115 protein-coding genes and 6 pseudogenes (1 of these 121 running past the window's edge) are annotated in these 113786 nt (G+C 54.0%); 35 read left to right on the top strand and 86 right to left on the bottom strand.

What is annotated here, in order from left to right; all coding sequences use genetic code 11:
* A protein-coding gene (locus N7V53_RS20540) for a DNA utilization protein HofM (protein WP_279794733.1) crosses the window boundary here: on the bottom strand, positions 1–416 show its 5' portion. Its footprint begins 370 nt before the window's first position; 416 of the gene's 786 nt are visible here — the first part of the coding sequence; its start codon is at positions 414–416; its stop codon lies off the left edge, out of view.
* Positions 417–535: 119 nt separating this feature from the next.
* Between N7V53_RS20540 and mrcA the strand changes: the two genes are divergently transcribed.
* Positions 536–3088, top strand: coding sequence for a peptidoglycan glycosyltransferase/peptidoglycan DD-transpeptidase MrcA (gene mrcA, locus N7V53_RS20535; protein ID WP_023482037.1), 2553 nt, complete (start codon positions 536–538; stop codon positions 3086–3088).
* A gap of 67 nt (positions 3089–3155) precedes the next feature.
* On the opposite strand, the gene nudE is transcribed toward mrcA, so the two are convergent.
* Entirely contained in the window at positions 3156–3716 is a 561-nt protein-coding gene (nudE, locus tag N7V53_RS20530; protein ID WP_279794732.1) for an ADP compounds hydrolase NudE, read from the bottom strand.
* A 317-nt stretch (positions 3717–4033) separates the two neighbouring features.
* On the opposite strand from nudE, the gene N7V53_RS20525 reads away from it, so the two are divergent.
* From N7V53_RS20525 to pckA, 5 genes are all read left to right on the top strand, one after another.
* Positions 4034–6169 carry an intracellular growth attenuator family protein gene (locus N7V53_RS20525; protein WP_279794731.1) on the top strand — a complete coding sequence of 712 codons (2136 nt, stop codon included), beginning with the start codon at positions 4034–4036 and terminating at the stop codon, positions 6167–6169.
* A gap of 66 nt (positions 6170–6235) precedes the next feature.
* On the top strand, positions 6236–6913 hold the full coding sequence (gene yrfG, locus N7V53_RS20520; protein ID WP_279794730.1) for a GMP/IMP nucleotidase: 678 nt from the start codon (positions 6236–6238) through the stop codon (positions 6911–6913).
* A complete protein-coding gene (gene hslR, locus N7V53_RS20515; protein WP_042717416.1) occupies positions 6913–7314 on the top strand; it encodes a ribosome-associated heat shock protein Hsp15 in 402 nt (133 codons plus the stop codon). Before yrfG ends, hslR begins: the two co-directional genes overlap by 1 nt.
* Before the next feature lie 24 nt (positions 7315–7338).
* Entirely contained in the window at positions 7339–8217 is an 879-nt protein-coding gene (gene hslO, locus N7V53_RS20510; protein ID WP_054802627.1) for an Hsp33 family molecular chaperone HslO, read from the top strand.
* A 335-nt stretch (positions 8218–8552) separates the two neighbouring features.
* The gene (gene pckA / locus N7V53_RS20505) at positions 8553–10172 is read left to right on the top strand and encodes a phosphoenolpyruvate carboxykinase (ATP) (protein ID WP_124967116.1); all 1620 of its coding nucleotides are present in this window, start codon (positions 8553–8555) and stop codon (positions 10170–10172) included.
* Positions 10173–10234: 62 nt separating this feature from the next.
* Here pckA and feoC read toward each other — a convergent pair whose 3' ends face one another.
* The 5 genes from feoC to greB all read right to left on the bottom strand — a co-directional run bounded on the left by feoC (position 10235) and on the right by greB (position 16423).
* Positions 10235–10474 carry a [Fe-S]-dependent transcriptional repressor FeoC gene (gene feoC, locus N7V53_RS20500; protein WP_124967115.1) on the bottom strand — a complete coding sequence of 80 codons (240 nt, stop codon included), beginning with the start codon at positions 10472–10474 and terminating at the stop codon, positions 10235–10237.
* An 11-nt stretch (positions 10475–10485) separates the two neighbouring features.
* On the bottom strand, positions 10486–12804 hold the full coding sequence (feoB, locus tag N7V53_RS20495; protein ID WP_279794728.1) for a Fe(2+) transporter permease subunit FeoB: 2319 nt from the start codon (positions 12802–12804) through the stop codon (positions 10486–10488).
* A 30-nt stretch (positions 12805–12834) separates the two neighbouring features.
* Positions 12835–13062, bottom strand: coding sequence for a ferrous iron transporter A (gene feoA, locus N7V53_RS20490; protein ID WP_023482091.1), 228 nt, complete (start codon positions 13060–13062; stop codon positions 12835–12837).
* A gap of 449 nt (positions 13063–13511) precedes the next feature.
* Positions 13512–15848, bottom strand: coding sequence for a Tex family protein (locus N7V53_RS20485; protein WP_279794762.1), 2337 nt, complete (start codon positions 15846–15848; stop codon positions 13512–13514).
* 101 nt (positions 15849–15949) lie between these two features.
* Positions 15950–16423, bottom strand: coding sequence for a transcription elongation factor GreB (gene greB / locus N7V53_RS20480; RefSeq protein WP_279794727.1), 474 nt, complete (start codon positions 16421–16423; stop codon positions 15950–15952).
* A gap of 217 nt (positions 16424–16640) precedes the next feature.
* Between greB and ompR the strand changes: the two genes are divergently transcribed.
* Together ompR and envZ are read left to right on the top strand one after the other, a co-directional pair.
* Complete coding sequence (gene ompR / locus N7V53_RS20475; protein WP_006177890.1) at positions 16641–17360, top strand: two-component system response regulator OmpR; 720 nt, start codon at positions 16641–16643, stop codon at positions 17358–17360.
* On the top strand, positions 17357–18709 hold the full coding sequence (envZ, locus tag N7V53_RS20470) for a two-component system sensor histidine kinase EnvZ (RefSeq protein ID WP_094422385.1): 1353 nt from the start codon (positions 17357–17359) through the stop codon (positions 18707–18709). Before ompR ends, envZ begins: the two co-directional genes overlap by 4 nt.
* Before the next feature lie 41 nt (positions 18710–18750).
* On the opposite strand, the gene bioH is transcribed toward envZ, so the two are convergent.
* Positions 18751–19521, bottom strand: coding sequence for a pimeloyl-ACP methyl ester esterase BioH (bioH, locus tag N7V53_RS20465; protein ID WP_279794724.1), 771 nt, complete (start codon positions 19519–19521; stop codon positions 18751–18753).
* Positions 19522–19559: 38 nt separating this feature from the next.
* On the opposite strand from bioH, the gene gntX reads away from it, so the two are divergent.
* From gntX to gntT, 3 genes are all read left to right on the top strand, one after another.
* A complete protein-coding gene (gntX, locus tag N7V53_RS20460) occupies positions 19560–20243 on the top strand; it encodes a DNA utilization protein GntX (protein WP_279794723.1) in 684 nt (227 codons plus the stop codon).
* A gap of 58 nt (positions 20244–20301) precedes the next feature.
* Complete coding sequence (gene nfuA, locus N7V53_RS20455) at positions 20302–20877, top strand: Fe-S biogenesis protein NfuA (protein WP_023481993.1); 576 nt, start codon at positions 20302–20304, stop codon at positions 20875–20877.
* Between the two features lie 575 nt (positions 20878–21452).
* Positions 21453–22769, top strand: a complete 1317-nt coding sequence (gene gntT, locus N7V53_RS20450) for a gluconate transporter (protein WP_023481969.1) — start codon at positions 21453–21455, stop codon at positions 22767–22769.
* A gap of 489 nt (positions 22770–23258) precedes the next feature.
* Here gntT and malQ read toward each other — a convergent pair whose 3' ends face one another.
* Positions 23259–25340 carry a 4-alpha-glucanotransferase gene (malQ, locus tag N7V53_RS20445; RefSeq protein ID WP_279794722.1) on the bottom strand — a complete coding sequence of 694 codons (2082 nt, stop codon included), beginning with the start codon at positions 25338–25340 and terminating at the stop codon, positions 23259–23261.
* A gap of 9 nt (positions 25341–25349) precedes the next feature.
* Entirely contained in the window at positions 25350–27743 is a 2394-nt protein-coding gene (malP, locus tag N7V53_RS20440; RefSeq protein ID WP_279794721.1) for a maltodextrin phosphorylase, read from the bottom strand.
* A 515-nt stretch (positions 27744–28258) separates the two neighbouring features.
* Between malP and malT the strand changes: the two genes are divergently transcribed.
* Positions 28259–30964, top strand: coding sequence for an HTH-type transcriptional regulator MalT (gene malT / locus N7V53_RS20435; protein ID WP_124967109.1), 2706 nt, complete (start codon positions 28259–28261; stop codon positions 30962–30964).
* A 3-nt stretch (positions 30965–30967) separates the two neighbouring features.
* On the opposite strand, the gene N7V53_RS20430 is transcribed toward malT, so the two are convergent.
* From N7V53_RS20430 to glpE, 3 genes are read right to left on the bottom strand one after another with little or no spacing between them, the layout of a single operon-like run.
* Positions 30968–31726: a DeoR/GlpR family transcriptional regulator gene (locus N7V53_RS20430; RefSeq protein WP_023482097.1), complete on the bottom strand. Its 759-nt coding sequence runs from the start codon at positions 31724–31726 to the stop codon at positions 30968–30970.
* Positions 31727–31743: 17 nt separating this feature from the next.
* The gene (glpG, locus tag N7V53_RS20425) at positions 31744–32574 is read right to left on the bottom strand and encodes a rhomboid family intramembrane serine protease GlpG (protein WP_279794720.1); all 831 of its coding nucleotides are present in this window, start codon (positions 32572–32574) and stop codon (positions 31744–31746) included.
* 58 nt (positions 32575–32632) lie between these two features.
* Positions 32633–32962, bottom strand: coding sequence for a thiosulfate sulfurtransferase GlpE (glpE, locus tag N7V53_RS20420; protein ID WP_023482002.1), 330 nt, complete (start codon positions 32960–32962; stop codon positions 32633–32635).
* Between the two features lie 188 nt (positions 32963–33150).
* Here glpE and glpD point away from each other — a divergent pair, with 188 nt between their 5' ends.
* Complete coding sequence (gene glpD / locus N7V53_RS20415; protein WP_279794719.1) at positions 33151–34656, top strand: glycerol-3-phosphate dehydrogenase; 1506 nt, start codon at positions 33151–33153, stop codon at positions 34654–34656.
* Between the two features lie 51 nt (positions 34657–34707).
* Here glpD and gntU read toward each other — a convergent pair whose 3' ends face one another.
* The 5 genes from gntU to N7V53_RS20390 all read right to left on the bottom strand — a co-directional run bounded on the left by gntU (position 34708) and on the right by N7V53_RS20390 (position 39670).
* Entirely contained in the window at positions 34708–36048 is a 1341-nt protein-coding gene (gntU, locus tag N7V53_RS20410; protein WP_023481953.1) for a gluconate transporter, read from the bottom strand.
* Positions 36045–36578 (bottom strand): gluconokinase, encoded by a 534-nt coding sequence (gntK, locus tag N7V53_RS20405; RefSeq protein ID WP_034814182.1) that lies wholly within the window; start codon positions 36576–36578, stop codon positions 36045–36047. The genes gntU and gntK overlap by 4 nt, the downstream gene beginning before the upstream one ends.
* Before the next feature lie 136 nt (positions 36579–36714).
* Complete coding sequence (gene gntR, locus N7V53_RS20400) at positions 36715–37710, bottom strand: gluconate operon transcriptional repressor GntR (RefSeq protein WP_023482014.1); 996 nt, start codon at positions 37708–37710, stop codon at positions 36715–36717.
* A 104-nt stretch (positions 37711–37814) separates the two neighbouring features.
* On the bottom strand, positions 37815–38510 hold the full coding sequence (locus tag N7V53_RS20395) for a pirin family protein (protein WP_023482050.1): 696 nt from the start codon (positions 38508–38510) through the stop codon (positions 37815–37817).
* Between the two features lie 122 nt (positions 38511–38632).
* On the bottom strand, positions 38633–39670 hold the full coding sequence (locus tag N7V53_RS20390) for an oxidoreductase (RefSeq protein ID WP_279794717.1): 1038 nt from the start codon (positions 39668–39670) through the stop codon (positions 38633–38635).
* 236 nt (positions 39671–39906) lie between these two features.
* Here N7V53_RS20390 and N7V53_RS20385 point away from each other — a divergent pair, with 236 nt between their 5' ends.
* Positions 39907–40515 (top strand): polymer-forming cytoskeletal protein, encoded by a 609-nt coding sequence (locus tag N7V53_RS20385; protein WP_023482013.1) that lies wholly within the window; start codon positions 39907–39909, stop codon positions 40513–40515.
* 217 nt (positions 40516–40732) lie between these two features.
* Entirely contained in the window at positions 40733–41224 is a 492-nt protein-coding gene (gene yhhY / locus N7V53_RS20380) for an N-acetyltransferase (protein WP_279794716.1), read from the top strand.
* Positions 41225–41259: 35 nt separating this feature from the next.
* Here yhhY and ggt read toward each other — a convergent pair whose 3' ends face one another.
* Positions 41260–43020: a gamma-glutamyltransferase gene (gene ggt, locus N7V53_RS20375; RefSeq protein ID WP_279794715.1), complete on the bottom strand. Its 1761-nt coding sequence runs from the start codon at positions 43018–43020 to the stop codon at positions 41260–41262.
* Between the two features lie 123 nt (positions 43021–43143).
* Between ggt and N7V53_RS20370 the strand changes: the two genes are divergently transcribed.
* The gene (locus tag N7V53_RS20370) at positions 43144–43701 is read left to right on the top strand and encodes a DUF2756 family protein (protein WP_279794714.1); all 558 of its coding nucleotides are present in this window, start codon (positions 43144–43146) and stop codon (positions 43699–43701) included.
* Here the strand turns inward: N7V53_RS20370 and ugpQ are convergent.
* The 12 genes and pseudogenes from ugpQ to N7V53_RS20310 all read right to left on the bottom strand — a co-directional run.
* Positions 43698–44438 (bottom strand): glycerophosphodiester phosphodiesterase, encoded by a 741-nt coding sequence (gene ugpQ, locus N7V53_RS20365; RefSeq protein ID WP_279794713.1) that lies wholly within the window; start codon positions 44436–44438, stop codon positions 43698–43700. The genes N7V53_RS20370 and ugpQ overlap by 4 nt on opposite strands.
* The gene (locus N7V53_RS20360) at positions 44435–45508 is read right to left on the bottom strand and encodes a sn-glycerol-3-phosphate import ATP-binding protein UgpC (RefSeq protein WP_200580547.1); all 1074 of its coding nucleotides are present in this window, start codon (positions 45506–45508) and stop codon (positions 44435–44437) included. Before N7V53_RS20360 ends, ugpQ begins: the two co-directional genes overlap by 4 nt.
* Position 45509: 1 nt before the next feature.
* Positions 45510–46355 (bottom strand): sn-glycerol-3-phosphate ABC transporter permease UgpE, encoded by an 846-nt coding sequence (gene ugpE / locus N7V53_RS20355; RefSeq protein WP_279794712.1) that lies wholly within the window; start codon positions 46353–46355, stop codon positions 45510–45512.
* Positions 46352–47239, bottom strand: coding sequence for a sn-glycerol-3-phosphate ABC transporter permease UgpA (gene ugpA, locus N7V53_RS20350; RefSeq protein WP_279794711.1), 888 nt, complete (start codon positions 47237–47239; stop codon positions 46352–46354). Before ugpA ends, ugpE begins: the two co-directional genes overlap by 4 nt.
* Positions 47240–47336: 97 nt before the next feature.
* Positions 47337–48653 carry a sn-glycerol-3-phosphate ABC transporter substrate-binding protein UgpB gene (gene ugpB, locus N7V53_RS20345; RefSeq protein ID WP_279794710.1) on the bottom strand — a complete coding sequence of 439 codons (1317 nt, stop codon included), beginning with the start codon at positions 48651–48653 and terminating at the stop codon, positions 47337–47339.
* Between the two features lie 282 nt (positions 48654–48935).
* Positions 48936–49091, bottom strand: coding sequence for a type I toxin-antitoxin system Hok family toxin (locus N7V53_RS20340; RefSeq protein WP_023482078.1), 156 nt, complete (start codon positions 49089–49091; stop codon positions 48936–48938).
* Between the two features lie 376 nt (positions 49092–49467).
* A complete protein-coding gene (locus tag N7V53_RS20335; protein ID WP_023482078.1) occupies positions 49468–49623 on the bottom strand; it encodes a type I toxin-antitoxin system Hok family toxin in 156 nt (51 codons plus the stop codon).
* A 585-nt stretch (positions 49624–50208) separates the two neighbouring features.
* Positions 50209–50922, bottom strand: a complete 714-nt coding sequence (gene livF, locus N7V53_RS20330; RefSeq protein WP_277169921.1) for a high-affinity branched-chain amino acid ABC transporter ATP-binding protein LivF — start codon at positions 50920–50922, stop codon at positions 50209–50211.
* A gap of 1 nt (position 50923) precedes the next feature.
* Positions 50924–51691: a high-affinity branched-chain amino acid ABC transporter ATP-binding protein LivG gene (gene livG / locus N7V53_RS20325; protein ID WP_023482112.1), complete on the bottom strand. Its 768-nt coding sequence runs from the start codon at positions 51689–51691 to the stop codon at positions 50924–50926.
* Entirely contained in the window at positions 51688–52965 is a 1278-nt protein-coding gene (locus tag N7V53_RS20320) for a high-affinity branched-chain amino acid ABC transporter permease LivM (RefSeq protein WP_279794709.1), read from the bottom strand. The genes livG and N7V53_RS20320 overlap by 4 nt, the downstream gene beginning before the upstream one ends.
* Positions 52962–53888 (bottom strand): high-affinity branched-chain amino acid ABC transporter permease LivH, encoded by a 927-nt coding sequence (gene livH / locus N7V53_RS20315; protein WP_023482039.1) that lies wholly within the window; start codon positions 53886–53888, stop codon positions 52962–52964. The genes N7V53_RS20320 and livH overlap by 4 nt, the downstream gene beginning before the upstream one ends.
* Positions 53889–53977: 89 nt before the next feature.
* Positions 53978–54255, bottom strand: a pseudogene (locus N7V53_RS20310) (hypothetical protein); the annotation flags it as partial.
* Positions 54256–54718: 463 nt separating this feature from the next.
* Between N7V53_RS20310 and panM the strand changes: the two are divergent.
* Positions 54719–55102: an aspartate 1-decarboxylase autocleavage activator PanM gene (panM, locus tag N7V53_RS20305; RefSeq protein WP_279794708.1), complete on the top strand. Its 384-nt coding sequence runs from the start codon at positions 54719–54721 to the stop codon at positions 55100–55102.
* A 142-nt stretch (positions 55103–55244) separates the two neighbouring features.
* Here panM and N7V53_RS20300 read toward each other — a convergent pair whose 3' ends face one another.
* The 6 genes from N7V53_RS20300 to ftsY all read right to left on the bottom strand — a co-directional run bounded on the left by N7V53_RS20300 (position 55245) and on the right by ftsY (position 62340).
* Complete coding sequence (locus N7V53_RS20300; RefSeq protein ID WP_139569052.1) at positions 55245–56348, bottom strand: branched-chain amino acid ABC transporter substrate-binding protein; 1104 nt, start codon at positions 56346–56348, stop codon at positions 55245–55247.
* Between the two features lie 241 nt (positions 56349–56589).
* A complete protein-coding gene (locus N7V53_RS20295) occupies positions 56590–57855 on the bottom strand; it encodes a 4-aminobutyrate--2-oxoglutarate transaminase (RefSeq protein ID WP_279794707.1) in 1266 nt (421 codons plus the stop codon).
* 148 nt (positions 57856–58003) lie between these two features.
* Positions 58004–58861: an RNA polymerase sigma factor RpoH gene (rpoH, locus tag N7V53_RS20290; protein WP_279794706.1), complete on the bottom strand. Its 858-nt coding sequence runs from the start codon at positions 58859–58861 to the stop codon at positions 58004–58006.
* A gap of 266 nt (positions 58862–59127) precedes the next feature.
* Entirely contained in the window at positions 59128–60186 is a 1059-nt protein-coding gene (ftsX, locus tag N7V53_RS20285) for a permease-like cell division protein FtsX (protein WP_279794705.1), read from the bottom strand.
* Positions 60179–60847 carry a cell division ATP-binding protein FtsE gene (ftsE, locus tag N7V53_RS20280; RefSeq protein ID WP_023482101.1) on the bottom strand — a complete coding sequence of 223 codons (669 nt, stop codon included), beginning with the start codon at positions 60845–60847 and terminating at the stop codon, positions 60179–60181. The genes ftsX and ftsE overlap by 8 nt, the downstream gene beginning before the upstream one ends.
* Positions 60848–60849: 2 nt before the next feature.
* Positions 60850–62340, bottom strand: a complete 1491-nt coding sequence (ftsY, locus tag N7V53_RS20275) for a signal recognition particle-docking protein FtsY (RefSeq protein ID WP_279794704.1) — start codon at positions 62338–62340, stop codon at positions 60850–60852.
* Between the two features lie 190 nt (positions 62341–62530).
* Between ftsY and rsmD the strand changes: the two genes are divergently transcribed.
* The 4 genes from rsmD to zntA all read left to right on the top strand — a co-directional run bounded on the left by rsmD (position 62531) and on the right by zntA (position 66424).
* Positions 62531–63133 carry a 16S rRNA (guanine(966)-N(2))-methyltransferase gene (gene rsmD, locus N7V53_RS20270; protein ID WP_094423010.1) on the top strand — a complete coding sequence of 201 codons (603 nt, stop codon included), beginning with the start codon at positions 62531–62533 and terminating at the stop codon, positions 63131–63133.
* On the top strand, positions 63123–63392 hold the full coding sequence (locus N7V53_RS20265; RefSeq protein WP_223284346.1) for a DUF1145 family protein: 270 nt from the start codon (positions 63123–63125) through the stop codon (positions 63390–63392). Before rsmD ends, N7V53_RS20265 begins: the two co-directional genes overlap by 11 nt.
* Positions 63393–63514: 122 nt before the next feature.
* Positions 63515–64141, top strand: a complete 627-nt coding sequence (locus N7V53_RS20260) for a lysoplasmalogenase (RefSeq protein WP_279794703.1) — start codon at positions 63515–63517, stop codon at positions 64139–64141.
* A 75-nt stretch (positions 64142–64216) separates the two neighbouring features.
* Positions 64217–66424 (top strand): Zn(II)/Cd(II)/Pb(II) translocating P-type ATPase ZntA, encoded by a 2208-nt coding sequence (gene zntA / locus N7V53_RS20255; protein WP_279794702.1) that lies wholly within the window; start codon positions 64217–64219, stop codon positions 66422–66424.
* On the opposite strand, the gene tusA is transcribed toward zntA, so the two are convergent.
* Positions 66421–66666 (bottom strand): sulfurtransferase TusA, encoded by a 246-nt coding sequence (gene tusA / locus N7V53_RS20250; RefSeq protein ID WP_023481988.1) that lies wholly within the window; start codon positions 66664–66666, stop codon positions 66421–66423. The genes zntA and tusA overlap by 4 nt on opposite strands.
* A gap of 188 nt (positions 66667–66854) precedes the next feature.
* Here tusA and N7V53_RS20245 point away from each other — a divergent pair, with 188 nt between their 5' ends.
* Entirely contained in the window at positions 66855–67520 is a 666-nt protein-coding gene (locus tag N7V53_RS20245) for a 7-cyano-7-deazaguanine/7-aminomethyl-7-deazaguanine transporter (protein WP_279794701.1), read from the top strand.
* 72 nt (positions 67521–67592) lie between these two features.
* A complete protein-coding gene (locus N7V53_RS20240) occupies positions 67593–68150 on the top strand; it encodes a DcrB family lipoprotein (protein ID WP_023482047.1) in 558 nt (185 codons plus the stop codon).
* 68 nt (positions 68151–68218) lie between these two features.
* Here N7V53_RS20240 and N7V53_RS20235 read toward each other — a convergent pair whose 3' ends face one another.
* The gene (locus N7V53_RS20235) at positions 68219–69409 is read right to left on the bottom strand and encodes an MFS transporter (protein WP_279794699.1); all 1191 of its coding nucleotides are present in this window, start codon (positions 69407–69409) and stop codon (positions 68219–68221) included.
* A 147-nt stretch (positions 69410–69556) separates the two neighbouring features.
* On the opposite strand from N7V53_RS20235, the gene N7V53_RS20230 reads away from it, so the two are divergent.
* On the top strand, positions 69557–70606 hold the full coding sequence (locus N7V53_RS20230; protein ID WP_023482089.1) for an AI-2E family transporter: 1050 nt from the start codon (positions 69557–69559) through the stop codon (positions 70604–70606).
* On the opposite strand, the gene arnF is transcribed toward N7V53_RS20230, so the two are convergent.
* The 8 genes from arnF to N7V53_RS20190 all read right to left on the bottom strand — a co-directional run bounded on the left by arnF (position 70603) and on the right by N7V53_RS20190 (position 78880).
* A complete protein-coding gene (arnF, locus tag N7V53_RS20225; protein WP_279794698.1) occupies positions 70603–70989 on the bottom strand; it encodes a 4-amino-4-deoxy-L-arabinose-phosphoundecaprenol flippase subunit ArnF in 387 nt (128 codons plus the stop codon). The two genes, N7V53_RS20230 and arnF, sit on opposite strands and share 4 nt — an antisense overlap.
* Positions 70986–71324, bottom strand: coding sequence for a 4-amino-4-deoxy-L-arabinose-phosphoundecaprenol flippase subunit ArnE (gene arnE, locus N7V53_RS20220; protein WP_042713190.1), 339 nt, complete (start codon positions 71322–71324; stop codon positions 70986–70988). The genes arnF and arnE overlap by 4 nt, the downstream gene beginning before the upstream one ends.
* Positions 71321–72961 (bottom strand): lipid IV(A) 4-amino-4-deoxy-L-arabinosyltransferase, encoded by a 1641-nt coding sequence (gene arnT, locus N7V53_RS20215; RefSeq protein WP_279794761.1) that lies wholly within the window; start codon positions 72959–72961, stop codon positions 71321–71323. The genes arnE and arnT overlap by 4 nt, the downstream gene beginning before the upstream one ends.
* Entirely contained in the window at positions 72958–73860 is a 903-nt protein-coding gene (gene arnD, locus N7V53_RS20210; protein WP_094422438.1) for a 4-deoxy-4-formamido-L-arabinose-phosphoundecaprenol deformylase, read from the bottom strand. The genes arnT and arnD overlap by 4 nt, the downstream gene beginning before the upstream one ends.
* A gap of 2 nt (positions 73861–73862) precedes the next feature.
* Positions 73863–75842: a bifunctional UDP-4-amino-4-deoxy-L-arabinose formyltransferase/UDP-glucuronic acid oxidase ArnA gene (arnA, locus tag N7V53_RS20205; protein ID WP_279794696.1), complete on the bottom strand. Its 1980-nt coding sequence runs from the start codon at positions 75840–75842 to the stop codon at positions 73863–73865.
* Positions 75839–76822, bottom strand: coding sequence for an undecaprenyl-phosphate 4-deoxy-4-formamido-L-arabinose transferase (gene arnC / locus N7V53_RS20200; RefSeq protein WP_042713194.1), 984 nt, complete (start codon positions 76820–76822; stop codon positions 75839–75841). The genes arnA and arnC overlap by 4 nt, the downstream gene beginning before the upstream one ends.
* 1 nt (position 76823) lies before the next feature.
* Positions 76824–77960 carry a UDP-4-amino-4-deoxy-L-arabinose aminotransferase gene (arnB, locus tag N7V53_RS20195; RefSeq protein ID WP_279794760.1) on the bottom strand — a complete coding sequence of 379 codons (1137 nt, stop codon included), beginning with the start codon at positions 77958–77960 and terminating at the stop codon, positions 76824–76826.
* 410 nt (positions 77961–78370) lie between these two features.
* Positions 78371–78880: a phenolic acid decarboxylase gene (locus N7V53_RS20190; protein ID WP_023482074.1), complete on the bottom strand. Its 510-nt coding sequence runs from the start codon at positions 78878–78880 to the stop codon at positions 78371–78373.
* Between the two features lie 98 nt (positions 78881–78978).
* Here N7V53_RS20190 and N7V53_RS20185 point away from each other — a divergent pair, with 98 nt between their 5' ends.
* The 9 genes from N7V53_RS20185 (at position 78979) to N7V53_RS20145 (ending at position 87201) form a co-directional block, all read left to right on the top strand.
* The gene (locus tag N7V53_RS20185) at positions 78979–79839 is read left to right on the top strand and encodes a LysR family transcriptional regulator (RefSeq protein ID WP_128481959.1); all 861 of its coding nucleotides are present in this window, start codon (positions 78979–78981) and stop codon (positions 79837–79839) included.
* A gap of 193 nt (positions 79840–80032) precedes the next feature.
* Positions 80033–81604 (top strand): nickel ABC transporter substrate-binding protein, encoded by a 1572-nt coding sequence (gene nikA, locus N7V53_RS20180; RefSeq protein ID WP_279794695.1) that lies wholly within the window; start codon positions 80033–80035, stop codon positions 81602–81604.
* Positions 81601–82542: a nickel ABC transporter permease subunit NikB gene (gene nikB, locus N7V53_RS20175; protein WP_279794694.1), complete on the top strand. Its 942-nt coding sequence runs from the start codon at positions 81601–81603 to the stop codon at positions 82540–82542. The genes nikA and nikB overlap by 4 nt, the downstream gene beginning before the upstream one ends.
* Complete coding sequence (gene nikC, locus N7V53_RS20170) at positions 82542–83375, top strand: nickel ABC transporter permease subunit NikC (RefSeq protein ID WP_279794693.1); 834 nt, start codon at positions 82542–82544, stop codon at positions 83373–83375. Before nikB ends, nikC begins: the two co-directional genes overlap by 1 nt.
* Positions 83375–84136: a nickel import ATP-binding protein NikD gene (gene nikD / locus N7V53_RS20165; RefSeq protein ID WP_279794692.1), complete on the top strand. Its 762-nt coding sequence runs from the start codon at positions 83375–83377 to the stop codon at positions 84134–84136. The genes nikC and nikD overlap by 1 nt, the downstream gene beginning before the upstream one ends.
* Positions 84136–84927 carry a nickel import ATP-binding protein NikE gene (gene nikE, locus N7V53_RS20160; RefSeq protein ID WP_279794691.1) on the top strand — a complete coding sequence of 264 codons (792 nt, stop codon included), beginning with the start codon at positions 84136–84138 and terminating at the stop codon, positions 84925–84927. The genes nikD and nikE overlap by 1 nt, the downstream gene beginning before the upstream one ends.
* Positions 84909–85322 carry a nickel-responsive transcriptional regulator NikR gene (gene nikR, locus N7V53_RS20155; protein ID WP_279794690.1) on the top strand — a complete coding sequence of 138 codons (414 nt, stop codon included), beginning with the start codon at positions 84909–84911 and terminating at the stop codon, positions 85320–85322. Before nikE ends, nikR begins: the two co-directional genes overlap by 19 nt.
* Before the next feature lie 74 nt (positions 85323–85396).
* Positions 85397–86191, top strand: a complete 795-nt coding sequence (locus N7V53_RS20150) for an SDR family NAD(P)-dependent oxidoreductase (RefSeq protein WP_279794689.1) — start codon at positions 85397–85399, stop codon at positions 86189–86191.
* A gap of 17 nt (positions 86192–86208) precedes the next feature.
* On the top strand, positions 86209–87201 hold the full coding sequence (locus N7V53_RS20145; RefSeq protein ID WP_279794688.1) for an alpha/beta hydrolase: 993 nt from the start codon (positions 86209–86211) through the stop codon (positions 87199–87201).
* Positions 87202–87241: 40 nt separating this feature from the next.
* Here the strand turns inward: N7V53_RS20145 and N7V53_RS20140 are convergent, their stop codons facing one another.
* The 30 genes and pseudogenes from N7V53_RS20140 to N7V53_RS19995 all read right to left on the bottom strand — a co-directional run.
* Complete coding sequence (locus N7V53_RS20140; RefSeq protein WP_279794687.1) at positions 87242–89182, bottom strand: methyl-accepting chemotaxis protein; 1941 nt, start codon at positions 89180–89182, stop codon at positions 87242–87244.
* Positions 89183–89334: 152 nt separating this feature from the next.
* Entirely contained in the window at positions 89335–89688 is a 354-nt protein-coding gene (locus N7V53_RS20135) for an SMI1/KNR4 family protein (RefSeq protein WP_279794685.1), read from the bottom strand.
* Positions 89685–90185: a hypothetical protein gene (locus N7V53_RS20130; RefSeq protein WP_279794683.1), complete on the bottom strand. Its 501-nt coding sequence runs from the start codon at positions 90183–90185 to the stop codon at positions 89685–89687. The genes N7V53_RS20135 and N7V53_RS20130 overlap by 4 nt, the downstream gene beginning before the upstream one ends.
* A gap of 104 nt (positions 90186–90289) precedes the next feature.
* Entirely contained in the window at positions 90290–90592 is a 303-nt protein-coding gene (locus tag N7V53_RS20125; protein WP_279794681.1) for a hypothetical protein, read from the bottom strand.
* 251 nt (positions 90593–90843) lie between these two features.
* Positions 90844–91134: a hypothetical protein gene (locus tag N7V53_RS20120; protein WP_279794679.1), complete on the bottom strand. Its 291-nt coding sequence runs from the start codon at positions 91132–91134 to the stop codon at positions 90844–90846.
* Between the two features lie 512 nt (positions 91135–91646).
* Complete coding sequence (locus N7V53_RS20115) at positions 91647–91958, bottom strand: Imm50 family immunity protein (protein WP_279794677.1); 312 nt, start codon at positions 91956–91958, stop codon at positions 91647–91649.
* 196 nt (positions 91959–92154) lie between these two features.
* Positions 92155–92607: a hypothetical protein gene (locus N7V53_RS20110; protein ID WP_279794675.1), complete on the bottom strand. Its 453-nt coding sequence runs from the start codon at positions 92605–92607 to the stop codon at positions 92155–92157.
* An 88-nt stretch (positions 92608–92695) separates the two neighbouring features.
* Positions 92696–93307: a hypothetical protein gene (locus tag N7V53_RS20105; RefSeq protein ID WP_279794674.1), complete on the bottom strand. Its 612-nt coding sequence runs from the start codon at positions 93305–93307 to the stop codon at positions 92696–92698.
* Positions 93308–93520: 213 nt separating this feature from the next.
* Positions 93521–94213 carry a hypothetical protein gene (locus N7V53_RS20100; RefSeq protein ID WP_279794672.1) on the bottom strand — a complete coding sequence of 231 codons (693 nt, stop codon included), beginning with the start codon at positions 94211–94213 and terminating at the stop codon, positions 93521–93523.
* Positions 94214–94740: 527 nt separating this feature from the next.
* The gene (locus N7V53_RS20095; RefSeq protein WP_279794670.1) at positions 94741–95157 is read right to left on the bottom strand and encodes a hypothetical protein; all 417 of its coding nucleotides are present in this window, start codon (positions 95155–95157) and stop codon (positions 94741–94743) included.
* Between the two features lie 61 nt (positions 95158–95218).
* Positions 95219–95611: a hypothetical protein gene (locus N7V53_RS20090; RefSeq protein ID WP_279794668.1), complete on the bottom strand. Its 393-nt coding sequence runs from the start codon at positions 95609–95611 to the stop codon at positions 95219–95221.
* 140 nt (positions 95612–95751) lie between these two features.
* On the bottom strand, positions 95752–96270 hold the full coding sequence (locus N7V53_RS20085) for a hypothetical protein (protein WP_279794667.1): 519 nt from the start codon (positions 96268–96270) through the stop codon (positions 95752–95754).
* A gap of 33 nt (positions 96271–96303) precedes the next feature.
* On the bottom strand, positions 96304–96633 hold the full coding sequence (locus N7V53_RS20080) for a hypothetical protein (RefSeq protein ID WP_279794666.1): 330 nt from the start codon (positions 96631–96633) through the stop codon (positions 96304–96306).
* A 790-nt stretch (positions 96634–97423) separates the two neighbouring features.
* The gene (locus tag N7V53_RS20075) at positions 97424–97780 is read right to left on the bottom strand and encodes a hypothetical protein (protein WP_279794664.1); all 357 of its coding nucleotides are present in this window, start codon (positions 97778–97780) and stop codon (positions 97424–97426) included.
* Positions 97781–97876: 96 nt separating this feature from the next.
* The gene (locus N7V53_RS20070) at positions 97877–98374 is read right to left on the bottom strand and encodes a hypothetical protein (protein WP_279794662.1); all 498 of its coding nucleotides are present in this window, start codon (positions 98372–98374) and stop codon (positions 97877–97879) included.
* A 113-nt stretch (positions 98375–98487) separates the two neighbouring features.
* A complete protein-coding gene (locus tag N7V53_RS20065) occupies positions 98488–98781 on the bottom strand; it encodes a hypothetical protein (RefSeq protein WP_279794661.1) in 294 nt (97 codons plus the stop codon).
* A gap of 626 nt (positions 98782–99407) precedes the next feature.
* Complete coding sequence (locus N7V53_RS20060) at positions 99408–99731, bottom strand: hypothetical protein (protein WP_279794660.1); 324 nt, start codon at positions 99729–99731, stop codon at positions 99408–99410.
* A 63-nt stretch (positions 99732–99794) separates the two neighbouring features.
* A complete protein-coding gene (locus N7V53_RS20055; RefSeq protein ID WP_279794658.1) occupies positions 99795–100127 on the bottom strand; it encodes a hypothetical protein in 333 nt (110 codons plus the stop codon).
* A gap of 154 nt (positions 100128–100281) precedes the next feature.
* The gene (locus N7V53_RS20050) at positions 100282–100725 is read right to left on the bottom strand and encodes a type IV secretion protein Rhs (protein WP_279794656.1); all 444 of its coding nucleotides are present in this window, start codon (positions 100723–100725) and stop codon (positions 100282–100284) included.
* A 104-nt stretch (positions 100726–100829) separates the two neighbouring features.
* Complete coding sequence (locus N7V53_RS20045) at positions 100830–101207, bottom strand: Imm50 family immunity protein (protein ID WP_279794655.1); 378 nt, start codon at positions 101205–101207, stop codon at positions 100830–100832.
* Between the two features lie 116 nt (positions 101208–101323).
* Entirely contained in the window at positions 101324–101626 is a 303-nt protein-coding gene (locus tag N7V53_RS20040; RefSeq protein WP_279794652.1) for a hypothetical protein, read from the bottom strand.
* A 143-nt stretch (positions 101627–101769) separates the two neighbouring features.
* Positions 101770–102303 (bottom strand): hypothetical protein, encoded by a 534-nt coding sequence (locus N7V53_RS20035; protein ID WP_279794650.1) that lies wholly within the window; start codon positions 102301–102303, stop codon positions 101770–101772.
* Positions 102304–102379: 76 nt separating this feature from the next.
* Positions 102380–102823 (bottom strand): annotated as a pseudogene (locus tag N7V53_RS20030) (SMI1/KNR4 family protein).
* Between the two features lie 1368 nt (positions 102824–104191).
* Positions 104192–104338, bottom strand: coding sequence for an RHS repeat-associated core domain-containing protein (locus N7V53_RS20025; protein ID WP_279794648.1), 147 nt, complete (start codon positions 104336–104338; stop codon positions 104192–104194).
* A 63-nt stretch (positions 104339–104401) separates the two neighbouring features.
* On the bottom strand, positions 104402–104584 hold the full coding sequence (locus N7V53_RS20020) for a hypothetical protein (RefSeq protein WP_279794647.1): 183 nt from the start codon (positions 104582–104584) through the stop codon (positions 104402–104404).
* Between the two features lie 113 nt (positions 104585–104697).
* Complete coding sequence (locus N7V53_RS20015) at positions 104698–105168, bottom strand: hypothetical protein (RefSeq protein WP_279794645.1); 471 nt, start codon at positions 105166–105168, stop codon at positions 104698–104700.
* A 379-nt stretch (positions 105169–105547) separates the two neighbouring features.
* Positions 105548–106292: pseudogene (locus N7V53_RS20010) on the bottom strand (RHS repeat-associated core domain-containing protein); the annotation flags it as partial.
* Between the two features lie 202 nt (positions 106293–106494).
* Positions 106495–106797, bottom strand: a complete 303-nt coding sequence (locus N7V53_RS20005; protein ID WP_279794643.1) for a hypothetical protein — start codon at positions 106795–106797, stop codon at positions 106495–106497.
* 183 nt (positions 106798–106980) lie between these two features.
* A complete protein-coding gene (locus tag N7V53_RS20000; RefSeq protein WP_279794642.1) occupies positions 106981–107247 on the bottom strand; it encodes a DUF4329 domain-containing protein in 267 nt (88 codons plus the stop codon).
* Between the two features lie 46 nt (positions 107248–107293).
* Positions 107294–107921, bottom strand: a pseudogene (locus N7V53_RS19995) (RHS repeat-associated core domain-containing protein); the annotation flags it as partial.
* 164 nt (positions 107922–108085) lie between these two features.
* On the opposite strand from N7V53_RS19995, the pseudogene N7V53_RS19990 reads away from it, so the two are divergent.
* A pseudogene (locus tag N7V53_RS19990) lies at positions 108086–108406 on the top strand (SymE family type I addiction module toxin).
* A gap of 45 nt (positions 108407–108451) precedes the next feature.
* On the opposite strand, the gene N7V53_RS19985 reads toward N7V53_RS19990, so the two are convergent.
* Both N7V53_RS19985 and N7V53_RS22405 read right to left on the bottom strand, forming a co-directional pair.
* The gene (locus tag N7V53_RS19985; RefSeq protein WP_279794641.1) at positions 108452–108886 is read right to left on the bottom strand and encodes a hypothetical protein; all 435 of its coding nucleotides are present in this window, start codon (positions 108884–108886) and stop codon (positions 108452–108454) included.
* Between the two features lie 379 nt (positions 108887–109265).
* Entirely contained in the window at positions 109266–109418 is a 153-nt protein-coding gene (locus tag N7V53_RS22405; protein ID WP_347882235.1) for an RHS repeat-associated core domain-containing protein, read from the bottom strand.
* A 137-nt stretch (positions 109419–109555) separates the two neighbouring features.
* On the opposite strand from N7V53_RS22405, the gene N7V53_RS19975 reads away from it, so the two are divergent.
* Complete coding sequence (locus N7V53_RS19975) at positions 109556–109801, top strand: hypothetical protein (RefSeq protein WP_279794767.1); 246 nt, start codon at positions 109556–109558, stop codon at positions 109799–109801.
* A 13-nt stretch (positions 109802–109814) separates the two neighbouring features.
* Here N7V53_RS19975 and N7V53_RS19970 read toward each other — a convergent pair whose 3' ends face one another.
* From N7V53_RS19970 to N7V53_RS19940, 7 genes and pseudogenes are all read right to left on the bottom strand, one after another.
* On the bottom strand, positions 109815–110108 hold the full coding sequence (locus N7V53_RS19970; protein WP_279794640.1) for a hypothetical protein: 294 nt from the start codon (positions 110106–110108) through the stop codon (positions 109815–109817).
* 15 nt (positions 110109–110123) lie between these two features.
* Positions 110124–110873: an RHS repeat-associated core domain-containing protein gene (locus N7V53_RS22400; RefSeq protein ID WP_347882234.1), complete on the bottom strand. Its 750-nt coding sequence runs from the start codon at positions 110871–110873 to the stop codon at positions 110124–110126.
* A gap of 15 nt (positions 110874–110888) precedes the next feature.
* On the bottom strand, positions 110889–111161 hold the full coding sequence (locus N7V53_RS22395) for a hypothetical protein (protein WP_347882233.1): 273 nt from the start codon (positions 111159–111161) through the stop codon (positions 110889–110891).
* 145 nt (positions 111162–111306) lie between these two features.
* Positions 111307–111867 carry a hypothetical protein gene (locus N7V53_RS19955; RefSeq protein WP_279794639.1) on the bottom strand — a complete coding sequence of 187 codons (561 nt, stop codon included), beginning with the start codon at positions 111865–111867 and terminating at the stop codon, positions 111307–111309.
* A 248-nt stretch (positions 111868–112115) separates the two neighbouring features.
* Positions 112116–112403 (bottom strand): annotated as a pseudogene (locus N7V53_RS22390) (RHS repeat-associated core domain-containing protein).
* 143 nt (positions 112404–112546) lie between these two features.
* Positions 112547–112993 carry a hypothetical protein gene (locus N7V53_RS19945; protein ID WP_279794638.1) on the bottom strand — a complete coding sequence of 149 codons (447 nt, stop codon included), beginning with the start codon at positions 112991–112993 and terminating at the stop codon, positions 112547–112549.
* Positions 112980–113786: RHS repeat-associated core domain-containing protein (locus N7V53_RS19940; protein WP_279794636.1), on the bottom strand; the 807-nt coding region annotated here is incomplete at its 5' end. The genes N7V53_RS19940 and N7V53_RS19945, both read right to left, overlap by 14 nt.

The following is a 113786-nucleotide window of genomic DNA, read 5'->3' as shown; positions in this document are numbered from 1 at the left end:
TCCCGGTTCTGCGCGGCGGTCACGCCGTAGCTTCTGGCGGGCTCATCCTCGGTGAAGTCGAAGCAGAGATCGCTTTGCGCCATCTCCAGCTCGCGCGCCATCGCCTGTGAAACCCAGCTGGTTAGCGCAGGTTCACGCAGCGTCACCGCCGGGCGCGGCAACCTTCGCTGTAGGGTTTGTCCGGCAGGAAAAGCGATACGCGCGCAGTGGCGCTGCGGCAAAGCATGACGCCAGGGGCGCAGAGCATCAAGCAACTGCTCCGGTGCTTTAATGCGCCCCTGAACCACCGCGCCACTGGGTAGCGGAAGGTGCCACCAGCGGCGCAGCGCCCGCCCGTAACGCCCGGCGGAAAGCGCCACGATAAAGACGCCATCCTGTTGAATATGCACACCAATTTGCCAATGCCTGAATGTCATAAATTACGATCTCCTTATCGTCTCGCTGGTGGACGCTATATCAATGCTCAAGGCTTGCCTTTATACTACCGCGCGGTTGTTTATAAACTGCCCAAGTGACTCTAAATGGGAAATCTCCAGTGAAGTTCGTAAAGTATTTATTCATCCTTGCAGTCTTTTGCATTCTGTTGGGAGCAGGCTCGATTTACGGTCTGTACAAATATATTGAGCCGCAGCTACCTGACGTCGCCACGCTGAAGGATGTCCGGCTGCAGATTCCAATGCAGGTCTATAGCGCCGACGGCGAGCTGATCGCACAGTACGGTGAAAAGCGCCGTATCCCGTTGACGCTGGATCACATTCCGCCGGTAATGGTGAAAGCCTTTATCGCCACGGAAGACAGCCGCTTTTATGAGCATCACGGCGTCGACCCGGTCGGGATCTTCCGTGCGGCCAGCGTCGCGCTCTTCTCCGGCCACGCCTCGCAGGGCGCAAGTACCATTACGCAGCAGCTGGCGCGTAACTTCTTCTTAAGCCCGGAACGCACGATGATGCGTAAAATCAAAGAGGTGTTCCTGGCGATCCGCATAGAGCAGTTGCTGAGCAAAGACGAAATTCTCGAGCTCTACCTCAATAAAATTTATCTCGGCTACCGCGCTTACGGCGTAGGTGCAGCGGCGCAGGTCTACTTTGGTAAAAGCGTCGACCAGCTCACCTTAAGCGAAATCGCGGTGATTGCCGGGCTGCCGAAAGCACCCTCTACCTTTAACCCGCTCTACTCTCTCGAACGTGCTACCGCGCGACGTAACGTAGTGCTGGCGCGTATGCAGAGCGAAGGGTATATCAGCGAGCAGCAGGCTGATGAAGCCCGTAGCGAAGCTATCGATGCCAATTACCATGCGCCGGAAATCGCCTTCTCTGCCCCCTATCTCTCTGAGATGGTGCGCCAGGAGATGGTGAGCCGCTACGGTGATAAAGCCTACGAAGATGGTTACCGCGTTTACACCACCGTCACGCGTAAAGTGCAGCAGGCCGCGCAGGATGCGGTGCGCAATAACGTGATGGATTACGACATGCGTCACGGCTATCGCGGGCCGTCGAATGTGCTGTGGAAAGTGGGCGAAGCGGCGTGGGAGAGTAAAAAGATCACGGACTCTCTGAAAGCGCTGCCAACTTACGGACCGCTCTCGCCTGCCGTTGTCACCAGTGCAAACCCGCAGGAAGCGACCGCAATGCTGGCGGACGGTTCAACGGTCTCGCTGAAGATGGAAGGTGTCCGCTGGGCGCGCCCTTACCGCTCGGATACGCAGCAGGGCCCGACGCCGCGCAAAGTAACCGATGCCGTTCAGGTGGGTCAGCAGATTTGGGTTCGCCAGGTTGGCGATAACTGGTGGCTGGGACAGGTGCCGGACGTCAACTCGGCACTGGTGTCGATCAACCCGCATAACGGCGCAGTAATGGCGCTGGTGGGCGGTTTCGATTTCAACCAGAGCAAGTTCAACCGCGCCACACAAGCGCTGCGCCAGGTGGGTTCGAACATCAAACCGTTCCTTTATACCGCTGCGATGGATAAAGGCCTGACGCTGGCGAGCATCCTTAACGATGCGCCGATTTCGCGCTGGGATGCGGGCGCGGGCTCCGACTGGCGGCCGAAGAACTCGCCGGATGAGTATGCCGGGCCGATCCGTCTGCGCCAGGGTCTGGGGCAATCGAAAAACGTGGTGATGGTACGCGCGATGCGTGCGATGGGCGTTGATTACGCGGCGGAGTATCTGCAGCGTTTCGGTTTCCCGGCGCAGAACATTGTGCATACCGAATCCTTAGCACTCGGCTCTGCCTCCTTTACTCCGCTGCAGGTGGCTCGCGGTTATGCGGTGATGGCCAACGGCGGCTTCCTGGTTGATCCCTACTTCATCAGCAAAATCGAGAATGTTCAGGGTGATAAGCTGTTTGAAGCGCGTCCGAAAGTCGCCTGCGCCAGTTGCGATATTCCGGTGATTTACGGCGAAACGCCGAAGTCGAACGTGCTGGAAAACAAGGATATGGAAAACGTCGCGACCTCGCAGGAGCAGCAAAACCCTGCCGTCCCGATGCCGCAGCTGGAGCAGGCAAACCAGGCGCTGGTTGAACGCACCGGTGCGGAAGAGTATGCGCCGCACGTCATCAGTACGCCGCTCTCCTTCCTGATCAAGAGCGCGCTGAACAGTAACGTCTTTGGTGAACCGGGCTGGCAAGGTACCGGCTGGCGCGCGGGTCGCGATCTCAAGCGCAATGATATCGGCGGCAAAACCGGCACCACCAACAGCTCGAAAGATGCCTGGTTCTCAGGTTACGGTCCGGGCGTGGTGACATCGGTATGGATTGGTTTTGACGATCACCGCCGCAACCTCGGCCGCACCAGTGCTTCCGGCGCGATTAAGGATCAGATCTCCGGCTATGAAGGTGGCGCGAAGAGTGCCCAGCCGGCGTGGGATGCTTATATGAAAGCGGTGCTGGAAGGCGTTCCGGAAGATCCGCTTACGCCGCCGCCGGGCGTGGTGACGGTCAATATTGACCGCAGCACCGGGCAGTTAGCCAACGGCGGTAGCAGTCGTCAGGAGTACTTTATCGAAGGAACGCAGCCGACTCAGCAGGCGGTTCATGAAGCGGGCACCACGCTTATCGATAATGGCGAGACGCACGAGCTGTTTTAACGCAGCCGCTGGACAGAGATATAAAAAAGGGCGCTTTCGCGCCCTTTTCTTTTATTGATTGCTGCGGTTAAAGCCGCCCCTGCCCTTTGAGCCACTCACGCACTAAGAAGAGCGCGCTGACATTGCGGGCTTCGTGAAAATCGGGATCTTCAAGCAGGTCCATTAAATGCTTTAACGGCCAGCGCACCTGCGGCAGCGGCTCAGGCTCATCCCCCGGCAGAGATTCCGGATAGAGACTTTCCGCCACCAGGATATTCATTTTGCTGGAGAAGTAGGAGGGCGCCATGCTCAGTTTCTTCAGAAAAGTGAGCTCGTTCGCGCCAAATCCAACCTCTTCCTTTAGCTCGCGGTTGGCCGCTTCATATATATTTTCACCCTCGTCGATCAGACCTTTGGAGAAGCCCAGTTCGTAGGATTCGGTGCCGACCGCATATTCACGGATCAGAATCAGGTGATCGTCGATGATCGGCACAATCATTACCGCTTCACGATTAGAGGGACGCATGCGTTCATAGACCCGACGCACACCGTTGCTAAATTCCAGATCCACGCTTTCGACGTTAAAAAGTCGTGATGAAGCCACGGTTTTGACGTTGAGAATGGTGGGTTTTTGCAATGATTTGCTCATTATTATCGGTCTTTGCAGAGAAACTTTCGTTATTGTGCGACACTACGCACGCCCTGGGCAATCTCCTTTGCCGCTTATTTACATTCTTGCAACCTATCTGAAATCAATTCGCATTTTCACTAAAAAGTCAATAGCTTGAAATAAAACTAAGAATTTGCTGATATTCCCGCCAGGGTGCTTTTGCTATTCTTCCCAACGATGGTATGCGCTTAAAAATACTCAAGTTAATTTCTTGCTTATCGCGGCCAACCACATTAGATATTTACGGGAAGGGTGCAACTGACTACACCTGTTTGAAAAAGTAAGATGGGGAAAGCATGAGCACCATTTTGATTTTTTTAGCTGCTATGCTGGCCTGCGCATTCCTCGCCGGATGGATTTACAGGTACAGGTCGCAACGTCGATACCGACTGCCTTATTTACCGGCATTCTCCGGCGCGACGGCTCGCAAATTGACTCCAGAAGAGCGCGACGCCGTCGAACGCTACCTGGAATCGCTTTCCCGTACCCAAAATACCCCTGGCCCGACCGGCGCGACTGCCGCTCCTGTCCCGATTAAACTTACAGCACACAGTAATACGGTGCTGTTTGTCGCTCATCCCATCACGCGCTACGGCATCACTACCGACGCGCCGAATAAATGGCGCTACTACCTGGACTCCGTTGAGGTCCATCTCCCGCCATCGTGGGAGCAATACATTAATGATGAGAATAATGTTGAGCTGATTCGCACCGACTCCATGCCGCTGGTGATTGCTCTCAATGGGCACACGCTTAGCGAATATATGTATGAAGAGCGCGGCAGCGAACTACAGCATATTGGTTCAACCCATTCGGCGATCCGCGGTGAAGAGAGTGAACAGATTGAACTGCTCAATATTCGCCGCGAAAGCCCCTATGAACATACGCTGAACCGCCCGGACGGCATGCGCGAAGCGCTGCTGATTTGTGCTTCATTCCTGATGTTCTTCTTCTGCCTCGCGTCGCCGGAAGTCTTTGTGCCGTGGATGGCGGGCGGCGGCGTGCTGCTGCTGGCGGCCGGGCTGTGGGGGCTTTATGCGCCGCCAGCAAAGAACACGCTACGCGAAATCCACTGCCTGCGCGGGACGCCAAAGCGCTGGGGGCTGTTCGGTGAAAATAATCAGGAGCAGATGAACAACATCTCGCTCGGTATTATCGATCTGATTTATCCAAAACACTGGCAGCCCTTTATCACCCGCGATTTGGGCCAGCAAACCGATATCGATATCTATCTTGATCGTCACGTCGTGCGCCAGGGACGCTTTTTGTCACTGCATGACGAGGTGAAAAATTTCCCGCTTCAGCACTGGGTGCGCAGCGCGGTGATCGCGCTCGGCTCGCTGGTGGTGCTGGCGATGCTGCTCATCTGGGTGCCGCTGGATATGCCGATCAAATTCACCGTTTCGTGGATTAAAGGCGCGCAAACTGTTGAAGCCAGCAGCGTCAATCAGCTTGAAGCCGCCGGTTTGCGCATTGGCGATACGCTGCGCATCAGCGGCACCGGGATGTGTAATATTCACACGCAGGGCAACTGGGCCTCGCGCCAGACGTCGCCGTTCACGCCGTTCGACTGCTCGCAGATTATCTGGAATAACGCCCCTCCCCTGCCGCTGCCGGAATCGGATATTGTGACCAAAGCCACCGCGCTGGCGCAGGCAGTCAGCCAGCAGCTGCATCCGACCACGGAAGAGGATTCCCGCGTCAGCCCGGTTTTACGCTCCGCCATTCAAAAATCCGGCATGGTTCTGCTGGATGATTTCGCTGATATCGTGCTGAAAACTCAGGAGCTTTGCTCGGCTGAAGATGAGTGTCTGCGTCTGAAAAATGCGCTGGTCAACCTCGGGAACAGCAAGGATTGGGAGACGCTGACCAAACGTGCCAGCGAAGGTAAGCTTACCGGGGTAAACGTTCTGCTGCGCCCGGTGAGCGCAGAATCCCTCGACAACCTGGTCACCACCTCGACCGCGCCGTTTATTATGCGTGAAACCACGCGCGCGGCGCAGGCGCTCAATAGCCCGGCACCGGGCGGCTTCTTAATTGTCAGCGAAGAGGGTAATGAACTGGTCGATCAGCCGTGGCCGCCGATGGCGCTCTACGACTACCCGGCGCAGGAGCAGTGGGCCGAGTTCCAGCGCCTGGCGCAGATGCTGATGCAGACGCCGTTCCACGCTGAGGGGATCATCACAAGCCTTGTGACCGATGCCAACGGCACCAAACATATCAGCCTGCACCGCATGCCGGATGCCGCCGGTTTATGGCGCTATGCCGCCACAACCCTGCTGCTGGCTGCAATGCTCTTATCCAGCATCTACAATGGCGTGCTGGCACTGCGCCGCTATCAGCGTAACCGCACCCGTATCGAAGAGATTCAGCAGTACTACGAAAGCTGCCTGAACCCGCGCCTCATCCCCAGCGAAGATAGCCTCGGCTGATAACGATCTGCTGCGCGAGCTGTGTTAACCTTTCGCGCAGATTTTTCTCTGGCTGGAGCCCTTCCCATGCACATTGATATTGCCTGGCAGGACGTTGATACCGTTCTGCTGGACATGGACGGCACGCTGCTCGATCTCGCCTTCGATAACTATTTCTGGCAACAGCTGGTGCCGCAAACCTACGGTGAGAAAGCGGGTTTAACGCCGCAAGAGGCGCAAAGCGCCATCAGCCAGGCCTATCACGACGTGCAGCATACGCTAAACTGGTACTGTCTGGACTACTGGAGCGAACGGCTTGGGCTGGATATTTGCGCCATGACTACCCAGCAAGGGGCGCGCGCCGTACTGCGTGAAGATACGGTTCCGTTTCTTGATGCGTTGAAAAAAAGCGGCAAGCGCCGCATTTTGCTGACCAACGCGCACCCGCATAACCTGGCGGTGAAGCTTGAGCACACGGGTCTGGCGTCGCACCTTGATTTATTACTTTCCACCCATACATTTGGTTATCCGAAAGAGGATCAGCGCTTGTGGCAGGCTGTCGCCACTCATACCGGCCTTGATCCCGCGCGAACGCTGTTCATTGATGACAGCGAGCCGATTCTTGATGCCGCCGCGACATTTGGTATTCGCTACTGTCTCGGCGTCGCCAATCCAGACTCCGGGTTGGCGGATAAGCGCTATTTGCGCCATCCGGCCATGAACGACTACCGCCGCTTACTCCCCTCGCTTCTAAAGGAGATGTAATGAAACAGCAGCCTGCGCAAGAGGTCCGCCTGGATAAATGGCTCTGGGCAGCGCGTTTTTATAAAACCCGCGCCTTTGCCCGCGAGATGATCGACGGCGGAAAGGTGCACTACAACGGGCAACGCAGCAAGCCGAGTAAAGTCGTCGAGCTGAACGCCACCCTGACCCTGCGTCAGGGCAATGATGAGCGAACCGTGATCGTAAAAAGGATTACCGATCAGCGCCGTCCGGCAAGCGAAGCCGTTGAACTGTATGAAGAGACGGCCGAGAGCATTGAGAAACGCGAAAAAATGGCGCAGGCCCGCAAGCTCAATGCGCTGACCATGCCGCACCCCGATCGCCGCCCGGATAAGAAGGAGCGCCGCGATCTGATGAAATTTAAATCCGGTGGCAGCGAGTAACGCGCACCCGCAAGAGAGAAAAACATGGCCAATCAAGACCAATTACACCGCTACCTTTTTGAAAACTATGCCGTGCGCGGCGAGCTGGTAACCGTCTCCAACACCTGGAAAGAGGTGCTGGAAAACCACAACTACCCGCTGCCGGTGAAAAACCTGCTCGGCGAGTTGCTGGTCGCCACCAGCCTGCTGACCGCAACGCTGAAGTTTGCTGGCGACATTACCGTTCAGGTGCAGGGCGATGGTCCGATGAGCCTTGCGGTGATCAACGGCAACAACCGTCAGCAGATGCGCGGCGTCGCGCGCGTACAGGGCGAGATCGCTGACGATGCAAGCCTGAAAACGCTGGTGGGTAACGGTTATCTGGTGATTACCATTACACCGGAAGAGGGCGAGCGCTACCAGGGCGTGGTTGGCCTCGAAGGCGAAACGCTGGCCGAATGCCTGGAAGATTACTTCCAGCGCTCCGAACAGCTGCCGACGCGCTTGTTCATTCGCACCGGTGATGTCGAAGGCCAACCAGCGGCAGGCGGTATGCTGCTGCAGGTGCTGCCGGCGCAGGATACCCAGGCTGAAGACTTTGAGCACCTGGCCGTACTGACGGAAACCGTCAAAGCGGAAGAGCTCTTTACCCTGCCGGCGAATGAAGTGCTGTGGCGTCTCTATCATGAAGAAGAGGTCACCCTTTACGATCCGCAGGATGTTGAGTTCAAGTGCACCTGCTCGCGCGAGCGTTGCGCAGGCGCGCTGAAAACCCTGCCGGATGAAGAAGTGGACAGCATCCTCGCCGAAGAGGGCGAAATCGATATGCACTGCGATTATTGCGGCAACCACTACCTCTTCAATGCGATGGATATTGCGGAAATCCGCAATAACGCCTCCCCTGCTGACCCCCAGGTTCATTGATAGCAGTTATTAATCGCCGCCTTCAGGGCGGCGTTTTTGTCTCGCCGATCACGTTTCCGTTAAAATCCTGCCTGTAAGTGTTACGTAATTCTCTTTCATGAAAGCGATTACAGTCACAAAGCAAAGGTTAAAAATGCCATCCCACGCCGTTTTAAGAACATTTCCCCGATGAATGTAATAAATTTTGGCATAATCCGTGCCGTTAAGTGACCTCAATCACAGCGTTTTCGTCAGACTGGGCTTTGAGCCAGGTAAATCTATGAACCTCGTCCCGGTTGCGGCAAAGAATCACCCCTACACTTTCAGGCAGTACATTTTGGCTAAGGAGCAGTGACATGCGTGTTAAGAGTTTAACCCCGCAAGATCTCAAGGCTTATGGAATCAACGATGTTCAGGATGTCGTTTACAACCCCGATTACGAAACGCTGTATCAAGAGGAACTTCGTCCGGACCTGGAAGGGTATGAGCGCGGCGTATTGACCACCTCCGGCGCGGTTGCCGTCGATACCGGCATCTTTACCGGCCGCTCGCCGAAGGATAAGTACATTGTTCGCGATGACACCACGCGCGACACCGTATGGTGGTCTGATAAAGGCAAAGGCAAGAACGACAACAAGCCGCTCTCGCCGGAAGTGTGGCAGCATCTGAAAGGCCTCGTCACCGAACAGCTCTCCGGCAAGCGTCTCTTTATTGTCGATGCCTTCTGCGGCGCCAACCCGGACACCCGCCTCGCGGTGCGCTTTATTACAGAAGTGGCCTGGCAGGCGCATTTCGTCAAAAACATGTTTATTCGCCCGAGCGACGAAGAGCTGGCAGAGTTCACGCCGGACTTTATCGTGATGAACGGCGCGAAGTGCACCAACCCGCAGTGGAAAGAGCAGGGCCTCAACTCAGAGAACTTTGTTGCCTTCAACCTCACCGAACGCATCCAGCTGATTGGCGGGACGTGGTACGGCGGTGAGATGAAGAAGGGGATGTTCTCAATCATGAACTACCTGCTGCCGCTGCAAGGGATTGCGTCGATGCACTGCTCGGCAAACGTCGGCGAGAAAGGCGATGTTGCCGTCTTCTTTGGTCTCTCCGGCACTGGTAAAACTACCCTCTCCACCGATCCGAAACGCCGCCTGATTGGCGACGATGAGCACGGCTGGGACGACGATGGCGTCTTCAACTTTGAAGGCGGCTGCTACGCGAAAACCATTCGTCTCTCCGAAGAGGCAGAACCTGATATTTTCCATGCCATTCGCCGCGATGCGCTGCTGGAAAACGTTAGCGTGCGCGCCGATGGCAGCATCGACTTCGATGATGCGTCGAAAACCGAGAACACCCGCGTCTCCTACCCGATTTACCATATCCAGAATATTGTTAAACCGGTCTCGAAAGCGGGTCACGCCACCAAAGTGATCTTCCTGACGGCGGATGCGTTCGGTGTGCTGCCACCGGTATCGCGCCTGACCGCCAGCCAGACGCAGTATCACTTCCTCTCCGGCTTTACCGCTAAACTGGCCGGCACCGAGCGCGGCGTTACAGAGCCGACGCCAACCTTCTCTGCCTGCTTCGGCGCAGCCTTCCTGTCGCTGCACCCGACGCAGTATGCCGAAGTGCTGGTAAAACGCATGCAGGCCTCCGGCGCGCAGGCCTACCTGGTGAATACCGGCTGGAACGGCACTGGCAAACGCATCTCCATTAAGGATACGCGCGCGATTATCGACGCCATTCTTAATGGTTCGCTGGACGATGCCGAAACCTTTACCCTGCCGATGTTTGACCTGGCGATCCCGACCTCGCTGCCGGGCGTTGAGAGCCGCATTCTCGATCCGCGCGGAACCTACGCGTCGCCGGAGCAGTGGCAGGAGAAAGCCACGCAGCTGGCTAAACTCTTTATCGAGAACTTCGAGAAGTATACCGATACGCCTGCGGGTGCCGCGCTGGTCAGCGCCGGGCCGAAACTGTAATCCGCTTACGCAAGAGAGACAAAACCCGCCGGTTGGCGGGTTTTTTTATGGTATTGAATCGGTTAGCGCAGCATCCACCACTCGCGCGAGCAAGCAGATTTGCCTTCCGGGCACGCTTTGCAACTGCCGGTCAGGCAACCGCTCGCCTCCTCTTCAACACGCACCGCGCGCCCCATTGCTTCCAGCCGCGCCAGCATGGCGTCGATCAGCGCCTTCGGTGTATGCAGGGCGAGGCTGAGCTGGCTTGCCTCCATCCGCCCCTGCAACGCCAGCAGATCGCGTACCTCAATAAGCGATGCCATTACGCGACTCCTTAATGACAGTCGCTTGCCGGGCTGTCGCAGCAGCTGGCCACCGTTCTGCGCGTAGCCAGCAGATTCACATTCACGCGGCTGCGCGCCCGGCGCAAGACGCTAATCACCAGCACGTTAAACACCACCACCGCCAGCATGCAGGTCAGGCTGTAGAGCTGGTGCTGATGGAAGGTGACGGTTTGATAAAAGAGCGTGGAGAGCGAGTAGGCAATATTCAGCCCCCACAACACCGAGAAGCCCATCCAGCCGCGGCTCGCTTCGCGAGCAATTGCGCCCATCGCCGTAATGCATGGCACGTAGAGCAGGACAAAAATCAGGTAGCTGTAGGCCGCGGCCGCACTGCCGAACTTCTGGCTCATCACCCCCATGGTGCCGGTCGCCATTTCGCCGTCGCCCTTGCTGGCTTCAATCGGGTTAGCAAGCACGCTGAGGCTGAAGGTCTCTTTGATGGAGCTGCCGGTCTCTTCCAGCGCGGCGATCAGTTCATCGCTCAGACTGAACGTGACCGGGTTAAAAGCCTCCTGCTCAATATTTTCCGCGGTGTAGAGCGTGTTGAGCGTGCCGACGACCACCTCTTTTGCCATCGCGCCGGTGACCAGCCCGACCGTTGCCTGCCAGTGATCGCCCTGCACGCCAATCGGCTCTAACAGCGGGGTAAAGACGCGGCTGATAGAGGCCAGCGCCGAGTCGTTGATGTTATGTACCGTGCGGCCATTCAGCGAGAAGCTGTTCATCGCGCTGAGGAAAATGCTGACGATAATGATCACTTTCCCGGCGCGGATAACAAAGCCTTTCAGCCGCTGCCAGGTTTGCAGCAGCAGGCTTTTCAGATGCGGAACATGGTAGACCGGCAGCTCCATCACAAACGGCGACGCTTCACCGCGCAACAGGGTGTATTTCAGCATCAGCCCGGTGAGGATCGCCATCACCACGCCCAGCAGATAGAGCGAGAAGACCGCCACCGCACCCTGCTGGCCGAAAAAGGCGGCGGCAAAGACGGCAAAAATCGCCAGCCGCGCGCCGCAGGACATAAACGGCGCCATCATGATGGTAATCAGCCGCTCACGCGGTGCATCAAGCGTACGTGCCCCCATCACCGACGGCACGTTGCAGCCGAAGCCGACAATCAGCGGTACAAAGGATTTGCCCGGCAGACCAAGCGACTGCATCAGGCGGTCCATCACAAACGCGGCGCGCGCCATATAGCCGGAGTCCTCAAGAAAGGACATAAACAGGTACATCATCCCCAGTTGCGGCACCAGCGGCAGCACGGTATTCACACCGCCGCCCAGCCCCTGCGCGAGGAAGACCGTTAGCCACTCCGGGAAGTGCAGCGTAAACCCGAGCCACTGAATACCGTGGATAAAGATCGCCACGGAGCCGGCATCAAAAATGGGTGAGAACGCCCCGCCAATATTGATGGCGAAGAGGAACATCAGGTACATGACAAACAGGAAGATCGGCAAGCCGAGAAAGCGGTTGAGAATGATGCGGTCAACGGCGGCGGTGAAACGGCTTGGCTCAGCGGTCAGCGTATTGCTGACGGTATCGCAAATCGCGGCGATGGCCTGGTAACGCGCATCGGCGATATGCAGCGCCGGATCGTCCATCTCCGCCTGTAAACGCGAAAGCGCGGCATTAAGCTGGCTGTCGGAAATATCAGCATTGGCGCGGCTATAGATATCCCCTTCCAGCATTTGCAGCCCCATCCAGCGGCGCTGCTGCCAGGGAAGCGCGTCGTGCATCTGCCCGGCCAGCGTATCTGCCTCGCGCGCCAGCGGCAGCGCGTAGTGCACCAGTTCAACATTGTCATTGGCACGGTGGCGATCGATGGCGAGTTTCAGCGCCTCGATCCCGCGTCCACGCGTGGAGACCAGCGGGATCACCGGGCAGCCAAGGCGGCTGGCCAGCGCATCGATATCAATGCGCAGTTTCTGCTTTTCGGCGATATCGAGCATGTTGAGGGCGATAATGCACGGCACGCCAAGTTCCAGCAGCTGTAACGTCAGGTAGAGGTTGCGCTCAAGGTTAGAGGCATCCACTACGTTTATCAGCAGATCGGCATCGCCATTCAGAATGTAGTGGCAGGCAATCTGCTCATCGAGAGAGGTTTGCGCGGAGATGGTGGTTAGCGAGTAGGTGCCGGGCAGATCAACCAGCGTGACCTGGTGGTCGGTGGTGGTAAAGAGCCCCTCTTTGCGTTCAACGGTGACCCCGGCCCAGTTGCCGACGCGCTGGCGGGCACCGGTTAACTGATTGAATAATGTCGTCTTGCCTGAATTGGGGTTGCCAATTAAGCCAATGGTCATTTTTTTCATTTTATTTCGCACCCCGCGAAAACGTTGCGATTAACGTGAAACCACTTCTAATTTAAGAAAGGCGAGATCTTTTTTTCTTAACACTAAATTAACGCGGCGCGTTTCGATATGCACCGGATCGCCCAAAGGGGCAACGCGAACAACATTAAAAGAGGAGCCGGGCAACATACCGAGGGATAAAAGTTTCTGCCGCCATGCCGGGCTTATTTCTGGCGAGAAACCGAGAATTTTCCACGCGCTATCAGGAGAAAATTGCATAGAGCCTACTTATCTTTTCTGCGAGTCAATATCACTCATGTGTCGTTGAGACGTACGTTTGGTCATCAAAGAGAGGAGGAGTGAGCCTGTAGGTGCGATGATAATGAGAATGGTTTCTATCAGCAATCCAAAGCGTGCGCTTCCGGCGGGGATAATTAAAAAGTTACGCTCTTTTTGATGTAGCGCAATATTTGCTATATCGGAATTTTCAGGAGAAAATAGTGAATAGCGAGTGAGAATAATAAGAATAAATTTATATTTGGCAACCGCGTTTAATAACACATCGAAATATAATAAATGTCGTCAATATTAGCTCAACCGCTAATGGCGCGCGGAATAGCTTAAATTTCCTCACTATTTTATTCAGCGGAAAATAAAACCCTAAGCGCAACGGGCAAAATAACGGGCGGGAGAAAAAAAGCCCTCTTCAAGTGAAGAGGGCTTTTCTATTAGCGTTTCTTACCCATCGCCGCTGCCAGCGCATCCATCATTGCGCTGTTGCCGGCAGGCTGCGTGTCGCGACCACGCGGCGCTTTCGCCGGACGGGCGGCGTTGCGGTTGCCGTTATCACGCTCATTGCCGTTGCCACCGCGGCGCGGCGCGCTTTCACCAGGCTGCTCATTGAGACGCATAGTCAGGGCGATACGCTTGCGTGGCAGATCCACTTCCAGCACTTTCACCTTCACGATATCGCCCGCCTTCACCACCGTATGCGGATCTTCAACGAACTTATCCGCCAGCGAAGAGATATGTACCAGCCCATCCTGATGGACGCCGATATCGACGAACGCGCCGAAGTTGGTGACGTTAGTGACCGCACCTTCCAGCACCATACCCGGCTGGAGATCGTTAAGGGTATCAACGCCTTCTGCAAAGGTTGCAGTTTTGAACTCCGGACGCGGATCGCGGCCCGGCTTCTCCAGCTCTTTGATGATGTCGGTCACCGTCGGCACGCCGAACTGCTCATCGGTAAACTCTGACGCTTTCAGCTTGCGCAGCTCGCTGCTGTTGCCCATCAGATCGCGCAGAGACTGCTCTGTCGCTGCCAGAATGCGCTCCACCACCGGGTAGGTTTCCGGGTGAACGGTAGAGGCGTCGAGCGGGTTATCGCCGTGGTTGATACGCAAAAAGCCCGCGCACTGCTCAAAAGCTTTCGGCCCGAGGCGGCTCACTTTTAACAGCTGCTGGCGGTTCTGGAACTGACCGTTTTCATCGCGCCAGGCAACAATGTTCTGCGCCATCATGCGGGTTAACCCTGCCACGCGCGTCAGCAGCGGCACGGAGGCGGTATTGAGATCGACACCGACGGCGTTCACGCAATCTTCTACTACCGCATCGAGTTTGCGCGCCAGCTGGCTCTGGCTGACGTCATGCTGATACTGGCCGACGCCGATAGATTTCGGGTCGATCTTCACCAGCTCGGCCAGCGGATCCTGTAAGCGACGGGCAATCGACACCGCGCCGCGCAGGGAGACATCCAGATCCGGGAACTCCAGCGCCGCCAGCTCTGAGGCGGAGTAGACCGACGCCCCCGCTTCGCTGACAATCACCTTCTGCGCCGTCACTTTCGGGAACTGTTTCTGCACATCGAGGAAGAAGCGCTCGGTTTCGCGTGAGGCGGTGCCGTTACCAATCGCCACCAGCTCAACGTTATGCTTCTCGCACAGCGCTGCCACCGCCACCGCCGCTTTTGCCGCCTGCCCGGTGTGTGGGTAGATGGTGTCGGTAGCGACCAGTTTGCCGGTGGCATCGACTACCGCCACTTTCACGCCGGTACGTAAACCGGGATCAAGACCCATCGTAGCGCGCAGACCGGCCGGTGCCGCCATCAGCAGATCGTGCAGGTTGCGGGCGAAAACGTTGATCGCCTCATCTTCCGCACGCTCACGCACCGTGCCCATCAGCTCCGTTTCCAGATGCATCAGCACTTTGATGCGCCAGGTCCAGCTCACCACGCCTTTACGCCAGCTGTCCGCCGGAGCGTTATTCAGGCGCAGGCCAAGGTGATCGATAATAATCTGCTCGCCGTGGCTCTCTTTTGGCGGCTCATCGAACTGCGGATCGGCGTTCAGCGAAAGTTGCAGAATGCCTTCGTTACGCCCGCGGAACATCGCCAGCGCGCGGTGAGAAGGGACGGTGGAGAGCGGTTCATGATGTTCGAAATAGTCGCGGAACTTCGCGCCCTCCTCCTCTTTCCCGGCAACAACCGTCGAGACGAGATGGGCGTTTTTCCATAAGTAGTTACGCACTTTCGCCAGCAGCGCGGCATCTTCCGCGAAGCGCTCCATCAGGATATAACGCGCGCCGTCGAGGGCCGCTTTGCTGTCGGCAACGCCTTTGTCGGCATCCACGAAGGTCGCTGCAAGGGCTTCAGGATCCTGCGACGCATCGTTCCACAGCGAATCGGCCAGCGGCTCGAGACCGGCTTCAATAGCGATCTGCCCGCGCGTACGGCGTTTCGGTTTGTAGGGAAGATAGAGATCTTCGAGTTCAGTTTTGCTCAGGGTGCCGTTAATCGCCTGCGCCAGCTCATCGCTCAGTTTGCCCTGCTCGCCGATCGATTTCAGGATTGCCTGGCGGCGCTCTTCCAGCTCGCGCAGGTAGCCGAGACGGGTTTCCAGCTGACGCAGCTGCGTGTCGTCCAGACCGCCGGTCACCTCTTTACGGTAACGCGCGATAAACGGGACAGTGTTGCCTTCATCAAGCAGGCGAACGGCGGATTCCACCTGTTCGGTTCGTGCCTTAAGTTCACCCGCAATAATGCGGCAGAGCGAATCATTCATCATGTCTTTCATCATCTTCTGAACAAAAAATCAGGGGACAGTTATACGGACTGACACAGCAAAATGCCAGCCGTTGGCGGGCGCTCTCAGACTCATCCGGGCACTTATTTCACGTAGACGATCTCGTTGACGTACCAGGTCGCTTCACCACCCGGTGTCTGCACCACCGCCACATCGCCGACCTCTTTTTTCAGCAGCGCGCGGGCCATCGGCGAATCGATAGAGATGTAATCTTTGCGGCCGAAAATTTCGTCGTAGCCGACAATGCGAAAACGAAGGGTATCGCCATCGTCGTTTTCAATCTCCACCCAGGCACCAAAAAAGATCTTTCCTTCCTGTTGCGGCGAATAATCGACGATTTTTAAATTTTCGAGGCATTTTGTCAGGTAGCGCACGCGACGATCGATTTCACGCAGGCGTTTTTTGTTGTATTGATAATCAGCGTTTTCGCTGCGGTCGCCGAGGCTTGCCGCCCAGGTGACCTTTTTTGTCACTTCCGGGCGCTCCTGACGCCAGAGAAAATCGAGTTCCTGCTTCAGTTTGTCGTAACCTTCACGGGTAATCAGGGGCGTTTTCATTGATCGGCCTTATTAATGTCTTCGCTGCACTTTACAAACGGAACGCGGTAACGTGCGGATTAATCATGCTTTATGTGATGCAATATGCATATAAGCTGCTGTTAAATATGCTTTGTAACAATTTCGACTAGAATGTATACCAGATTTCGCTGGTCGTTAACGCGCACTTTTTTAGAATACGGAAACATTATTGTCGGAACCTTTGGGAGTAAAAACAATGCAAGAGAATTATAAGATTCTGGTCGTGGATGACGATATGCGTCTGCGCGCATTGCTCGAGCGTTACCTTACTGAGCAGGGCTTCCAGGTTCGTAGCGTGGCTAACGCGGAACAAATGGATCGTTTGTTAACCCGCGAATCCTTCCATCTGATGGTGCTGGATCTGATGCTGCCGGGCGAAGATGGTCTCTCTATCTGCCGCCGTCTGCGCAGCCAGAGCAACCCGATGCCGATCATTATGGTGACGGCAAAAGGCGAAGAGGTTGACCGCATTGTCGGGCTGGAGATCGGTGCCGACGACTATATTCCCAAACCCTTCAACCCGCGTGAACTGCTGGCACGTATCCGTGCGGTGCTGCGTCGCCAGGCTAATGAACTGCCGGGCGCCCCCTCTCAGGAAGAAGCAGTTATCGCCTTTGGTAAGTTCAAACTGAACCTCGGCACCCGCGAAATGTTCCGCGAAGATGAGCCGATGCCGTTAACCAGCGGTGAGTTTGCGGTGCTGAAAGCGCTGGTCAGCCACCCGCGTGAGCCGCTGTCGCGCGATAAGCTGATGAACCTGGCGCGCGGTCGCGAATACTCGGCGATGGAGCGCTCCATCGACGTGCAGATCTCCCGCCTGCGCCGCATGGTGGAAGAGGATCCGGCGCATCCGCGTTATATTCAGACCGTCTGGGGCCTGGGCTACGTATTTGTACCGGACGGCGCTAAAGCATGATGCGAGTGCGTTTCTCGCCGCGAAGTTCCTTTGCCCGCACGCTGCTGCTCATCGTCACTTTGCTGTTCGTCAGCCTGGTGACGACGTACCTGGTGGTACTGAATTTCGCCATTTTGCCAAGCCTTCAGCAGTTCAATAAGGTTCTCGCTTACGAAGTTCGTATGCTGATGACCGATAAACTGCAGCTGGAGGATGGCACGCAGCTGGTGGTGCCCCCGGCATTTCGCCGCGAGATCTATCGCGAATTAGGCATTTCTCTCTACTCCAACGAGGCGGCGGAAGATGCCGGCCTGCGTTGGGCGCAGCACTATGAGTTTCTGAGCCAGCAGATGGCGCAGCAGCTCGGCGGCCCGACTGAAGTACGCGTTGAGGTGAACAAAAGCTCGCCAGTGGTGTGGCTGAAAACCTGGCTGTCGCCCAATATTTGGGTGCGCGTACCGCTCACGGAAATTCATCAGGGCGATTTCTCCCCGCTCTTTCGCTATACGCTGGCGATTATGCTGCTGGCTATCGGCGGCGCGTGGCTCTTTATCCGTATTCAGAATCGACCCCTTGTTGACCTTGAACATGCCGCCCTGAAAGTGGGGAAAGGGCAGATCCCGCCGCCGCTGCGGGAGTATGGCGCATCGGAGGTGCGCTCGGTGACCCGCGCCTTCAACCAGATGGCGGCGGGTGTCAAACAGCTGGCGGATGACCGCACGCTGCTGATGGCGGGCGTCAGCCACGATCTGCGCACGCCGTTAACGCGTATTCGTCTGGCAACCGAGATGATGGGTGAAGAGGATGGCTATCTCGCTGAATCCATCAACAAAGATATCGAAGAGTGCAACGCGATTATCGAGCAGTTTATCGACTACCTGCGCACCGGCCAGGAGATGCCGATGGAAGCGGCGGATCTTAACGCCGTGCTCGGGGAAGTGATTGCCGCAGAGAGCGGCTACGAACGTGAAATCGACACCGGTCTGCAAGAGGGTGAAATCATCGTGCGCATGCATCCGCTCTCGATTAAACGCGCGGTCGCCAATATGGTGGTCAACGCAGCGCGCTACGGCAATGGCTGGATCAAAGTCAGCAGCGGCACGGAGCTGAACCGCGCCTGGTTCCAGGTGGAAGATGATGGTCCGGGCATCAAGCCGGAGCAGCGCGAGCACCTTTTCCAGCCGTTTGTGCGCGGCGACAGCGCCCGCAGCACCAGCGGCACCGGTTTAGGCCTGGCGATTGTCCAGCGTATTGTCGATAACCATAACGGGCTGCTGGAGCTGGGCACCAGCGAGCGCGGCGGGCTCTGTATCCGCGCCTGGCTGCCGATCCCTGTCGTTCGCCAGAACGGACAGCTCAAAGAGGTGTAAACCTGTAGCGCTTTGCACGGCTGGCAAAGCGCTTTTCCTTTCTACAACTTCGCTTTCAGCGCCAGCAGCGCGTCGCAAAAGGCTTGAGGGTGCGACACAAATGGCGCATGGGCCGCTTTCGGGAAGATAAACGACTCGCTTGCGGGCCACATCTCATCCAGCAGCGGCACAATCTTACGCGGCACTAATCCATCAAGATGACCATAGAGACGCAAAAACGGCAGCGACAGGTTCTGCAACGCCTCGCGCAGATTGACCGTCTTCAAAATCTCCAGCCCGCCGTTCAGCACCTCCGTCGACGGCATATCCAGCGATAAAACGGCGCTTTTCAGCAGGCGCGCATCCTGACGCGCGGTATCGCTGCCCATGGTTTGCAGCGCCAGAAAGCGCTCAACCGTGCGCTGAAAATCCTCGCTAAGCTGGTGCTGAAAACCGGCCAGCACTTCAGGTTTAATTCCCGGCCACGCGTCACGCGCGCTGAAACAGGGCGAGGAGGCGACGGTAACCAGCGCGCTTACCCGTTCCGGCGCTTGCAGCGCAATCTGGCTTGCCACCAGCCCGCCGAGGCTCCAGCCGAGCCATATCGCTTTTTCCGGCGCCTGCGCTAAGACGCACTGCGCCATCTGCGCCAGGGTCTGCGCGCCAAAACCGCGACTGCGGCCATACCCCGGAAGATCGACCAGGTGCAGCGTAAAATGAGAGCTGAGTTCCGCCGTAATGCAATCCCATACTTGTGCATTCAGCCCCCAGCCGTGCAGCAGCACAAGATGCGCATCTCCTTCGCCTTTGGTTTGCCACCAGATGTCACTCATCAGTTATCGTTCTCTTCTTTCACACAAGGAGGTGCCACATGCTAACAGTGCCGGGATTGTGCTGGCTATGCCTGATGCCATTAATGCTCAGCCACTGGGGCATCTGCTCGCGCTGTACGCGAAGTCTGCAACGGCGAGAAAAAGTTTGCCCTTTGTGCGGTTTACCTGCCGCGTGTGAACGGCTTCCCTGCGGGCGCTGTTTACGCCGCGCGCCGCCCTGGCAGCGGCTGATTGCCGTCAGCCGTTATGCGCCGCCGCTCAGCCTGCTGGTGCATCAGTTTAAATTCCATCCGCGCCCGGAGATGGCCCCCGCGCTGGCGCGCCTGCTGCTGCTAGCGGTCCACAGTGCACGGCGCATCAGTGCCCTGCCGCCGCCGGATATGCTGGTGAGCGTGCCGCTGCACGGCCGTCGCCAATGGCGAAGAGGGTTCAATCAGAGCGATCTGTTGTGCAGAAGCCTTTCGCGCTGGCTGCGCTGCCCTTACCGGCGTGCGGCGCTCAGGCGACGGCGAGCGACGCCGGTTCAGCATCAGTTGGCGGCACGGCTACGTAAAAAGAACGTGAAAAACGCCTTCCGTCTTGAATTGCCAGTAGCGGGTCTCCATATCGTTATTGTGGATGATGTCGTCACCACCGGCAGCACGGTCGCAGAGATCAGCCAGCTGCTTTTACGCAGCGGCGCAGCCACTGTTCAGGTCTGGTGCCTGTGTCGAACCTTGTAGACCCTCGATGATGGGCGTATTATAACCGAGTAAAATAGTCAACTATTAGGCCATTGCTATGATCCGTATTTCCGACGCTGCCCAAGCGCACTTTGTCAAACTGCTGGCGAATCAGGAAGAAGGGACACAAATCCGCGTATTTGTGATCAACCCAGGCACGCCAAACGCAGAGTGTGGTGTCTCTTACTGTCCGCCGGATGCGGTCGAAGCCACCGATACCGCACTGAAATTTGAACAACTGGTTGCCTATGTCGATGAGCTGAGCGCGCCGTATCTGGAAGATGCGGAAATCGATTTTGTCACCGACCAGTTGGGTTCTCAGCTGACGCTGAAAGCTCCGAATGCCAAAATGCGTAAAGTCTCTGACGACGCCCCGCTGATGGAGCGCGTGGAGTATTTACTGCAATCGCAGATCAACCCGCAGCTCGCAGGCCACGGCGGTCGCGTTACGCTGATGGAGATCACCGATGAAGGCTACGCCATTCTGCAATTCGGCGGCGGCTGTAACGGGTGCTCCATGGTTGACGTGACGCTGAAAGAAGGCATTGAGAAGCAGCTGCTGAACGAGTTCCCGGAACTCGCCGGCGTACGCGACCTCACCGAGCACCAGCGCGGCGAGCACTCTTACTACTAAGCCTCTTTGCGCTTTGAGTATGTTGCCCGGTGGCGCTTCGCTTACCGGGCCTACTCCTTCATGGCAGCCCTTACGGGTCTGCTAACGCGTGCCCCCACCCAGCAATCAAACCTCTCCATCCCATGAGCCTTTTCCTCCGCCCCCGTAGGCCGGATAAGGCGTAGCCGCCATCCGGCATTCAAACCGCCTCAACCCACAAGCCTGCTCCCCCGCACCGTAGGCCGGATAAGGCACAGCCGCCACCCAGCAATCAAACCACTTCAACCCACAAGCCCGCTCCCCCGCCCCGTAGGCCGGATAAGGCGCAGCCGCATCCGGCAAATACCCCCCTGCTTTTGCTCTGCCGTTAGTATGACGAAGCTCTCACTTCTTACATTTTGATCCGCCGGGTGATTCTCTTTATCGGGATGTTACCCGTATCATCCCGACCGGCACCGACAAGATAAAAAACATCCGACTACAATTTTCAGCAATGGATGTAAGCCGAAACGGTGCCGCAGCGCGATTTCACCTTTTGAAAGCGGCTGCCCGAAAACACTGACGTTACCCATAACAAATTAAAGGCCAGGTAAATCATGCCATTAGTCATCGTTGCTATCGGTGTTGCTCTCCTACTGTTACTCATGATCCGTTTCAAAATGAACGGGTTTATCGCTCTGATCCTCGTCGCGCTTGCCGTGGGGATGATGCAGGGCATGCCGCTGGATGCGGTGATTAAGTCGATCAAAGCTGGTGTTGGCGGAACGCTGGGCAGTCTTGCGCTGATCATGGGCTTCGGTGCCATGCTGGGTAAGCTGCTGGCGGACTGCGGCGGCGCGCAGCGTATTGCCACCACGCTGATTGAAAAGTTTGGTCGCAAGCATATCCAGTGGGCGATCGTGTTAACCGGCTTTACCGTCGGTTTCGCCCTCTTCTATGAAGTGGGTTTCGTGCTGCTGCTACCGCTGGTCTTTACCGTTGCGGCTTCTGCGCGCATTCCCCTGCTCTATGTCGGCGTGCCGATGGCCGCGGCGCTCTCCGTGACCCACGGCTTCCTGCCGCCGCATCCGGGCCCAACCGCTATCGCCACCATTTTCCATGCTGATATGGGTAAAACCCTGCTCTACGGTACGCTGCTCGGCATTCCGACAGTGATCCTCGCTGGCCCGGTTTACGCCCGTTTCCTGAAAAATATCGACAAACCGATCCCGGAAGGGCTCTACAACTCAAAAACCTTTAGCGAAGAAGAGATGCCGGGCTTTGGCGTCAGCGTCTGGACATCGCTGGTGCCGGTGATCCTGATGGCGCTGCGCGCCGTGGCGGAGATGGTGCTGCCGAAAGGCCACGCCCTGCTGCCCTACGCTGAGTTCTTTGGTGACCCGGTGATGGCGACCATGATTGCGGTGCTGATTGCGGTCTTCACCTTTGGTCTGAATCGCGGCCGTTCGATGGACGATATCAACGAGACGCTGACCAGTTCGATCAAAATCATCGCCATGATGCTGCTGATCATCGGCGGCGGCGGCGCGTTTAAGCAGGTGCTGGTCGACAGCGGCGTGGATAAGTACATCGCCTCCATGATGCATGCCACCAACCTCTCTCCGCTGTTTATGGCCTGGTCAATTGCCGCCGTGCTGCGTATTGCGCTCGGTTCCGCGACCGTTGCGGCGATTACCGCAGGTGGTATTGCAGCACCGCTGATTGCCACAACCGGCGTCAGCCCGGAGTTGATGGTGATTGCCGTTGGCTCAGGGAGCGTAATCTTCTCACACGTTAACGATCCGGGTTTCTGGCTGTTTAAGGAGTATTTCAACCTCACCATCGGTGAAACCATGCGTTCATGGTCAGCGCTGGAAACCATTATTTCGGTATGTGGCCTGGTGGGCTGCTTGCTGTTAGGAATGGTGGTTTGAGGCAGGAATTGCCGGATGGCGCTTCGCTTATCCGGCCTACAAATGCGGGTTGATGTGGCTGAAACCCGATGCCGGATGGCGCTTCGCTTATCCGGCCTACGATGCGGATTGGTGTGGTTGATACCACGTGCCGGATGGCGCTTGCGCTTATCCGGCCTACGATGCGGATTGATGTGGCTGAAACCCGATGCCGGATGGCGCTTCGCTTATCCGGCCTACAATGCGGATTGATGTGGCTGAAACCGCTTGCCGGATGGCGCTTCGCTTATTCGGCCTACGATGCGGATTGGTATGTCTGAAACCGCTTGCCGGATGGCGCTTTGCTTATCCGGCCTACGATGCGGATTGGTATGTCTGAAACCGCTTGCCGGATGGCGCTTGCGCTTATCCGGCCGACAGGTTCAGTGTTACTGAAACGGCGTAGGCCGGATAAGGCGTAGCCGCCATCCGGCAATATGCCCGGGCGCATTACGCGGCCGGGCATTTTTATTACCGTTTTCCGGCGGCCTTACGGCGACGATCGAGATCCTTAATCAGCCTGTTTACCGTCTCATCGGCAAACATCTCTTCCAGCGAAACCGCAAGCTTACGCCGCCAGTTTTGATACTGATCGCTGGTGCCGGGCACGTTAACCGGCGACGACATATCCAGCCAATCCTCCGGTTGCAGCCCCAGCAGAGCGCTGTTGCTGTCCGCAATATAGCGTTGCAAACCGCGATTAAGAATCAACGACATCGGCATGCGTAACGCCTTTTTGCCCGCGCGCTGCGGCAAGCAGCCATGCTGATGCAGCGCCGTCAGCAGCCCCTGTTTTGCCTGCTCACGATCGTCATATAAACCGCTCAGCAGCTCCTCATCCGGGTAGAGGCCCAGCGTTTTGCCAAGGGTTAAATCACCGCTCTCCCAGTAGCCGCGCAGGGTCGGCAGATCATGAGTGGTGGCAACCGCCATCGACTGCGCTGGCCATGCTTCGGGAGCGTGGAACACCTTATCGTCGTTTTCAAAATAGAGCACTTTGTAGGAGTAAACGCCGCCGCGCCGCAGCTTGCCGACAATCTCCTGCGGAACGGTACCGAGATCTTCGCCAATCACCATGCACTGGTGACGGTGACTCTCAAGGGCGAGGATCGCCAGCAGATCGTCAACCGGATAGTGAACATAAGCCCCCTGGTCCGCCGTTTCGCCGTAGGGGATCCACCACAGGCGCAGCATCGACATCACATGATCGATACGCAGCGCGCCGCAATTTTTCATATTCGCGCGCAGCAGATCGACAAACGGCGCATAGCCGCGCGCCTGCATGACGTGCGGATCCATCGGCGGTAAGCCCCAGTTTTGCCCCAGCGGCCCGAGAATATCCGGCGGTGCGCCAACGGAGGCTTTCAGGCAGTAAAGCTCACGGTCGCACCAGGTTTCCGCGCCGCCTTCCGCCACGCCAACCGCCAGGTCGCGATAGAGGCCAATCGGCATCTGGTAACCCTGGCTGGTTTGCCAGCACTCGGCGAACTGCGTAAACGCCAGCCACTGTAACCAGAGGTAGAAATTGACCTCATCGGCATGCTGCTGGCAAAAGGCTTTCACCTCCGGGCTGTCGATGGATTGATAGCCCTGTGGCCAGGCCGGCCAGCCCCAGCGCAGCGGATCTTCCTGCACCTGGAAAGCATGTAGTGCATCGAACGCCGCCTGCCAGTAGAGGCTGTCGCCCTCCTGCTCAACGAATGCGCGGAAGGCGGCGAACTGCTCATCCCCCTCGCCACGCTGGCTGAAACCTTGCCACGCCATGCGCAGTGCCGTCAGCTTCAGGGCGGTAACCGCCGAATAGTCGACCCACTCGCTCTCGCGGGCAGCACGCAGCGCCTTCTGGGTGGCGGCTTTTTTCCACCACGCCTGTGCCGCTTTGCTCTGGGCAAAATCCTCTACCGCGTTAACGTCGATATAGATAATGTTCAGCCAGCGGCGAGAGGATGGGCTATAAGGGCTGGCGCTCTCAGGGTAAGCGGGATAGAGCGCATGAATCGGGTTCAGCCCGATAAACGCGCCGCCGCGCTCGCCGACGCCTGTGAGCATCTGTTTCAGATCGCCGAAATCGCCGATCCCCCAGTTGTTTTCGGAGCGCAGCGTGTAGAGTTGCACGCAGGCACCCCACAATTTTTTACCGTCACGCAGTGCCTGCGGCTCATAACAGCGGGCAGGCGCGATAATCACCCGGCACGTCCACTGCTGCTTTTTCTGCGTCAGGGTCAGAGAGTGGTAACCCAGCGCCAGGCCGCCCGGCAGCGGCAGATCGTCACCGCCGCTCACCTCGCCCTGATAAGTTTTGCCCGCTTCGGTCGTCAGCTGCCACTGGTATTGCCCCTTACCGGAGACCACCAGCCGCTTCTTTTTACCGTGAATAAACACCTGTACCGCTGGCACAGGTGCAGCACTTACCGCCGCCGGGACAGGGTGCATTGCATCCAGTAACCGCTGTTTGGTCTGCGCACTGATGGACTGCGGTTTACCGTGCGCATTGATATAATTTGGGCTGATTCCTGCCGTCAGCGCGGCCTGTTCCAGACGTTTACTCTGCATTGCGCTTCCTTAACGTTTTGCCTGCCAGATGCGGGTCTGGTAATCGCGGATCGAGCGGTCAGAGCTGAACATGCCGCAGCGCGCGGTGTTGAGGATCGCCGCACGCGTCCAGGCCTCCTGGTCGCGATAGAGCACATCCACCTGCTTTTGCGCCTCGACATAGGCGGCGAAATCCGCCATCACCAGGTAGGGATCGCCGCCCTGTTTGCCGATGCTGTGCAGCATCTGGTCGAAAGCATGCTTATCGCCGCCGCTATATTTCCCGCTCTCCAGCTCTTTCAGCACCGCATCAAGCAGCTTATCTTTTTTACGCCACTTGACCGGGTCGTAACCTTTCGCTTTTAACGCCTTCACCTGCTCAACGGTGTGACCGAAGATAAAGATATTCTCTTCGCCCACCTGCTCAGCGATTTCAACGTTAGCGCCATCCAGTGTGCCGACCGTTAATGCGCCGTTGAGCGCCAGCTTCATGTTGCCGGTGCCGGAAGCCTCTTTGCCCGCGGTTGAGATCTGCTCGGAGACATCCGCCGCCGGGATCAGTTTTTCCGCCGCCGAGACGCAATAATCCGGCAGGAACACCACTTTCAGCTGGTCGCCAATCGACGCATCGTTGTTAATTACGTCTGCCACTTTGTTGATAGCGTAGATGATATTCTTCGCCAGGTAGTAACCCGGCGCCGCTTTTGCACCAAACAGGAAGACGCGCGGCACGCGGTTCGCCTGCGGGTTTTCGCGAATCTCCTTATAGAGCGCAATGATATGCAGCAGGCCAAGGTGCTGGCGTTTGTACTCATGCAAGCGCTTGATCTGGATATCGAAAATCGCCTCAGGATTGATCACAATACCGGTGCGCGCTTTGATAAATTCCGCCAGACGCACTTTATTTTGTCTCTTAATGTCGCGATAGTGCTGGCGAAATGCCGCATCGTCGGCGTACTTCTCAAGATTGATTAATTGATCGAGATCGTTGGCCCACTCTTTTTTCAGTGTCTTATCGAGCAGCGCGGCCAGCAGCGGGTTGCACTGTTTGATCCAGCGGCGCGGCGTGATGCCGTTGGTGACGTTATGGAACTTGCCCGGCCACAGCTGGTGGTATTCCGGGAAGAGATCTTTCACCACCAGGTCCGAGTGCAGCGCCGCCACGCCGTTAACGGCAAAGCCGCCGACCACGCAGAGGTTGGCCATGCGCACCTGCTTGTCATGCACCACCGCCAGTTTTGCCCACACCGCTTTATTACCCGGCCAGGTCTGCTCAACCTGTGCTTTAAAACGCTCGTTGATGCGTTTGATGATCTGCATATGGCGCGGCAGCAGCGCTTTCACCAGCGACTCATCCCAGCGCTCGAGCGCTTCCGGCATCAGCGTATGGTTGGTGTAAGCAAAAGTACGGCTGGTGATCGCCCAGGCGTCATCCCAGCTCAGCTGATGCTCATCAAGCAGTACGCGCAGCAGTTCAGGAATGGCGATGGTCGGGTGGGTATCGTTCAGCTGGATCACTTCGTAATCCGGCAGTTGCGCCAGTTTGCGCCCGGCCAGGTGGTGGCGGCGCAGAATGTCCGCCACCGAGCAGGCGCACTGGAAATATTGCTGCATCAGACGCAGCTTTTTACCGGCCTGATGGTTGTCGTTCGGGTAGAGCACTTTGGTCAGCTTTTCAGCGTCGATGCCCGTCTGCTCCGCGCGCAGGAAATCGCCGTCATTGAATTTGGTGAGATTAAACGGATGCGCGTGAGTCGCCTGCCACAGACGCAGCGGCTGGGTAATGCCGTTGCGGTAGCCAATCACCGGCAGATCCCAGGCTTCGCCCACGAGGGTAAAGGCCGGTTGCCACTGCCCCTCTTTACTCACTTTGCCGCCAATGTTGACCTGCACATCCAGCTGTTCGTTATGGCGGAACCACGGGTAGCTGCGGCGATGCCAGTCATCCGGCGCTTCATGCTGCTGGCCGTCGACAAAGGACTGGCGAAACAGCCCGTACTGGTAGTTGAGTCCATAGCCGGTGGCAGGTTGGCCGACGGTCGCCATCGAGTCGAGGAAGCAGGCCGCCAGACGCCCCAGACCGCCGTTGCCAAGCGCCGGATCGATCTCCTCTTCCAGCAGGTCTGTCAGCTGAATATCGTGCGCCTGCAACACTTCGCCGACCGCCTCATACCAGCCGAGGTTCAGCAGGTTGTTGCCCGTCAGGCGACCGATCAAAAATTCCATTGAGATGTAGTTAACGTGGCGCTGCTCCTTCGCCGCTTTTGGCGCAGGCTGCGCTGCCAACAGTTCTGCCAGCGCGCCGCTCACGGCATGCCACCACTGGCGAGTTGTCATTTCCGTTGCAGAGTGAACCCCAAAACGCTGCCACTGGCGCGTCAGGGCCGCTTCAAATTGCGCTTTATCAAACGTTGGCTTTGTCATAAAAATCCGGGTCCTGTGTGAAGATAATCGACATTAGCGCTAGTGTGCAGATCTACGGGTAGCACTTCCTCATCCTGGCGGGGATTAGACAGGGAGGAGTAGCGGGGATGAGCGAAAAAATGTGATCGCCGCCACCTAAAATTTTTATCGCACGGTGAGCCGATAATGAAATGCCGTTTCGGTAATAAATTGTTTTACGCGTGCAGAGAACGCGGCGAAATAATATTTTATGCGCGGCGAGGTTACCGTTTCGCTAATTGCGCGTTGCTTTTACGCGACCTATTAATATGGCCTATTTTTTCTGCGGAAAATGTGCCCGCTTTTGCCCAGCCGCCCGCTGCGTCTGGGGCCGATTTATTCGTTACTAAAATAGAACTGTGACATAGTGCAAATTCACAATCGTCAGATCCGGACATAACTTGCAATATTTCCTCATCTGTCCGAACGTATTGAGATTAATTACGAAGCACAAAAAAAATCGCATCTCAGTTCTCCCTCACAGTGAAGTGATAACTATGTTGATTCCGTCCAAATTAAGTCGCCCGGTTCGACTCGACCATACGGTGGTGCGCGAACGTCTGCTGGCGAAACTTTCCGGCGCCAACAATTATCGGCTTGCGCTGGTAACCAGCCCTGCGGGCTACGGCAAGACCACCCTCGTCTCGCAGTGGGCGGCGGGGAAAAGCGACGTCGGCTGGTTCTCGCTCGATGAGGGGGATAATCAGCAGGAGCGCTTCGCCAGCTACTTTATCGCCGCGGTGCAGCAGGCCACTGGCGGGCATTGCGTCAGCAGCGAAGTGATGGCGCAAAAACGCCAGTACGCCAGCCTGCCTTCACTCTTCTCGCAGCTGTTTGTCGAACTGACCGAATGGCAGCGCCCGCTCTACCTGGTGATTGATGATTACCATCTGATTACCAACCCGGTGATCCACGATGCGATGCGCTTCTTCCTGCGCCATCAGCCGGAAAACCTGACCCTGATTGTGCTCTCGCGTAACCTGCCGCAGCTGGGGATTGCCAACCTGCGCGTGCGCGAACAGTTGCTCGAAGTGGGCAGCCAACAGCTGGCCTTTACCCACCAGGAGGCGAAGCAGTTTTTTGACTGCCGCCTGAATGCGCCGATCGAAGCGGCTGAGAGCAGCAGGCTTTGTGATGATGTCGCCGGCTGGGCCACGGCGCTGCAACTGATCGCCCTCTCCGCCCGGCAAAACCACAGCGCGCCGCACCACTCCGCGCGCCGCCTCGCGGGCATTAACGCCAGCCACCTCTCCGATTATCTGGTCGATGAGGTGCTGGATAATGTCGATCCCGCCACTCGCCAGTTCCTGCTGAAAAGTGCTTTGCTGCGCTCGATGAACGATGCGCTGATTGTGCGCGTTACCGGCGAAGAGAACGGGCAGATGCGGCTGGAGGAGATTGAGCGTCAGGGGCTTTTTTTACAGCGCATGGATGATTCCGGCGAGTGGTTTAGCTACCACCCACTGTTCGGCAATTTCCTGCGCCAGCGCTGCCAGTGGGAGCTGGCGACGGAGCTACCCAATATTCACCGCGCAGCAGCAGAGAGCTGGATGGCGCAAGGCTTCCCGAGCGAAGCGATCCACCACGCGCTGGCAGCGGGCGACGGCGTGATGCTGCGCGATATTCTGCTCAATCACGCGTGGGGTCTGTTTAACCACAGCGAGCTGAGCCTGCTGGAGGAGTCGCTGAAAGCGCTGCCGTGGGAGAGCCTGCTAGAGAACCCGCGGCTGGTGCTGTTGCAGGCATGGCTGATGCAAAGCCAGCACCGCTATAGCGAAGTGAACACCCTGCTGGCGCGCGCTGAGCAGGAGATGACGACCCAGATGGATGCTTCCCTGCACGGCGATTTCAACGCCCTGCGCGCCCAGGTGGCGATTAACGATGGCGATCCGGTGGAAGCCGAGCGGCTGGCAATGGTGGCGCTCGACGAACTGCCGCTGGCTAACTACTACAGCCGGATTGTCGCCACGTCGGTGCATGGCGAAGTGCTGCACTGCAAAGGCGAGCTGGCCAATTCGCTGGCGGTGATGCAGCAAACCGAGCAGATGGCGCGCCGTCACGATGTCTGGCACTACGCGCTGTGGAGCCTGATCCAGCAGAGCGAAATCCTCTTCGCCCAAGGCTTTTTGCAGGCCGCGTGGGAGATGCAGGAGAAAGCCTTCGCGCTTATCCGTGAGCAGCACCTTGAACAGCTGCCGATGCATGAGTTTTTACTCCGCATCCGCGCCCAGCTTCTGTGGGCGTGGGCGCGGCTCGACGAGGCGGAAGCCGCCGCGCGTCAGGGAATGGAAGTGCTCTCTGCGCTGCAACCGCAGCAGCAGTTGCAGTGCCTGGCGCTGATTGTGCAGGTCTCGCTGGCACGTGGCGATCTGGATAATGCCCGCAGCCACCTGCACCGGCTGGAGAACCTGCTCGGCAACGGTCAGTATCACAGCGACTGGGTGTCGAACGCCGATAAAGTGCGGATGATCTACTGGCAAATGACCGGGGACAAAAACGCCGCCGCGCAGTGGCTGCGCCAGACGCCAAAACCGGCCTTTGCCAATAACCACTTCCTGCAAAGCCAGTGGCGCAACATTGCCCGCGCGCAGATCCTGCTGGGGGATTTCGACCCGGCGGAGATGGTGCTGGAGGAGTTAAACGAAAACGCGCGCAGCCTGCGTCTGATGAGCGATATCAACCGCAACCTGCTGCTGCTCAACCAGCTTTACTGGCACGCTGGGCGCAAAAACGATGCCCAGCGCGTGCTGCTTGAAGCGCTACAACTCGCTAACCGCACCGGGTTTATCAGCCACTTTGTGATTGAGGGTGAGCCGATGGCGCAACAGCTGCGCCAGCTCATTCAGCTCAACACGCTGCCGGAGCTGGATCAGCACCGCGCCCAGCGCATTCTGCGCGAAATCAACCAGCATCACCGGCATAAGTTCGCCCACTTTGATGAGAGCTTTGTTGAGCGCTTACTGACGCACCCGGAAGTACCGGAGCTGATCCGCACCAGCCCGCTGACTCAGCGTGAATGGCAGGTGCTGGGGCTTATCTATTCGGGGTACAGCAACGAGCAGATCGCCGGTGAACTGGCTGTCGCCGCGACGACCATCAAAACCCATATCCGCAACCTCTATCAGAAGCTGGGCGTTGCCCACCGTCAGGATGCGGTGCAGCACGCCCAGCGGCTGCTGAAAATCATGGGTTATGGGGTATAACGGCTAGCAGAGTTCCAGCTGCACATTGTTGTGGCTGATCACCTGCATTACGCCTGCGGGCGGCATCACATCGGTGTAGACCGCATCGACAAGGCTGATGCTGCCCATATTGACCATCGCATTGCGGCCAAACTTCGAGTGATCCACCACCAGCATCACATGGCGCGAGTTCTCAATGATTGCGCGCTTGGTGCGCACTTCATGGTAGTCAAACTCCAGCAGCGAGCCGTCAGCGTCAATGCCGCTGATGCCCAGGATGCCGAAATCGAGGCGGAACTGGGAGATAAAATCGAGAGTCGCTTCGCCGACGATACCGCCATCGCGGCTGCGCAGTTCGCCGCCCGCCAGAATCACACGGAAATCCGACTTCTTCATCAAGGTATTGGCGACGTTAAGGTTGTTGGTGACAACCCGCAGTTCGCTGTGGTCGAGCAGCGCATGGGCGACCGCTTCCGGCGTGGTACCGATATCAATAAACAGCGTCGCGCCGTTGGGGATCTGCTCGGCAACGCGGCGGGCAATACGCTCTTTTTCCGCCGCCAGCGTTGTTTTCCGGTCGTGCCACGAGGTGTTTTCCGAGCTGGAAGGCAGCGCTGCACCGCCGTGGTGACGCAAGATTTTGTTCTGATCGGCCAGATCGTTCAGATCGCGGCGAATGGTCTGCGGGCTGACGGAGAACTGCTCGACCAGCTCTTCGGTGCTGACATATCCCTGTTGTTTAACCAGCTCGATAATCGCGTCGTGACGCTGTGTCTGTTTCATCATGTGTCCCTGGATAATTATGTTCGTTTTCGCACATTCTGCGAGTCCACCAGCGCCATCGCCAGGCCAATAACAATCCCTGCCGTATGCGCGCCGCTGGCAATGGCGAAGCCGGTTAAGCCGAACCATTCCGCCACCATCAGTAACACCGTAAAGATAAATAGGCCGTTCGGCAGCGCCACCTTCGGTTCCGGGTCGCGTGTGCCGCGCAGCCACACATAACCGATCAGCGCATACACCACGCCGGAGAGGCCACCGAACCAGGGGCCGGTAAGCTGGTGCTGCACAAAGCCGCTCAACAGCGCGCTAATCAGCGTAATCACCACCAGCTTGCCGCTGCCGAGCCGCTTCTCTACCGCGCCGCCAAGATACCACCACCAGAAGAGGTTAAAGAGGATGTGCAGTAGCGAAAAGTGCATGATCGCGTGGGTGAAGTAGCGCCAGGCCTCAAAACGCAGGCTCTCATCCCACGGCCAGGCGAGCCACGCCATAACCACTTCATCGCCCATCACGTTCATCAGCAGGAAGACGATAATGCAGAGCACGGAGATGGCGATGGTGAGCGGTCCGCCGCGCTCGCGCAGGGCGGCTGATAGAGGGAAACGGCGGTAGTGCAAACCGCTGTCGGTCTGGCCGGATTGCCAGCTCGCCGCCAGATAGCGCGGATCGGCGGGGTTTTCCAGAAAGCGCGCCAGCTCTGTGCGCACGCGTTCTGCCTGGCTTTCGTCCGCCAGCCAGATGTCAGTCTGCTCGTGGTGCTGGATCGTCAGGATAACGCCCTGAGTCTGCATATAGTCGACAAACGCCTGGGCGACGCGGGGGTTAGCAAAAGAGGTAATCATCAACATGACGGGCGTCGCTTAGTCCATACAAAGAGAGACAGTATAGCGGAGAGTCGCGCTTCGCCTAAAGCGTGCCGTGCTCGACTTCTGCCGGGAAGTGGCGATGCCATGCATCGAAACCACCATCGACGCTGTAGACCTCTTCAAAGCCCTGCTGCAACAAATATTGCGCGGCACCTTTACTGCTGTTGCCGTGATAGCACATCACCATCACCGGCGTGTCGAAATCGTTGTCGCGCATAAACGCGCCCAGCGTGTCGTTGGTGAGGTGAAACGCGCCCGGCGTATGGCCCATCGCGAAACTTTGCGGATCGCGGATATCGACCAGCACGGCCTGCTGCTGCTGCAATTTCTGGTGGGTCTCTTCGACATTAATACATTCAAACTGATCCATGGCGTTCTCTTTATTGACACGATTTATGGCTAGGCTGCGACAAGTGTACGTCGTGACCCCGGTGATGCGCCATTATGTTATGCATATCACTCTAAATTGTTTTTTTGATGTTACCAAAAGCGCGTTCCTTTGCTATTATGAGCGATATCGAACATTTTTGAGCTTTTACGAAAGTGCGTGAGGATAGCATGGAAACCAAAGATCTGATTGTGATAGGCGGGGGCATCAACGGTGCCGGTATCGCGGTTGACGCCGCAGGGCGTGGTTTATCCGTGCTCATGCTTGAGGCTCAGGATCTCGCCTGCGCGACATCCAGCAACAGCTCTAAATTGATTCACGGTGGCCTGCGCTACCTTGAACACTACGAATTCCGCCTGGTGAGCGAAGCGCTTGCCGAACGTGAAGTGCTGCTGAAAATGGCACCGCATATCGCCTTCCCGATGCGTTTTCGCCTGCCGCACCGCCCTCACCTGCGTCCGGCGTGGATGATTCGTATTGGTCTGTTTATGTACGATCACCTCGGTAAACGTACCAGCCTGCCGGCATCGAAAGGGTTGCGATTTGGCTCAGAATCGGTGCTCAAACCGGAAATCGTGCGCGGATTCGAATATTCCGACTGCTGGGTCGATGATGCGCGCATGGTGCTGGCAAATGCGCAGATGGTTGAGCGTAAAGGCGGGAAAGTGATGACCCGCACCCGCGCCACCAGCGCGCGCCGTGAAAACGGCCTGTGGGTGGTAGAAGCAGAAGATATCGATACCGGCGAAAAATTTAGCTGGAAGGCACGCGGTCTGGTGAATGCCACCGGCCCGTGGGTGAAAGAGTTCTTCGATGACGGCATGAAACTGCCTTCGCCATACGGCATTCGCCTGATCAAAGGCAGCCACATTGTGGTGCCGCGCGCCCATGCGCAGAAGCAGGCCTACATTCTGCAAAACGAAGATAAACGTATTGTCTTTGTCATCCCGTGGATGGATGAGTTCTCCATTATCGGTACTACCGACGTTGAGTATCACGGCGACCCGAAAAACGTGAAGATCGACGAAGATGAGATCAACTACCTGCTCAATGTCTACAACGATCACTTCAAGAAACAGCTGACGCATGAGGATATTGCCTGGACCTACTCCGGCGTGCGCCCGCTCTGCGATGATGAATCCGATTCACCGCAGGCGATCACCCGTGATTACACGCTCGATATTCATGACGAAAACGGCCAGGCGCCGCTGTTGTCGGTCTTCGGCGGGAAACTCACTACCTACCGTAAGCTGGCGGAGCATGCGCTGGAAAAACTGACGCCGTACTACAAAGGCATCGGCCCGGCGTGGACCAAAGAGTGTGTGCTGCCCGGCGGCGATATCAGCGGCGATCGTGAGGATTACGCGGCGAAACTGCGCCGTAAATATCCGTTCATCAGCGAATCGCTGGCGCGTCACTATGCCCGTACATATGGCAGCAACAGTGAACTGATTCTGTCCGGTATCACCAGTCTTGAGGGCATGGGCGAGCACTTCGGTCATGAACTGTATGAAGCCGAACTGCGTTACCTGGTGGAGCATGAGTGGGTGCGTCGCCTCGACGATGCTATCTGGCGTCGAACTAAACTTGGCATGTGGCTGAGTGAAGAGGAGCAGGCGCGTGTGGCTCAGTGGCTGACGCGCAATAACAAAGCGGAACTGTCGCTCGCTTCGTAAGCGTTAAGATAAAAACCCGGTGGCCTGAAACCACCGGGTTTTCTTTTGCCTTTAGCTCAGCAGCGTAAAGGCGATCATCCCGATAATCGCCCCGGTGGTGCCGAGGATGGTTTCCATCATTGTCCAGGTCTTCAGGGTTTGCGCTTCTGTCGCGCCGGTAAAGCGGCCATAGAGCCAGAAACCAGCATCGTTCACATGGCTCACCACAATCGAACCACCCGCGATACAGATGGAGAGTGCCGCCATCTGCGCGCCGTTGAAGTGCAGCTGTTCAATGACCGGCATCACCAGACCAACCGCGGTCAGACAGGCGACCGTCGCGGAGCCCTGGATAATGCGCACCGCCGCCGCCAGCACGAAACAGGTCAGGGCAATCGGTAAACCCATGCCGGTTAACGCTTCACCGAGCGCCGGGCCAACGCCGGAATCGACCAGCACCTGTTTGAAGACGCCGCCTGCACCAATTACCAGCAGAATAATCCCCGCCGGTTGTAGCGCCTGGCCGCAAATCTCCATTACGCGATCTTTTGCCATTCCCTGACGCACCGCCAGACCATAAATCGCTACCAGACAGGCAACCAGAATGGCGGTGAAGGGGTGACCGATAAACTCCAGCCACTGATAGAGCGTACTGTCTTGCGCTACGAAACGCGCGGCGATGGTTTTCATCCCCACCAGCACCAGCGGCAACAGGATCAGCGCGAGGCTAAAGCCAAACGAGGGCATTTTGCCTTCGCCGAGATGCGGTTCACTGACATCGTCCGGAATATGTAACTCAACGTGGCGGCTAATAAAGTTGCCCCACAGCGGCCCGGCAACCAGCATGCCCGGGATCGCAGCGCAGAGGCCAATCAGGATCATCCAGCCAAAGTCAGCATGCATCTGCGAGGCAAGCAGCATCGGCGCAGGCCCCGGCAGCAGAAATGCCGCCGCTGCCGCAACGCCCGCGAACAGCGGGATAACCAGTTTGACCAGGTTAGTGCCGGTGTGGCGCGCCATCGAGAAGGCGACGCTAATCAGCAGGACAATCGCCACTTCGAAGAAGAGCGGCAGGGCGCAAATCAGCCCGGCGAGGCCAATCGCATAGTGCGCGCGGCTGTGCCCGAAGGAGTTAAGCATTTTGACGGCGATTTGATCCACCGCGCCGGTCTCATGCAGGATTTTGCCGAACATCGCGCCGAGCGCTACCACAATGGCGAGGAACCCGAGCGTACCGCCCATCCCTTTTTCCATGGTCTGCGCGATTTTTGTCAGCGGCATGCCGGAAAAGAGCCCGGCACCAATCGACACCACCATCAGCGCAACGAAAGCGTGCATTCGCGCTTTCATCACTAAAAACAGCAGCAGTAAAACAGAACCGACGGCGGTTAATACCAGCGTTAATGTACTCACTGCTCACGGCCTTTGGTTATCACTTCAATGGTGCTGGCGACCACGCCATCAAGCGGCTGGTCAATGTTCACCACCAGCACATCGCGTTCATCTTCGCCCGGCTCCTGCAGCGTTTCGAACTGGGTTACCAGCATCTGCGTTTTGAAGAAGTGGCCTTTACGCGCTTTCAGACGGCTTTCGATAACATCGAATTCGCCCTTCAGGTAGATAAAGGAGAGATTAGGATTACCGGCGCGCAGCAGGTCGCGGTAGTGCTTTTTCAGCGCCGAGCAGACAATCAGCGACACTTTGTTGGTGCGCTGCATGGCGAAGGCGGCATCGTTCAGCGCCTGCAACCACGGTTTACGGTCGTCATCATTCAGCGGCTCGCCGGAGGCCATCTTGTTGATGTTGCTCCGCGGATGGAGAAAGTCGCCGTCAAGAAACGCGGCTTTAAGCTGATACGCGACTTCGCTGGCAACCGCTGATTTGCCGCTGCCTGAAACGCCCATCAGAACGAAAACATGGTGATCAAGGTTTGTTGTGCTCAAAGGGTAGCCCCCACGGGTGCAAGAGTGATTGTTACGGGTAACTGTTATCGGTAACATTGTCCTGCCGCGATCCCAGAGAAGCAATATCCACAGCGGTCAGAGATAAATAAGTGTGAGCTACTTCAAATTTGTCAGACTAAATAGATCCACCCGGTGACAAAGTGAAACCTAAATCTAACATCTTTGGCGTAACTGCTTCACCACGGATACGCGCCAGCAGCCGTTCCGCACCGATGCGCCCCATGCGCTCACGCGGCGTCAGCACGCTTGCCAGACGCGGCTCCATCACCTGACCGATGTCATGCCCGTGGAACCCGGCAATCGCCATATCTTGTGGGATCTTCAGCCCCAGACGCTGGCACTCAAACGCGGCACCAACGGCAAGGTCATCGTTAGTACAGAAAATCCCATCAAGCTGCGGATACTCGCGGCGCGCCTGACGCATCAACTCAATGCCGGCGGTATAAGAGGAGGATTGTTCCACCATCACACTGTACGGCGTCAGCCCCGCATCCAGCATCGCCTGCTCGTACCCCTTCTGTTTGATGATAGTACGTTCATCCAGACGTGCACCAAGATAGGCGACGCGACGATGGCCGCGCGCAAGAATGGCGGCGGTGATCTGCCGGGCGGCCTCGAAGTTATCAAAGCCAACGGCGATATCGAGGCAGGGAGATTTGCTGTCCATCAATTCAACGACCGGAATGCCCGCCACTTCGATCATCTTCAGCGTGCGCGGCGTGTGGGTGCGTTCGGTAAGGACTAAGCCGTCAATGTTCCAGGAGAGCATCGACTCCAGCCGCTCCTCCTCCATTTCCGCTTTGTAGCCGTAGTGCGCCAGCATGGTTTGATAGCCGTGCGCGTCGGTGACGCTTTCAATGCCGCGAAGCACTTCAGCGAAGACCTGGTTTGTCAAAGAGGGGAGAAGCACGCCAATGGCGCGGCTGGTGGCGTTGGAGAGAATATCGGGCGCGCGGTTGGGGATATAACCCAGTTCATCAAGGGCGGCGGCGATTTTGCCGCGTAAAGCGATGGAAACCTGTTCCGGGTTACGCAAAAAACGGCTGACCGTCATTTTGGTCACGCCTACGCGATCGGCCACATCCTGTAGTACGGGTCTTTTCTTTTTCATCGCCCTGATAATTTACGCAAAAGAGAGGGGTGCGCAGTTTATCACGGACAATGCGCAATCCTGCGGTCAAAAACCCCAGGATTGCGCGATTTATTTACGCCACATCACACCGGCGGCAGATCGAAGAGCAGGATTTCGCTGTCGCTGTCGGCATGCACCGAGATCGCCTGCTCATCCCAGATAGCGAGGCCATCACTGGTGGTCGCTTTGGTGCCGTTAATGGTCACCTCACCTTTTACCACCTGGATCCAGACGCGGCGCTCGGCGGCGATCTGATGGACAGACTGCTCATCTTTCAGCAGCGCCCAGCGGTAAAGCTCCATATCCTGATGCACTTTCAGCGAACCGTCGCGCGCATCCGGCGAAAGCACCAGCTGTTTGCCCTGCGTGGCGTCAAAGCGGCGCTGCTCGTAGCGCGGCTCGATACCGTTAGTTTCCGGGATGATCCAGATTTGGTACAGGCGCAGACGATCGGTTTTGCTCGGGTTGTACTCAGAGTGACGCACCCCGGTACCGGCGCTCATGATCTGGAATTCGCCCGCCGGAACCTGCTCTTTGTTGCCCATGCTGTCCTGATGCTCTACCGCGCCTTCCAGCACATAAGTCAGGATTTCCATGTCTTTATGCGGATGGGTACCGAAACCCTGCCCCGCATCAATAACATCATCGTTAATCACGCGCAGCGCTGAAAAACCCATGAAGTTCGGATCGTAATAGTTAGCAAACGAGAAGGTGTGCCAGGAGTCCAGCCAGCCATGGTTAGCGTGTCCGCGGTCATTTGCTTTGCGTAAGAAAATCATCTTGTTTACCCCGTCTGTTTTCGATGGGGTAAGTGTGGACGCAATCATTGCCCAATCATAGAGGGTGAAAATTGACTCCTCTGTTCAAAAAAAGTGAACAAGCGCAGAGGAGCCCTATTCCCTTATTTGGCGAGGGTTATCGTTGCGGGTGATGCCTGCTCAAACGCGCGTTCCAGCAGCTCAAGGTTGGTAAGAACGTCAGTTTCCTTGACGTAATTTTCCGCGCCGTTTACCAGCGTTTCATAGAGAGCATCGTAGACGCGCCCGTAGTCGCCAGGTTCGGGCGCAATCTCTTCACGAACCGTTTCGCCCGCCTCGTTGACATACTCGAGAATGCCCACGCTGTCGTCTGCGGCAAAGCCCGCATCGCCCGGCATGATATTGGCTTTCAGGCTGGTCTCCTGCTGATCGACACCATATTTAACGAACGAGCCTTTACGGCCATGGACGATAAATTTTGGGTAATCGATTTTCACCAGGTGGCTGGTTTTCACAATCGCTTTCAGATCGCCATAGAAGAGCTGCGCTTCAAACGTATCGTCAGGGTTGGCTTTGTTGCGCAGGCTGCGAATGTCATACGCGGCGTGATCCGGGCGGCCAAACAGCGAGATAATTTGATCCATGGTATGCACGCCGAGGCCATAAAACGAGCCATCCTGCGGCAGACCCGGCTTGCTTTCCGCTTGTGGGCGGTAGTAGTCAAAATGACTTTCGATCTCGACAATTTCACCCAGTTTGCCGCTCTCAATCACCTTTTTGGTGGTGAGGAAGCAGGAGTCGAAACGGCGATTCTGATAAGGCGTCACCGTCAGCCCTTTGCTTTTCGCCAGCTCAAATAGCGTGATCGCTTCAGCCATGGTCGGCGTGAAAGGCTTCTCGACCAGCACGTTTTTACCCGCTTCCAGCGCGCGTTTCGCATAGTCAAAATGGCTATCGGCATGGGTGCAGACAATCACCAGTTTGACCTGCGGATCGTTAAGCACTTCGTCCAGATCGCTGGTGAAGTGGATGTGCTGATAATCGGGGTGCTGCTCCTCTGGCTTCGGATGGCGGCGGAAGATGTGCGCCACGTGCCAGCTGGCTTTACGGTTGAGAACATAAGGCAGGTGATAACGGGTGGTGCTTTTACCAAATCCAATAAATGCGCAATGTAGAGTCATTGTGTCGTCCTTTGCAGAATATCTCTCTTTACCTTAGACCAGGCCGGCGAGAGCTAAAACCCGAAGCCTCTATTTATCGATTATTGTTATGTTTCTTAGCCATTTATAAATTCCGATTTTTCTTCCGCGCACTTGATCGCCTCCCCTAATTCGCGCATAAAACACGCGGCAATATCCGTTTGCCCCTTTCATGAGTCAGAAGCACCCACCACGCAGGGAGTTGCGCGCAATACAGCATGGATAAGCACTACTGGTATTTAAATCTCGCTCTTGCTTTTTGGGCCTTCGCGCTGGGGAGCTGGTGCGTTGACGCACGGCTCTGGGCACAGGTTGCGGCATCGCTAACGCTTCTCGGCTTCTTCTTACACTTTGTACAACATCAGGTTAACGCTATGTTTGGTAAAGAGAAAACCCCAAAAACGCCTCCACTACAACCGATTGCAGCCTCACTGATTAACGAAAAAGAGACGCTGCGCGATGAGAAGCAGAACACGGTTGTCGCCAGCGGCACCAACTTTGTTGGCAACATTACCTCGAACGGGCAAGTGCATATTTACGGCACCCTTACCGGCAATATCGAAGCGAAAGACAATATTATCCGCATCATGCGCAACGGCGTGGTGGAAGGTAACCTCTCCTGTCGCGAGCTGTTTATTGATGGCACGGTGAACGGCGAGTGCAGCAGCGAAACGCTGAATATCGAGGAGAATGGCAACATCAACGGTACGCTGACCTACAGCGCGCTGACCATCAAGAAAGGCGGCACCTTCTCAGGCCAGGCGAAACTCACCGCGCCAGTAGCAAAACTCAGCGTTGAGAAAGAGAAGAAGCGCGTCGGTGAATAGCAGGTAAAAAAAAGCCAGCACCCGGCTGGCTAAGAAATACTGGAAGCAATGTGAGCAATGTCGTGCTTTCAGGATTACCGTACGGTTTCCCTGAACGCATGGCAATAATAATCATTATCATTCGCACTTGTCTACCCCCTGTGACAAAAAATGGCAGTTGACGCTTCGCCTGAAAGACCGGAATGTGAAAGCTAACCCAACCAACAGGAGAAGCAGGATGAGCGAGATAGTGATACGCCACGCTGAAATGCACGATGTCGAACCGTTACGACAGATTTACGCGCAGCCCGAGGTGTATCAAAACCTACTCCAGCTACCTCATCCCTCTTCCGATCACTGGCATAAACGCTTAACGCCGCAGCCGGGCCGCCGGGATCTGATTGCCACGCTTGATGAGCAGGTGGCAGGCCATCTCGGTTTAATGGTCGAGCAGAACCCGCGTCGCAGCCACGTCGCCAGTTTTGGCATTATGGTTGCGCCGCAGTTTCAAAATCGCGGCGTCGCCAGCGCGTTAATCAACGAGATGGTGCATCTGTGCGATAACTGGCTGCGCATCGACCGCATTGAGCTGTCGGTTTTCGCCGATAACGCGCCGGCGCTGGCGGTCTATCGCAAGTTTGGTTTTGAAGTGGAAGGCACCGCGAAACGCCACGCGCTGCGTAACGGCGAGTATGTCGATTCGTACTATATGGCGCGCATGAAGGGCTAAAAGATCCCTCTCCCGGGCGGGAGAGGGAAATTGCTTTAATATCCTGCGGTTAAATCATCAACCGAACGCGGATCGGACGCACCATACAGCGTGCCATCCGGCCCAACCATAATGCTCTGCGTACTGCCCATTGAGGCTTTCACGGCCACTTTCTGCCCCTTCTGCTCGAGCAGTTTCAGGGTATCAGGGCTGAAGCCCTTCTCCACGCGCAGCTCATCCGGCCACCACTGATGATGGAAGCGCGGCGCATTGGTCGCTTCGGCAACGTTCATTCCATAATCGATGGTATTCACCACCATTTGCAGCACGGTAGTGATAATGCGGCTGCCGCCAGGGCTACCGGTGACCAGCCAGGTTTTGCCATCTTTCAACACAATGGTTGGCGACATGGAGGAGAGCGGACGCTTGCCCGGCCCGATAGCATTCGCATCACCGCCCACCAGGCCATAAACATTTGGTACGCCCGGTTTGGCTGAGAAATCATCCATCTGGTTATTCATCAGAATGCCGGTATTACCGGCAACAATGCCGCTGCCAAAGACGGTGTTCAGCGTGTAGGTTACCGCAACGGCATTCCCCTCTTTATCCACCACTGAGAAGTGGGTGGTCTGGTTGCTCTCGTAAGGTTCCAGTTTGCCGGGGCGGATCTGGCTGGAGGGGCGCGCTTTATTGACATCGATCTGTTCAGCAATCGATTTGGCGTACGCTTTGCTGGTCAGCGCCTGCCACGGCACTTTCACAAAATCGGGGTCGCCGAGGTATTCAGAGCGGTCGGCGTAGGCATATTTTTCCGCTTCCGCCATCACCTGCATGGCATCGGCGCTGCCAAAGCCAAATTTTGCCAGATCGAAATTTTCCAGAATGTTGAGGATCTGAATGATATGGATCCCGCCAGAGGATGGCGGCGGCATGGAGTAGACCTGATAACCGCGGTAGTCGCCGCTCACCGGCGTACGCTCAACGGCTTTATAGTTCGCCAGATCCTCTTTGGTGATCAGCCCGCCGTTTTTGCTCATCTCTTGGGCGATCTGCTCTGCCGTTGTGCCTTTATAGAAACCATCCGGCCCCTTTTCAGCAATCAGCTCAAGGCTCTTCGCGAGATTCGTTTGAACCAGCTTGTCGCCCTTCTTCAGCGGCTCACCCTCTTTCCAGAAGATCGCCTTGCTGGTGTCGTGATTCGGCAGCACTTCACTGCCGTAGGTTTTGAGATCGTCCGCCAGCGCATCGTTAACCGTGAAGCCCTGCTTCGCCAGTTTGATAGCAGGCTGCACCACCTTTTTCAGCGGCAGCGAGCCGTATTTCTCCAGCGCCAGCGAGAAGCCAGCAACCGTGCCGGGCGTGCCGGAAGCGAGATGGGAGGTCAGGGATTTTTTGCTGTCCGGGTTGCCCTGCTCATCAAGAAACATATCGCGCGTGGCGGCTGCCGGTGCCATTTCGCGGAAATCGATCGCCGTGACTTTGCCCTCTTTGGTGCGGATCATCATAAATCCGCCACCGCCAAGGTTGCCCGCCTGCGGATGAGTCACTGCCAGCGCATAACCGACCGCGACCGCCGCATCGACCGCATTACCGCCCTCTTTGAGGATCTCCACACCCACGCGGGTCGCGGCCTCATCCACCGAGGCCACCATCCCCTGATGGGCCACAACCGGATGAAAGACATCGGCTTCTACCCCATACGAAACGGGGGCTGGCGCGGGCGCCTGAGCAGGTGGCGGCGCAGCGCCGACACTGAAACATGCTCCCGCCGTCAGTGCGGCGATTGCCGCCCAACGCGCAAACTGCTGTTTGATCATCGTCGTTCTCCACAAAGAAGGGCTACAGTTCCCGCTTAAGTCTGGTTCACAATGCGCAAAAAATCATGGTCATGCAGGAATGCGACTAAACTTAGGGACAGGCCTCAACGGGAGGAGATGAGAATGAAACGCCTTGTGATTGTGGCAGCCCTGCTGCCGTTTACCGCTTTCGCGCAGCCGCTTAACCCGACAAACAACCCGAATCAACCAGAGTATGTCGTGCCCAGCCAGCAGCGGATGCAGACGCAAATGCTCAACCAGCAACAGCAGCAGCAAGGGTTACTGAAACAGCAGCAGCAGACGCAGAGCCGCCAGCAGCAGCAGAACCTGCAAATACAGATGAACGATAACTCACAGCGAATAAGGCAGGCTCAGCCGGGGGAGCTCGACCCCGCCCACCAGCAAGTGCTCCCCAACAGCAACGGCGGGATGTTAAGCCAGGGCAGCAGTAGCGGTGGCGGGATGCTCAGCCAGCAGAACAGTAACAACGCAGGAGCGTTAAACCAGAGCAGCAGCAACGGGGGCGAAATGCTAAGCCAGCAAAGCGGCAACGGCGGCGGCATGCTTCATCCGCAAAACAGCGCCAGCGGTTCGACCCTGCAGCAGCCGCATATGTTGCCGCAGACCCAAACACAAAGTGGCGGCATGCTGCACAGCACGCCGCAAACCACTACGCCTTAAGCGCCAAAGTGGGGCCCGATGGTTTCGATATTGTCCGTACAGATGCAATCGACGCCCCACGCCAGCAACTCCGCCGCGCGCGCCGGCTGATTCACCGTGTAAACCAGAATACGCAGCCCGGCGTCGCGCAGCATGCGAACGCGTGCTTCATCAAGCAGTTTATGGTTGAGATGAATAGAGGTGCAGGCCAGGCGGTCTGTCACTTCCTGCCAGTCATCGCGCCAGGCATCCAGCAGCAGACCGCGCGGCAGTTCCGGCGCAGCCTGTTGCGCCGCTTCCAGCGCATCGATCTCAAACGAGGAGAGCAGCGGCGGGGTCATCTCTGACCACAGCTCGCGGGCAGCAAGCGCGATGATTTTGCCCGTCAGCGGGCCGGTGCCGGTCGTTGGTTTGATTTCAATATTCGCCATCATGCCATGCTGCTGGCAGCGCTGCGCCACCTCCGACAGCAGCGGCAGCGGCTCGCCTTTAAATTCGCCGCTGTACCAGCTCCCGGCATCGACTTTCAGCAGATCGCTCCACGCCAGCTCGCCCGCCACGCCCCAGCCGTTACTGGTGCGCTCCAGGTTGTCATCATGCAGCAGAAAGATCTGCCCATCTTTTGATAATTTGGCGTCAAATTCGATCATTGTATGGCCATATCTGGCGCCGATATCGATCGCTGCCAGGGTGTTTTCCGGAGCCAGTTTTCCACCGCCGCGATGGGCGACGATGCGGGGATAGGGCCAGTTATTCATACGCGTTGTCCTGTTTCACCATCGAATAAGTGCAGGTGATGTTCCGCCAGATGCAGCCACAGCGTGCTGCCGGGTGCCGGGCGCTCCTGATGCGACAGACGCGCCACCAGTTTCTGCTCACCCCAGCGGCCATGGGCCAGGTTATCCGCGCCGAGCATCTCCAGCGTATCCATCACCAGCGGTACGCCGCCTGCGGCTTGTGAGCTTAGCGCAATATGTTCCGGGCGGATACCCAGCGTCATTTTCCGTCCGGCATAACCGCGATAGTTCCAGTTAATAGGCAATGCCATGCCGCTTGCCAGCTCGAAGTGCGTACCAGTCTGGCTGATGTGCCCATCGAGTAGATTCATTGCCGGGCTGCCGATAAAGCTAGCGACAAAGCGGCTGGCGGGCTTTTCATACACTTCAACCGGCGTACCGATCTGCTCGGCAACGCCTTTGTTCATCACCATCACGCGCTGCGCCAGCGTCATCGCTTCCACCTGATCGTGAGTCACATAGAGCGAGGTGGTGTTAAGGCGTCGGTGCAGTTGCTGCAACTCAAGGCGCATCTGCACGCGCAGCTTGGCATCAAGGTTAGAGAGTGGCTCATCAAACAGGAAGACCGCCGGATCGCGCACAATGGCGCGGCCCATCGCCACGCGCTGGCGCTGGCCGCCCGAAAGCTCGCGCGGACGGCGTTTCAGCAGGCCTTCAAGCTCCAGAATACGCGCCGCTTCCGCCACGCGTCCGGCAATATGCGCCTTGCCCATGCCGCGGATTTTCAGCCCCCAGGCCATGTTCTCTTCCACGCTCATGTGCGGATAGAGGGCATAGTTCTGAAACACCATCGCGATACCGCGATCTTTTGGCTCCTTCTCCGTGACGCGCTGGCGGTCAATCCAGATATCGCCGCCGGAGACGCGCTCCAGCCCGGCAACCATGCGCAGCAGCGTCGACTTTCCGCAGCCCGACGGGCCAACCATGACAATAAATTCGCCGTCGGCCACATCCAGCGTCAGCGGCTCAATCACCTGAGTTTTGCCACCGTCCCAACTTTTTGTCACTGCCTGTAATTTTAGAGATGACATCTTATTTCTCACTGTCGACCAGACCGCGCACAAAGGCGCGCTGCATGGTTAAAACGATAACAACCGGGGGGATCAGCGTCAGCAGCATCGCAGCCATCACCTGGTTCCACTGCGTCGTGCCCTCACCGCTCGACATCATCCCTTTGACGCCCGCCACGGCGGTGCCGAGGTTGACGTCGCTGATAATCAACAACGGCCATAAGTACTGATTCCAGCCGTAGATAAAGGTGATGACGAACAGCGCCGCAAGATTGGTGCGCGACAGCGGCAGCACAATGTCGCGGAAAAAGCGCATCGGCGAAGCGCCATCAATGCGCGCGGCTTCTATGAGTTCATCCGGCAACGTCATAAAGAACTGGCGGAAGAGAAAAGTCGCAGTGGCAGAGGCCATCAGTGGCAAGGTCAGGCCGGTGTAGCTGTCGAGCATCTTGAGGTTGGCGATCACTTCCACCGTCGGGAAGATGCGTACCTCTACCGGCAGCATCAAGGTACTGAAAATCATCCAGAAGAAAAGATTTCGCAGCGGAAAACGGAACCAGACGATAGCGAAGGCCGAAAGGATAGAAACGGCAATTTTCCCTACGGTTATCACCAGTGCCATGATGAAGCTGTTGGTCAGCATCAGCCAGAATGGCGCGCTATTGGAGCCGACGCCGTTAACCCAAATCGCGCGCAGGTTCTCCCAAAGATGGCCGCCGGGAATAAGCGTCATTGGTGTGTCGTACACCGCGTTGATATCAAGCGTGGCGGTGACAAACGCGACGTAGAGCGGGAAGAGCACCACCGCAACGCCTGCGATAAGCATGATATGGCTGAACAGCGTCAGCCCTGGGCGATTCTCAATCATTGGTAGCGCACCTTACTTTCGACATAGCGGAACTGCACCACCGTCAGCACAATCACCAGCACCATCAGGATCACCGACTGCGCCGCGGATGAAGAGAGATCCAAGCCGACAAACCCTTCGCGGTAGATCTTATAAATCAGCGTAGTGGTCGCCTGCACCGGGCCGCCGGCAGTCGCCGCATCGATAACCGGGAACGTATCGAAGAAGGCATAGACCAGGTTGACCACCAACAGGAAGAAGCTGACCGGTGCGATCAACGGCAGCGAAAGTTTGAAGAAACGGCGAATGGGTCCCGCGCCATCAATGGCGGCGGCTTCCACCAGCGAGCGGGGAATGGACTGCAGCGCGGCGAAGAAGAATAGGAAGTTGTAGCTAATCTGCTTCCACACCGAGGCGAACACCACTAAAAACATCGCCTGACCGCTATTCTGCGCATGGTTCCAGTGATAACCGAACTGCTCAAGGAAGTGCGTAATCAATCCACGTCCGGGATTGAAAAGAAAGATCCACAATACGGCGGCAACGGCTGGTGCCACGGCGTAGGGCAGCAGCATCAACGTCTGGTAGATGCGGCTGCCGCGCACCACGTTATCCACCAGCGCGGCAAAGAACAGCGAGACAAACAGGCCGCTGAAGGTGACCATCGCGCTAAAACGGATCGTCGTCCAGAAGGCGTCGAGGTAGTAGCTGTCATGAAACAGCGCGGTGAAGTTATCCAGCCCGACAAACTGGCTAGAGAGACCAAAGGGATCGACGCTCTGCACGGAGTACCACAGCGCTTCGCCCGCAGGCCAGAGAAAGAAAATCACCGTGATCGCCAACTGCGGCGCGACGAGCAGATAGGGTAGCCAGCGTGAACGAAACACCGGACGGGATGAGGACATAGCAAGGCTCTTTTTAAATATGCCGGAGGGCGGCGACGCGATACATGGACCGATTTACAGGCCAGACAAGCGCTGCGCTTATCCGGCCTTTAACTCATTAAGACTTGGTCGACTGCTGGAAGCGGCGCAGCAACTGGTTACCGCGCTCAACCGCTGAGTCCAGCGCCTGCTGTGGGGTCTTCTTACCAGTCCACACGCTCTCCAGCTCTTCATCAAGCACGGTACGGATCTGCGGCATATTGCCCAGACGCAGCCCTTTGGTGAAGGCCAACGGCGGCTTGTTCAGCATCTGGCGCGTGGCGATATCCGCCCCCGGGTTTTTGTCATAGAAACCCTGCTGGCGCGTCAGATCGTACGCGGCCTTGGTGACAGGCAGATAACCGGTTTTCTGATGCCACTCGGCCGCGATTTCCGGCTTGGTCAGGAAGTCGAGGAACTGCGCCACGCCTTTGTAGGTCGCATCATCTTTGCCTTTCATTACCCACAGGCTGGCACCGCCGATAATGGCGTTTTGCGGCGCGCCTTTCACATCGGCGTCGTACGGCATCATGCCGACACCGTAGTTAAATTTCGCATAGTGGCGGATATCTGCCAGCGAACCGGATGAGGCGGTGGTGATGGCGCAATCGCCGTTGTAGAACTTCTCGGTGGATTCATCTTTACGGCCAAAGTAGCTGAATTCACCTTTCTTATTCAGCTCTTCCAGCATGGCGATATGTTTCACCTGCTCCGGCTTATTGAACTCCAGCACCGCATCGGTACCGTCAAAACCGTTGTTTTTTGTAGCGACCGGCAGACCGTGCCAGGCGCTAAAGTTCTCAATCTGGATCCAGCCCTGCCAGCCGCTGGCGTAACCGCACTTCATACCCGCCGCTTTTAGCTTCGCGGTGTAGGCCGCCAGATCCTGCCAGGTTTTCGGTGGCTGATCCGGGTTCAGGCCCGCTTTTTTGAAGGCATCTTTATTGTAATAAAGCACCGGTGTGGAGCTGTTAAAGGGTTGAGAGAGCAGATGCCCGGTTTTTGAATCGGTGTAGTAACCCGCAACGGTCGGCACAAACTGGCTTTCGTCAAAGGTGACGCCCGCATCTTTAAAGACCTCGTAAACCGGCTTGATCGCTTTGGAGGCCATCATCGTCGCGGTGCCCACTTCGTAAACCTGCAACAGCGCTGGCGCATTACCGGTGCGGAAGGCGGCAATGCCCGCGCTCAGGTTCTGCTCGTAGTTGCCTTTATAGACCGGAACGATTTTGTAGTCGGGATGGGTATCATTAAAACGTTGCGCCAGGGAGTCGACCTCTTTGCCTAACTCGCCCTCCATAGAGTGCCAGAACGGGATAGTGGTTACGGCCATGGCATTGCCAGCAAAAACAAATCCCAGCGCCAGACCCAAAGCTGTATGTCGTAACGTCGTCATTGTGCTCTCTCTTGTTATACGGGATGCGCGATATCACGCGTTTTGTGCTCGCGAGGTAACATGACACGCTCGAATGACAGAAAAATAACTTTTTGATTACAAAAAAATGACAGCCAGGCGTCAGAGAGATGTCGCGCAAGTGATGGAAAGATGAAGGAAAAATGGCGGCGCAGACAAAGGGCTTCCCGGCGAACCAGGAAGCCCTTTAAGCGGCGCTCGAAGGCAACGCTGCAACAACATCATCGCACCTGAAAGGCAGGGATTGCTCCCTGCCCCAGGTCGCTACTTACCGGATTCGTAAGCCATCAAAGCCGCCACCTCTCTCTCTTTGTCCCGATAGCGAAGCTCGCACAGGGATTTACGGGTCAGGTAGGTGAATATCAGCAGCGTGAAGCAGAGAATAAACACGCAGCAGATAAAAGTTTGCGGGATTTTCATAGCCTTTAACTCCTTGCCTTTCAGCAGGTAAGAGGCTACGCTGACGTTGTTTGGGCGTCGGTGTAGCCTCGGGTTAATTGAAAAATTGACTCGGGGCTTTCATCTTTCTGCCTCACAACACTTCTGCATAACTTCCTAAAGCGCAGCCATAAGGCAAAAAGCCTCAAGCGCCGCCCGCATCATATCCCGGTCACACGCCATACTTCATGGCTGAAATATATTTTTCAGATTTAAACCCGATCGCTGATGTTACTGTTTTCACTAATAAAAAAGGGCTTCCCGGCGAACCAGAAAGCCCTTTAAGCGGCGCTCGAAGGCAACGCTGCAACAACATCATCGCACCTGAAAGGCAGGGATTGCTCCCTGCCCCAGGTCGCTACTTACCGGATTCGTAAGCCATCAAAGCCGCCACCTCTCTCTCCTTATCCCGGTAGCGAAGCTCGCACAGGGATTTACGGGTCAGGTAGGTGAATATCAGCAGCGTGAAGCAGAGAATAAACACGCAGCAGATAAAAGTTTGCGGGATTTTCATAGCCTTTAACTCCTTGCCTTTCAGCAGGTAAGAGGCTACGCTGACGTTGTCTAGGCGTCGGTGTAGCCTCGGGTTAATTGAAAAATTGACTCGGGGCTTTCATCTTTCTGCCTCACAACATTTCTGCATAACGTCTTAATACACAGCCATGAGGCAAAAAGCCTCAAGCGCCGCCCGCATCATATCCCGGTCACACGCCATACTTCATGGCTGAAATGCGTTTTTCAGATTTAAACCCGATCGCTGATGTTACTGTTTTCGCTAATAAAAAAGGGCTTTCTGGCGAACCAGAAAGCCCCTTATTTGCGCAGCTTCACTTCCTTGCCTTTCAGCAGGTAAGAGGCTACGCTGACGTTGTCTGGGCGTCTGTGTAGCCTCGGGTTAATTGAAAAATTGACTCGGGGCTTTCATCTTTCTGCCTCACAACATTTCTGCATAACGTCTTAAAGCGCAGCCATGAGGCAAAAAGCCTCAAGCGCCGCCCGCATCCTGTTGCGAACCCTCTCGCTGCGTATGACTGAAGTGCATTTTTCAGAAAAAAACCGGCCCTTGCGAGACCGGTTTAAATGATTGTACTTCAATACGTTAGCCGCCGAGGTAAGCGCTTCTTACCGCTTCATTCGCCAGTAGCGCGTCGCCGGTATCTTCGAGCACAACATGCCCGTTCTCCAGCACATAGCCGCGATCGGCGAGCTTCAGCGCCTGGTTAGCATTCTGCTCCACGAGGAAGATGGTCATCCCCTCTTTACGCAACTGCTCAATGGTGTCGAAGATCTGTTGAATGATAATCGGTGCCAGCCCGAGCGACGGCTCATCCAGCAGTAGCAGGCGCGGCTGGCTCATCAGCGCGCGGCCTATCGCCAGCATCTGCTGTTCACCGCCGGACATGGTGCCGGCGCGCTGTATGCGGCGTTCATGCAGGCGCGGGAAGAGTTCATACACCCATTTAATACGCGTCTGATATTGATCGCGGTGGGCAAAGAAGCCGCCCATCGCCAGGTTCTCCTCTACGGTCATCCGCGAGAAGACGCGGCGGCCTTCCGGCACGATCGCGACCGCTTCACGCATAATCTTCGCCGTTTGCCAGTCGGTAATATCTTTGCCGTCGAATACCACGCGGCCACTGGTGGCGCGCGGATCGCCGCACAGCGTGCCGAGCAAAGTGGTTTTCCCCGCGCCGTTGGCACCAATCAGGGTCACGATTTCTCCCTGATTAATATGCAGACTGACCTCGTGCAGCGCCTGGATTTTGCCGTAGTGGGCGCTAACTTTGTCGAAAGATAACATTGCGTTTTGCATCTTATGCCTCACCCAGATAAGCGCGGATCACGTCCGGGTTATTACGAATCTCTTCCGGCGTTCCGTTGGCCAGCGGTGTTCCCTGGTTGACGACATAGATCCGGTCGGAAATGCCCATCACCAGCTTCATATCATGCTCAATCAGCAGGATGGTGGTGTTGTGATGGTTACGCAGCTCGACGATCAGCTCATCCAGCTCTTTGGTCTCTTTCGGGTTTAACCCTGCCGCGGGTTCATCCAGCATCAGGATCTCCGGCTGCGTCACCATGCAGCGGATAATCTCCAGACGGCGCTGATCGCCATAAGCCAGATTGCTGGCCTGGCGGTTGGCGTGTGCTAACAAACCGATCCTCTCAAGCCAGGTCGCGGCGCGATCGAGCGCTTCGCTCTGCGTGCGGCGAAACGCGGGCGTCTTCAACAGGCCAGAGAAGAGCCCGGTTTTTAACTGCTGATGCTGCGCCACCAGTAAGTTCTCAATCACCGTCATCTCACGGAACAGACGCACATGCTGAAAGGTGCGCACCACGCCCATACGCGCGATTTGCTGGCCCGGCAGCCCTTCGAGATGCTGGTCGCGCAGCATAATGGTGCCGCCGGTGGGTTTATAAAACCCGGTCAGGCAGTTGAAGACGGTGGTTTTCCCCGCACCGTTCGGGCCAATCAGCGAGACAATCTCCTGCGGTCGCAGCTCCAGCGAGACGTTGTTGACCGCCAGCAAACCGCCGAAGCGCATCATCAGGCCATTTACCGATAACAGTGGCTGACTCATGCCTGCTCTCCTTTTGCCTGGCCGTTTTTCAGTTTCAGCTGCGGCCGCGTCATCGGCAGCAAGCCCTGCGGACGCCAGATCATCATCAGCACCATCAAACCACCCAGCATTAACATGCTGTATTCATTGAAATCACGCATCAGTTCACGCGAGACCACCAGCAAAATAGCGGCAAGGATCACCGCGAACTGCGAACCCATCCCGCCCAGTACGACTATCGCCAGTACAAAGGCCGATTCGGCAAAGGTGAAAGACTCCGGGCTGACAAAGCCCTGGCGCGCGGCGAACAGCGTCCCGGCAAAACCGGCGAACGCGGCGCTGATGGTAAATGCCGTCAGCTTGATGCGCGTCGGGTTGAGTCCCAGCGAGCGGCAGGCAATCTCATCTTCACGCAGTGCTTCCCACGCGCGGCCCAGCGGCATACGCAGCAGGCGGTTGATAACGAACAGCGTCAGCACCACCAGCAGCAGCGCCACCAGATAGAGGAACACCACGCGGTCGCTCGGATCGTATTTCACATTGAAGAAGTTGCTGAAAGTATCCCAGCCCCCTTCGCGCGCTGTGCGGCTGAACTCAAGGCCAAACAGCGTCGGTTTCGGGATCTGGCTGATGCCGTTTGGCCCGCCGGTCACTTCGGTGTTATTAAGCAGCAGAATGCGCACAATCTCACCGAAGCCCAGCGTCACAATCGCCAGGTAGTCGCCGCGCAGACGCAGCACCGGGAAGCCGAGCAGGAAACCGGCAGCGGCAGAGACCAGCCCCGCCAGCGGCAGGCAGGTCCAGAAGCCCAGCCCGTAATAGTGGTTCAGCAGCGCAAAGGTGTAGGCACCGATAGCATAAAAACCGCCGTAGCCCAGCACCAGCAGGCCGGAAAGCCCAACCACCACGTTCAGCCCGAGACCGAGGATGATGTAGATCATCGTCATAGTGGCGATATCGATGGTGCCGCGCGACACCATAAACGGCCACACCACGGCAATCACCAACAGCGCCAGCAGGAACAGCTTCTGCTTAGCGGTAGATCCATCGATAGCGGGCAGAACAAATTTCGGCCCGGAAATGCCCTTCAGGCTCTTCTGGAAAACAGGACGCAGTAACTGGAAGAAAAAGACCACCGCGGTGCCGATAAAGATCCACTGCCAGCGGATATCCGCCGCGTTATCGACCACCAGTTTGGTGCCATTCAGCTCCAGCTGTACGCCCATAAAGACGCCCGCAAGGATGAAGAACATGGCGGCAGAGAGCAGCGCCATCGCAAAATGCATCGGTTTCATACTTTCTCTACCTCCGGGCGACCGAGGATACCGGTCGGCATCACCAGCAGGACGCCAATCAGCAGCGCGAAGGAGACCACATCTTTATACTCAGTGCTCAGGTAGGCTGAAGAGAGCGCTTCCGCCACACCGAGGATCAGCCCGCCAATCATCGCGCCAGGAATGCTGCCTATACCGCCCAGCACCGCAGCGGTAAATGCCTTCATACCCGCCATAAAGCCGATATACGGGTTGATCACGCCATAGAACTGGCCGAGCAGCACGCCAGCCACCGCCGCCATCGCCGCGCCAATCACAAAGGTCAGCGCGATCACCCGATCGGTGTTGATGCCGAGCAAGCTCGCCATTTTCAGGTCTTCAGCACAGGCGCGGCAGGCGCGTCCCATGCGCGAATAGCGGATAAAGAGCGTTAATGCGAGCATGGCGACAAAGGTGACGATCCAGATAACCAGCTGCATTGTCGTGATGGAGGCGGCAAAGTTTTCACTGCTGCCGATAGTCCACTGGCCGTTGAACAGGCTTGGCAAGGCCACGTCGCGCGAGCCTTCTGTCAGGCTGACGTAGTTTTGCAGGAAGATGGACATGCCGATGGCGGAGATAAGCGCAATCAGACGCTTGGAGCTGCGCACCGGGCGGTAAGCAACGCGCTCGATACTCCAGCCGTAGGCACTGGCGATAATAATCGCGCCGACAAAACCGGCCCCGACCAGCAGCCAGCTTGAGTCGATGCCCATCATCATCAGCGCGGCGATAATCATAAAAGAGACGTAGCTGCCGATCATGTAGACCTCGCCATGGGCGAAGTTAATCATGCCGATAATGCCGTACACCATGGTGTAGCCAATGGCGATCAGGGCGTAAGTGCTGCCCAGCGTGACGCCGTTGAACATCTGCTGCAAGAAATAGAGAAACTGCTCAGACATAACTTAACCTTCTTAAATCTCTCAAGATTTTCGTCCAAAGAGAGGGATGACTGTGACTTCGCCACACAGGACGAACCATCGGCGTGTCGTTAGAAGACACTCAACTCAAATCCCTTCAGATCGCCTTTTTCATCCCAGTTCGGCGGCCCTGTTTCGGTTTTAGCCCCGTTGGCTTTTAACGCGTTAATCAGGTCAGCGGCTTGTTTCAACGTCCCCGGCGCAGCATCTCTCCACTATCCGGTTAATAACCACCGTAGTAGACAAAGACGATATTTTCTTTTTTTAGATGAGCGTTAAGCGCAGAAAAAACTACTTCCCTGACGGTAATACCTTTAAACAAGACCGCGTTGCCATGACCGGCTTTCAATCATTCCCGCGACAAATGTTTTCGCGTGCCTTTTCATGTCTGCTACCCCGTTCGTGATGTTGTGTGAAAATTTTGTTTTTATGTGGTTAAAAAGCATTCTGTACTTTTAATGCACAATGCTATTTTTATCAGCGCCTTTAATGGGTTAGCGTGGTTTTCTGGCGTAAACCATACTAAATACTCTATTTTTCAGGCGATTAAGCAGAGATAATATTCTGTATTAAGCGCGAGATAAACATCTAAAAGTGGGGCTTTCAGCATAAAATAACGGCAGTATACGCGGGAAAAAGCGCCATCATTCAGGTTAAAATCCTGTATCTTTTTCGATCTCTGACGTTTCCGGCTATGCCAGTCGCTGCGCTAAAACTATTCACCTGTTGTATTAAATATAAAAAAGTCTCCAGCCCCGGCGGGTGAAATTGTTTACACTCACTCCCTGTTTCACGTTTTGGACAAACGGTAGATGAAATTAACCATTATCCGGCTGACCAGTTTCAGCGAGCAGGATCATATTGATTTAGCGAAAGTCTGGCCGGAATACGCCCCCGCCTCTCTGGATATTGACGATACGCACCGTATTTATGCCGCGCGGTTTAATGACCGCCTGCTGGCCGCCGTGCGGGTGACGTTGCGCGGCACCGAAGGCGTGCTGGATTCGCTGCGGGTACGGGAGGTCACTCGCCGTCGCGGCGTCGGGCAATACCTGGTGGAAGAGGTGATCCGCGATAACCCGGCGATGACCAGTTGGTGGATCGCAGATATCGGCGTTGAAGATCGCGCCGTGATGGCCGCTTTTGCACAAGCGCTCGGCTTTACCGCGCAGCAAGATGGCTGGGAAAAGCACTAAAAATAGCGGGCAGCGTGAGCCATGCCTGAGCAGGATTTCGCATCGCAGGAAGTCGTTAATCCCCGGAAGCTTACAGGCGTAAGCGACCGGGGCGAATGCAGCCAACGCACCTGCGGCGCGAAAGGCGACTATCAAATATTCATCACTTCGCGTCGGTCGCGGTACCGTTCGCATGCCAGGTAAAGACGCCGAACTCAAAGCCCTTCAGATCGCCCTTCTCATCCCACGTCAGCGGCCCCATCACGGTTTCAACGGAGTGACCTTTCAGATAGGTGGCGATTTCAGCCGGATCGTCAGACTGGTTCAGGCCCGCAGCCAGCGACTGCAGCGCGGCGTAGGTGGTCCAGACAAACGCACCGCTCGGATCCTGTTTCTTGCCTTTGATGGCATCCACAATCGGTTTGTTCGCCGGTACCTGATCGTAGTTCTTCGGCTTGGTGACTAACATCCCTTCGGCAGACTCACCGGCGATGTTAGAGAGTGACACGTTCGCCACGCCTTCCGGTCCCATAAACTGGGTTTTCAGACCGGCCGCGCGCGCCTGGCGCAGGATCTGGCCCATCTCCGGGTGGTAACCGCCGTAGTAAACAAAGTCGATATTCTCTTTCTTCAGACGCGCAACCAGCGTGGAGAAATCTTTTTCACCGGCGGTGATGCCGTCGAAGAAGACCACGTTGGCATTGCCTTTTTTCAGGCCATCCTGCACGGCGCGCGCCAGACCTTCGCCATACTGCTGCTTATCATGAATGATGGCGATGCGCTTCGGCTTCACTTTATCGAGAATGTATTTCGCCGCGGTCGGGCCCTGGTCAGAGTCGAGGCCGGTGGTACGCAGCGTCAGTTTGTAACCGCGCGCGGTCAGCTCAGGGGCAGTGGCCGCAGGCGTGATCATCAGGATGCCTTCGTCTTCATAAATGTCGGACGCGGGCTGAGTGGAAGAGGAGCAGAGGTGGCCGATAACATATTTGATGCCGTCGTTAACCACTTTGTTGGCTACCGCTACCGCTTGTTTCGGGTCACAGGCATCGTCATATTTCACCACCACCAGTTTGTCGCCTTTGACGCCACCTTTTGCGTTGATATCGGCAACAGCCTGCTCAGCACCGGTAAATTCCTGATCGCCATACTGCGCAACCGGACCGGACATCGCACCGACAACGGCAACTTTGATATCTTTGGCGAATGCCACGTTGCTCATTGCTAACGCAATACATCCTGCCAGTAACGCTTTGCCCTTCATTTTCATCCTGAGTTTCCCCATTGTTATGGTTTTTGCAATTGTTGTGATGTTGTTATCTGGAATATTGCTTCGCCTATTACCCTAAGCAAAGAATATGATATTTGTTATTGTGCAGAATAGTGCCCTGTAAGCAGCATACTCTGCTAAAACATACCCCATTTTATGGAATAAGGAATAGCAATTTTGCAGGTTATGCGGCAGAGCGATGCGAGAACGTGACAAAGCCGCCCATAAGGCGGCTGAATAATTAATGCGTCAGCGACCGCTGGATAATATCCAGCGCTTTTCGGAACTGCTCATCAGGAATGGTCAGCGGATAGAGGAAGCGGATAACGTTGCCATAGACGCCGCAGCTCAGCAGCAACAGACCGGCTTGGAGGGCGTTATCCTGTACCTGTTTGGTGAACTCCGGGGACGGCGCGCCGGTATGCGGGTCAGAAAACTCTACCGCCACCATTGAGCCCTGCGCGCGGATATCGGCAATATGCGGGCAGTGCGCTTTCGCATGGGTCAGCACTTCGACCAGATCTTTGCCCAGCTGGTTCGCGCGTTCGCACAGCTTCTCCTCTTCAATCACATCCAGCACCGCATGCGCTGCCGCCACCGCCAGCGGATTACCGGCATAAGTTCCGCCCAGGCCGCCAGGCGCAGGAGCATCCATCAACTCGGCACGCCCGGCAACCGCCGAGAGCGGTAAACCGCCCGCCAGACTTTTCGCCATAGTGATGAGATCGGGTTTGATGGCGTAATGCTCGCTGGCAAAGAGTTTGCCGGTACGGGCAAAACCGCTCTGCACCTCGTCAATGATCAGCAGAATGCCGTGGCTGTCGCACAGAGTACGCAGCGCCTGCATAAACTCTGGCGGAGCGATATTAAAGCCCCCTTCGCCCTGTACCGGCTCTAACAGGATCGCGGCGACCTGATCGGGGGCGATATCGGCTTTGAAGAGATGCGTCAGGCTTTGCAGCGCCTGTTCGGTGCTGACGCCGTGCAGTTCATTTGGATAGTGGGCGTGATAAACCGAACCGGGAAACGGCCCGAAACCGATTTTGTAAGGCGCAACTTTTCCCGTCAGCGCCATGGTCATAAAGGTGCGTCCGTGGAAGCCGCCGCCAAAGGCGATAATTCCGGGGCGTCTGGTATAAGCGCGGGCGATTTTCACCGCGTTTTCAACCGCTTCGGCACCGGTAGAGAAGAAGGCAGTTTTCGCCGGGCCATCAATGGGAACCAGCCCGTTGATGCGCTCGGCAAGCGAGATATAGCTTTCGTAAGGAACGATTTGGTACGCGGTGTGCGTAAAAGCCTGGAGCTGTTTTTCGACTGCTGCCATCACTTTTGGGTGTCGATGGCCGGTATTTAGCACCGCGATCCCGGCGGCAAAATCAATTACCTCGTTGCCTTCCACATCCCACAGCGTGGCGTTTTCTGCTTTCTCAGCGTAGAAGCCGCACATCACGCCAACCCCGCGCGGCGTCGCGGCTACACGCCGCTGATGTAATTCACTATTCTTCACCTTTTTCCCCTCTCTGTGCCAACCCACAGAGTAAGTATATAGCGCCTTCGTTAAGACGACGTTTTAACCAGCACCGGGAGTGAGAGGAAATTCAGATAATAAAAAACCGGGTGAGCTTTCGCTGACCCGGTCTGTTTGCGGCTGGCGCTTACGCTTCGATAGCGGCGCGCAGTTTTTTCATCGCGTTCTTTTCAAGCTGGCGTACGCGTTCGGCGGAAACGCCGTAACGGTCGGCCAGCTCCTGCAGCGTGGACTTGTTATCTTCGTCCAGCCAGCGGGCGCGGATGATCTGCTGACTACGTTTGTCGAGACCCTGCATCGCATCGGTCAGCTTGTTGGCTGCCTGCTCTTCCCAGTTATCATCTTCAATGCCATCAGCAAAGTTAGATGTTTTGTCCTGTAAGTAGAGCACCGGTGCCATCGGCTGGCCGTCCTGCGCATCGTCATCGGAAGACATATCAAACGTCATGTCCTGGGCCGCCATACGCGACTCCATTTCACGCACGTCTTTACTGGTCACACCCAATTCGCGGGCGACCATTTCGACTTCGTCCTGGTTAAACCAGCCGAGACGCTGTTTAGCCTTACGCAGGTTAAAGAACAGCTTACGCTGTGCTTTAGTGGTCGCGACTTTCACGATACGCCAGTTGCGCAGCACATACTCGTGGATCTCAGCTTTGATCCAGTGCACGGCGAAAGAGACCAGACGCACACCGACTTCAGGGTTGAAGCGGCGTACCGCTTTCATCAGGCCGATATTTCCTTCCTGGATCAGATCCGCCTGCGGCAGACCATAGCCCGAGTAATTACGAGCAATATGAACAACAAAGCGCAGGTGAGACAGGATCAGCTTTTTCGCTGCTTCCAGATCGCCCTGGTAATGCAGCTTTTCAGCCAGCGCCCGCTCTTCATCGGCCGTCAACATCGGCCATGCGTTAGCGGCCCGGACGTAAGATTCCAGGTTGCCAACAGGGGCTAAAGCTAAAGTTTGCATTTCTTTGGTCATTCAAATCCTCTCAATTCACTATCAACTGGCGGCGGTCTGTCCCCATAAGGCAACAAACATGCCAGCATTTTTGAGCAACGAGAATAGCATTCACTTTTTTATCAGACAGTGATTTTATCCACAAGTTCCTTGTAGGCGTGTGAATAAATTACGCACAAATTGTGACATCCGGATGAACAGCCGACGCGGGGAACAGCAAGACAGTTGGATACGCTCTCCCTGCAACGGTATTCGTCATTGCAGGGGAGGAGTATACCAGAGAATCGTTAGTCCGGAGTAAAGTGACGTAAATGTTGCACCGTCGCCAGCCAGGCGGCAATCCAGCCAATCATCGAGCACACCAGCAATAGCAGCAAACATTCATCGAAAGATAAGCCACTTAACTCAAACTGCGTGCCGAAGACCTTCGCCACATCCGTCACCGCCGACGAGAGTCGCATCACCAAAATTTCAGATAAAATGAGCGATAAAAACGCGCCGGAGAAGCCAAGCAGTGCGCCGCCGTAAAGGAACGGACGCAGAATAAATCCATCGGTTGCGCCAATCAACTTTTGCACATTAATGGTATCGCGACGGGCAAAGATGCTGAGACGCACACTGTTGCCGATTACCAGGAAGACGGCAGCGATCATCAACACGCCAATCATGGCCGAAACGCGCCCAACCAGCCCGGTCAGCGCCGACAGACGCGCAAACCAGCTATCATCCATGCGTACTTCATCAATGCCCTGCACGCGCGTAATGCGATCGCGCAGCGTGTTCAGCGCCTCGGTGCTCTGGAAATCGATTTTCGGCACCACTACCGCCACTGCCGGCAGCGGGTTCTCTTCCAGCATATCTAACGCGCCGCCAAAGCCGGACCAGTTACGAAACTCGCCGAGCGCATCCTCGCGGGAGAGATAGTTCACCTTCTCGACGCCCGGTTCGGACTGAAGTTGCCCGACCACCTGCTGCGCGGCGTTATCATCCAGCGATTTATCGAAGTAGACGGTGATCTGCGGCGAAGGGTAGTACTGCGACGCCGCATGGCTGACGTTTTTGTAGACCATATAGCAGACGCTCGGCAGCGTCAGCGAGATGGCAATCACCATCACCGTCAGGAACGTTGCCAGCGGTTTACTCTTCAGATCCTGCAGCGCACCGTGCCAGGCGTAGCGCATCTGCTCGTTGAAGACATTGGTTTTACGCGAAGGCGGCCGGGAGGCCGGTTTGCTGCGCCTCGGCGCGTTGCGGCTCCCTTCACCCGCCGCTGAGGAGGATTTGCGAAAACGGTCGAGCTTGCTGCCGAATTGCCGAATATGATTGATTGCGTCGCGCTTATTCACCCGCCAGGCCTCCATGCAAATGGCCGTCGCTCAGGCTCAGCATGCGGTACGAACGCCGGGAAATGAGCCCCATGTCGTGCGTCGCCATCAGTACCGTCACCCCAACGCGGTTAAACTCTTCAAACAGACGTAAAATCCCTTCAGACAGGGCTTCATCCAGGTTCCCGGTCGGTTCATCCGCCAGCAAGACGGCAGGTTTATTCACCACCGCACGGGCGATGCCCACACGCTGCTGTTCACCGCCGGAGAGCTGGATCGGGAAGCTTTTCGCTTTGTCGAGCAACCCGACTTTATCCAGCGCCGCCGACACGCGACGGCGAATATCATCCCCGCTGGCCCCGGCGATAATCAGCGGGATCGCGACGTTATCAAACACTGTGCGATCCATCAGCAGATGGTGATCCTGGAAAATCATGCCGATCTGGCGGCGCAAAAACGGCACTTCGCGGCTTTTCAGCCGGGAAATATCGTGGCCGCTGAAGAAGATTTTCCCGGCGCTTGGCCGTTCAATCCCACAGATCAGCTTCAGCAGGGTACTTTTCCCCGCGCCGGAGTGCCCGGTCAGAAACGCCATCTCGCCCTGCTGCAGGTGAAAAGTCACCCCCTGCAGCGCTTGTCTCCCACCGAGATAGGCTTTGCTGACATGTTCAAAGCGAATCATTGTTAATCCTCTCGGGCAAAAAGCGCCTCAATAAAATCGCCCGCATTAAACGGACGCAAATCTTCAATACGTTCGCCAACACCGATATAGCGGATTGGGATACCGAACTGATCCGCAACCGAGAAGATCACCCCGCCTTTCGCGGTGCCGTCAAGCTTGGTCAGCGTGATGCCGGTTAAACCGACCGCTTCGTGGAACAGTTTGGCCTGGCTTACCGCATTTTGCCCGGTGCTGGCATCAATCGTGAGCATCACTTCGTGCGGCGCATTTTCATCGAGCTTCTTCATCACGCGCACAATCTTTTTCAGCTCTTCCATCAGGTGCGATTTATTCTGCAGACGGCCAGCGGTATCCGCAATCAGCACATCGACATTACGCGCCTTCGCAGCCTGAATAGCATCAAAGATAACCGAAGCGGAATCTGCGCCGGTATGCTGGGCAATCACCGGAATATCGTTGCGCTGGCCCCACACCTGCAATTGCTCAACGGCCGCAGCACGGAAGGTATCGCCCGCCGCCAGCATCACCGATTTGCCCTGCTGCTCAAACTGGCGCGCCAGCTTGCCGATAGTGGTGGTTTTACCGACGCCGTTAACGCCGACCATCAGAATAACGAACGGCGTTTTGCCTTCGACATTCAGCGGCTCGTCCACCTTCGCGAGGATCTCGCTCATCTCCTCTTTCAGCAGGCCATACAGCGCTTCCGCGTCGCGCAGCTGCTTGCGGCTGGCCCCTTCTGTCAGGTTGGTGATGATTTTCCGCGTGGTCTCAACGCCGACATCAGCAATCAGCAACTGCTCTTCCAGCTCTTCGAAGAGATCATCATCGATTTTTTTACCGCGGAACAGACTGATAAATCCGGAACCGAGATTCTCTTTTGTTTTCAGCAGGCTGCGCTTCAAACGCGCGAAGAAACCCTCTTTGGTTGGCTTCTCCTGCTCCTGAACTGGCTCGTCGACCGGCACAACCATCACCGCTTCTTCCGCCGCTTCGGCCGCCAGCGCATCCAGCTCTTCCTCGCTCGGCAGCGTCTCGTCTTCTATCTCTTCAACTTCTGGCTCGGTGACTTCAACGTCCGCAGTAACCAGCGGCTCGGCTTCGGCCTGCCACTCTTCGGCGTCAATGCTCTGCTCGCTAAGCTCTTCCGGCAGCGGCAGCGCTTCATGCTCAACGGCGGCAATAGGTGCGGCTTCGATAATCTCTTCGACAGGCTCTTCAACAGCCGCTTCTTCTATAACCGGCTCTTCGGCAACCGGTTCTGCTACAACGCGCTCTTCAGCGACCGGCTGCGGTGCCTCTTCATGCGCCAGCTGCTCGCTGACCTCGACAACCTCTTCGGCGAACTTTTCGCTGTCGGCGGCAGGCTCGGCAACCGGTGTCTCTTCTACCTGTTGTTCCGCTGTTTTCTGCTCTTCTGCTTGCGCCTCATCGGCACGCTCTTTCTGCCCAAAGCCCAGCCAGGAAAAAAAGCCACGTTTCTTTTCATTTGCCATTGGCGACTACACTCCTCGCTGTTGATTCTATAGCGCAGCCTGTCTGCTCGACCAGGACTGAAATCATTGGTGAATTAGTCGGATAGTCTAACACTTTCCTTATCTCTCATCACGGCCTGAGGATTAGGGTTTAACGCAATTCATCCGCCCGCTAGAATAGCAGGCCGAAATGATGAGCAAAGCGAAGACCATGAAGAAACCCAACCGTGCCGCCAGCGGACAAATTCGTATTATTGGCGGGCAGTGGCGGGGCCGTAAATTACCGGTTCCCGACAGCCCAGGCCTGCGCCCGACCACCGATCGCGTGCGTGAAACCCTTTTTAACTGGCTGGCACCGTCAATGGTTGACGCCCGCTGCCTCGACTGCTTCGCCGGCAGCGGCGCGCTCGGGCTGGAAGCGCTCTCCCGCTACGCCGCCAGCGCGACGCTGGTCGAGATGGAGCGCAGCGTCGCCCAGCAGCTCCAGCAAAACCTCGCTACGCTTAAAGCCACTAACGCGAAAGTCGTTAACAGCAACACGCTGAACTTTTTAGCCGCAGCGGGCACCCCGCACACCATTGTGTTTATCGATCCACCGTTTCGCAAAGGGATGCTGGACGACACCGTGCGTTTGCTGGAGAACAACGGCTGGCTGGCGGATGATGCGCTCATTTATATCGAGAGCGAAGTGGAAAATGGCTTACCGTCAGTGCCTGCGCACTGGCATTTACACCGGGAAAAAGTCGCGGGCCAGGTGGCTTATCGTTTGTATCACCGCGAAGCACAAGGAGAGAAGCATGCCGTTGCTGATTAATCTGGGCCGTCTGATGATGCTCTGCATCTGGGCCTTTCTGATCTTCAATCTGATCCACCCCTTTCCGCGCCCGTTGAATATTTTCGTCAACGTCGCGCTGGTTTTTACCTTCTTTATGCATGCCTTGCAGGCGACGATGATGAAGACCGCGCTGCCGAAAGAGGGGCCGCAAATGACCAAAGTCGAGCAGCTGCGCATTTTTCTTTTTGGCGTCTTTGAACTGCTGGTCTGGCAGAAGAAGCTGAAAGCAAAGAGATAACTCCGTCAGATTAAGTGGAATTGCAGGGCATTGGGGGAAGTTCGCATTGTCATCCCCCTTTTTACGCCACTACACTTGAGGGGAGAGTTTTACGCAACAATAACAGTTACAGGGACTTAATTATGCTGTGGTCATTTATTGCTGTTTGCTTTTCCGGCTGGTTGTTCGTCGACGCTTCCTATCGTGGCCCGGTGTGGCAACGCTGGGTGTTCAAACCCGTAACCCTTCTGCTGTTACTCCTGCTCGCCTGGCAAGCGCCCATGTTTGATGCCATCAGCTATCTGGTGCTGGCGGGTCTGTGCGCCTCGCTGGTGGGTGATGCCCTGACGCTGCTGCCGCGTCAAAAGTTACTTTACGCCATCGGTGCCTTCTTCCTGGCCCATCTGCTCTATACCATCTACTTCGCCAGCCAGATGACGCTGACCTTCTTCTGGCCGCTGCCGCTGGTGCTGCTGGTGATTGGCGCCCTGCTGCTGGCGGTGATCTGGACGCGTCTTGAAGAGCTGCGCATGGCTGTCTCCACCTTTGTCGCCATGACGCTGGTGATGGTATGGCTGGCCGGTGAGCTGTGGTTCTTCCGCCCAACCAGCCAGGCGCTGTCGGCGTTTATCGGCGCATCGCTGCTGCTTATCGGCAATATTGTCTGGCTCGGCAGCCACTACCGTAAACGCTTTAGCGCGGATAACGCCATCTCCTCCGCCTGCTATTTTGCCGGTCACTTCCTGATCGTCCGTTCGCTCTATATCTAAAGCGCTTGACTCTGGAGTCGACTCCAGAGTGTATCCTCCGGTTAATGAGAAAATTATCATTCACCGGAGGATGCGATGGCTGCTCCCGAACTCAAGAAAACACCGCACTTTGCCGCGCTCAAACTGCGCCCCGTTGCTGAAAGCAATGCTCCCTGCTGCGGCGATACAAGCTGTGAAACCCGCTCCGCACCGGAAATAACCGCCGCAGGCGATCGCTTTAGCTGGCAGGTGAGCGGCATGGATTGTGCCGCCTGCGCCCGTAAAGTGGAAAACGCGGTTCGCCAGGTCGAGGGCATCACGCAGGTGCAGGTTGCCTTCGCCACTGAAAAGCTGATTGTCATCGCGCAAGACGATGTGCGCGAGCGTGTAGAAAAAGCCGTTAAGCAGGCGGGCTACCAGCTTCGCAGCGAAAACAGTGCTCCCGCGCCTGCATCTTCACCTCTGCGCGAAAACCTGCCGCTGATCCTGCTCATCGTCATGATGACGCTAAGCTGGGGGCTGGAGCAGTTCAATCACCCCTTCGGCCAGGCGGCCTTTGTGCTTACCACGCTGGTCGGCTTATGGCCGATTGCCCGCCAGGCCGTACGCCTGATAAGAAGCGGCAGTTGGTTCGCCATTGAAATGTTGATGAGCGTGGCGGCGATAGGCGCGCTGTTTATCGGCGCGACCGCCGAAGCGGCGATGGTGCTGCTGCTGTTTTTAATCGGTGAACGGCTTGAGGGCTGGGCCGCCAGCCGCGCGCGCAAAGGCGTCAGCGCACTGATGGCGTTAAAACCTGACAGCGCCATTCGCGTGCATAACGGCGTGCGTGAAACTATTCCCGCCAGCCAGTTGCAACCCGGCGATACCATTGAGGTGCCCGCGGGCGGGCGTTTACCGGCGGATGGCCGCCTAATCTCGCCGTTCGCCAGTTTTGATGAGAGTGCCTTAACCGGCGAGTCACTGCCCGTCGAGCGCAGCGCGGGTGAAAGCGTGCCCGCAGGTGCCACCAGCGTCGATCGGCTGATCACCCTCGAAGTCGTGTCAAAAGCGGGCGAAAGCGCCATCGACCGCATCCTGAAACTGATTGAGGAGGCAGAAGAGCGCCGCGCGCCCATCGAGCGCTTTATCGATCGCTTCAGCCGCATTTACACCCCGGCGATCATGGCCGTGGCGCTGCTGGTGGCGGTGATTCCCCCCCTGCTCTTTTCCGCTCCGTGGCTGGAGTGGGTCTACAAAGGGCTGGCGCTGTTGCTGATTGGCTGCCCCTGCGCGCTGGTGATCTCCACGCCTGCGGCCATCACCTCCGGGCTGGCGGCAGCCGCACGTCGCGGGGCGCTGATCAAAGGCGGCGCGGCGCTGGAGCAGCTCGGCACCCTGCGTCAGGTGGCGTTTGATAAAACCGGCACCCTGACTCTCGGCAAACCCCAGCTGGTCGCCATTCAGGCATTTTCGGCTACAGAGGAGCAGGAACTGCTGGCGCTCAGCGCCGGGGTTGAGCAGGGTTCGACGCACCCGCTGGCGCTGGCGATTGTGCAGGAGGCGCAACGTCGTGGCATCGCTATTCCGCAGGCCGACGGGCAACGGGCGCTGGCCGGGAAAGGCATTGAAGCGCGCATCGGCGCGCATAACATTCACATCTGCGCGCCGGAAAAGGTGCCAGCAGGCCTGCTAAACGACGCAGAGCGCAAGCAAATTGAGCAGCAGGAAGCACGCGGGCAAACGGTAGTAGTGGTTCTGCGCGATAACGCCATTATCGGTACGCTGGCGCTACAGGACACCCTGCGCGACGATGCAAAAGCCGCAGTAGCCGAGCTGCATGCCCTTGGCATCACGGGGGTAATCCTCACCGGCGACAACCCGCGGGCAGCGGCAGCGATTGCCGGTGAGTTGGGGCTGGAGTTTCGCGCCGGGCTGTTGCCGGAAGATAAAGTCAGCGCCGTGCGCGCGCTGAATGAAGTTGCCCCGCTGGCGATGGTCGGCGACGGCATTAACGATGCGCCGGCGATGAAAGCGGCAACCCTCGGCATTGCGATGGGCAGCGGTACCGATGTCGCGCTGGAGAGCGCCGATGCGGCATTAACCCATAACCGGCTCTCCGGCCTTGGGCAGATGATCCGCCTGGCGCGCGCCACGCACCGTAATATTCGTCAGAACATCGCCATTGCGCTGGGGCTGAAGGGGATCTTCCTGGTCACCACGCTTTTGGGAATCACCGGATTATGGCTGGCGGTGCTGGCGGATACCGGCGCAACGGTGCTGGTGACTGCCAACGCGCTGCGCCTGTTACGCCGCAAAGATTAGTGGCTTTTACGCACTAAATAGCGGTAGGGCAGCGTCTCGGTCTGGTCGGCCACCAGTTCATGTTCCATAAAACGGCAGAAGCCGGGAATATCGCGGGTGGTTGCCGGATCGTCGGCGATAATCAGTACAGTTTCGCCAACCTGCATGTTACGCACGGTTTTGCGCACCATCATTACCGGCTCCGGGCAGCGCAGGCCAAGGGCATCAAGAGTGTGGTCGGCGGTAGAAAACGGATCGCTCATCTTCATCTCACAAGTGAAAAAACCGCCCTAGTTTACGCTGCCATTTTCAGGGCGCAAGGGAGGTTAACGATTGCGTTAAAATTAGCCATTGCATCGCGCGATGATTGCAGTATCATGCGGCGGCTTCTGCCTGGCAGAGCATAAATTGAACTGGGTTCCCTCACCCCATTTACCAAAAAGGTCACAATATGACGCACTTTTCCAACGCACAGCGCATGAAGGCGCTGGTCTGGCTATCGCTTTTCCACTTGCTGGTGATTATCTCCAGTAACTACCTGGTGCAGCTCCCGGTCGCCATTTTCGGCTTCCACACCACCTGGGGTGCATTCAGTTTCCCGTTTATCTTCCTGGCAACGGATCTCACCGTGCGCATTTTCGGCGCGCCTCTGGCACGAAGGATTATTTTTGCCGTGATGGTGCCCGCCCTGCTCGCCTCTTACGTTATCTCGTCGCTGTTTTATATGGGCAGCTGGCAAGGTTTCGGCGCGCTCGCCCACTTTAACCTGTTCGTCGCGCGTATCGCCGCCGCCAGCTTTATGGCGTATGCGCTGGGGCAGATCCTCGATGTACACGTCTTTAACCGCCTGCGCCAGAGCCGCCGCTGGTGGCTTGCGCCGACGGTCTCGACCATTTTTGGTAACGCCAGCGATACGGTAGCCTTCTTCTTTATCGCCTTCTGGCGCAGCCCGGATCCCTTTATGGCGCAGCACTGGACCGAAATCGCGCTGGTGGATTACAGCTTCAAGGTGCTTATCAGCATCGTCTTCTTCCTGCCGATGTATGGCGTGCTGTTGAATATGTTGCTGAAAAGACTGGCAGACAAATCTGAAATCTCTGCATTACAGGCGGGTTAAAGGTACGACTTATCAGTTGTGATAATATGGAACAACGAGCCATTATGGCTGTTTATTGAAAGGATGAAGTCAATGCGCAATCTGGTGAAATATGTCGGTATTGGCCTGCTGGTGATGGGGCTGGCTGCCTGTGATAACAGCGACAGCAAGAAGCCCGCACAGGGTGCCGCCGCAGAGAGTAACGCCTCCGGCCAGCCGGTGACCCTGCTCGACGGTAAACTCAGCTTCTCGCTGCCTGCGGATATGACCGATCAGAGCGGCAAGCTGGGCACGCAATCCAACAACATGCACGTCTACTCTGATGCCACCGGCCAGAAAGCGGTGATTGTGATTGTTGGTGATAACACGCAGGAAGATCTGAGCGTGCTGGCGAAACGTCTGGAAGATCAGCAGCGCAGCCGCGACCCGCAGTTGCAGGTTGTGACCAACCGCTCGATTGAGCTGAAAGGGCAGACCCTGCAACAGCTCGACAGCGTGATCTCCGCTAAAGGCCAGACCGCATGGTCCTCCGTGGTGCTGGGGAAAATTGATAACCACCTGGTTACCCTTCAGGTGACGCTGCCGGCGGAAAATCAGCAGCAGGCGCAGACCGCTGCCGAGAACATTATTAACACCATCGTGGTGAAATAACGCCGCAACAATCGAAAAGAGAAAGGGAACCTGCGGGTTCCCTTTTTTATGCCCGGCCAGATAAGCGTTTACACGCTATCCGGTACTCTCTGCTTTAACCGCCACGCCAACAGCAGCGCAACCGCCACCAGGCCGGCGGCAGCAAGATAAATAGATGAGACGCCCGCCCAGGCCATCAGCAACCCTGCCAGCGGGCCGGTCACGCCTAGCGAGAGATCCATAAACACCGTATAGGTTGCCAGCGCGGAGCCCTGATTGTGCTGCGGCACCGCTTTTACCGCCACCACGCCCAGCGCCGGGAAGACCAGCGAGAAACCGGCCCCGGTCAGGAAGACGCCCAGTTTCACCATCCACGGATCGACCGCCAGGCCCACCAGCAGCAGCCCGCAGGTCTCCACCGCAAAGCAGAGCAGCGCCACGTTAAGCCCGCCAAAGCGGTTGATACCATTGGGAAACAGCAGCCGTGCGCCAACAAACGCCACGCTGAAGAGCGTCAGAGCGAACGCTGCCCCGTCCCAGCCTCTGGCATCGTAATAGAGGGTAATGAAGGTGGCGATGACGCCAAAACCTGCCGAACCGAGCGCCAGCGCCATCCCGTAGAGCCAGACGCGCCCGAGCACAGCGCGAAACGGCAGCGGTTTGCCTTTACTGGCTTTCACCGCCGCGCGCGGTAGCGCAAGCAGCACCGCCAACAGCGCGACGGCCATAATCGTCACCGCCAGCCCGTGCAGGCCGCCATAGTGATAACAGAGCACGCCGAGCGGTGCGCCAAGCGCCATCGCCCCGTAGGTGGCAATACCATTCCACGAGATGACGCGCCCGATATGCACCGAACCGACCACGCCGACGCCCCACAGCGTCGCGCCGGTACCGGCAAAACTCTGGCCGATGCCTAAAATCACCCGCCCAAGGCAGAGCAGTAGCAGGCTCAACACGCCCGACTGCATTCCCGCCAGCAGATAGCTCAGCCCGCTGAGAAACGCGCCGCAGAGGCCGAAAATCACCACTTTTTTTGGCCCCAGCAGATCGGCGTAGCGCCCGGCATGCGGGCGGCTGAGCAGCGTGGCGAAGTACTGAAGACTTATCACCAGCCCCGCCCAGAAGGCGCTGTAGCCCATCACGTCATGGACAAAGCCGGGCAACACAGCCAGCGGGAGACCAATGGTGAGATAGCTGGCGAAGTTAAAAATCACGACGGACAAAATCCGCAGATTGAGACGCAATCCGCTTAGCGCCGGTTCAGCGCGGTGTTCAGGCATCAGGATTTACTCAGATTTTTTACAACAGGATTTCACTATTACCACGACACAAGGTAGAAAGCAGCACGACTTTAAGATTATCTCTGTCAGGCGAAGGTGGCGCGGCGCACTACACTTACTGGCAATAAGAAAAAAAAGGAATTAATCATGATGCAACCTCAGCCAGACCGGGCGGGCCTCCACATTCTTCTCAAACTGGCGTCACTGGTGGTAATACTCGCCGGTATCCACGCCGCAGCCGATATTATTGTGCAACTCCTGCTGGCGCTCTTCTTCGCCATTGTTCTTAACCCGCTAGTGACCTGGTTTCTGCGCCGCGGCATCAAGCGCCCGGCGGCCATTGCCATTGTCGTGCTGGTGATGCTGGTCTTTCTGACCGCGTTATTCGCCGTGCTTGCCGCGTCGATGAACGACTTTATGACCCTGCTGCCGAAGTACAACCGCGAGCTGACACGCAAGTTTCTGCAGCTTCAGGACGCACTGCCGTTCCTGCATCTGCATCTCTCCCCGGAGCGCATGCTGCAACGCATGGACTCCGACCGCATGATGTCCTTCGCCACCACCATGGCGACGCAGTTATCAAATGCGATGGCAAGCGTCGTGCTGCTGGTGATGACGGTGGTGTTTATGCTGTTTGAAGTGCGCCATGTGCCCTACAAAATGCGCTTCGCTCTGAATAATCCGCAGATCCACATCGCTGGCCTGCACCGCGCGCTGAAAGGGGTGTCGCACTACCTGGCGCTGAAAACGCTGCTCAGCGTCTGGACCGGGCTGATTGTCTGGGTCGGGCTGGTGGCGCTCGATGTGCAGTTTGCGCTGATGTGGGGCGTGCTCGCCTTCCTGCTGAACTACGTGCCCAATATCGGGTCGGTGATCTCCGCCATTCCGCCGATGATCCAGGCCCTGCTGTTCAATGGCACCTACGAGTGCCTGTTAGTCGGTGCCCTCTTCCTTGTTGTACACATGCTGATTGGCAACATCCTTGAGCCGCGCATGATGGGCCACCGCCTCGGCATGTCGACGCTGGTGGTATTCCTCTCGTTATTAATCTGGGGATGGCTGCTCGGCCCGGTAGGGATGCTGCTCTCGGTGCCGCTCACCAGCGTATGCAAAATCTGGATGGAGACCACCACCGGCGGCAGCAAGCTGGCGATTATGCTTGGCCCAGGCCGACCGAAATCGCGATTACCCGGTTAAGCTCTCTTGCGGGCGGGCAGGAAGATAACCAGCACGCCCGCCACAATCAGCGCCACGCCAAACGCACCGCGCAGAGTGAAGGGTTCATGCCAGCCAGGTAACCAGATGGCGGCGGCCCACACCAGAATGTAACTCAGGCTGAGCAGGGCATAGGCTTTGCTCAGCGCCATCCGGTGCAGGGCCAGATACCAACAGCCCATCGACGCCACGTAGCCCACCAATCCCAACAGCAGCGCCAGCGTGCCAGCCTGACCATGCAGCAGCGCCAGCAAAAAGGCGCGCAGATCGGCCAACGGCGGCAGCGACAGCATGCCATCACGCAGTAACAGTTGCGCCCCACTCACCAGCAGCACGCTAAGAAGCGCCCAGGGTAGCCCCTTCATAATGAACTCCCGAGCAGCGCCACACCGGCAATAATCAACGCCAGACCGCAGGCATGCCGCAACGTGATCCGCTCATGCCAGATCGCCCTCGCCGCCAGGGTCACCCAGACAAAATTAAGGCTCAGCATCGGGTAGGCGACGCCGACCGGAATGCGCTGCAACACCAGCAGCCACAGCACCATCCCCGCACCCAGCGCCAGCAATGCCAGCGCCAGCCACAGGCCAACGTGCCTGCCGCGCGATGCCCCACTCGCCGGGCGCGTCGCCTGCTTCTGGCACAACTGCCCCAGGCAGCTCAACAGGCTGGCCGCGCCGAGCCAGATCCAGCTACTCATTGCGGAAAGTACTGCAATAACACCATCCGCCCCTGCTGATAGACGTTATCCGGTTTCGGAATAGGCAGACGCATAAACTCATCGGCCTGCGACTGATGCAGCACCAGCGAAACAATCCCTTGCTGGCGATGCCCGGCCAGCCAGTCGGTAAAATCACGCTCGGCGACAAAACGCCCTTTCGCATCGGGATAATCCAGGCCATAAGCCAGCTCACCGCGCGAACCGAACAGCAGAATATCGCTGCGCTTCAGCTCCCAGGCGAGCCCGGAGGCGACGCCGGGATTATCCGACAGCACGTAGCGGCTCTCCGCCAGCGCGTCATCAATGCAGGCGATCAGGAACTGCGGCTGTTTGGAATCCATCACTTTATCCGGAATGGCAAACCCCACCAGCAGCGCCAGCGTCAGCGGCGAAAGCGCGGCGAAGAACCAACGCTCGGCGCTGGCCTTGAAGGTAAACAGCCCGACCAGCGCCCACATCAGGAAGATGAAGGCAGCGAGCGCGGCTTTATAATCTTCGATCGGCAGCCAGACGGGGTGCTTCAACATCCCCCACGGCGACACCACCAGCGCGGCGATCGCGCCAGTGACCCCGAAAGCGATATTGATCCCGGCGTTGATGCGCAGCACTTTCACGCTCGCAGCGGTGCGCGCGTAACGTGCCATCAATATCGCCAGCGGCGCAAAACAGGGCAGAATATAGGTCAGCAGTTTTCCCTGGGCGATACTGAAGAAGATCAGCGGCATCACCACCCAGCCGAGCAGGTAAAAAGCATCACTGCGCGCCCGCCAGCCGGTTTTCAGCGCACCGGGCAGCAGCCCAAGCCACGGCAGCGAACCGGCAAGCAAACAGGGAATGTAGTACCAGAACGGGGCTTTATGCTGCGCGTCATCCTGGGCAAAGCGCTGAATATGCTCCACCCAGAAGAAGTAGCGCCAGAAATCAGGCTCGCGCGCCGCAATGGTCAGCCCCCACGGCAGCACCGTCAGCACGCACGCCAGCACCGCAAGCCAGCCCCAAATCAGCACCTCTTTCCAGCGCCGCTGCGCAATCACCCACGGCAGCACGCCGATAACCGGCAGCGCCAGCGCCAGGAACCCTTTGGTCATTACCCCCATGCCGCAGGCGATGCCGAGCAGCAGATAGCCACCCGCTTTCCCGCGTCGGCTGGTGGCCTGCGCCGCCAGCCAGAAGCTGAACATCGCCAGCGTCATCCACAAGGCGATCATCGGATCCAGCACGGCATAGGTACCGACACCGTACACCAGCAGCACGGTCAGGTAGATCACGCCAGAGAGCAGCGCCGTCGCTTTGTCGCGCCACATTTTCCACGCTAACGCGCCAACCAGCAGGGCAGAAACGGTGGTGGAGAAGACCGCGCCAAAGCGTACCGCGAAGTTGTTGTGACCAAACACCCACTGCGCAAGGGTGTTGATCCAGTACCCGGCGATCGGTTTTTCAAAATAACGTAACCCCAGGAAATGGGGCACCATCCAGTCGCCGCTTTGCAACATCTCGCGGCTGATCTCCGCATAGCGAGTCTCATCCGGTTGCCAGAGCAGGCGATACTCGAGCGGCGCAAGGTAATAAAGGGCAAACAGCGCCAGCAGCGCTAAACCATAGTGAACAGGTTTCATCGTTGTGCACTCAACAGTTTTTGGCATCCCAGCCACCCTTCGCGGCCAACCACTTCGCCGCGTACCACTTTGCCGGGCGGCAGTGTCGTGACATCGTCCGGTAGCAACTGCCCCAGCGGGCAAAATGTAATCTCCTCCTGCGCCGCCAGCGTCAGCAGCTGATCAAACGCATCGGCGCCGATAATCCCCTCCACTTCAGCATGGATGGTGTAAACCGGCGTACCGTGGGCGCGATGCATGCGATCAAGGATAAAGCGGTTGAAGCCCTCGGCGCTCACCGAGGAGCCAACCACCTCATCCCAGGTGGGTAGCGAAACGGGGATTTGCGGCGCGGCGTAGGTTTTCTCTGTCAGTTGCGGGCGAAAAGGCTGGCTACCGCGACAGTCGCTGTTATAGCGGAACGGGAAAACCGCTTTCGCCTTCACCACCCGCTGATCTGCCCGCCAGCCCGCCGCCGCCGAGCAGGTGACCGGCTGGCCGATAATCCGCTCCAGCGCCGAGAGGCCACGTGCGATCTCCGTCTCCAGCCGCGCCTGATCCCAGACGCCGCTCCAGCTTTGCCAGGCGTGGTGATCCCAGGCGTGCAGCCCGACTTCATGCATACGCGCCGTCTGGCGAATGATCTCTGCGTTGGCATCGCCAATAATGCGTCCCGGCCAGGCGGTACCCGCCAGCAGAATATCCCAGCCATACAGCGACGCCGCGCGCGAGCGCAGCATCTTCCAGAAAAATTTCGGCTTCAGCAGACGCCAGATATGCCGCCCCATATTGTCCGGGCCAACGCTAAAAAAGACGCTCGCCTGGATCTGATGTTTCTCCAGCAGTTGCAGCAGGCGCGGCATGCCCTGCTGCGTGCCGCGAAAAGTATCGACATCAATACGTAAGCCGATTTTTTTCATGCTTATTGCTCATCCGTCAGTTCGACCGTACGCAGGAAGAAGTCGAGCGTCTCGTCAACCGTCTGGCGCATCGCCACCGTTGGCTCCCAATGCAGGCAGCGTTTGGCGTTGCGAATGCTCGGTTTGCGGTGCTCAACATCCTGGTAGCCTTTGCCGTAATAGCTGCTGCTCTCAACGTCGCGGAAACCGGCAAAAGGCGGGAAGCGGTGGCGCAGCGGATGCTGCTCAAAGCTCTCCAGCAGCATCTCGGCAAGCTCTTTGATACTGGCTTCGTTCTCCGGGTTGCCGATATTGATAATCTCGCCGTCGCAGCGCCCGTCGCGGTTTTCAATAATTCGGAACAGCGCTTCGATACCATCGCTGATATCAGTAAAGCAGCGCTTCTGTTTTCCGCCTTCAACCAGCTTGATCGGCGAACCCTCCACCAGGTTGAGGATCAGCTGAGTGATGGCGCGGGAGCTGCCGATGCGCGCGGCATTGAGGTTATCCAGACGCGGGCCCATCCAGTTAAACGGACGGAAGAGCGTAAACCGCAACCCCTCTTTCTCGCCATATGCCCAGATGACGCGGTCGAGAAGCTGTTTCGACACCGAGTAGATCCAGCGCTGTTTGCTTACCGGCCCGACCACCAGGTTCGAGTTGTCCTCATCAAACACCTTGTCGGTGCACATGCCGTACACTTCCGAGGTCGACGGGAAGATGATGCGTTTGTTGTACTTCACACAGTCGCGGATGATCTTCAGGTTCTCTTCAAAATCGAGCTCGAAGACGCGCAGCGGGTTGCGGGTGTACTCAATCGGCGTGGCGATCGCCACCAGCGGCAGCACCACGTCGCATTTTTTAATGTGGTACTCAATCCATTCGGAATGAATGCTGATATCGCCCTCGACAAAGTGAAAACGCGGGCAGTCGAGGAAACGTCCGATGGCGTCGGAACCGATGTCGAGGCCGTAAATCTCGTAGTTATCGTCGCGCAGCAGGCGCTCGGTCAGGTGGTTGCCGATAAAGCCGTTTACCCCAAGGATCAGCACGCGAGTGCGGCGTTTTACCGCCACCACCGGTTTACTGCTCAACAGCGCCCCGGCTACCAGTCCCAGCGACTGCGCCAGTTGTGCGCCCTGCATATAAACGCCTTTCTCAGTCTGGCCGGTCATCACCTCCAGCGCCCCCTCGCCGCAGGCGATAATCAGCGGCGCGACGGAGATAACGGTTCCCGCTCGTGCTGGCGCAACATCGCTGCGCACGCGGGATTTCCAGACGATAAATTTGTGCGTGCCGACAAAGCTGAACGCGCCCGGCCACGGATCGCTCACCGCGCGTACCAGGTTGTGCAGGGTTTGCGCCGGTTTTTCCCACTCCAGGCGACCATCTTCCGGCGTGCGGCGGCCCACATAGCTCGCCTTGCTCTCATCCTGCGCGGTTTCGCTGAAGGTGCCGCTTTTCAGCGTCGGTAAAATCCCTTCCAGCAGATGTTTGGCGCTCTCGGTCAGTTTACGGTGCAGCGACAGCGCGTCATCGGCGTCGGCAATCTCAACCGCTTGCTGGGCGATGATCGCCCCGGCATCGGCGCGGGAGATCATCCGGTGCAGCGTGACGCCGGTTTGCGTTTCGCCATTCACCAGCACCCAGTTCAGCGGCGCGCGTCCGCGATAGGCAGGCAGCAGTGAACCGTGCAGGTTAAACGCGCCGATGCGCGCGCTGTTGAGGATCGCTTCGCCGAGCAGGTTACGGTAGTAGAACGAGAAAATGATCTCCGGCTTCAGCTCGGTAATGCGGTCGACCCACAGCGGATGGTTAACGTCATCCGGGGCATAAACCGGAATACCGCGCTCGGCGGCAAGGCGCGCCACCGAGCCGAAAAAGGCGTTTTCCTGTGCGTTGTCGGCATGGGTGAAAATCGCGGCGATATCAAACCCGGCATCCAGTAACGCCTGCACACCGACGCATCCCATATCGTGATAAGCAAAAACAACGGCTTTCATTGGTTCTTTTCCTCTTGCGAAACGTCATGATCCTGGCGGACAACGCGTTGAATAAAGTAGCGGGGACGGGCGCGCACATCGTTGTAGATGCGCCCGATATACTCCCCAAGCAGGCCCATGCCGATAAACTGTGCGCCGATAAAGGTGAAGAGAATGGCGAAGAGGGTAAACACCCCTTCCCCTGCCCACTGCGCGCCAAACGCCAGCCGCAGAATGACCAGCAGCAGCGACAGCGAGAAGCCAAACAGCGCGATGGCGCTGCCAAACACGCTGAGCAGGCGCAGCGGCGTGGTGGTCAGGCAGGTCACCAGGTCGTACATCAGGTTAATCAGGCGCATAAAGCTGTATTTCGAGTCGCCAAATTCACGCTCGGCATGCTGCACCGGGATCTCAACCGCCCGGCGGGCAAAGGTGTTGGCGAGGATCGGGATAAAGGTGCTGCGCTCGTGGCAGCGCAGCATCGCGTCAACGATATGACGGCGATAGGCGCGCAGCATGCAGCCGTAGTCGCCCATCGCTTTCCCGGTAGCGCGCTGGATCAGATGGTTAACGCCGCGCGACGCTAGCTTGCGAAACAGGCTGTCCTGGCGGTTTTGCCGCACGGTGCCCACCACGTCATACCCTTCGTTGGCTTTTGCCACCAGACGCGGGATCTCCTCCGGCGGGTTTTGCAGATCCGCATCCAGGGTAATCACCAGATCGCCGGTAACATGGCTGAAACCGGCCATGATCGCTGAGTGCTGGCCGTAGTTGCGGTTGAGCAGCACCGCGACGATATGGCTGTCGGGCTGCTCGGCTGCGTCGGTAAGCATACGCGCGGAGTCATCGCTGCTGCCGTCATCCACCAGCAGGATTTCGTAATCGATACCGATTTGCGCGCAGCTGGTGGTGGTGCGGCGGATCAGCTCCGGCAGGCTCTCCTGTTCGTTATAAACCGGGATCACCACCGAGACTTTTTCAATAAGCGGGAGGGTGAACATATCAGCAGCCTGCGATCTGTTTAAGCGCGTCAATGACGCGGGTTGTGTCGTCATGGGTCATATCCGGAAAGAGCGGCAGGGAACAGATACGCGCGCTGTTCCACTCCGTGTTGGGAAGATCGGTCGGGAAGTTTTCGCGGTAGTACTTCTGGGTATGCGCCGCGCGAAAATGGAGGCCGGTGCCGATACCCTGCGCTTTTAGCCGCTCCATCAGTGCGTCGCGAGAGAGGCCGCAGCGCTGCTCGTCGACGCGAATAATAAACAGATGCCAGGCGTGCTGATGCGGCCACGACGGCAGCGCCAGCGGCTGAAACGGCGTCGCTGCCAGTTCAGTCAGATAACGGTGGGCAATTTCCTGACGGCGGGCGTTGGCGGCCGGCAGTTTGTCGAGCTGCACAAGTGCAATAGCGGCATTGATATCCGCCAGGTTGTATTTAAAGCCCGGCGAGATCACCTCGGCCTGCGGCGCGCGGCCGTGGGTCTGGCGGTCATAGGCATCGACGCCGAGGCCGTGAAACTTCAGGCTGCGAATGCGGTTTGCCAGCGCCTCGTCATCGGTCACCACCAGCCCGCCTTCGGCGCAGGTCATATTTTTGATGGCGTGGAAGGAGAAGATTGCGCAACCGCGCGTGCCGACGTGGTGGCCTTTGTAGTAGGTGCCCGCCGCGTGCGCGGCATCTTCAATCACCGGAATGCCGTACTTTTCACCGAGGGCGTGAATAGCGTCGATATCCACCGGCGCGCCCGCGTAGTGCACCGGCACAATCGCTTTTGTACGTGGCGTGATCGCCGCTTCGATCGCCTCAGGTGTCACCATCAACGTATCGCGATCGACATCGATCATCACCGGCGTCGCGCCGAGTAGCACGATCATGTTGAGGGTAGAGACCCAGGTCATTGAGGGAGTAATCACTTCATCGCCCGCGCCGATACCCAGCGCCATTAACGTGACGTGCATCCCCGCCGTTGCAGAGCTGACGGCAATAGCGTGCTGGTTGCCGGTCAGTGTGCAAAACGCCGCTTCAAGTGCCTGATTCTTCGGCCCGGTAGTGATCCAGCCCGACGCCAGCACCTGCTGAATGGCGGCGAGTTCATCCTCTCCCATCGATGGGCGTGAAAAGGGTAAAAATTCACTCATCATTTTTTCCTGGCATCAACGGCATATTAGAAACCTGCCACAGTGAAACATGTAATGGGAATAAAATGGCGCACAAAACTTAAATGAAAATAGAATGAACCTACGATTTCAGTGCTTTTTACCGAAAAAGTGATAATGGAGAGAGTAGCAATAAAAGATTAGGAGAAGATTAAGAAATTAACCTACAGATAAAAACATAAAAACCTTTAAAAACATCGCGATATATAATACAACAAGTTTTTTATACTGTGATTCCTGTCAAAAAAGTGCAATAAAAAACGCCCATTCAGTCAATGAACGAGCGTTATCTTAATTATTTAAACAGAATGACAACAAAGCAAAAATAGTCTTATTTTTCTGCAAACAATTATTTCATTAGCCACAGCGTTAATAACGTCATAAATGTGAAACTATTCTGATAAGTTGCGCGGGAAATTAGCCGGTAATTCACTGGCCGGGCAGGCAATCACCTGCTCATTATTCTCGCCGCAGTCGCGCACAAAGGTGATGGTGGCAAACTCATCAATCACTTCCGTCGGGTAAGCCGGGCCCGCCTCACGCAGAGACTCCATCAGCGCAATATGATCGTTCTGGAAGCAGACGGTTTTCTCCGGATTGTTGATCACCCAGCGCGGGAAGAAGATGGTGCCGTGGAACAAGCGGTCGCCGAGGTTGGCAATCAGGCTGACGTCGGTGCCGGTCGGCTCAGTCCAGGAAATTTTATAGATGCTTTCGCCAACGCGAACGATATAGACCCGCTGATCTTTCACCCAACGGTTGGCCACGATCCCGCTGTGAATGCGGTAATCGATGGTGTTGGCGTTTTTCACATACAGCTCGTAGTTCCAGCCATTATCGTAGGTGTAGACCAGATGTTTACCGACAAAGCCACTCAAATCATGTTTATCAAAGCTGCTCATATCTCATCTCCTCTTGTTGTTGAGGAGATCGTACCTCTGCAAAAAACCAATGAATAACGCTATATTTGCATTAAATCCATTCAAAAATTAGATGAGTTATGCACAAGAGCACGCTGGAACAATGGTCGCTGCTGCAAAAAGTGGTCGAACTGGGCAGCTTTGCTAAAGCGGCGGAAGAGACGCACCGCAGCCAGTCTTCGGTCAGCTATAACCTGGCGCTGCTGCAGGAGCGGCTCGGCGTCGCGCTGCTGGTGCCGGAGGGGCGACGGGCGGTGCTGACGCCAGCGGGCGAACTGCTGCTCAGCCAGGTGAAGCCGCTGCTGAAAGCCTTTGAGTGGGTGGAGACCCGCGCCGCCACGCTGCGAAATGGCATGCGCACCCGGCTGGATCTGGTGGTCGATAGCATCTTTCCGCGCGCGCGGCTGTTCGCCATCCTGCGCCAGTTCCAGCACTGTTATCCGCAAACCCAGGTGCGCCTGACCGAAGTGCTGGAGACCGCCCCGGACGATGCGCCGAGCTACGCGCAGGCGGATGTGATGGTGTTAACCCGCCGCCAGGATATGACCGGTCGCGGGGAGTGGCTGATGAATATCGATTTTGTTTGCGTGGCGCATCGCGATCACCCTCTCAGCGCGGCGCAGCAGGTGAGCGAAGCGATGCTTGCCGCCTGGCCGCAGATCCGTATCGCCGAAAGCGACGCCCGGCAAACGCCGGTCGCGCAGGAGGCGTGGACCTTTTCCACCATTGATGCCGCCATCGAAGCGGTGCAGTATCAGGTCGGTTACGGCTGGCTGCCGCAGGAGCGTATTGCCCCGCTGCTGGCGAGCGGTCAGCTGAAAGCGCTGCCGCTCAACCACGGCGCACGCCGCGCCACGCCGCTGCATCTGATCGTCAAAAAGGATCTCGCCCCGATTGATGAGCAGGTAGAGATGCTGTTGCAGTTGTTTAAAGCGCAGTAAGGGAAGATGCCCGGTGGCGCTGCGCTTACCGGGCCTACGTATTCCGCGCACCTATCCATCCGGCAATCCTCATCCGCCCGCCAAAATTAATCCGTCCAACCGCCCGCCGTTTGATCTAAAACATCTCATTCGTATGATGAATAACTAAAATCGTCATACTTTCCCGCCAATGACGTTTCGTCAGGACGCTTACGTGTTTTTCTACCGTTATGCTGGCGCTCTGCTGCTGCTCTGCGCATCGTTTGCCCTTTTCGCGGCATCGGATACTCTCACCACCGCCTGGCCGGTGAATGTCGGCCCGCTCAACCCTCACCTCTACACCCCGAACCAGATGTTCGCGCAAAGCATGGTTTATGAACCGCTGGTGAAATATCAGGCCGACGGCACGGTGCGCCCGTGGCTGGCGACAGGCTGGCACCATTCGGACGATGGCAAAACCTGGGTCTTCACCCTGCGCGACGGCGTAACCTTCTCCAACGGCGAGCCCTTTAACGCCGAAGCGGCAGCAGAGAACTTCCGTGCGGTGCTGGATAACCGCTCGCGCCACGCCTGGCTTGAGTTGGTGAACCAGATAAGCGAGGTGAAAGCCTTAAGCCCCAATCAGCTACAAATCACGCTCAAAAGCGCCTATTACCCCTTCTTGCAAGAGCTCGCCCTGCCCCGCCCGTTTCGCTTTATCGCTCCGTCGCAGTTTAAAAACCATGAAACCCTGAACGGCATTGTCGCCCCCATCGGCACCGGGCCGTGGGTCTTGCAGGAGTCACGCCTGAATCAATATGACGTGATGGTGCGCAACGAGCGCTACTGGGGCGCGAAACCGGCGCTGGCAAAAGTGGTGATTAAGGTGATCCCCGATGCCACCAGCCGCGCCGTGGCGTTTGAAACCGGCGAGATTGACCTGCTCTACGGCAACGAAGGGCTGCTGACGCTCGATACCTTCGCCCGCTATCGGCAGAACCCGCAGTGGCGCACCCAGCTCTCTGCGCCAGTGGAAACGGTGATGCTGGCGCTCAACTCCGCCCGCGCGCCGACTAACGAGCTGGCGGTGCGTGAAGCGCTGAACTACGCGGTGGATAAAAAAACCCTTATCGACGGCGCACTGTACGGTACGCAGCAGGTCGCCGACACGCTTTTCGCTCCGGGCGTGCCCTACGCCAATATTGGCCTTAAAGCGCGCCAGTACGATCCCGCCCGCGCTAATGCACTGCTGGAAAAAGCGGGCTGGTTATTGCCCGCCGGGAAAGCAATCCGCGAAAAAGCGGGCCAGCCGCTGCATATCGAACTGGCCTTTACCGGCACCGACGCGCTGAGCAAATCGATGGCGGAGATCATTCAGGCCAATTTGCGCCAGGTGGGCGTGGATATCGCGCTGGTCGGTGAAGAGGAGAGCAGCATCTATGCCCGCCAGCGCGACGGCCGTTTCGGCATGATCTTCAACCGCAGCTGGGGCGCGCCCTACGATCCCCACGCGTTTATCAGTTCGATGCGTGTGCCCTCGCACGCCGATTACCAGGCGCAGCAGGGTTTGCCTGACAAACCACTGATCGACAAAGAGATTGGCGAAGTGCTTACCGCCCGCGATGAAGCCACGCGACAGGCGCTCTACCGCGATATTCTTACCCGTTTGCATAACGATGCCGTCTATCTGCCCATCAGCTATGTGTCGACAATGGTGGTGGCGAAGCCGGAGCTTGGAGAGATCCCGTTTGCGCCCGTTGCAGCCGAGATCCCGTTTGATCAGATCAAGCCGGGCAGCGCGCAATGAGCCGCTACGTGATAAAGCGTCTGCTGATACTGATCCCGATGATCCTTGCCGCCTCGGTGGTCATTTTCCTGCTGCTGCGCCTCGGCACGGGCGACCCGGCGCTCGATTACCTGCGCTTGTCGAACCTGCCGCCGACGCCGGAGATGATTGCCGCCACGCGCGTGGCGCTCGGGCTGGATCAGCCGTTAGTCGATCAGTACGCCAACTGGTTATGGCGCGCGCTGCATCTCGATTTTGGCCTCTCCTATGCCACCCAGCGCCCGGTGCTGGAGGATGTGCTGCGCTTTCTGCCCGCCACCTTGCAACTGGCGGGCGCGGCGCTGGTGCTGATCCTGCTGACCTCGCTACCGCTCGGCATCTGGGCGGCGAGGCACCGCGATAAGTGGCCCGATTTTGTTGTCCGCGCGGTGGCGTTTCTTGGCGTCTCAATGCCCAACTTCTGGCTCGCCTTTCTGCTGGTGATGCTCTTTTCCGTGCAGTTGCACTGGCTGCCCGCGCTCGGTTACGGCGGCTGGCAGCACCTGATTCTGCCCGCCGTCTCCATCGCGCTGATGTCGCTGGCCATCAATGCGCGTCTGCTGCGCGCCAGCCTGCTGGAGGCCGCCGGGCAGCGCCACGTCACCTGGGCGCGGCTGCGCGGGTTGAGCGAGAAGCAGACCGAGCGGCGGCATATTTTGCGCAATGCTTCGCTGCCGGTAATCACAGCGCTGGGGATGCATATTGGCGAGCTGATTGGCGGCACGATGATTATTGAGAGCATCTTCGCCTGGCCCGGCATTGGCCGCTACGCCGTCTCGGCGATCTTCAACCGCGACTACCCGGTGATCCAGTGCTTTACGCTGGTGATGGTGATGGTTTTTGCCCTCTGCAACCTGGCGGTGGATCTGCTGAGCGCCGCGCTCGATCCGCGCGTGCGTCATCATGAAGGAGCGCGCTGATGCACTTTCTCCACACTGCGCGCTGGCCGGTGCGCCTCGCCCTGCTGATACTGGCGCTGCTGTTTATCATCGCCCTCAGTTGCCAGTGGTGGCTGCCCTTCGATCCGCAGGCTATCGACCTGCCTGCGCGGCTGCTGCCGCCCGATAGCCAGCACTGGCTCGGCACGGATCATCTCGGGCGCGATATCTTCTCCCGGCTGCTGGCTGCGACCCGCGTATCGCTCGGTTCGGTGCTCTGCTGCCTGCTGCTGGTGCTGATCCTCGGGCTGAGCGCCGGTGGCTGCGCCGGGCTGCTCGGTGGGCGCGTGGATCAGCTGATTATGCGTGTTGCCGATCTCTTTATGACCTTTCCCACCTCGATCCTGTCATTTTTTATGGTGGGCGTGCTCGGCACCGGCCTGACCAATGTGATTATCGCCATCGCCCTCTCCCACTGGGCCTGGTATGCGCGCATGGTGCGCAGCCTGGTGCTGTCGCTGCGTAGCCGCGAATATGTGCTGGCAGCACGCCTCAGCGGAGCGGGTTATCTGCATCTTTTTCGCGACCACCTCGCGGGCGCAATTGTGCCGTCGCTGCTGGTGCTGGCGACGCTGGATATCGGCCATATGATGCTGCATGTCGCCGGGATGTCCTTCCTCGGCCTCGGGGTCAGCGCGCCGACGCCGGAGTGGGGAGTGATGATCAATGACGCGCGGCAGTTTATCTGGACGCAGCCGCTGCAAATGCTGTGGCCGGGGCTGGCGCTGTTTATGAGCGTCATGGCCTTCAACCTGATGGGCGACGCGCTGCGCGACCATCTCGATCCGCATCTGGTCACGGAGCATGCCCACTGATGGCTACGCAATTGAGCCTGCAACATCTCGCACTTTCCGCAGCGCGACCGCTGGTTGCCGATCTCTCTCTTACCCTACGGCGCGGCCAGGTGCTGGCGCTGGTCGGTGCCAGCGGCAGCGGTAAATCTCTCACCTGTGCGGCAGCGCTTGGCGTGTTGCCCGCAGGCGTTCGACAAACGGCGGGCGCGGTGCTGATCGACGGTCAGCCAGTTTCCCCCCAGGCGCTGCGCGGCGTGACGGTGGCAACGGTGATGCAAAACCCACGCAGCGCGTTCAACCCGCTGCGAACCATGGCCGACCACGCGCGGGAGAGCTGCCTGGCGCTCGGCAAACCGTTCAGTGAAACGCACGCTATCGCCGCGCTGGAGCAGGTCGGCCTGCGCGATGCACGCCGGGTTCTCGCCCTTCACGCTTTTGAGATGAGCGGCGGCATGCTGCAACGGGTGATGATTGCGCTGGCGCTGCTGGCCGAGGCGCCCTTTCTTATCGCCGATGAGCCGACCACCGATCTCGACGCCATCGCCCAGGCCAGTATCCTCGACCTGCTCGACTCCCTGATGCAGCAACGCCAGCCGGGAATGCTGCTGGTAACGCACGATATGGGCGTGGTGGCGCGTCTCGCCGATGAGGTGGCGGTGATGGATAACGGGCGCATCATCGAGCGCGGCGCGGTCGGGGCTATTTTTCACGCGCCGCAGCATCCGCTCACTCGCCAGCTAGTGAGCGCGCACCTGGCGCTCTACGGCATGGAGCTTGCGTAATGACCCTCCTCACCGTTAACCAACTCTCCCACGCTTACCGCCACCAACAGGTGCTGAGCGATATCTCCCTGACGCTAAAGCAGGGTGAAACCGTCGCCCTGCTCGGGCGCAGCGGCTGCGGCAAGAGCACGCTGGCGCGCCTGCTGGTCGGGCTGGAAGCACCTGAGCAAGGCCACGTCTGCTGGCGAGGAACGCCACTTTCGGCGCTTGATCGTGCCGCGCGCCGCAATTTTCGCCGCGATGTACAGATGGTGTTTCAGGATCCGATTAGCGCGGTCAACCCGCGCATGACGGTGCGCGACATCGTGCGTGAACCGCTGCGCCACCTGGCAAAGCTCAGCAAAGCGCAGCAGCTCCAGCGCATCATGCAATTGCTCGCAGATGTCGAGCTGGAGCCTGATTTATTGGAGAAACGCCCTATGCAGCTGAGCGGCGGTCAGCTGCAACGTGTCTGCCTCGCCCGGGCGCTGGCGGTCGCGCCAGGGTTACTGATCCTGGATGAAGCGGTCTCCAGCCTCGATCGCGTGGTGCAAAGCGGCATCATCGCCCTGCTGCAACGCCTGCAACAGCGCTCCGGCGCGGCGTGCCTGTTTATCACCCACGATCTGCGCCTGGTGGAGCGCTTCTGCCAGCGGGTGCTGGTGATGGAGGCCGGGCAGATAGTCGAAAACGTCACCGTCAGCGCGCCGCTGCGCTTTAGCTCCGCTGCGGGCCAGGCGCTACAACAGGCGGTGTTACCCGCCCTCCCTTCACTTCGCCCGAGGAACCCGCTATGCAACGCGTTACCCTAACGCTTGACGACGATCTGCTCGCTGCCCTGGACGCGCTAAGCCAGCGGCGCGGCTACCACAACCGCTCAGAAGCCGCACGCGATCTGTTGCGCGGCGCACTGGCGCAGGAGGCTCCAGCCGATCAGGATAAACCGGGCTTCGGTGTGCTGACCTACGTGTATGAACATGAGAAGCGCGAGCTGGCAAGCCGGCTGGTCGCCACTCAGCACCACCATCATGATCTCTCAGTGGCCACCCTGCACGTGCACATCAGCCATGACGACTGCCTTGAGATCGCCGTACTAAAAGGCAAACGCGGCGAGATTGAGCATTTCGCCGATGAGGTGATCGCCCAGCGCGGCGTGCGCCACGGCCATTTACAGTGTCTGGCGCAGGAACCTCATAGCCACAGCTGATGCTTTTTCGCCCGCACCGCGCCACATGTGCCAGGCTTATTTATTTGCCAAATCCACGTGATAAGGAGCGAATAATGAAGATTGATCTGAGCGGAAAAGTGGCGCTGGTTACCGCCTCGACGGGCGGGATTGGTTTCGCGATTGCGACCGGGCTGGCACAGAGCGGTGCAGAGGTGATCCTCAACGGACGCAGCGACGAGTCGGTCAACAAGGCCAAAGCAGCGTTAGCTGAGCAAGTGAGCGGTGCTCGCGTGCGCACCGCCGTTGCCGATCTTGGCTCGGCGGAAGGCGTGGCTTCCCTGCTTAAAGCCGCCTCTGACGTTGATATCCTGGTTAATAACGCCGGTATTTATGGCCCGCAAGATTTCTACGCCACCGATGACGAAACCTGGGAGAATTACTGGCAGACCAACGTCATGTCCGGCGTGCGGCTGGCACGCGCGCTGCTGCCCGCAATGGTCGATAAAGGCTGGGGCCGCGTGGTGTTTATCTCCTCCGAGTCCGCCCTGAATATTCCGGCGGATATGATCCACTACGGCGTGACCAAAACGGCGCAGTTGTCGCTGGCGCGCGGGCTGGCGAAGTTTGTTGCCGGTAGCGGCGTCACGGTTAACAGCGTATTACCGGGGCCAACGATGTCCGACGGTTTCGCCGGCATGATGCAGGAAGAGATGGAGAGAACCGGTAAGTCGCTGGAGACGCTGGCGAAAGAGTTTGTGATGGCTAATCGCCCCTCATCGGTTATCCAGCGCGCCGCCACCGTTGAAGAGGTGGCGAATATGGTGGTTTATGTTTGCTCAACGCAGGCGTCGGCGACCTCCGGCGCAGCGCTGCGCGTCGATGGCGGCGTGGTGGACGATATCGTTTAAACGAGCCAGGAGGTTGTATGCGACGTTTTCCCCGCCGCGCGCTACTGCTCGCGTTGCTCTTCACCGGTGCGGCGCAGTCCGCGGAGTATGGTGGCCAGCTTGAAGGGTTCACCTACCCGTGGCCGCTGATGCACTTTGAATTTCAGTCCCAGCGCCAGCCCTTAAGCATGGGGTATATGGATATCTCCGCCGATAAACCGAACGGCGAAACCGTGGTGCTGCTGCACGGCAAAAACTTTTGCGCCGCCACCTGGGAGAGCACCATTACCGCGCTGCATGAGGCCGGTTACCGGGTGATTGCCCCCGATCAGATTGGCTTCTGCACCTCCACTAAACCGGTCAATTACCAGTACAGCTTTCAGCAACTGGCGGAGAATACCCATCAACTGCTGGCGAAGCTGGGAGTGAAAAAAGCGGTGATTATCGGCCACTCCACTGGCGGCATGCTGGCAACGCGCTATGCGCTGATGTACCCGCAAGAGACGCAGAAGCTGGTGATGGTTAACCCGATTGGCCTTGAGGACTGGAAGGCGAAGGGCGTGCCCTATCGCAGCGTGGACGCGTGGTATCAGCGCGAGCTGAAAAGCACCGCGCAGAGCATTAAAGCCTACGAGCAGAAGACCTATTACATGGGTGAATGGAAGCCGGAATACAATAAATGGGTTGAGATGCTGGCGGGATTAAACAACGGGCCGGGCAAGACGCGGGTGGCGTGGAACTCGGCGCTGATCTACAACATGATCTACACCCAGCCGGTGTTCTATGAGTTCAAGGATTTACGCGTGCCCACTACGCTGTTTATCGGCACCGGCGATACCACCGCGCCCGGTAGCGATGATGCGCCCCCGGAGGTGAAAAAGGCGGTCGGCAACTACAAGGTATTGGGCAAAGAGGCGGCGGAGCTGATCCCTAATGCCCGGCTGGTGGAGTTTGATGGTTTAGGCCATGCGCCGCAGATGCAGGACCCGGCGACGTTTCACCGGGCGCTGCTCGACGATCTGGCAAAATGACGCATTAAAGAGAAAGGCCCGTTCATTGCGGGCCTTTGCATTACACCTGACGCGCGGCGAAGAAGGCCAGCGTCTCTTCCAGTGATTTCGCTTGCTCCTCCAGCGACATGGCGGCCGCGGAGATCTGCTGCACCAGCGAGGCGTTCTGCTGGGTGGCGCTATCCATCTGATTTACCGCCACGCTGACCTGGTTGATGCCCTTGGTCTGCTCATCCAGCGCCTGTACGATTTCGTTGATCACCAGGTGGACATTGGTGACCGCCTCGATGATCTGCTTCATCATCGCGCCAGTTTCATTCACCAGCGCCACGCCTTTGCTGACGCGGCCGGTCGACTCATCAATCAGCGTTGAGATCTCTTTCGCCGCATTGGCGCTGCGCTGCGCCAGGCTGCGCACTTCACCCGCAACCACCGCAAAACCACGCCCCTGCTCACCGGCTCGCGCCGCTTCCACGGCGGCATTCAGCGCAAGGATATTGGTCTGGAAAGCGATGCCGTCGATGATGCTGTTGATATCGCCGATCTTCTGCGCGCTTTCGTCGATTTTATTGATGACATCGACGACTTCGTCGACCAGCGCTTCGCCCTGCCCGGCAATCTCCGTCGCCTGCTCGGTAAGACGCGTCGCTTTGTGAGCGTTATCGGCGTTATTTTTCACCGTGACGGCAATCTGCTCCATGCTCGCCGCAGTTTGCACAATCGCCGCCGCCTGCTCTTCGGTGCGTGAAGCGAGATCGAGGTTTCCGGCGGCAATTTCGCTACTGCCCGCACGCACCGAGTTGCTGGCATCGGTGATGGTGCTGACAATGCGGTGCAGTTGCCCCTGCATGGCGTGCAGCGCGTAGAAGATGCTGCTGCTGTCACCCCTCTGCACGGGGATGATGCTGCTGAGATCGCCCTGCGCAACCGAGAGGGCGATCTCCGCCGCTTCGGATGGCTCACCGCCCACCGGGCGTGCGACTTTGCGGGTAAAGACCAGCGCCACCACCAGGCTGACGATAATAATGCTCAGCACCATCATCACTATCGCGTTCATCAGGAAGTGCCAGGCTTCCGCCATCACCACGCTGACCGGGGTGATAATCGCCAGCTTCCACGGCGTGCCGCTGTTACCGACCGCAATGGTGCGCCAGGTGATAAATGCCGGTTCGCCGAGCTGCGGATCGTCAAAACGCACCACCTCGCTGCCCGTAATGCTGCCCTTGTAGGGCTTGCCGATGGCCGCTTTATCCGGGCTGGAGACGACGTTATTCTCCGCCGACAGCAGCACGGCATAGCCGACGCCATCCCACGGTTTGATGGCACCAATCCGTTTTTGCAGCGTCGCCAGCGAGAAGTCGGACGTAACCGAGCCCTGGAATTTACCGTTACGCATAATCGGCGCGGCGATGGAGGTAAGCATCACATCGACCCCGTTGTAGGGGTAGATATAGGGCTCGATGATCACCTCTTTTTGGCGCTGGCGCGGCAGCACATAGTAGTTACCGCTGCCCGGCGTTTCGTAATCGAGCAGGTTGTGCAGCGACGGGTTGCCTGCCGAGTCGCGATCGACATAACGGGCATAACGACCGGCAGGATCCTGCTCCGGTTTGCCGGCAAATTCGGCATCTTTACCGTCGAAAGCGTTAGGTTCAAAGGCCAGCGACATTGAGAGGAAATCGCTGTGCGCATGCAGGTAGTCGCGCAGGAGCTGGTCCAGCCCTTTGCGATCTGCAAGGCCCGCTTCACGCAGTGACCAGGCGCTGTTACCGACATCCCGCGCCGCAACCAGCGCGGAATCAAGCTGCTGGCTCACTTGCAGGGTTTCGGTCTGGGCAATCTGTTGCAGATGTTTCTTTGCCACCGCCTCCTGTTGCGCCATCGCTTGCCATATCAGCAGGCCAATGGTCACAAGAAAACCGGCGGTTATCGTGACAAAGATGGATATCAACATCAGCGTCCTGGCTTTGAGCTTTTTCCCGGTATTTCTTTTGACTGACATAACTTCTCCGATATGGCGTGGCGCGGGGCGCATGACGGATTTATCGGAAGAATGTGCGCAAAAGTTATACCGGCTTTAAATTAAATTTTTGTGTGATGCGCGGGCGGGCAGTGCTGGAATGGGCTTTGTGAGGAAAATCAAAGGCAAAACGCTCAGGCGAGCAGCTGGTCGATACTCTCAGCGGCAGGCTCCATGGGCAGTGCGCCAAGCGCGCCAAGATCCTGCCGGTAAATCGTCTCACTACCCGATTTACCGTGGATAAAGTAGCCAACATCGCCATCTTGGCCAATCAGCAGATACTCAGGCTCCACCTGCTGGATGGCGTAGGTGTCGTTTCGCTCCAGCAGATCGCCGTGGGCGTATAGATAGATAGCATCACCTTCGGGCGTGGTGATTTCAGTAGCGTCGCGCTGCGCGGCGAGAAAGCGCGTGTAACGTTCGGGGAAAGTCAGGTGATTGGAGGTTTTGAATGCGTCCAGGGTGGTTTGCAACAGGCTGTTATTCATCTTTTTTTACGTCCTCTGCGTGAAGCTTGCGGTGCCCAGGAAGAGTAGTCGCTGACGACAATCTCAAAAAGTTGCAGATCGCCGGGGATGTGCTGGAGATGATCGGCAATTTCGTCATAGGGCGAAGGGAGAGAAAAAGCGAGCCCGTAATCACCATCAACAATCAGAGCGCCGTTAATCAGCAGGATGCTTTTACTGAGAAGCGTAAGCCGCTCCATGGTGATACCGGCATAGAGCCTGTTCTGATATCTCCCGTGGTAGTTCTGGTTACAAACGACGGAGACGATGATGTCGTTCGCATCGGTAAAGATCGATACCGTGTTGTCATCAAGAAAATAGCCGTGCATATCGCCGCCCAATGGCGATGAAGAGGGGTACTCTTTCGTCTCGACAGTAAAGCGGGTAAGCATCTCCTCAAGGTAAATATCCACAGAATGCCCGAGACGGATATTGGCAAGCGAGGTGAAGCTAATGATGTCGGCGTTAAAATCAATCATGGTTTAACAGGTCGTGAGGTTTTAAAGGGGCTAATATGGAATATTTTAAAATTGATTACCATAGACATCGACTTGTAAGTTTTAAGAAAAGTAAGGATATAAAATCAAAAAGGCAGCACACCCTTAAAAAAAGAAAAGTACTCTATGTTCACACCCTTACCCTGAAAATAAAGCAATGCGTCAGTAATGCTATTATGCACAAGTATCTCTTCACTGCCATAATCTTCAACCATTTCTATCTTATCTTCAGGTATGCAAAATTGATAAGACAAATAGCTACCCGCCTCTTTTTTGATCGCATATTGAAAGAAAAACAACCGCCCATCAACCTGTTTGATTTCACTGAAGCCTCTAACCTTACCGTTATTTACAGCTGTAATGATCAGCGAAACCATAGAATCGTTCATTTAGAGCAATCCTCATTATAAATAATTTGGCAAACTGATTATTGATAGTGAGTATATTCTCTCACTCCTCTTATGTTGAAGCATAAGTTACCTTAAGACGGGCGTTGAAACTCTGAAATGAAGTTTCTCAGGAATTGGGAACATAGATACTCCTCCCAGCCTGTTGAACCGTTATTAGCAGACTCATTTTATCGTCTCGGTAATAGTATAGATGCGTACGTCTATAAACGCTCAGATTTTAATAAGTTAAATCAATCGCATGCTGATAGTATGTGCTTAAAAAATTCAGGCCTCGGTGTACGATTTATATAGAGGAGGAACTTATGATGCGGGTAGTCTTTTTCATCAGGCTCCCCATCATGGGGATCGATGTTTTCTTTGAGCACGAGGTGCTCGTTCCATTTATCTCCAGCGATATAATACACCCCTCCTTGATAGGTGCTATCGTGTTCGCGAAAAATGATGTCAGATTCACTTTCAAGAAAATCACGTGCCTGACTTAAACTTTCTCCAGAAAATGCATATAAATCATAAAAAAACATATCAACTGCCTCTGTTCGCAGGCAGAGCTTTGGCCTGCTTGTACTCTCGGTTTTAAATATTAATCGCTACTTACTCTTATGCACTCAATTTTGTTTAATACAACAGACGTTTTGAGTTCTTCAAGTGTCCCTAATGAGAGATTATGTAATTCACTAATCTTCAGTAATTCATTGATAAAAATAATAGCGTCGCTCTTTCTCAACATGCAGTCAGCACGATAATAATCCTTTATTTTTCGTAGATGTTTATATGAACTCCATCTTGTTGAATTTGCGAAGATAGATTGATGTAAAGCCTCGCTAATTTCGAAATGGAGCATCTTGCTTTCGTATTTTATATCTAAGTCTAGCGGCATAAGTACCTTAAAATTATTATCTATACATTATGGAATATAGTAAATTTATCGTATGGGTGACAGCCCTATTTCCAACGGTGATCTAAATAAGGCTCGATAGAGTCAATAACCATCGCTTCCGCAGACAGAGTCATGAACAGAATGCCCTTCTCATCCTCAATTCTCAATTCTCAACGAGGTAATATCGCCCGAGTAAGAGAACTTAGGTGTGCACTCAAAACCAATACGGTCACCCTCCAAACTTAATCGCCTTAAACCGACAAAAACAAGGTCAATAGAAATGGCGTTAAAGTAATTTCTCTTCCATTTATCAGGCACTGTGGTAGGAATATTTTTTGAATTAAATCGAATTTTTACTTTTGAAAGGTCATAAACAAGAATATTTTCAAACTCGACTCTCTCTATGCTTAACTCATTATTGAACATGAATTTAATTTTTTCATTGCCATTGGCGTGATCAAACCACATATTCCCTCGCTAACCTAAATGGAACTTAACTTTCGTGTCATCTAATTGCTAACTCGCGTTACACTTCAAATATCACAGCGGAAATGATGTCAAGACTCTATCTAAACAAAACAAGAGCTATTGAAGTAAGCCCTTGATTAATCATTGATATGAGTGTGGAACAGATTTTCTAACCGAAAGTTGATGCTGGAAAATTCTATCTATTCGTTCTGGCCAGAAAAAACGTTTCTTCATAGGAAAAAATTATTTTTTTAAAATTTGGTATATATATTAAGCTTGCCTCATCACTGGGGTAGAAAAAATCATCCCATGCTTTCGCTATAATTGCAGGTGAAGATATTAATGCTGATGACCTTCGCCCCCAAAAGAATATGACCTCATCGCACGCATCTAATTTATCCTGAAAGAAAAGCCTACCCGCGTCGACATCATCAAAATCGAGCACTTTTTTATCAAGGATCTCACAATGCGAACTATCTATCTGCATTAAGATCTCAAATGGAAAAAAAGCATCCCATAAACGCTCAGAATCATCCTCGCCGAGCATGATTATGTTTTTCTTATCCTCAACTGATAGCTGGCAATCTTTTGAATTGAAGCGCCACGCCATAGCATACTTTTTTTCATCCATCACAAAACTTATCTTCATAACGCTCCCCGTTCTGTTGGCTGAAACTATCCGTTATATCCATATCAGCGGAATGCACCAGGTGAAATGCTTTTCGACGATTGAAGCTTTACCATGAAGTAAGTTCATTAACTGAATCAGCTTCGAAAAACTCAATCCCATTTTGCACGCAAAAGGACTTAGCCTTATCCCATATATCCATATCAAAGAAGATGAATGTTTGACCTGCCATAGGAGTTAAAAAACAACTAAAGAAAAAGGAATAGTTACTTTTAATAAGACGGGTTAGAACATCTGTACTAACCTTGTCATTTATATACATATTAATAAGCTCTGGCACCTCGATAGACAAATCGGGTTGGTGCGTTACATGCGACTTTAGCTTTCTTTTCAGGGCTTCCTTTTTATACTCAACTATCAGACGTTTAACTTCCTCTACATTCGGGCCATAAAAATACAGGCCACTATTTCCGGGGCTTAAAGCAGGTTGTAGAGAGATGCTAATTTGATTGTAGAAATGTAGCTCATTAAATAAAAAACTCAGCAACTTTTTTGATGAGTCGGAGCTAAAACCATAGGGCCCATAGTCACCTTCATTCCAGTCAAACTGATAGCAGATGCAATATGCACAAGATGGCAGATGGCCAGAAAATTTACTGATATCTGCAATCCAGTCTGAAAGTGGGAACTTGATCAATCTCTCTTTTTTCTGATTTGTCATATAAACTGGCTCGTGGCTTGGATTGCGGGGTGGTGAATAATACGACGCAATCATTATGGGTTTACAGAACGTACCAGAACGATCCTGTGAATGTAATAAGGTCGATTCGTACAAGTCTTATCAGACTACCTGCACCATAATCATGTGCTGGCAGAGAGACTATAGCTTTGACGTTTTTTTACGCACCAGTTGATTTAACTTGTTCCGGAAAAATCACTGACTTTTTCTTGCAATGAAGTACTTCATCTTTGTATTGAAATTTACTGGGTAGAAATGAACTATTCCCTCTGATAAAGAATCAATAAAGTCGTTTCTATTGCACACATCTTCACGTCTGAAATGAGCATCGGAACCATTTAAGCAGGCAGCAATAGCAAAGCGCGCTCCATTTCTCAAATCCCCAAACAAAAACCTGCAACCATCAATCCCTTTAATGGCTTCTTTCTCCAGTAAAATAGACTCAGCGCTTAAAGAGTTATAGGTGCCATCACTGGATACAAAAAAATCGATAGAAAGTCCGCTGTATATTTTATCAAGTACATTAGTAATCAAAGATTTATCGATGCATTCGTTAATGATAATGTCATCAAGATACACCCGGCTTCCATCATGCGCGATAAAATCATTTTTATTGACTAAAAAACGCTTAAGTTCGGATAAACCAACGCCTCCTAACGCACGCTGAAGCACCTTGATTTGGGGTTTTGAAAAAATCGGATAGTAACCATCATCGAAGACGATCAATCTTTTTGAGTGGAATTGATTAATGAACCTCAAGAAGTCATTAACAAATAATTCTTTCTCATTAGTATTAAACACCCATGCCATGCAAACAGCAGGCTCAACATTGACAATACCGTGTTTCTCCGAAAAACCTTCAGAAATAGAAAATAGAGTTTTCTTCATCAAAATCCTATTAAATAGTTTATCTTTATGTTTAACAGTATCTCACATTTCAATAAAGAGGTTTTTTACACCCTTTCACGATTATGAAACAGTGCCCGTGGGGAATACACAGACTTACGCTTAAAAAAGTACACCATAACATTTCTTCTATCAAAGTCTCAAAAGTATTTATGACTACTTGTTAGTTGTAAAAGATATCATCCCACATTCTAAAATTTATTTTGTCGCTAGGGATAAAAAACGTCTCTGACTCCCCAATTGCCGCAAAGAGATCGGCGGAACATAATACAACCCACACCCTACCTCCTGAAATTCAAGAGCCAAAACGCATCGTACTCGAACATTAGCAGTCATCCCTTGAGATTGATTTATTTAAATTGCGATAAGCGTATTTCCCTCAAAGCATAGTTTATCCTCTTGAGCAGAACAAAAACGATGTTGGCATTCAAGAAGAGTGCGTGGACCAAGTTCTATTATCAGCAAGCAATTATGAATTTTTAGAAAGCTATAAACTGCAACTGGATAATCTATTTAATACCAAAGGTGATATCAGAAAGACTTTTCACAGGGAATGTCAAAAGGCTTTTAAAACCCACAAATGATATACAATATGCAAAAGAGATATCTCTCCCATATAAGAAAGATAAATTTCTCCACTTCATTATGTTATTAAAATTTTTGCATGGCATGTAGTATCCATTTTCAATCTCAAGTGTGCCTTTTAAATTTATGATTTCAATGTGGCATGTATTCAAAAAAGCCTCTTCGCTCATGGCTTCCGAAATGACAGTATCTGTTAAAGCCGTCAATACGATTTCATCATCATTGTCAGATGTTAAGTGAATTTCAAGAGACTGATTTTTATAGCACCATGATGTTAAAATGGCCTCAGATAACATCTCCATCACTTCGTGGTTTTCATTAGAAAAGCTATTTGATTTCATTCTGTCGTCTTCTATGAATAAAAATCTGGTCGCCACAAGCCCTGAAACAGGGTAGCAAGAGTTAAAATGCAAGATCGATAAATCTTTCTTTTAGCCGTCTTATCTCCGGAGTCAACGCGAAGCAATCCTCTGGAAAATCAGCACCACATTCCCAATAAGTAACAAGATCAATGTGAATAGGATAATTTTCGAAAAGCAAGCCCAGCGTCTTAACCACGTGTCCATCTGCCGTACTCAATCCAGATGCTAATAAATCGTTTATGATGTCAAGAGACAGCGCCATCAACTCTCGCCTCACCTCTAAAGAGTCACTATTGTTTGAATAAGCTGCGATATACTTCGCTAGCCACTCTTTAGTGCGGTATTCATCAGGAAGTTCGTACGCCCAATCTTGAGTAAAACGATCGCCGGTGGGTAAACCGAGGTCATGACATATCTTTGATATTACGCTCATGCAGGCACTCGTAAAATATATTCCTACAGACCATTAACGAAAAATCATTAGTGTTAATTTAACACTCTCGCTATGCGGTTGGGCGTTGAAGAGGTACCATAATCGGCCATTTTGTAATTTATAACCAGGTGACAGCAGTATCAAGTTCGCGTCATGATCATTGTTCTGTAATTGAAGCCATTTTTTATCCAATAACATTCATGGATGTCCAGAAAGCAACTATCACAAAAATCAACTAACTCGCCCCGCCATCCTTCCGGCACATATGTTTCATAGTGCATATTTTCGACATATTGCGAATAAAGGATTTTGCTATCAAAATCAATAAACAAATCAGGCATAAGATCGTTAATATTCCACCATGTTGTATCTGCAGTTAATCTTTTGTAAAACTCGTTAGCTATCTCATCGCGATTATAAAGAGATCTGTCTCTTTTCAGTAGGGAAATGAATTCATCGACATTTCTTTCACTCAGGATAGAGATATTATATCTTTCCTCATGACCCCCCTCAATTATGGCCTCAATTCGATTTCGAATAAAGTCCGCCACCCATTTAACTCTATCCATTATCCACATTTCTTTAAACGCGGCGAGCCAGTAAAAAAGTTGATCTTTTTTTATTATAACCAGCACGTCTTCGGGTTTATTGATGAACATATAACCTCACGCTAACCACTACTCATGAATTAATCAACTCTGACAACTTTTGACGAGTAATGCTTTCCACCAGGGGCTTGAACTTTCCGTCACAGGAGGTAAGACTAATTTTCGCCGCGCTAACATACCGATAATTATAGTTTCCAAATCATCTGGTACACTATCCCCGCCTTCGGCACCTAAATAGAGCAAAATATTTATCGATTCATACAACTTTAAAATTTTTTCCTTTTCCTCTCCTATCAATGAATGTTCATACTGCGCCAGTCTCTTAAAATAGTCATAAGTAATATTAACGATGTCACTATATTGAGAAGCATTGATACTCTCTATGAAATCATTTATTAATGTTTCATCAGTCACTCCCCCCCTTCTTCTCTAAATTGTATATGGCTGATACTACCGACTCAATATCCTGTGGATACCGATATCCTTTTCCAATATTCTCTCTTATCTTTTTCTCTGATTTATTCACACCTTCTCCATCTTATTATTTATGAAAAAACATGCCTGCACCGTCTCATTAAATGAGCTTAAGCATGAGTTAAACGGAAAAAGATCTTACTTGTAGGATTGTTATCGTGAAGGGATTTGAACAACAATGAAAGATAACTGTATAAAGATATTAACCTAACGCCATACGCAAACTTAGCACTATGTATATGTGACAAGGTATTTACCAACAATATCGAAAACCTGATCGTACGTGCTAAGAATGATTCTCTCATTTTCATTTTTGCATTCCCCTACAACCATATCAAAACAAGATGAAGTATATTTTTCATAAGGGTAATCATCTATTTTAAAAATGCTTAAACTCTCGATATCCCGAAATATAAAATCCACTATTACATTATCCCGGTTCATGATTGCCGGCTTGCAGGCTGACAACGATAAGGATGTAGTTATTGTCAGCTCCCAGGGATAGAAAGTAAGTTTTGCATCGGTTAAGATTAGAGCGTTCCTTCCATACAGAACACCATATTTTGTTTGTATTGCGCTCATTTTCATCTAGAAGAAAATCCTGCGTAAAGCATAGCCGCCATGGAGCATGAGTAATGAATTGATCCCACCGGGGAACTATGCGTGTCATTTACGTAACGTTGTAAGCACACCTTCTGATGCAGCTCTGATGTGCTCCATATAACAGCTTTTACTCACAATATGATAAAACCTTAAAATCAATATTCACCGCAGCGAAATAGAGGTCGGAAGCTCTAAAATCATCGACATTCTCCATGATTTCTGAGAACGGAGAAAAATCCATATAATGTAAACCGCTAAAATTTTCATAAGCTATTCCATTAGAGATTACAACGTTGGAGTAATGCAACTTTTGCCTGACGGTAAACTCTTTCACTTCACTCAGCATAAATCTTATATTAACCCATCTTTTTTCCGGATATTTTATTGCAGATATAGTAATACTGGCAGTATCAAATGAGTTGAACTTAATTCCCCTTATAATTCCATCGCTCCCACTATTTACACTAATTAATAAATCATTCATAGCTGATCGCATTACCAAAAGCCCTAAATATGATAGATAGATGCAGGTTTAACCCACTCAACGACATGTATATTTCTCGCGGCTATCAAAAGAGTGTCATGCCGTTATATCGCCCATAGCAAAGTCAAAATCATTTAAAAGTATAAGCCCGTAAGCTTGATCCCAGTGCAATGCGTCTACCAGGTTATCTGAGCAAAGAAAAGGCTTATTGACACGCTTGACGATGTCTATTTTTTCATCGTCGAAAGATAATATCAAAAACCAGCCTTCCACATTTACGGATAGGGTATTTATAAATTCTATTACTGGATTCCCATGTATGTCGCCTCCCTTATTCACTACCCATTCCAGCTCAGATAATGGATTGCCTTTAAGCGTTAAAGCATCATACTGTGCGGCATTAATATAATCATCCAGCATTCGCGTATAAATCAGAGGCAATGTACATTTCTCTAATTTAAGGTTATTACACCATTTATAAACAGCAGGATTTCGAGAGTAACGCTCTGCTCCCCACTCAATTAAGTCTTCATCTATATCAATATCTTTTAGTTTGAATGAACGGGGTAAAATGACATCTAAATTATAATCCATATGGTTTCAATTCTGTAGAGATAGAAAATAACAGATCATATTATTCTCAATGATTTGAGATGAATGTGTGGACATAAGGCCTGCGACCCTCACTTTATAAAATATGGTAACCATCACTTCATTTTTATCAATAAATCACCAGGATTTACTCTGACGCTTCCGTTCTTATATTCGACCCACAAATCCCTGTTATCCGTTTCACAATCATTCAAAATTCTGTACTCCGAATAGCCAGTTTCTTCGTTTTCAATCTGAATGATACTGTCAATTTCCGATGACATATCCCGCGTCATCAGATACGTGGCTAATTTTCTTAAAAAAAACAACTTATTGATTTGATTAAGCGAAGATTGATCTAAATGTGATTTCTTAATTGCTTCATCAATAGACTTAAGCACATCCTGCATGTGTCACCTTTTTGAAATAGTCTGTAGGTATTCGCTCTGCCGTCATCCACTAGGTGTAAGCCCGCTCCTACTCAAGTGAGTTATGTTAGCGAAGAGTATGGTACCTCTCTTCCCTTACGAACCGGAGTAAGCTGCAGGCATAGATAGTGCGACATGTTGTGCCTCAGTGACAGGCTCTTACGCAGCCGGGTTCCTGCATCTGAGAATTGGCGCAAAATAATGCAGCCGTAGCTGTGGCTTAAGCGGCTCGGCATGACATCCGGCTTTATGAGGAGAGTAACTTCAGTAGCAGCTATGCCGCTCAGTGGGAGCCGGGTACTAATCGATGCCCAACCTTCAGTAAGGGCTCCCTCTCATGTTAGGTGTCACCAGGACTCCTCAATGCCTGGCATTAACTATCATTCTGACTGGTACGGTTATTCTCGCCTCTGCCACACGCTCTGACACCGCACAGCCGCGTTATAGAGTGGAATGAGCATGTTCCTGCGCTATAGTCATAGCCGGCGTGCTATAAGTTGAATCAGAAGCAGATAGACAACTGTTTATGTTATTCCAGCGTTCAAAGTACCCTGTATAAAGCGCGCTTTTACGCTCAACATTAAATCTAAATCCTTATTGATTTTTGATCAAAGCTCATATGGATGAAGACTATAGTTCATGACCCGTTGCCTGGTTTCTTCATCTAACGCTTGTTCCTCATTCATCTCAGAAAGCTTTATTTTATCGAGCACTGTTTGCTTATTAGGCTCAGGCAACGTGACAAAAACTTTATCCCAATCAGCTTTATGACCGTGCATTTCAAAAAGCTTATCAAGAGCAGAGTTTATTAATGGGCTTCCAGAATAGAGCAGTGAATCAGGTTCATGGCATGTAAACTTGATATAAAGAATCGCTTTAATTAACGCATTTGCCTCTTCTCTTGAGAAAGCACCACTCTCATAAATCTTCATAACTGATATCCTTTCGGAATTATTTAATTATTCGAAACAGCACAGGAATTATAAACAGTACGCTCAGGCAGGCGCTTTTTCTGTAAACATGAAGGTTTCGATTTGGGTTATAAAGTCAGATTTAGAACGGGTTTTAGTGGTACCTAAAAAAATTTCCGCCTTACCATCCTGAGGGAGCTGTATGAAGTCAAGGACAAACGCCCCATCAGGATCACCCTCAGGCTCATATCTTGAGTCGAAACATAAACCTTTTTGATTATGTCCACTTATCAATATGGAGCCATAAAACCATCTCATATTTTCTGCATTAGGTTCGAATGCATAAAAATTGTTAACATCGATACACCAACCGCTAGCTATACGTAGGGGCTGGAGGTTAGTCCAGGTGTCATTCATTCTGTTTCTCGGCTCAAATTTTTACGCGTGTGGGATACTCTGTGATGGAAATAAAGGTTATTGCAGGACAAATTTACTTTATAATACTAGCTCAATGTAAGTTACTAGATTTTAAAACCGTCAAAATTGAGTGAACAAAACTCACGAAAAGAATTTAGAAGTTGTTATTTGAATAACCAAAATCAATATAACCTTCCGAGCTTATTACTAAACACCATCGTTTCTTTTTGTCAGTAAAATAATGATGTTGAGGAATAGAATTAATCACATAATCGAGGAAGCTGTAAAATTGAGATGTCTCCATAAGTACAGCAAAATCTAACGAAGAATCATTTACATAGTAAAAAAGACCACTGGTGTTAATGGCGTCGCTGGCAGCGCCGCCTGAAATAAAAGCATTAATTTGCATCAGCCAGTCGCCATATCTGTCGTCTAATTTACGGAATTCATGTCCAGATACCGTAGACCACCGTATTTTAGATCCCGACCACTGAAAGGATTTAGATAAATCATCAACAATGTAGCCCCAATCGTCAACAATTACCTCTGCTCCGTAACGATCAGTTATTTTCTTTTTAACTTCTTCACTTAACGTCATTATATATCACCAAGTTTAGATCAGTTAAAAACTATTATGTGCAGGCGGTAAAATGAAGGCTCTTGGTTTAAATAAATAAAAAAATTCATAGTATTTGATTGGTATTATTGACCAGTTAAATAGACCGAAGGGCCAGATAAATGCATGTAGATACAATCCAGTTCTAAACTGAAGCCAGGCCCTCTCATAATGAGCTTGCTACTATCCTGGATACTTACATGTACTTCCATATTTGTAGCTATACCGGATAGTTGCATTGACTTCACCCCTGCGCAGATAAGACCACACCTACACTTATCATAATTAGACTGCCAGCGAGGTAGTGGATTATCTGGCAATGCCTCAAGCAAATCAAATTCGAGTATCACCGAGGGCCCGTCCCGTTCAATTTTAACCGAGAAAAGATCTACTCTGTCGATATCTATAGGCCTTGAAAAAACTTTATTAAAAAGATAAGCGCCTTCAAGTTCGTTCCAAAACATGTTAATCCCTCAAAATCATGGATCTGTAATCTCTACAATGAACACCTGCTGGATACGTTTTTTTTGGGAATTTAGAGTGTATCGAAGCTGTGTTCCAGACTCTTGAGTGGTTGGATTTATTTAATAGTATGAACAAATTCTTTCAATCTATATCTCCACTCTTTCCCGTCATCATATATATAGAGTCTGACGTTATCATTTAAACGCATAACATAGAAGAGATTAGATAGTTTATCGGTTCTTCTTCCAAGATCATCAAACAGATAAAATATTAGAGTTTCTTTACTTGACGTATATTCATTATATAATTCCCATTCTATCTTGTCGTCTGATGCTGAAAAAAAATCCGATTCATTCATAATTATCCAACCAGCACACTCCAGCTCAAACTTTAATTGTATAAGCTTATCTCTAATCATATATTTCCCAGCAGCTTAGACAATATCAACCCCCTCCGTTCTTTCAATCACCTGTCCATAGTTCCGTGGCAGCGCTACCGCCTGACTGACCAGGGATAAGTGTAATTATTTTCAATGCTATCTCGGCGAAAAGTCCCATAAACTTAATGACTGGATAGGGGTAACGGGGCCCAAATTGAACGTTTCCATTTTATAGCGTGTTTGCGGAGAATATTTTTTATTATTCCCTCAAAAGAAATATTGAAATATTCATCAGAGTCTATAACAACGTCCAAGGTATAATTACTATCGCACAACATTTCATTCAATCTATCAATTTTATCCACAACTTTAATTTTGTAATTATCAAACACAACTTCTGCGATATAACGCCCTTTATCATCACGCATAAGAAACTGTTGATTAAAAGCTACGGATAATTTAATAAGTAAATCAGCAAAACAACAATCTTCTAACAACACAAACCTTAACCATCTTCTTTTCATAACCACCCGCTCTATAGTTGCTTTCTCAATATAGATCAACAGCATATATTGTATTGCTTGATGCATAACGCTGTAAGAAATTTTGATTGCGCGAGCTGTCTTTGCTTCCAATAGATGGAACGGGCTGCCCGTGCCATGTACCTCAAGGCGAAGATTACAGTCTTGCCAGTTAGTTTTCTTTATCTTACGCACTCAAATAGAGTATTTTTAAGCCAACATGAGCTGATTACATATATAAATAAAATATATATTTAACTGTTTTTCAGCTTTACAGCTCTATCTCATTAAGATTGTTAAGAAAATCCGTAAATGTCTGACTAATAGCATAAACATTCGACATGTCAGGAACTTCTCCCTCCTCAGCTTCAAGCTCGTGATCCCAAAAGTAAATCCCCTGCTTCTCGTTTACACCAAGCAGGACAAGGTTACCACCAGCATCATGCGCAATAGGTATCATGTCTTCGGGCACTCTGCCTTTATATCTCTCATAATACTTACTTAAGTTGCTATATTTGTCTTTCCCTAGACTAAGAAACCAATCAACTGCAGAGCCATCTTATTGATTACATAGAAAATAAAATGCGCTCGGTATGGGTTGGCCTCCATTATACTTTTTTAGAAACGACTTATAATCTTCAGGAAAGAAAACACCAGTCTCTTTCTCAAAGGCTATAATTTCGTCCTTGCTGGCAGGAGTATTATAACTTTGCATATGGCAAAAAGAATTTTCTCACCAGCCCCTTTTGCCACGCCTCTATATCCAAGAGCGCAAGCCCGTTGTACCCCCAACGACTCCAACGAATTGGTATACGAGTTAAGCTCGTACAATAGCCAAATCAGGCTTATCTCGCTATGGCCTCTACCCGCCGGGTCGTAACAGCGGGATGTAGCAGTACAGGGCATTTTGGTAGTCAATGTACTGCTCCACGAAGCGCAGGTGCTGCGGGGTGTCTAAGTGATCAGCGTGCTTACGCGCAGGCTACCGCCCCTGGCACCTGATGACGCGCGCCAGACGTTGTCGATGTTGCTGTCGACCACGCCTCTGGCAGGCCGTTCAAGCCCCTGAGATACCAGAAGATCTGCGCGAGCTAACGGTCAACGCATCCCAAAGGCTCATAGCTATTTCGGCGTAAATACACTTCACCGTCGCATACACGCTTTGGTTGCTGGCGTATGCCATCCTCTGCAGGCTGGACCATAGGGAGCAGGTGCAGTCGCTGGCAAAGCAACGTCGCTAATTTGAAATTGACGCGCTTGCGCCATTTCAGCCCGCTTACCACAATCAACTCCCAGGGCAGTTAATTATGGATGGCACGATACTACGCCAGAAGCCACTTTTCCAAACCCAGGTACAGTCTCAAAGACGAATTCAGACATCTCCCACGTCGACCACAAACAAAGCTACTTCATTATATTCGCGCAGCACTGGCATGCATCTTAAAGGCAATTAACTTTATAAAGCCGCAATTCGAGACTGGATGCGGCGTGACAGTAAGGATTACTGAGAGATGCGTGATCATCATCGCTGTGCCCAATAACATGAAGGAGCTGCACGAACAGCCTTATCAAGCTAAACCGCGCCCCAGCGGCTGGTAGCGGTTTCAAATCACTATGCTTTATGTCGCTTCAGGGCTCTGACTAAATGATCTTTTTTACATTCATACGGATACCAGGGATATTGACTTTAAAATCGCCAAAGAATTTATCAAATTGTAGAGCATGTCTTTAGAATTAGAACACCTTATTACTTGAACAATGTCACCGTCACCAACTTGACATATACCTTTATTGGCATCCTTTGCAGCATTTCCACTTATACAGCTCAAGATCTTCGTATCGACCTGCGTAAAGTTAACCTTAAGACCTGCCATAGAAATAGAACAGGTCGGCGGTGTGTTAAATTGCACATGATTACCCTGACTGCGCATATATCAGCATATGCTATCTCTGCTTGTGCCGTAACGTCACCATTTTTGACAAGTCTAATTTCCTCGTGAATAGTTTTTAAAATCACCAGTAACCCTCCCTGAACCACATCCCGCCAACCCCAACGGATCCGCCTACACCAGCGATCATCCACTTAGCTGTAGCTATTCAGCACACCCAGCAGCCCTGGCGGGGCCATCTGGATATAACGCCCGGCGACCGGATCGTAGCAGCGGAACAGGTCATAGTGCACCCCGCTCTCGCGGTAGAGGTGCTGGCCCTTGAAGCGCAGGTTCTGCACTGTATCCCATGAAACCGGTGTGCTTTCCCTCTGGCTGCGGCCCCTGGAGCTTGATGCTCCGCGCTATACGGTGTCCCCGTGGCTGTCGCCCCGCGCCAGCGGCTCATAGCTGTTTTCGGTGTGGATATACAGCACCGCTGCGTCCGGGTGGCTGTCGCTGGTTTCTCCGACCATCTGCAGGCCGGACCAGGCGTACTGCGTGCGTTCCGGTGTGGTATAGGTATCATTAAGATACTGAAATTTCAATTCAAAAAAAGATTATTCCTTAAAGTCGCTATTGCAATTAGTAATGCCCATAAACATATCCAAAAAATCAACTCTAATAAAAAACCATGATGATTATTACTTCCTCTGCTTTGCTATTTACAAGAATAAATATTTACCTCCTCCAATTCATCAGTACCCAATTTCATGAATAAAACCTTTAAAGCTTCTGATGGAAAAGGGTGTTCGTGTACTAATATACTAATTTTTAAGTGGGTCTCGTCTATCGCATTGGCGCTCCATAAAAACCAGAATCTGTTTTCAGGTTCAAACCAGTAAAGCCAATTCTCAAATGTCCAATCGTCACCATCACTTGAAAAGGAATTAGTAAAGTACTTAGGTAAAATTGCAAGCCAAAAATCTAGATCAGGCCACTTAGGGAAAGTATTCTGATTAATTGTCAATAATATATCTCTCGCTTTTTGCAATATAAAATCGCCGCAACCAGCACGACAAGTTGTCATATACTCGACGATAAACCCATTATTCTTTTTAAGACAAGAAGATGAGGAAATTCTTTCCCCCTCATCTTCTAAGTACTCTTTCAACACATCCAAATAATTCATAATGTTCTCCCAGAACCTTGTATGATGTTTTCCAATAATTCATTAATCTGCTATGGCCTTAATCCATATTGATCAGGCGTTTGTTTATCAACTCGTAATGGCCTGTTTCGATCTGCTTTGTGTTTAGATTTACCTAACTCTCTTTCAGTCATAGACGTTTCCCGTAGTTTGTCCAGCAATGTTTGTTTAACCTCGAAAGTTTTAACTTGTTTATCACCCATACCACGAAATTCAGCGGATCTTTCCTTACTACCAAAGTTTAAAAACAACATTCTTTATCTATCGGGAATAGTAATATTTCCTAACTCATCAATAAAAACCTTTGCCTTGCTACAACATCAGTTTTGACACGATAAACAGGAGTTGTTTTACCACACATCAACCCGAGCGGATCCACCAACACCAGCGGGTCAACCACATACGTATACGTATTCAGCCCGCCCAGTAGACCAATCGGATCCATCTGGGTGTAACACCCGCCCGCCGGGTCGTAGTAGCGGAAGATGTTGTAATGCAGGCCCGTTTCGCGGTCCAGGTACTGACCCTGGAAGCGCAGGTTCTGCGGGGTGTCCCGGGTTACCGGTGTGCTCTCACGCAGGCTGCGGCCCCAGGCCGTGGAAGCTCCGCGCCAGACGGTGTCGCCGTTGCTGTCGGTCACACTGTCCGGCAGGCCATTCAGTTCCGTTTGATACCAGAAGATGTCTGCGTGATCACCGTGGCTGTCGACGCGCGCCAGCGGTTCATAGCTGTTTTCGGTGTAGATATACTGCACCGCCGCGTCCGGGTGGCTGTCACGGGTTTCACCCACAATCTGCAGGCCGGCCCAAGGCGTACTGCGTGCGTTCCGGTTTACGGGCATGGCGTCGCCACACCTGCTTCTCCGTGCGGCGGCCCAGCGCGTCATAGCGGTATTCGGTTTTTGTGAACTCCGCATCGCCGTCGATTTCCACCCGGCTGATACGGTGCTCGTCATCGTAGCTGAAGCGCTGCGTCACTCTCCGGTGCGTGTCGTGGCGCACGGTCATGCGCCCGAAACCGTCGTCGCCCCACAGCGACTGACAGTACTTCTCAGCCGGGGTGGAGGGTGCGCCGTCGGTGTATATACGACGGATTATCTGGCCAGATGATCCATTATGATAGTATTATAGAGGTCATTATGTAGCTGAGTATTTTTATCAATTCATAAATTCAATAAAGAAAAATGAAGAGGCATAGAAATATGCTCATTTAATAAAAACTGAAAAAATCCAATATCAATATCAATATCAATATCAATATCAATAAATTATAATGAATGCCTGTATTTTAATGCTCTATAAAAATAAGTCACCTCCCCCCATAAATAGAAATCACGCATTTACTCCTTATATCAATATCGACATTCAACTCTTTTACTTCAATAACCCCGTCCCCAATACCCATCCAATTATCTTGAGTTATATCATTTGAAAGAAAAGTAACCGTATAGAATTCAGTGTCTCCTTTTTTTCGAATTATAGGGTTTATATATATATAAAAATCGTCAATTGCATAATATCCATTCCACTCGCTATTTTTTACAGCAAAAATAGCAGCTAGTAAAAAAGGAGTTAACTCCTTTGATATTTTGTTAGATTTAAAATTACTCATGTCCATATTCCCTCTCATTTTTATAAAAGTACAGCGTCGTCTGGACCATTAACTCTGCCAAAAATTTTCCAGCTATCCCCGCCTGGAGTGCCTAACGCATCAGTACAGTCAGGAAAAGTATTACTCACTTAATTGTGAAAGAATATATCTTTAACTGAGAATTTATCACTATTATATGCGTTCCTATATGCCCCCCAACTTGTTGGTTATATTAAAACCAAAGTCTGCATAATCCCCATAAGTGTGGTATTGCCCAACTGGAGTTGCGCCATATGGTAATCCTGCTGCTGATTCTTTAAAAGTCGGGGCAGTCCTGCCTGTACCGAACCTTCCGCGTGTATAATCATAGGAACCATCTTTAGCCCTATATAATATTCCGTCATACTCTCTGTTTTTAAATATGGACATCAGATTGTATTTATTCAAGGCAGACTCTGCTGCTTCATCCACATTATTAAATCCACTAATACATTTTCTTGCCAGCCCCAACGGATCCCCCCAGCGGATCGATCCAGTTTAACGGATTCGGCGCATAAGCATACAGGTTTAACCCACCTCTTAGACCAATCGGGTCCATCTGCGTGTAACACCCGCCCGCCGGGTGGTAGTAGCGGAAGGTGTTGTAGTGCAGGCCCGTTTCGCGGTCCAGGTACTGACCCTGGAAGCGCAGGTTCTGCAGGGTTTCCCACTCGACAGGTGTGCTTTCCCGCAGGCTGCGGCCCCAGGCCGTAGAGGCTCTGCGCCAGACGGTGTCGCCGTTGCTGTCGGTCACGCTGTCCGGCAGGCCGTTCAGTTCCGTGTGGTACCAGAAGATCACCGCGTGCTCACCGTGGCTGTCGACGCGTGCCAGCGGTTCATAGCTGTTTTCAGTATAGATATACTGCACCGCCGCGTCCGGGTGGCTGTCGCTGGTTTCGCCCACAATCTGCAGGCCGGCCCAGGGCGTCGTAGCGGTATTCGGCCCGGGTGTATTCCGCGTCGCCCTCAATAGTGACCTGGCTGATGCGGTGCTCGTCGTCGTAGCTGAAGCGCTGCGTCACTCTCCGGTGCGTGTCGTGGCGCACGGTCATGCGCCCGAAACCGTCGTACTCACGGCTCACGCCGTCCAGGCGTTTCAGCAAATGGAGCGGTTGTTCGGTGGGGAGTGGAAGTGATTCAGGAGGTGTCAGATGCCTTTTTCACCAGGAAGTAGTTACAGGCACTGGCTAAGTGCCATCCTTAATACGAAATTGATACACCTGCAACAAGTCACCCCGCTTATCACATCCCCTATCAGAGGGAGTTAATCATGGCTGAGAAGCATTCTAAGGCAGAACCCGCCATTTCCAAAACCCGCCGTCGCTATAAAGTCGACTACGTCAGCGCCCGCCACATCAACAGCAAAACCTACATGACCACGTACTACTCACTCCAGCCTGCACCTTAAGAGCGACTGGCTGGCCGAGGCGGGATTTGAGACCGGGCGCGGCGTGACGGTGAAGATTGCGGAGGGGTGCCTGACCATCATCGCTGACAATAACGAGGTGCAGGAGTTGCGGGAACAGCTTTATCAGGCCCGGTGGTTAAAGGGATTAAAGACGGGATGTTTAGTGTGCTGAACGAAGGTTAAATAATAAAAAAGCCGGGAAGATTTAATTTCTTACCCGCATTTTATTTATAGTGCTAATTCTAAATCCACTGGATTATTTATATTTATTCTTAGCCTAATATTACAACTTGATTCCACTATAATAATATCAGGCATATATTCATATACATTAATAAATGGGTTAGATTCTTCGGAATAAAGAACCCAAACTAAATTTTTATTTTCATCGAGATATGCAATAAATCCTTCAGAGCCATAGCTGCCTTCTCCAATGCAACAATAGCAATTATTCGCTAACTTAATCTCTCTAAACTTATCAATATCAGTAACTTCATCTTTATCTTCTTCATAAAAGGAAGAGAAATCAAACTCACCATTTTTCTCAATGCAAGGAGTAGGGTAAAGTATTATTTCACAAAGGAAAGATTTGCCGTTAGAAAAGTAAATGGCATTTTTTATCGGTAATAAACCACCTTCCCATAACTGAATAATATTTTTCATTTGCAACCTCTTGTTGTTCTTTCCGGTCGAGAGTTTAATCCGTTATCTGGTACTATTCCATCGGCTTTTATATTTTTTCGGCCTCTAAAATTTTTGTGACCATGTTTTCCCAGTAGATGAGTCAGGATGAGGAGCATTAGGGTCAACCCTAATGACTTTAACCTTATCTAATCCGGCCTCTAGAGCTGCGTCTAATCGTCTATTATCATAAGAGACTAATTGCCCATCAATATCAATTACTCTTAATGGCGACATGTCCCAATCCCAACCACCATTACGCATAACGTCGGCATAATCACGAGGTGATATTGTTCTTTGAGAAAAATTAATATTTTGGGATTAACCCACTCCCCTGTTAATCCCAGCGGGTCGATCCAACTTATTGGATTGGGCACATTTGGTATAAGTTTAATCGACCAAGCAGCCTTATCGGAACCATCTGCGTGTAACACCCGCCCGCAGGGTCGTAGTAGCGGAAGGTGTTGTAGTGCAGGCCCGTTTCACGGTCCTGGTACTGGCCCTGAAAGCGCAGGTTCTGAGGGGTGTCCCAGTCGACCGGTGTGCTCTCGCGCAGGATGCGGCCCCAGGCGGTGGAAGCCCCACGCCGTTGCTGTCGGTCACGCTGTCCGGCAGGCCGTTGATTTCGGTGTGGTACCAGAAGATGTCCGCATGCTCACCGTGGCTGTCGACGCGCGCCAGCGGTTCATAGCTGTTTTCGGTGTAGATATACTTCACCGTCGCGTCCGGGTGACTGTCGATGGTTTCGCCCACCATCTGCAGGCTGGACAAGGCGTACTGTGTGCGCTCAGGTTTACGGGCATGGCGTCGCCACACCTGTTTTTCCGTGCAGTGGTGCAGCACGTCGTAGCTGTTCTCGGCTTTTATATGCTATTAATCAACAAGGTTAATATGTGACCGAATTACTTTATTATTTATAAAGATAATTAACAAAATCATTCCAAAAATTAGGATTAAAAACAGTATTTTTATCCAAACCTAAAATTTGACCTAAAGACAAGTAGTAATCGATATTAATTTTCCGTTTCTCAAATTTAGCGTTTATTAAATCGATAAGTAGCCCCTCAAAAGCCATTTCATACTCTCCATGCTGTAAATAGTGCATAACTGCACTATAGATATCAGCCTCGATTATCTCAGAATAAATACTTAATAGAGATAACATAGCCTCACGCATCTCACTATAGTCAATTTCGCTTCTCATTATCTCTCACTCACATTAAGGTTTAGGTTGTTTTGGTGGATTAGGTGGCGTATTTGTTGGATAGCTCGTTGATATTTTACCTGCATATTCAGGATGGTTTGGCGGATAAAAATCAACCCTGATATCAATTCCTTCTCTCGTACCTGTAACATAAGGTGAATTCCATTTCCCGACCCCGGAAACTGAGTTTGGATCTGTTGCCACATCAGAAACATGATGGAGGATATCATCATCACTCCAACCTGCCGGAAACTCAGTCTTATCGGGCTTGTTTGCGCCATGCCGATGCCTATTCAATATATGGTCTTTTCTATGTTCAGTGAGATCGACTTTACACAACCCCAACGGATCTAGCCACCCCAGCGGATCAATCACATAGGTATAGGTATTCAGCCCGCCCAACAGCCCTATCGGATCCATCTGGGTGTAACACCCGCCCGCCGGGTCGTAGTAGCGGAAGGTGTTGTAATGCAGGCCCGTTTCACGGTCCAGGTACTGGCCCTGGAAGCGCAGGTTCTGCGGGGTGTCCCGGTCGACCGGTGTGCTTTCCCGCAGGCTGCGGCCCCAGGCACTGGAAGCTCCGCACCAGACGGTGCCGCCGCTGCTGTCGGTCACGCTGTCCGGCAGGCCGTTCAGTTCCGTGTGGTACCAGAAGATGTCCGCGTGCTCACCGTGGCTGTCGACACGCGCCAGCGGTTCATAGCTGTTTTCGGTGTAGATATACTGCACCGCCGCGTCCGGGTGAATGTCGCTGGTTTTGCCCACCTTCTGCAGGCAGGATCAGGCGTACTGCGTGCGCTCCGGTTTCCGGGCATGGCGTCGCCACACCTGTTTCTCCGTACGGCGGCCCAGGGCGTCGTAGCGGTACTCGGCCCGGGTGTATTCCGCATCGCCGTCGATTTCCACCCGGCTGATGCGGTGTTCGTCGTCATAGCTGAAGCGCTGCGTCACTCTCCGGTGCGTGTCGTGGCGCACGGTCATGCGCCCGAAACCGTCATACTCGCGGCTCACGCCGTCCAGGCGTTTCAGCAGGTTGTTCCATACCGGCTGCATCTCCGGCGTGGTGCGGTTGTCCGCCGCGTCATACCAGAAACGCTATTGTTCATCCGATTGCAAAATTTATGAAAACGCCTAATTAGAGATGTAACGATTCCCGTTTAGGTATAAATAATCATCACTAATCTAACAGCACAAAAAACTAAAGCTTTTCCATATACTCATTTGCTAACTCAAGGATATCTTCATCATTATTTGCTAAGCCCATTTGCACATGTTTAATGAACATGTTTTTATCTTTTAAAATAAGTAAAAAGTTAGCGATGGATTCAAACAAGTAATAATCCATAGGTTCATTATATAATTCACTCAAAAGCTTTTGAATAATTTCCTCATAATCCTCCAACCAGTTTCGTAATGAAATCAAACTGAAAGCTAAGAGTTTCTCTTCATCATTTCCTGCTATAGAAATCATGAACAACTCTTTCATTACAGAAGATGAAACATCTAACAAACCATCTTTAATCAATTTAAGAGCTACCATCCTAACTTCAGCATCCTTTGTTCTCAACAATGTGTAGAAATCAAAATCATGGCTAGAAATTATCTTTTTTACTTTGTAGAAATAGTTATTTAAAGCTTTTTCATGTTTTTCATACATTGGCCAAGTGAGGCCATTTTGATGTGATTTATCGATAAGAAACCTAGTATTTTCATTTAATTCATCCTCAGCCTCGAAGAAGTCATCAATAAAATTACTCATATTTTACCTCCATTTTCCCATGGCAATGAGTTAAACAAATCGTCAAATTCGTCTACAGTCATATCTTTAGTAGGATATATCGTGCTATGTCCCGGTGACATATACCCTCCAGGCATGTCCCTTCCATCATGTCTAATACCCAATCCATCAGGCATCTTCACTTCCTCGGGTAAAATATGGTAATGGCCTTGTAACCCCGACTTGTTAACTCATAAAGATTTTGCCGTAAGTTAATAGTAATGCCTCTACTATGTGTTGTAGGACACAGCAGCAGTTTGAATTGCATGATGAGGATTATGTGTTGAATTAAGACCAGATCTAAGATTACCTACTCGTACCCGACAATATGTACCAACATATAAATCTTCGCCTTTTTTGGCTAAACCACATTTAAGACCTAACGGATCGATCCAACTTAATGGGTTCGAACCGTAGCTATAGAGGTTGGTACCTGCATTCAGCCCTATCGGATCCGGCTGCGTAAACTACACACTTTCCGGATCATGATATCTGAACGTATTATAGTGCAACCCCATCTCTTCATCATGGTACTGTCCGGCAAACCGCAAATTCCTCTTCGTCGCATATGGCGACTCTCCTTATCAGATTAAGGCCAATCCTCCAGCCATTTAACCTGTACAAATCATATTATCCGTTTTAAAATTCTGTCACGTTATTTCTATATAGGGTACGCATCAATTTCTATAGGTTTTTTAAAATTTACGATCAATTTTATATATTCGCTAAAAAAAACAGCGTGACTTTCATCCAGTATCTCTCCACGTTGAATTGGATTATACTGTGTTAGAAATAAACTCCAGTTCAAAATTCCTGAGTTAGTACATGCAATGAACCCTTCATTTCCCATTGCTCCTTCACCAAACAATAACTCATATCCATTTTGCGCAATAGATATAGAGCCATATGATTGAATAGAAGACCATGGTTCTGATTCATATTCCACTATTTGATCCACACTGCTTCCAGCATAAGGATTAATTATAATTCTATCGCCCAGTTCTAAACAATTTAAAAGTACAACCCTTCCGTCAGAAAATGTTACACAATCGTAGCCAAGAATTTCATCTTGTTGCCACCGTTCCTGAATAGCGTCAACAACGTCCAATTTTTCCTCCTGATTTTTTAGGGTTTGGTACAATCTGCGGTTTTACCTTTGTTCCTCTTTCTGGCAACTGAACTTTGGGTAAACCAGAGCCTTTAGGAGCCGAATTAAGTTTTTTAGAAATATTCTTTCCATAAGTTCCACCACCTTGCATAACCTGATCAGTAGTTACCTTCTCTATGGGAACCTCCTTTAATCCAGCAGCCTGCGCCGCATGAAGACGTCTATTATCTAACGATACAAGTTGTCCATTAACCTCCATGACATTTAGTGGTTTATCCCAATTCCATTTCCCCGAATTCATCAACTCTGCATAATTGTTTTCAAGAATATAAGCTTGAGAAAAATTCAAATCATTCGGATTAACCCAAATCCAACTGTTTTCCCAGCCCAATGGATCAATCCACGTTAGTGGATTCGGAGCATACTGATATAAATTTATGCCCCCCGCCAGCCCTATCGGGTCCATCTGGGTGTAACACCCGGCCGCCGGGTCGTAGTAGCGGAAGGTGTTGTAGTGCAGGCCCGTTTCACGGTCCAGGTACTGGCCCTGAAAGCGCAGGTTCTGCGGGGTGTCCCGGTCGACCGGCGCGCTCTCGCGCAGGCTGCGGCCCCAGGCGCTAGATGCGCCGCGCCAGACGGTCTCGCCGTTGCTGTCGGTCACACTGTCCGGCAGGCCGTTCAGTTCCGTGTGGTACCAGAAGATGTCCGCGTGCTCACCGTGGCTGTCGACGCGCGCCAGCGGTTCATAGCTGTTTTCAGTATAGATATACTGCACCGCCGCGTCCGGGTGACC

This window comes from Kosakonia sp. HypNH10 (assembly GCF_029850615.1).
GTDB lineage: Bacteria > Pseudomonadota > Gammaproteobacteria > Enterobacterales > Enterobacteriaceae > Kosakonia > Kosakonia cowanii.
This window is presented reverse-complemented; position numbering and strand designations above follow the sequence as displayed.

Excerpts from the sequence above, each read along its gene's own strand:
- nudE (WP_279794732.1), bottom strand. The coding sequence starts at position 3,716 with ATGAGCAAATCATTGCAAAAACCCACCATTCTCAACGTCAAAACCGTG.
- N7V53_RS20525 (WP_279794731.1), top strand. The coding sequence starts at position 4,034 with ATGAGCACCATTTTGATTTTTTTAGCTGCTATGCTGGCCTGCGCATTC.
- yrfG (WP_279794730.1), top strand. The coding sequence starts at position 6,236 with ATGCACATTGATATTGCCTGGCAGGACGTTGATACCGTTCTGCTGGAC.
- hslR (WP_042717416.1), top strand. The coding sequence starts at position 6,913 with ATGAAACAGCAGCCTGCGCAAGAGGTCCGCCTGGATAAATGGCTCTGG.
- hslO (WP_054802627.1), top strand. The coding sequence starts at position 7,339 with ATGGCCAATCAAGACCAATTACACCGCTACCTTTTTGAAAACTATGCC.
- pckA (WP_124967116.1), top strand. The coding sequence starts at position 8,553 with ATGCGTGTTAAGAGTTTAACCCCGCAAGATCTCAAGGCTTATGGAATC.
- feoC (WP_124967115.1), bottom strand. The coding sequence starts at position 10,474 with ATGGCATCGCTTATTGAGGTACGCGATCTGCTGGCGTTGCAGGGGCGG.
- feoB (WP_279794728.1), bottom strand. The coding sequence starts at position 12,804 with ATGAAAAAAATGACCATTGGCTTAATTGGCAACCCCAATTCAGGCAAG.
- feoA (WP_023482091.1), bottom strand. The coding sequence starts at position 13,062 with ATGCAATTTTCTCCTGATAGCGCGTGGAAAATTCTCGGTTTCTCGCCA.
- N7V53_RS20485 (WP_279794762.1), bottom strand. The coding sequence starts at position 15,848 with ATGATGAATGATTCGCTCTGCCGCATTATTGCGGGTGAACTTAAGGCA.
- greB (WP_279794727.1), bottom strand. The coding sequence starts at position 16,423 with ATGAAAACGCCCCTGATTACCCGTGAAGGTTACGACAAACTGAAGCAG.
- ompR (WP_006177890.1), top strand. The coding sequence starts at position 16,641 with ATGCAAGAGAATTATAAGATTCTGGTCGTGGATGACGATATGCGTCTG.
- envZ (WP_094422385.1), top strand. The coding sequence starts at position 17,357 with ATGATGCGAGTGCGTTTCTCGCCGCGAAGTTCCTTTGCCCGCACGCTG.
- bioH (WP_279794724.1), bottom strand. The coding sequence starts at position 19,521 with ATGAGTGACATCTGGTGGCAAACCAAAGGCGAAGGAGATGCGCATCTT.
- gntX (WP_279794723.1), top strand. The coding sequence starts at position 19,560 with ATGCTAACAGTGCCGGGATTGTGCTGGCTATGCCTGATGCCATTAATG.
- nfuA (WP_023481993.1), top strand. The coding sequence starts at position 20,302 with ATGATCCGTATTTCCGACGCTGCCCAAGCGCACTTTGTCAAACTGCTG.
- gntT (WP_023481969.1), top strand. The coding sequence starts at position 21,453 with ATGCCATTAGTCATCGTTGCTATCGGTGTTGCTCTCCTACTGTTACTC.
- malQ (WP_279794722.1), bottom strand. The coding sequence starts at position 25,340 with ATGCAGAGTAAACGTCTGGAACAGGCCGCGCTGACGGCAGGAATCAGC.
- malP (WP_279794721.1), bottom strand. The coding sequence starts at position 27,743 with ATGACAAAGCCAACGTTTGATAAAGCGCAATTTGAAGCGGCCCTGACG.
- malT (WP_124967109.1), top strand. The coding sequence starts at position 28,259 with ATGTTGATTCCGTCCAAATTAAGTCGCCCGGTTCGACTCGACCATACG.
- N7V53_RS20430 (WP_023482097.1), bottom strand. The coding sequence starts at position 31,726 with ATGAAACAGACACAGCGTCACGACGCGATTATCGAGCTGGTTAAACAA.
- glpG (WP_279794720.1), bottom strand. The coding sequence starts at position 32,574 with ATGTTGATGATTACCTCTTTTGCTAACCCCCGCGTCGCCCAGGCGTTT.
- glpE (WP_023482002.1), bottom strand. The coding sequence starts at position 32,962 with ATGGATCAGTTTGAATGTATTAATGTCGAAGAGACCCACCAGAAATTG.
- glpD (WP_279794719.1), top strand. The coding sequence starts at position 33,151 with ATGGAAACCAAAGATCTGATTGTGATAGGCGGGGGCATCAACGGTGCC.
- gntR (WP_023482014.1), bottom strand. The coding sequence starts at position 37,710 with ATGAAAAAGAAAAGACCCGTACTACAGGATGTGGCCGATCGCGTAGGC.
- N7V53_RS20395 (WP_023482050.1), bottom strand. The coding sequence starts at position 38,510 with ATGATTTTCTTACGCAAAGCAAATGACCGCGGACACGCTAACCATGGC.
- N7V53_RS20390 (WP_279794717.1), bottom strand. The coding sequence starts at position 39,670 with ATGACTCTACATTGCGCATTTATTGGATTTGGTAAAAGCACCACCCGT.
- N7V53_RS20385 (WP_023482013.1), top strand. The coding sequence starts at position 39,907 with ATGGATAAGCACTACTGGTATTTAAATCTCGCTCTTGCTTTTTGGGCC.
- yhhY (WP_279794716.1), top strand. The coding sequence starts at position 40,733 with ATGAGCGAGATAGTGATACGCCACGCTGAAATGCACGATGTCGAACCG.
- ggt (WP_279794715.1), bottom strand. The coding sequence starts at position 43,020 with ATGATCAAACAGCAGTTTGCGCGTTGGGCGGCAATCGCCGCACTGACG.
- N7V53_RS20370 (WP_279794714.1), top strand. The coding sequence starts at position 43,144 with ATGAAACGCCTTGTGATTGTGGCAGCCCTGCTGCCGTTTACCGCTTTC.
- ugpQ (WP_279794713.1), bottom strand. The coding sequence starts at position 44,438 with ATGAATAACTGGCCCTATCCCCGCATCGTCGCCCATCGCGGCGGTGGA.
- N7V53_RS20360 (WP_200580547.1), bottom strand. The coding sequence starts at position 45,508 with ATGTCATCTCTAAAATTACAGGCAGTGACAAAAAGTTGGGACGGTGGC.
- ugpE (WP_279794712.1), bottom strand. The coding sequence starts at position 46,355 with ATGATTGAGAATCGCCCAGGGCTGACGCTGTTCAGCCATATCATGCTT.
- ugpA (WP_279794711.1), bottom strand. The coding sequence starts at position 47,239 with ATGTCCTCATCCCGTCCGGTGTTTCGTTCACGCTGGCTACCCTATCTG.
- ugpB (WP_279794710.1), bottom strand. The coding sequence starts at position 48,653 with ATGACGACGTTACGACATACAGCTTTGGGTCTGGCGCTGGGATTTGTT.
- N7V53_RS20340 (WP_023482078.1), bottom strand. The coding sequence starts at position 49,091 with ATGAAAATCCCGCAAACTTTTATCTGCTGCGTGTTTATTCTCTGCTTC.
- N7V53_RS20335 (WP_023482078.1), bottom strand. The coding sequence starts at position 49,623 with ATGAAAATCCCGCAAACTTTTATCTGCTGCGTGTTTATTCTCTGCTTC.
- livF (WP_277169921.1), bottom strand. The coding sequence starts at position 50,922 with ATGCAAAACGCAATGTTATCTTTCGACAAAGTTAGCGCCCACTACGGC.
- livG (WP_023482112.1), bottom strand. The coding sequence starts at position 51,691 with ATGAGTCAGCCACTGTTATCGGTAAATGGCCTGATGATGCGCTTCGGC.
- N7V53_RS20320 (WP_279794709.1), bottom strand. The coding sequence starts at position 52,965 with ATGAAACCGATGCATTTTGCGATGGCGCTGCTCTCTGCCGCCATGTTC.
- livH (WP_023482039.1), bottom strand. The coding sequence starts at position 53,888 with ATGTCTGAGCAGTTTCTCTATTTCTTGCAGCAGATGTTCAACGGCGTC.
- panM (WP_279794708.1), top strand. The coding sequence starts at position 54,719 with ATGAAATTAACCATTATCCGGCTGACCAGTTTCAGCGAGCAGGATCAT.
- N7V53_RS20300 (WP_139569052.1), bottom strand. The coding sequence starts at position 56,348 with ATGAAAATGAAGGGCAAAGCGTTACTGGCAGGATGTATTGCGTTAGCA.
- rpoH (WP_279794706.1), bottom strand. The coding sequence starts at position 58,861 with ATGACCAAAGAAATGCAAACTTTAGCTTTAGCCCCTGTTGGCAACCTG.
- ftsE (WP_023482101.1), bottom strand. The coding sequence starts at position 60,847 with ATGATTCGCTTTGAACATGTCAGCAAAGCCTATCTCGGTGGGAGACAA.
- ftsY (WP_279794704.1), bottom strand. The coding sequence starts at position 62,340 with ATGGCAAATGAAAAGAAACGTGGCTTTTTTTCCTGGCTGGGCTTTGGG.
- rsmD (WP_094423010.1), top strand. The coding sequence starts at position 62,531 with ATGAAGAAACCCAACCGTGCCGCCAGCGGACAAATTCGTATTATTGGC.
- N7V53_RS20260 (WP_279794703.1), top strand. The coding sequence starts at position 63,515 with ATGCTGTGGTCATTTATTGCTGTTTGCTTTTCCGGCTGGTTGTTCGTC.
- zntA (WP_279794702.1), top strand. The coding sequence starts at position 64,217 with ATGGCTGCTCCCGAACTCAAGAAAACACCGCACTTTGCCGCGCTCAAA.
- tusA (WP_023481988.1), bottom strand. The coding sequence starts at position 66,666 with ATGAGCGATCCGTTTTCTACCGCCGACCACACTCTTGATGCCCTTGGC.
- N7V53_RS20245 (WP_279794701.1), top strand. The coding sequence starts at position 66,855 with ATGACGCACTTTTCCAACGCACAGCGCATGAAGGCGCTGGTCTGGCTA.
- N7V53_RS20240 (WP_023482047.1), top strand. The coding sequence starts at position 67,593 with ATGCGCAATCTGGTGAAATATGTCGGTATTGGCCTGCTGGTGATGGGG.
- N7V53_RS20235 (WP_279794699.1), bottom strand. The coding sequence starts at position 69,409 with ATGCCTGAACACCGCGCTGAACCGGCGCTAAGCGGATTGCGTCTCAAT.
- N7V53_RS20230 (WP_023482089.1), top strand. The coding sequence starts at position 69,557 with ATGATGCAACCTCAGCCAGACCGGGCGGGCCTCCACATTCTTCTCAAA.
- arnF (WP_279794698.1), bottom strand. The coding sequence starts at position 70,989 with ATGAAGGGGCTACCCTGGGCGCTTCTTAGCGTGCTGCTGGTGAGTGGG.
- arnE (WP_042713190.1), bottom strand. The coding sequence starts at position 71,324 with ATGAGTAGCTGGATCTGGCTCGGCGCGGCCAGCCTGTTGAGCTGCCTG.
- arnT (WP_279794761.1), bottom strand. The coding sequence starts at position 72,961 with ATGAAACCTGTTCACTATGGTTTAGCGCTGCTGGCGCTGTTTGCCCTT.
- arnD (WP_094422438.1), bottom strand. The coding sequence starts at position 73,860 with ATGAAAAAAATCGGCTTACGTATTGATGTCGATACTTTTCGCGGCACG.
- arnA (WP_279794696.1), bottom strand. The coding sequence starts at position 75,842 with ATGAAAGCCGTTGTTTTTGCTTATCACGATATGGGATGCGTCGGTGTG.
- arnC (WP_042713194.1), bottom strand. The coding sequence starts at position 76,822 with ATGTTCACCCTCCCGCTTATTGAAAAAGTCTCGGTGGTGATCCCGGTT.
- arnB (WP_279794760.1), bottom strand. The coding sequence starts at position 77,960 with ATGAGTGAATTTTTACCCTTTTCACGCCCATCGATGGGAGAGGATGAA.
- N7V53_RS20190 (WP_023482074.1), bottom strand. The coding sequence starts at position 78,880 with ATGAGCAGCTTTGATAAACATGATTTGAGTGGCTTTGTCGGTAAACAT.
- N7V53_RS20185 (WP_128481959.1), top strand. The coding sequence starts at position 78,979 with ATGCACAAGAGCACGCTGGAACAATGGTCGCTGCTGCAAAAAGTGGTC.
- nikB (WP_279794694.1), top strand. The coding sequence starts at position 81,601 with ATGAGCCGCTACGTGATAAAGCGTCTGCTGATACTGATCCCGATGATC.
- nikC (WP_279794693.1), top strand. The coding sequence starts at position 82,542 with ATGCACTTTCTCCACACTGCGCGCTGGCCGGTGCGCCTCGCCCTGCTG.
- nikD (WP_279794692.1), top strand. The coding sequence starts at position 83,375 with ATGGCTACGCAATTGAGCCTGCAACATCTCGCACTTTCCGCAGCGCGA.
- nikE (WP_279794691.1), top strand. The coding sequence starts at position 84,136 with ATGACCCTCCTCACCGTTAACCAACTCTCCCACGCTTACCGCCACCAA.
- nikR (WP_279794690.1), top strand. The coding sequence starts at position 84,909 with ATGCAACGCGTTACCCTAACGCTTGACGACGATCTGCTCGCTGCCCTG.
- N7V53_RS20150 (WP_279794689.1), top strand. The coding sequence starts at position 85,397 with ATGAAGATTGATCTGAGCGGAAAAGTGGCGCTGGTTACCGCCTCGACG.
- N7V53_RS20145 (WP_279794688.1), top strand. The coding sequence starts at position 86,209 with ATGCGACGTTTTCCCCGCCGCGCGCTACTGCTCGCGTTGCTCTTCACC.
- N7V53_RS20140 (WP_279794687.1), bottom strand. The coding sequence starts at position 89,182 with ATGTCAGTCAAAAGAAATACCGGGAAAAAGCTCAAAGCCAGGACGCTG.
- N7V53_RS20135 (WP_279794685.1), bottom strand. The coding sequence starts at position 89,688 with ATGAATAACAGCCTGTTGCAAACCACCCTGGACGCATTCAAAACCTCC.
- N7V53_RS20130 (WP_279794683.1), bottom strand. The coding sequence starts at position 90,185 with ATGATTGATTTTAACGCCGACATCATTAGCTTCACCTCGCTTGCCAAT.
- N7V53_RS20125 (WP_279794681.1), bottom strand. The coding sequence starts at position 90,592 with ATGAACGATTCTATGGTTTCGCTGATCATTACAGCTGTAAATAACGGT.
- N7V53_RS20120 (WP_279794679.1), bottom strand. The coding sequence starts at position 91,134 with ATGTTTTTTTATGATTTATATGCATTTTCTGGAGAAAGTTTAAGTCAG.
- N7V53_RS20115 (WP_279794677.1), bottom strand. The coding sequence starts at position 91,958 with ATGTGGTTTGATCACGCCAATGGCAATGAAAAAATTAAATTCATGTTC.
- N7V53_RS20110 (WP_279794675.1), bottom strand. The coding sequence starts at position 92,607 with ATGAAGATAAGTTTTGTGATGGATGAAAAAAAGTATGCTATGGCGTGG.
- N7V53_RS20105 (WP_279794674.1), bottom strand. The coding sequence starts at position 93,307 with ATGACAAATCAGAAAAAAGAGAGATTGATCAAGTTCCCACTTTCAGAC.
- N7V53_RS20100 (WP_279794672.1), bottom strand. The coding sequence starts at position 94,213 with ATGAAGAAAACTCTATTTTCTATTTCTGAAGGTTTTTCGGAGAAACAC.
- N7V53_RS20095 (WP_279794670.1), bottom strand. The coding sequence starts at position 95,157 with ATGAAATCAAATAGCTTTTCTAATGAAAACCACGAAGTGATGGAGATG.
- N7V53_RS20090 (WP_279794668.1), bottom strand. The coding sequence starts at position 95,611 with ATGAGCGTAATATCAAAGATATGTCATGACCTCGGTTTACCCACCGGC.
- N7V53_RS20085 (WP_279794667.1), bottom strand. The coding sequence starts at position 96,270 with ATGTTCATCAATAAACCCGAAGACGTGCTGGTTATAATAAAAAAAGAT.
- N7V53_RS20075 (WP_279794664.1), bottom strand. The coding sequence starts at position 97,780 with ATGAATGATTTATTAATTAGTGTAAATAGTGGGAGCGATGGAATTATA.
- N7V53_RS20070 (WP_279794662.1), bottom strand. The coding sequence starts at position 98,374 with ATGGATTATAATTTAGATGTCATTTTACCCCGTTCATTCAAACTAAAA.
- N7V53_RS20065 (WP_279794661.1), bottom strand. The coding sequence starts at position 98,781 with ATGCAGGATGTGCTTAAGTCTATTGATGAAGCAATTAAGAAATCACAT.
- N7V53_RS20060 (WP_279794660.1), bottom strand. The coding sequence starts at position 99,731 with ATGAAGATTTATGAGAGTGGTGCTTTCTCAAGAGAAGAGGCAAATGCG.
- N7V53_RS20055 (WP_279794658.1), bottom strand. The coding sequence starts at position 100,127 with ATGAATGACACCTGGACTAACCTCCAGCCCCTACGTATAGCTAGCGGT.
- N7V53_RS20050 (WP_279794656.1), bottom strand. The coding sequence starts at position 100,725 with ATGACGTTAAGTGAAGAAGTTAAAAAGAAAATAACTGATCGTTACGGA.
- N7V53_RS20045 (WP_279794655.1), bottom strand. The coding sequence starts at position 101,207 with ATGTTTTGGAACGAACTTGAAGGCGCTTATCTTTTTAATAAAGTTTTT.
- N7V53_RS20040 (WP_279794652.1), bottom strand. The coding sequence starts at position 101,626 with ATGATTAGAGATAAGCTTATACAATTAAAGTTTGAGCTGGAGTGTGCT.
- N7V53_RS20015 (WP_279794645.1), bottom strand. The coding sequence starts at position 105,168 with ATGAATTATTTGGATGTGTTGAAAGAGTACTTAGAAGATGAGGGGGAA.
- N7V53_RS20005 (WP_279794643.1), bottom strand. The coding sequence starts at position 106,797 with ATGAGTAATTTTAAATCTAACAAAATATCAAAGGAGTTAACTCCTTTT.
- N7V53_RS19985 (WP_279794641.1), bottom strand. The coding sequence starts at position 108,886 with ATGAAAAATATTATTCAGTTATGGGAAGGTGGTTTATTACCGATAAAA.
- N7V53_RS19975 (WP_279794767.1), top strand. The coding sequence starts at position 109,556 with ATGCTCACCGTGGCTGTCGACGCGCGCCAGCGGTTCATAGCTGTTTTC.
- N7V53_RS19970 (WP_279794640.1), bottom strand. The coding sequence starts at position 110,108 with ATGAGAAGCGAAATTGACTATAGTGAGATGCGTGAGGCTATGTTATCT.
- N7V53_RS22395 (WP_347882233.1), bottom strand. The coding sequence starts at position 111,161 with ATGCAGCCGGTATGGAACAACCTGCTGAAACGCCTGGACGGCGTGAGC.
- N7V53_RS19955 (WP_279794639.1), bottom strand. The coding sequence starts at position 111,867 with ATGAGTAATTTTATTGATGACTTCTTCGAGGCTGAGGATGAATTAAAT.